Annotated in this window: 99 protein-coding genes, 1 tRNA gene, 1 other RNA gene and 1 pseudogene (1 of these 102 running past the window's edge); 35 read left to right on the forward strand and 67 right to left on the reverse strand. The window is 58.7% G+C overall.

Going from position 1 to position 115,343, the window contains the following annotated elements:
* Positions 1 to 21 precede the first annotated feature (21 nt).
* Positions 22 to 1,521, forward strand: a complete 1,500-nt coding sequence (gene istA / locus TM5383_RS02215; RefSeq protein ID WP_139246466.1) for an IS21 family transposase — start codon at positions 22 to 24, stop codon at positions 1,519 to 1,521.
* A complete protein-coding gene (gene istB, locus TM5383_RS02220) occupies positions 1,518 to 2,282 on the forward strand; it encodes an IS21-like element helper ATPase IstB (RefSeq protein WP_058317429.1) in 765 nt (254 codons plus the stop codon). The genes istA and istB overlap by 4 nt, the downstream gene beginning before the upstream one ends.
* A 47-nt stretch (positions 2,283 to 2,329) precedes the next feature.
* On the opposite strand, the gene TM5383_RS02225 is transcribed toward istB, so the two are convergent.
* The 4 genes from TM5383_RS02225 to TM5383_RS02240 form a co-directional block, all read right to left on the reverse strand.
* On the reverse strand, positions 2,330 to 3,094 hold the full coding sequence (locus TM5383_RS02225; protein WP_058317430.1) for a helix-turn-helix domain-containing protein: 765 nt from the start codon (positions 3,092 to 3,094) through the stop codon (positions 2,330 to 2,332).
* A 208-nt stretch (positions 3,095 to 3,302) separates the two neighbouring features.
* Positions 3,303 to 4,817: a tripartite tricarboxylate transporter permease gene (locus TM5383_RS02230; RefSeq protein ID WP_058317431.1), complete on the reverse strand. Its 1,515-nt coding sequence runs from the start codon at positions 4,815 to 4,817 to the stop codon at positions 3,303 to 3,305.
* 12 nt (positions 4,818 to 4,829) lie between these two features.
* The gene (locus TM5383_RS02235; RefSeq protein ID WP_058317432.1) at positions 4,830 to 5,312 is read right to left on the reverse strand and encodes a tripartite tricarboxylate transporter TctB family protein; all 483 of its coding nucleotides are present in this window, start codon (positions 5,310 to 5,312) and stop codon (positions 4,830 to 4,832) included.
* 266 nt (positions 5,313 to 5,578) lie between these two features.
* The gene (locus TM5383_RS02240) at positions 5,579 to 6,568 is read right to left on the reverse strand and encodes a tripartite tricarboxylate transporter substrate binding protein (protein WP_058317433.1); all 990 of its coding nucleotides are present in this window, start codon (positions 6,566 to 6,568) and stop codon (positions 5,579 to 5,581) included.
* Positions 6,569 to 6,677: 109 nt separating this feature from the next.
* Between TM5383_RS02240 and TM5383_RS02245 the strand changes: the two genes are divergently transcribed.
* Genes TM5383_RS02245 through TM5383_RS02255 form a run of 3 tightly spaced genes read left to right on the forward strand, consistent with a single transcriptional unit; the run spans position 6,678 to position 9,702 of the window.
* Complete coding sequence (locus tag TM5383_RS02245) at positions 6,678 to 7,343, forward strand: response regulator transcription factor (protein ID WP_058317434.1); 666 nt, start codon at positions 6,678 to 6,680, stop codon at positions 7,341 to 7,343.
* Positions 7,340 to 8,716, forward strand: a complete 1,377-nt coding sequence (locus TM5383_RS02250; RefSeq protein ID WP_058317435.1) for a sensor histidine kinase — start codon at positions 7,340 to 7,342, stop codon at positions 8,714 to 8,716. Before TM5383_RS02245 ends, TM5383_RS02250 begins: the two co-directional genes overlap by 4 nt.
* The gene (locus TM5383_RS02255; RefSeq protein WP_058317436.1) at positions 8,686 to 9,702 is read left to right on the forward strand and encodes an ABC transporter substrate-binding protein; all 1,017 of its coding nucleotides are present in this window, start codon (positions 8,686 to 8,688) and stop codon (positions 9,700 to 9,702) included. The genes TM5383_RS02250 and TM5383_RS02255 overlap by 31 nt, the downstream gene beginning before the upstream one ends.
* Before the next feature lie 122 nt (positions 9,703 to 9,824).
* Here TM5383_RS02255 and TM5383_RS02260 read toward each other — a convergent pair whose 3' ends face one another.
* The 7 genes and pseudogenes from TM5383_RS02260 to TM5383_RS02290 all read right to left on the reverse strand — a co-directional run bounded on the left by TM5383_RS02260 (position 9,825) and on the right by TM5383_RS02290 (position 18,742).
* Positions 9,825 to 11,300: a tetratricopeptide repeat protein gene (locus TM5383_RS02260; RefSeq protein ID WP_058317437.1), complete on the reverse strand. Its 1,476-nt coding sequence runs from the start codon at positions 11,298 to 11,300 to the stop codon at positions 9,825 to 9,827.
* A 373-nt stretch (positions 11,301 to 11,673) separates the two neighbouring features.
* Positions 11,674 to 11,961, reverse strand: a complete 288-nt coding sequence (locus tag TM5383_RS02265) for a hypothetical protein (RefSeq protein WP_058317438.1) — start codon at positions 11,959 to 11,961, stop codon at positions 11,674 to 11,676.
* Positions 11,962 to 12,349: 388 nt separating this feature from the next.
* Complete coding sequence (locus TM5383_RS02270) at positions 12,350 to 13,270, reverse strand: glycoside hydrolase family 26 protein (protein ID WP_231724998.1); 921 nt, start codon at positions 13,268 to 13,270, stop codon at positions 12,350 to 12,352.
* Between the two features lie 56 nt (positions 13,271 to 13,326).
* On the reverse strand, positions 13,327 to 15,147 hold the full coding sequence (locus tag TM5383_RS02275; protein WP_058317439.1) for a glycosyltransferase family 2 protein: 1,821 nt from the start codon (positions 15,145 to 15,147) through the stop codon (positions 13,327 to 13,329).
* Entirely contained in the window at positions 15,144 to 16,127 is a 984-nt protein-coding gene (gene galE, locus TM5383_RS02280; protein ID WP_058317440.1) for a UDP-glucose 4-epimerase GalE, read from the reverse strand. The genes TM5383_RS02275 and galE overlap by 4 nt, the downstream gene beginning before the upstream one ends.
* A pseudogene (locus tag TM5383_RS02285) lies at positions 16,124 to 17,136 on the reverse strand (UDP-glucuronic acid decarboxylase family protein). Before TM5383_RS02285 ends, galE begins: the two are co-directional and overlap by 4 nt.
* Before the next feature lie 796 nt (positions 17,137 to 17,932).
* Entirely contained in the window at positions 17,933 to 18,742 is an 810-nt protein-coding gene (locus TM5383_RS02290; protein ID WP_058317441.1) for an autoinducer binding domain-containing protein, read from the reverse strand.
* 176 nt (positions 18,743 to 18,918) lie between these two features.
* Between TM5383_RS02290 and TM5383_RS02295 the strand changes: the two genes are divergently transcribed.
* Complete coding sequence (locus TM5383_RS02295) at positions 18,919 to 20,670, forward strand: alpha-amylase family glycosyl hydrolase (RefSeq protein WP_058317442.1); 1,752 nt, start codon at positions 18,919 to 18,921, stop codon at positions 20,668 to 20,670.
* On the opposite strand, the gene TM5383_RS02300 is transcribed toward TM5383_RS02295, so the two are convergent.
* From TM5383_RS02300 to TM5383_RS02330, 7 genes are all read right to left on the reverse strand, one after another.
* The gene (locus TM5383_RS02300) at positions 20,667 to 21,884 is read right to left on the reverse strand and encodes a glycosyltransferase family protein (protein WP_058317443.1); all 1,218 of its coding nucleotides are present in this window, start codon (positions 21,882 to 21,884) and stop codon (positions 20,667 to 20,669) included. The genes TM5383_RS02295 and TM5383_RS02300 overlap by 4 nt on opposite strands.
* Before the next feature lie 15 nt (positions 21,885 to 21,899).
* On the reverse strand, positions 21,900 to 22,682 hold the full coding sequence (locus TM5383_RS02305; RefSeq protein WP_058317444.1) for an HAD-IIB family hydrolase: 783 nt from the start codon (positions 22,680 to 22,682) through the stop codon (positions 21,900 to 21,902).
* Positions 22,683 to 22,834: 152 nt separating this feature from the next.
* Positions 22,835 to 23,425: a sarcosine oxidase subunit gamma gene (locus tag TM5383_RS02310; RefSeq protein WP_058317445.1), complete on the reverse strand. Its 591-nt coding sequence runs from the start codon at positions 23,423 to 23,425 to the stop codon at positions 22,835 to 22,837.
* Complete coding sequence (locus tag TM5383_RS02315; protein ID WP_058317446.1) at positions 23,418 to 26,366, reverse strand: sarcosine oxidase subunit alpha family protein; 2,949 nt, start codon at positions 26,364 to 26,366, stop codon at positions 23,418 to 23,420. The genes TM5383_RS02310 and TM5383_RS02315 overlap by 8 nt, the downstream gene beginning before the upstream one ends.
* Positions 26,363 to 26,662, reverse strand: a complete 300-nt coding sequence (locus TM5383_RS02320; RefSeq protein WP_058317447.1) for a sarcosine oxidase subunit delta — start codon at positions 26,660 to 26,662, stop codon at positions 26,363 to 26,365. Before TM5383_RS02320 ends, TM5383_RS02315 begins: the two co-directional genes overlap by 4 nt.
* Positions 26,656 to 27,141 carry a pyridoxamine 5'-phosphate oxidase family protein gene (locus tag TM5383_RS02325; protein WP_058317448.1) on the reverse strand — a complete coding sequence of 162 codons (486 nt, stop codon included), beginning with the start codon at positions 27,139 to 27,141 and terminating at the stop codon, positions 26,656 to 26,658. Before TM5383_RS02325 ends, TM5383_RS02320 begins: the two co-directional genes overlap by 7 nt.
* Before the next feature lie 18 nt (positions 27,142 to 27,159).
* Positions 27,160 to 28,410 (reverse strand): sarcosine oxidase subunit beta family protein, encoded by a 1,251-nt coding sequence (locus tag TM5383_RS02330; protein ID WP_058317449.1) that lies wholly within the window; start codon positions 28,408 to 28,410, stop codon positions 27,160 to 27,162.
* Positions 28,411 to 28,572: 162 nt separating this feature from the next.
* Between TM5383_RS02330 and TM5383_RS02335 the strand changes: the two genes are divergently transcribed.
* Entirely contained in the window at positions 28,573 to 29,382 is an 810-nt protein-coding gene (locus TM5383_RS02335) for a response regulator (RefSeq protein WP_058317450.1), read from the forward strand.
* 22 nt (positions 29,383 to 29,404) lie between these two features.
* Here the strand turns inward: TM5383_RS02335 and TM5383_RS02340 are convergent, their stop codons facing one another.
* Together TM5383_RS02340 and TM5383_RS02345 are read right to left on the reverse strand one after the other, a co-directional pair.
* Complete coding sequence (locus tag TM5383_RS02340; protein ID WP_058317451.1) at positions 29,405 to 32,128, reverse strand: ATP-binding protein; 2,724 nt, start codon at positions 32,126 to 32,128, stop codon at positions 29,405 to 29,407.
* Positions 32,128 to 32,991 carry a substrate-binding periplasmic protein gene (locus TM5383_RS02345; protein WP_058317452.1) on the reverse strand — a complete coding sequence of 288 codons (864 nt, stop codon included), beginning with the start codon at positions 32,989 to 32,991 and terminating at the stop codon, positions 32,128 to 32,130. Before TM5383_RS02345 ends, TM5383_RS02340 begins: the two co-directional genes overlap by 1 nt.
* Before the next feature lie 284 nt (positions 32,992 to 33,275).
* On the opposite strand from TM5383_RS02345, the gene TM5383_RS02350 reads away from it, so the two are divergent.
* From TM5383_RS02350 to TM5383_RS02365, 4 genes are all read left to right on the forward strand, one after another.
* Positions 33,276 to 34,244 (forward strand): TAXI family TRAP transporter solute-binding subunit, encoded by a 969-nt coding sequence (locus TM5383_RS02350; RefSeq protein ID WP_058317453.1) that lies wholly within the window; start codon positions 33,276 to 33,278, stop codon positions 34,242 to 34,244.
* 130 nt (positions 34,245 to 34,374) lie between these two features.
* Positions 34,375 to 36,963, forward strand: coding sequence for a TRAP transporter permease (locus TM5383_RS02355; protein ID WP_058317558.1), 2,589 nt, complete (start codon positions 34,375 to 34,377; stop codon positions 36,961 to 36,963).
* Positions 36,960 to 37,412, forward strand: a complete 453-nt coding sequence (locus TM5383_RS02360; protein WP_058317454.1) for a universal stress protein — start codon at positions 36,960 to 36,962, stop codon at positions 37,410 to 37,412. The genes TM5383_RS02355 and TM5383_RS02360 overlap by 4 nt, the downstream gene beginning before the upstream one ends.
* A 121-nt stretch (positions 37,413 to 37,533) precedes the next feature.
* Positions 37,534 to 38,544 (forward strand): GlxA family transcriptional regulator, encoded by a 1,011-nt coding sequence (locus TM5383_RS02365; RefSeq protein ID WP_058317455.1) that lies wholly within the window; start codon positions 37,534 to 37,536, stop codon positions 38,542 to 38,544.
* Between the two features lie 39 nt (positions 38,545 to 38,583).
* Here TM5383_RS02365 and TM5383_RS02370 read toward each other — a convergent pair whose 3' ends face one another.
* The gene (locus TM5383_RS02370; RefSeq protein WP_058317456.1) at positions 38,584 to 39,237 is read right to left on the reverse strand and encodes an NAD(P)H-binding protein; all 654 of its coding nucleotides are present in this window, start codon (positions 39,235 to 39,237) and stop codon (positions 38,584 to 38,586) included.
* Positions 39,238 to 39,491: 254 nt separating this feature from the next.
* On the opposite strand from TM5383_RS02370, the gene TM5383_RS02375 reads away from it, so the two are divergent.
* The 3 genes from TM5383_RS02375 to TM5383_RS02385 are packed head-to-tail and all read left to right on the forward strand — an operon-like array spanning position 39,492 to position 43,558.
* Positions 39,492 to 40,883, forward strand: coding sequence for a glutamine synthetase family protein (locus tag TM5383_RS02375; RefSeq protein ID WP_058317457.1), 1,392 nt, complete (start codon positions 39,492 to 39,494; stop codon positions 40,881 to 40,883).
* 25 nt (positions 40,884 to 40,908) lie between these two features.
* The gene (locus TM5383_RS02380; RefSeq protein WP_058317458.1) at positions 40,909 to 42,210 is read left to right on the forward strand and encodes an NAD(P)/FAD-dependent oxidoreductase; all 1,302 of its coding nucleotides are present in this window, start codon (positions 40,909 to 40,911) and stop codon (positions 42,208 to 42,210) included.
* A 10-nt stretch (positions 42,211 to 42,220) separates the two neighbouring features.
* Positions 42,221 to 43,558: an NAD(P)/FAD-dependent oxidoreductase gene (locus TM5383_RS02385; RefSeq protein WP_058317459.1), complete on the forward strand. Its 1,338-nt coding sequence runs from the start codon at positions 42,221 to 42,223 to the stop codon at positions 43,556 to 43,558.
* 31 nt (positions 43,559 to 43,589) lie between these two features.
* On the opposite strand, the gene hutC is transcribed toward TM5383_RS02385, so the two are convergent.
* The 3 genes from hutC to TM5383_RS16670 all read right to left on the reverse strand — a co-directional run bounded on the left by hutC (position 43,590) and on the right by TM5383_RS16670 (position 47,347).
* The gene (gene hutC / locus TM5383_RS02390; protein WP_058317460.1) at positions 43,590 to 44,279 is read right to left on the reverse strand and encodes a histidine utilization transcriptional repressor HutC; all 690 of its coding nucleotides are present in this window, start codon (positions 44,277 to 44,279) and stop codon (positions 43,590 to 43,592) included.
* Between the two features lie 71 nt (positions 44,280 to 44,350).
* The gene (locus TM5383_RS02395) at positions 44,351 to 46,996 is read right to left on the reverse strand and encodes a hybrid sensor histidine kinase/response regulator (protein WP_058317461.1); all 2,646 of its coding nucleotides are present in this window, start codon (positions 46,994 to 46,996) and stop codon (positions 44,351 to 44,353) included.
* A gap of 9 nt (positions 46,997 to 47,005) precedes the next feature.
* Entirely contained in the window at positions 47,006 to 47,347 is a 342-nt protein-coding gene (locus TM5383_RS16670; RefSeq protein ID WP_143570291.1) for a putative pterin-binding protein, read from the reverse strand.
* 439 nt (positions 47,348 to 47,786) lie between these two features.
* Here TM5383_RS16670 and TM5383_RS02405 point away from each other — a divergent pair, with 439 nt between their 5' ends.
* The gene (locus TM5383_RS02405) at positions 47,787 to 48,410 is read left to right on the forward strand and encodes a response regulator transcription factor (protein ID WP_058317463.1); all 624 of its coding nucleotides are present in this window, start codon (positions 47,787 to 47,789) and stop codon (positions 48,408 to 48,410) included.
* Positions 48,411 to 48,526: 116 nt separating this feature from the next.
* Here the strand turns inward: TM5383_RS02405 and TM5383_RS02410 are convergent, their stop codons facing one another.
* The 3 genes from TM5383_RS02410 to TM5383_RS02420 are packed head-to-tail and all read right to left on the reverse strand — an operon-like array spanning position 48,527 to position 50,867.
* Complete coding sequence (locus tag TM5383_RS02410; protein ID WP_058317464.1) at positions 48,527 to 49,594, reverse strand: dihydropteroate synthase; 1,068 nt, start codon at positions 49,592 to 49,594, stop codon at positions 48,527 to 48,529.
* 2 nt (positions 49,595 to 49,596) lie between these two features.
* Positions 49,597 to 50,532, reverse strand: coding sequence for a methylenetetrahydrofolate reductase (locus tag TM5383_RS02415; protein WP_058317465.1), 936 nt, complete (start codon positions 50,530 to 50,532; stop codon positions 49,597 to 49,599).
* Positions 50,533 to 50,564: 32 nt separating this feature from the next.
* A complete protein-coding gene (locus TM5383_RS02420) occupies positions 50,565 to 50,867 on the reverse strand; it encodes a virulence factor (protein WP_058317466.1) in 303 nt (100 codons plus the stop codon).
* Between the two features lie 226 nt (positions 50,868 to 51,093).
* On the opposite strand from TM5383_RS02420, the gene TM5383_RS02425 reads away from it, so the two are divergent.
* Positions 51,094 to 52,206, forward strand: a complete 1,113-nt coding sequence (locus TM5383_RS02425) for a Ppx/GppA phosphatase family protein (protein ID WP_058317559.1) — start codon at positions 51,094 to 51,096, stop codon at positions 52,204 to 52,206.
* A gap of 159 nt (positions 52,207 to 52,365) precedes the next feature.
* Entirely contained in the window at positions 52,366 to 53,157 is a 792-nt protein-coding gene (locus TM5383_RS02430; RefSeq protein ID WP_058317467.1) for an RlmE family RNA methyltransferase, read from the forward strand.
* 90 nt (positions 53,158 to 53,247) lie between these two features.
* On the opposite strand, the gene TM5383_RS02435 is transcribed toward TM5383_RS02430, so the two are convergent.
* From TM5383_RS02435 to acs, 8 genes are all read right to left on the reverse strand, one after another.
* Positions 53,248 to 53,442 (reverse strand): hypothetical protein, encoded by a 195-nt coding sequence (locus tag TM5383_RS02435; RefSeq protein ID WP_058317468.1) that lies wholly within the window; start codon positions 53,440 to 53,442, stop codon positions 53,248 to 53,250.
* 157 nt (positions 53,443 to 53,599) lie between these two features.
* Entirely contained in the window at positions 53,600 to 54,943 is a 1,344-nt protein-coding gene (locus TM5383_RS02440) for an exonuclease domain-containing protein (RefSeq protein ID WP_306345445.1), read from the reverse strand.
* A 68-nt stretch (positions 54,944 to 55,011) separates the two neighbouring features.
* Positions 55,012 to 55,536 (reverse strand): hypothetical protein, encoded by a 525-nt coding sequence (locus TM5383_RS02445; RefSeq protein WP_058317470.1) that lies wholly within the window; start codon positions 55,534 to 55,536, stop codon positions 55,012 to 55,014.
* 62 nt (positions 55,537 to 55,598) lie between these two features.
* A complete protein-coding gene (locus TM5383_RS02450) occupies positions 55,599 to 57,449 on the reverse strand; it encodes a DUF294 nucleotidyltransferase-like domain-containing protein (protein ID WP_058317471.1) in 1,851 nt (616 codons plus the stop codon).
* Between the two features lie 230 nt (positions 57,450 to 57,679).
* Positions 57,680 to 59,467: a sodium:solute symporter family protein gene (locus TM5383_RS02455; RefSeq protein WP_058317472.1), complete on the reverse strand. Its 1,788-nt coding sequence runs from the start codon at positions 59,465 to 59,467 to the stop codon at positions 57,680 to 57,682.
* A 5-nt stretch (positions 59,468 to 59,472) separates the two neighbouring features.
* Entirely contained in the window at positions 59,473 to 59,751 is a 279-nt protein-coding gene (locus tag TM5383_RS02460) for a DUF4212 domain-containing protein (RefSeq protein WP_058317473.1), read from the reverse strand.
* A 62-nt stretch (positions 59,752 to 59,813) separates the two neighbouring features.
* Entirely contained in the window at positions 59,814 to 60,497 is a 684-nt protein-coding gene (locus tag TM5383_RS02465) for an adenylate kinase (protein ID WP_058317474.1), read from the reverse strand.
* 14 nt (positions 60,498 to 60,511) lie between these two features.
* Positions 60,512 to 62,491: an acetate--CoA ligase gene (acs, locus tag TM5383_RS02470; protein ID WP_058317475.1), complete on the reverse strand. Its 1,980-nt coding sequence runs from the start codon at positions 62,489 to 62,491 to the stop codon at positions 60,512 to 60,514.
* A 511-nt stretch (positions 62,492 to 63,002) separates the two neighbouring features.
* Here acs and TM5383_RS02475 point away from each other — a divergent pair.
* Positions 63,003 to 63,911 carry an FAD:protein FMN transferase gene (locus TM5383_RS02475; protein WP_058317476.1) on the forward strand — a complete coding sequence of 303 codons (909 nt, stop codon included), beginning with the start codon at positions 63,003 to 63,005 and terminating at the stop codon, positions 63,909 to 63,911.
* Positions 63,912 to 63,942: 31 nt separating this feature from the next.
* Here the strand turns inward: TM5383_RS02475 and TM5383_RS02480 are convergent, their stop codons facing one another.
* The 3 genes from TM5383_RS02480 to TM5383_RS02490 all read right to left on the reverse strand — a co-directional run bounded on the left by TM5383_RS02480 (position 63,943) and on the right by TM5383_RS02490 (position 67,101).
* Positions 63,943 to 64,317, reverse strand: a complete 375-nt coding sequence (locus TM5383_RS02480; RefSeq protein ID WP_058317477.1) for a hypothetical protein — start codon at positions 64,315 to 64,317, stop codon at positions 63,943 to 63,945.
* Positions 64,318 to 64,510: 193 nt separating this feature from the next.
* Positions 64,511 to 65,980, reverse strand: a complete 1,470-nt coding sequence (locus TM5383_RS02485) for an NCS1 family nucleobase:cation symporter-1 (protein ID WP_058317478.1) — start codon at positions 65,978 to 65,980, stop codon at positions 64,511 to 64,513.
* 200 nt (positions 65,981 to 66,180) lie between these two features.
* Positions 66,181 to 67,101 carry a LysR substrate-binding domain-containing protein gene (locus TM5383_RS02490; RefSeq protein WP_058317479.1) on the reverse strand — a complete coding sequence of 307 codons (921 nt, stop codon included), beginning with the start codon at positions 67,099 to 67,101 and terminating at the stop codon, positions 66,181 to 66,183.
* Between the two features lie 120 nt (positions 67,102 to 67,221).
* Between TM5383_RS02490 and TM5383_RS02495 the strand changes: the two genes are divergently transcribed.
* On the forward strand, positions 67,222 to 68,382 hold the full coding sequence (locus TM5383_RS02495; protein WP_058317480.1) for a TauD/TfdA family dioxygenase: 1,161 nt from the start codon (positions 67,222 to 67,224) through the stop codon (positions 68,380 to 68,382).
* A gap of 11 nt (positions 68,383 to 68,393) precedes the next feature.
* Positions 68,394 to 69,137 (forward strand): class II aldolase/adducin family protein, encoded by a 744-nt coding sequence (locus TM5383_RS02500; RefSeq protein WP_082645372.1) that lies wholly within the window; start codon positions 68,394 to 68,396, stop codon positions 69,135 to 69,137.
* Positions 69,138 to 69,177: 40 nt separating this feature from the next.
* Here the strand turns inward: TM5383_RS02500 and TM5383_RS02505 are convergent, their stop codons facing one another.
* The 3 genes from TM5383_RS02505 to TM5383_RS02515 form a co-directional block, all read right to left on the reverse strand.
* On the reverse strand, positions 69,178 to 69,480 hold the full coding sequence (locus TM5383_RS02505; protein WP_143570292.1) for a hypothetical protein: 303 nt from the start codon (positions 69,478 to 69,480) through the stop codon (positions 69,178 to 69,180).
* Between the two features lie 241 nt (positions 69,481 to 69,721).
* Entirely contained in the window at positions 69,722 to 70,756 is a 1,035-nt protein-coding gene (locus TM5383_RS02510) for a DUF5666 domain-containing protein (RefSeq protein WP_058317483.1), read from the reverse strand.
* The gene (locus TM5383_RS02515) at positions 70,753 to 71,613 is read right to left on the reverse strand and encodes a DUF6502 family protein (RefSeq protein ID WP_058317484.1); all 861 of its coding nucleotides are present in this window, start codon (positions 71,611 to 71,613) and stop codon (positions 70,753 to 70,755) included. Before TM5383_RS02515 ends, TM5383_RS02510 begins: the two co-directional genes overlap by 4 nt.
* A 79-nt stretch (positions 71,614 to 71,692) precedes the next feature.
* On the opposite strand from TM5383_RS02515, the gene TM5383_RS02520 reads away from it, so the two are divergent.
* The 3 genes from TM5383_RS02520 to TM5383_RS02530 are packed head-to-tail and all read left to right on the forward strand — an operon-like array spanning position 71,693 to position 75,517.
* A complete protein-coding gene (locus TM5383_RS02520) occupies positions 71,693 to 73,396 on the forward strand; it encodes an AMP-binding protein (protein ID WP_231725000.1) in 1,704 nt (567 codons plus the stop codon).
* Positions 73,393 to 74,706: an FNR domain-containing protein gene (locus TM5383_RS02525; RefSeq protein ID WP_058317486.1), complete on the forward strand. Its 1,314-nt coding sequence runs from the start codon at positions 73,393 to 73,395 to the stop codon at positions 74,704 to 74,706. The genes TM5383_RS02520 and TM5383_RS02525 overlap by 4 nt, the downstream gene beginning before the upstream one ends.
* 10 nt (positions 74,707 to 74,716) lie before the next feature.
* Positions 74,717 to 75,517 (forward strand): enoyl-CoA hydratase-related protein, encoded by an 801-nt coding sequence (locus tag TM5383_RS02530; protein ID WP_058317487.1) that lies wholly within the window; start codon positions 74,717 to 74,719, stop codon positions 75,515 to 75,517.
* Between the two features lie 120 nt (positions 75,518 to 75,637).
* Here TM5383_RS02530 and TM5383_RS02535 read toward each other — a convergent pair whose 3' ends face one another.
* A complete protein-coding gene (locus TM5383_RS02535) occupies positions 75,638 to 76,369 on the reverse strand; it encodes an SDR family oxidoreductase (RefSeq protein WP_058317488.1) in 732 nt (243 codons plus the stop codon).
* Positions 76,370 to 76,528: 159 nt separating this feature from the next.
* Between TM5383_RS02535 and TM5383_RS16940 the strand changes: the two genes are divergently transcribed.
* Positions 76,529 to 77,410: an AraC family transcriptional regulator gene (locus tag TM5383_RS16940; protein WP_058317489.1), complete on the forward strand. Its 882-nt coding sequence runs from the start codon at positions 76,529 to 76,531 to the stop codon at positions 77,408 to 77,410.
* Here the strand turns inward: TM5383_RS16940 and TM5383_RS02545 are convergent, their stop codons facing one another.
* The 4 genes from TM5383_RS02545 to TM5383_RS02560 all read right to left on the reverse strand — a co-directional run bounded on the left by TM5383_RS02545 (position 77,411) and on the right by TM5383_RS02560 (position 80,741).
* Entirely contained in the window at positions 77,411 to 78,199 is a 789-nt protein-coding gene (locus TM5383_RS02545; RefSeq protein ID WP_058317490.1) for an ABC transporter ATP-binding protein, read from the reverse strand.
* Positions 78,196 to 79,257, reverse strand: a complete 1,062-nt coding sequence (locus tag TM5383_RS02550) for a FecCD family ABC transporter permease (protein WP_058317491.1) — start codon at positions 79,255 to 79,257, stop codon at positions 78,196 to 78,198. The genes TM5383_RS02545 and TM5383_RS02550 overlap by 4 nt, the downstream gene beginning before the upstream one ends.
* Positions 79,258 to 79,321: 64 nt before the next feature.
* Positions 79,322 to 80,476 carry an ABC transporter substrate-binding protein gene (locus tag TM5383_RS02555; RefSeq protein WP_058317492.1) on the reverse strand — a complete coding sequence of 385 codons (1,155 nt, stop codon included), beginning with the start codon at positions 80,474 to 80,476 and terminating at the stop codon, positions 79,322 to 79,324.
* Positions 80,477 to 80,651: 175 nt separating this feature from the next.
* Positions 80,652 to 80,741, reverse strand: a tRNA-Ser gene (locus tag TM5383_RS02560).
* 278 nt (positions 80,742 to 81,019) lie between these two features.
* Between TM5383_RS02560 and TM5383_RS02565 the strand changes: the two genes are divergently transcribed.
* The gene (locus tag TM5383_RS02565; RefSeq protein ID WP_231725001.1) at positions 81,020 to 82,201 is read left to right on the forward strand and encodes an AI-2E family transporter; all 1,182 of its coding nucleotides are present in this window, start codon (positions 81,020 to 81,022) and stop codon (positions 82,199 to 82,201) included.
* Between the two features lie 43 nt (positions 82,202 to 82,244).
* Here the strand turns inward: TM5383_RS02565 and TM5383_RS02570 are convergent, their stop codons facing one another.
* From TM5383_RS02570 to acuI, 8 genes are all read right to left on the reverse strand, one after another.
* Positions 82,245 to 82,976, reverse strand: coding sequence for an alanyl-tRNA editing protein (locus TM5383_RS02570; RefSeq protein ID WP_058317493.1), 732 nt, complete (start codon positions 82,974 to 82,976; stop codon positions 82,245 to 82,247).
* Positions 82,960 to 85,419, reverse strand: a complete 2,460-nt coding sequence (locus TM5383_RS02575; protein ID WP_076400243.1) for a DUF3772 domain-containing protein — start codon at positions 85,417 to 85,419, stop codon at positions 82,960 to 82,962. The genes TM5383_RS02570 and TM5383_RS02575 overlap by 17 nt, the downstream gene beginning before the upstream one ends.
* Positions 85,420 to 85,449: 30 nt before the next feature.
* A complete protein-coding gene (locus TM5383_RS02580; RefSeq protein WP_058317495.1) occupies positions 85,450 to 86,490 on the reverse strand; it encodes a cysteine synthase A in 1,041 nt (346 codons plus the stop codon).
* A gap of 55 nt (positions 86,491 to 86,545) precedes the next feature.
* On the reverse strand, positions 86,546 to 87,673 hold the full coding sequence (locus TM5383_RS02585) for an NUDIX domain-containing protein (protein ID WP_058317496.1): 1,128 nt from the start codon (positions 87,671 to 87,673) through the stop codon (positions 86,546 to 86,548).
* Between the two features lie 32 nt (positions 87,674 to 87,705).
* Positions 87,706 to 88,161 (reverse strand): TrgA family protein, encoded by a 456-nt coding sequence (locus TM5383_RS02590; protein WP_058317497.1) that lies wholly within the window; start codon positions 88,159 to 88,161, stop codon positions 87,706 to 87,708.
* Positions 88,162 to 88,365: 204 nt separating this feature from the next.
* A complete protein-coding gene (locus TM5383_RS02595; RefSeq protein ID WP_058317498.1) occupies positions 88,366 to 89,787 on the reverse strand; it encodes a cryptochrome/photolyase family protein in 1,422 nt (473 codons plus the stop codon).
* Positions 89,788 to 89,865: 78 nt separating this feature from the next.
* Positions 89,866 to 91,131, reverse strand: coding sequence for an aminotransferase class V-fold PLP-dependent enzyme (locus TM5383_RS02600; protein ID WP_058317499.1), 1,266 nt, complete (start codon positions 91,129 to 91,131; stop codon positions 89,866 to 89,868).
* 236 nt (positions 91,132 to 91,367) lie between these two features.
* Positions 91,368 to 92,360, reverse strand: coding sequence for an acryloyl-CoA reductase (gene acuI / locus TM5383_RS02605; protein WP_058317500.1), 993 nt, complete (start codon positions 92,358 to 92,360; stop codon positions 91,368 to 91,370).
* A gap of 241 nt (positions 92,361 to 92,601) precedes the next feature.
* Between acuI and TM5383_RS02610 the strand changes: the two genes are divergently transcribed.
* The 7 genes from TM5383_RS02610 to TM5383_RS02635 all read left to right on the forward strand — a co-directional run bounded on the left by TM5383_RS02610 (position 92,602) and on the right by TM5383_RS02635 (position 97,863).
* Positions 92,602 to 93,330, forward strand: coding sequence for a FadR/GntR family transcriptional regulator (locus TM5383_RS02610; protein ID WP_058317501.1), 729 nt, complete (start codon positions 92,602 to 92,604; stop codon positions 93,328 to 93,330).
* 65 nt (positions 93,331 to 93,395) lie between these two features.
* Positions 93,396 to 93,746: a transfer-messenger RNA gene (gene ssrA / locus TM5383_RS16485) on the forward strand.
* Positions 93,747 to 93,892: 146 nt separating this feature from the next.
* Positions 93,893 to 95,137 (forward strand): chromate efflux transporter, encoded by a 1,245-nt coding sequence (chrA, locus tag TM5383_RS02615; RefSeq protein WP_058317502.1) that lies wholly within the window; start codon positions 93,893 to 93,895, stop codon positions 95,135 to 95,137.
* Between the two features lie 158 nt (positions 95,138 to 95,295).
* A complete protein-coding gene (locus TM5383_RS02620) occupies positions 95,296 to 95,787 on the forward strand; it encodes an SspB family protein (RefSeq protein WP_058317503.1) in 492 nt (163 codons plus the stop codon).
* A gap of 198 nt (positions 95,788 to 95,985) precedes the next feature.
* A complete protein-coding gene (fumC, locus tag TM5383_RS02625; protein ID WP_058317504.1) occupies positions 95,986 to 97,380 on the forward strand; it encodes a class II fumarate hydratase in 1,395 nt (464 codons plus the stop codon).
* Positions 97,381 to 97,459: 79 nt separating this feature from the next.
* Positions 97,460 to 97,639, forward strand: a complete 180-nt coding sequence (locus TM5383_RS02630) for a DUF4169 family protein (RefSeq protein ID WP_058317505.1) — start codon at positions 97,460 to 97,462, stop codon at positions 97,637 to 97,639.
* Positions 97,636 to 97,863: a ribbon-helix-helix domain-containing protein gene (locus tag TM5383_RS02635; protein WP_058317506.1), complete on the forward strand. Its 228-nt coding sequence runs from the start codon at positions 97,636 to 97,638 to the stop codon at positions 97,861 to 97,863. The genes TM5383_RS02630 and TM5383_RS02635 overlap by 4 nt, the downstream gene beginning before the upstream one ends.
* 82 nt (positions 97,864 to 97,945) lie before the next feature.
* Here TM5383_RS02635 and TM5383_RS02640 read toward each other — a convergent pair whose 3' ends face one another.
* The 11 genes from TM5383_RS02640 to TM5383_RS02690 all read right to left on the reverse strand — a co-directional run bounded on the left by TM5383_RS02640 (position 97,946) and on the right by TM5383_RS02690 (position 111,473).
* Positions 97,946 to 99,328, reverse strand: a complete 1,383-nt coding sequence (locus TM5383_RS02640; RefSeq protein ID WP_231725002.1) for a cytochrome P450 — start codon at positions 99,326 to 99,328, stop codon at positions 97,946 to 97,948.
* Positions 99,325 to 100,545: a hypothetical protein gene (locus TM5383_RS02645; RefSeq protein ID WP_058317507.1), complete on the reverse strand. Its 1,221-nt coding sequence runs from the start codon at positions 100,543 to 100,545 to the stop codon at positions 99,325 to 99,327. Before TM5383_RS02645 ends, TM5383_RS02640 begins: the two co-directional genes overlap by 4 nt.
* A gap of 100 nt (positions 100,546 to 100,645) precedes the next feature.
* Positions 100,646 to 101,407 (reverse strand): cytochrome c biogenesis CcdA family protein, encoded by a 762-nt coding sequence (locus TM5383_RS02650; RefSeq protein WP_058317508.1) that lies wholly within the window; start codon positions 101,405 to 101,407, stop codon positions 100,646 to 100,648.
* Positions 101,408 to 101,561: 154 nt separating this feature from the next.
* A complete protein-coding gene (locus TM5383_RS02655; RefSeq protein WP_058317561.1) occupies positions 101,562 to 104,645 on the reverse strand; it encodes an Rne/Rng family ribonuclease in 3,084 nt (1,027 codons plus the stop codon).
* 548 nt (positions 104,646 to 105,193) lie between these two features.
* Positions 105,194 to 105,868 (reverse strand): HAD family hydrolase, encoded by a 675-nt coding sequence (locus TM5383_RS02660; RefSeq protein ID WP_058317509.1) that lies wholly within the window; start codon positions 105,866 to 105,868, stop codon positions 105,194 to 105,196.
* Positions 105,868 to 107,202, reverse strand: a complete 1,335-nt coding sequence (locus TM5383_RS02665) for a sigma-54-dependent transcriptional regulator (protein WP_058317510.1) — start codon at positions 107,200 to 107,202, stop codon at positions 105,868 to 105,870. Before TM5383_RS02665 ends, TM5383_RS02660 begins: the two co-directional genes overlap by 1 nt.
* A 14-nt stretch (positions 107,203 to 107,216) precedes the next feature.
* A complete protein-coding gene (locus TM5383_RS02670; RefSeq protein ID WP_058317511.1) occupies positions 107,217 to 109,001 on the reverse strand; it encodes a sensor histidine kinase in 1,785 nt (594 codons plus the stop codon).
* Positions 109,002 to 109,047: 46 nt separating this feature from the next.
* Positions 109,048 to 109,716 (reverse strand): phosphoribosylformylglycinamidine synthase subunit PurQ, encoded by a 669-nt coding sequence (gene purQ / locus TM5383_RS02675; protein WP_058317512.1) that lies wholly within the window; start codon positions 109,714 to 109,716, stop codon positions 109,048 to 109,050.
* A 32-nt stretch (positions 109,717 to 109,748) separates the two neighbouring features.
* Positions 109,749 to 109,979 carry a phosphoribosylformylglycinamidine synthase subunit PurS gene (gene purS, locus TM5383_RS02680; protein WP_058317513.1) on the reverse strand — a complete coding sequence of 77 codons (231 nt, stop codon included), beginning with the start codon at positions 109,977 to 109,979 and terminating at the stop codon, positions 109,749 to 109,751.
* A 68-nt stretch (positions 109,980 to 110,047) separates the two neighbouring features.
* Positions 110,048 to 110,809, reverse strand: coding sequence for a phosphoribosylaminoimidazolesuccinocarboxamide synthase (gene purC, locus TM5383_RS02685; protein WP_058317514.1), 762 nt, complete (start codon positions 110,807 to 110,809; stop codon positions 110,048 to 110,050).
* A gap of 163 nt (positions 110,810 to 110,972) precedes the next feature.
* Positions 110,973 to 111,473: a tellurite resistance TerB family protein gene (locus TM5383_RS02690; protein WP_058317515.1), complete on the reverse strand. Its 501-nt coding sequence runs from the start codon at positions 111,471 to 111,473 to the stop codon at positions 110,973 to 110,975.
* Positions 111,474 to 111,672: 199 nt separating this feature from the next.
* On the opposite strand from TM5383_RS02690, the gene TM5383_RS02695 reads away from it, so the two are divergent.
* Both TM5383_RS02695 and bmt read left to right on the forward strand, forming a co-directional pair.
* On the forward strand, positions 111,673 to 111,990 hold the full coding sequence (locus TM5383_RS02695) for a DUF1476 domain-containing protein (protein ID WP_058317516.1): 318 nt from the start codon (positions 111,673 to 111,675) through the stop codon (positions 111,988 to 111,990).
* Positions 111,991 to 112,210: 220 nt separating this feature from the next.
* On the forward strand, positions 112,211 to 113,227 hold the full coding sequence (bmt, locus tag TM5383_RS02700; RefSeq protein ID WP_058317517.1) for a betaine--homocysteine S-methyltransferase: 1,017 nt from the start codon (positions 112,211 to 112,213) through the stop codon (positions 113,225 to 113,227).
* 30 nt (positions 113,228 to 113,257) lie between these two features.
* Here the strand turns inward: bmt and TM5383_RS02705 are convergent, their stop codons facing one another.
* A complete protein-coding gene (locus TM5383_RS02705; protein ID WP_058317518.1) occupies positions 113,258 to 113,638 on the reverse strand; it encodes a response regulator in 381 nt (126 codons plus the stop codon).
* Between the two features lie 54 nt (positions 113,639 to 113,692).
* Complete coding sequence (locus tag TM5383_RS02710; protein WP_159438578.1) at positions 113,693 to 114,646, reverse strand: sensor histidine kinase; 954 nt, start codon at positions 114,644 to 114,646, stop codon at positions 113,693 to 113,695.
* Positions 114,647 to 115,138: 492 nt separating this feature from the next.
* Between TM5383_RS02710 and TM5383_RS02715 the strand changes: the two genes are divergently transcribed.
* Positions 115,139 to 115,343, forward strand: the 5' portion of a protein-coding gene (locus TM5383_RS02715; protein WP_058317520.1) for a cobalamin B12-binding domain-containing protein. 494 nt of this gene lie beyond the right edge of the window; the window shows 205 of its 699 coding nt (coding positions 1-205); it begins with the start codon at positions 115,139 to 115,141; the stop codon falls past the right edge of the window.

A 115,343-nucleotide genomic window follows, 5' to 3' on the forward strand; every position in this document is an offset into this window, starting at 1 on the left:
GGATTTCGGGAGGGCTTGGGGATATACACCGTGGACTTGTATTTGAAGGTGCGTCACGCTCATTTCCAGGATGGATTGAGCGGGCGTCAGATTGCCCGGGATTTTGGGATCAGCCGGGACAGTGTTGCGAAGATGTTGGCCTATTCGGAACCGCCGGGATATCGGCGGACAGCGCCGATCAGGCGCCCGAAGCTGGATGCGTTCACCAGCCAGATGGACCAATGGCTTGCTGAAGACAGGAGCCGCCCTCGCAAGCAGCGTCACACCGCCAAGCGTATTTTCGAGCGGTTGCGGGACGAGTGCGGTTTTGATGGCAGCTACACCATCGTCAAGGATTACGTTCGAGACCGGAAGCGGACCGGCAAGGAGATGTTCGTGCCGCTGAGCCATCCGCCCGGTCATGCACAGGCCGATTTTGGTGAAGCGCTTGTCGTGATCGGCGGCGTCGAGCAGAAGGCACACTTCTTTGCCCTCGATCTGCCGCACAGCGACGCATGCTACATCCGGGCCTATCCTGCGGCCAATACCGAGGCGTGGCTTGACGGCCATGTCCATGCCTTTGCGTTCTTCGGCGCGGTTCCCCAGTCGGTTCTTTATGACAATGACCGCTGTCTGGTGGCCCGGATTCTGCCGGATGGCTCCCGGCAAAGAACCCAGCGGTTCAGCGCGATGTTGTCGCATTACGTGATCCGGGACCGCTATGGCCGTCCCGGCAAGGGCAATGACAAAGGGGCCGTGGAGGGGCTGGTCGGCTACGGACGTCGCAACTTCATGGTGCCGATCCCGTCCTTTCCGGACTGGCACGCGTTCAACGCTCACCTGGAAGAGCAGTGCCGCAAGCGCCAGGGTGATGTTCTGCGTGGCCACAAGGTCAGCATCGGGGAACGGCTGAAGGCCGATCTCGCGGCGATGCGGGATTTGCCCGGCACCCCCTTTGAGGCCTGTGAGTTGCAAAGTGGCCAGGTCACATCGACATCGGTGGTGCGTTATCGCGGCAATGATTACTCGGTGCCGGTTGCCTACGGCCACCGTGCGGTCTGGATCAAGGGCTTCGTGACCCGGGTTGTCATCGGCTGCGGCGCCGAGGTGATCGCTGAGCATTCGCGCTCCTATGACACCGGCGACATGGTGTTTGATCCACTGCATTACCTGGCGCTGATCGAACGCAAGATCATGTCCTTCGATCAGGCCGCGCCTCTGCAGGGCTGGGAGTTGCCCGAAGCGTTCAAAACCCTGCGCCGACTGCTGGAAGCCCGGCAGGGAAAGGCCGGCAAGCGCGAGTATGTGCAGGTCCTGCGCCTTCTGGAGCGCTTCGAGATTGACGTGCTGCATCTTGCCGTCAAAGATGCCCTGCGAATGGGAGCGGTCAGCTTCGATGCAATCAAGCACCTGATCTTGTGCAGGGTCGAGCAAAGGCCTCCGAGGCTGGATCTGGATGTCTATCCCTTCCTGCCCAGAACCAACATCACCACCACCTCCGCCGCATCCTACATGAGCCTGCTGGCAGGAGGTGGGGCATGACGGATGCACCCGAACTGCTGCTGGCCCACCATCTCAAAACGCTTCGGCTGCCCACGTTCCTGCGTGAACATGACAAGCAGGCCCGTATCTGCGCCGCTGAAGGCGTAGATCACGTGCGTTACCTGGCCCGGCTGACCGAGCTGGAACTGATCGACCGGGAACGGCGCATGGTGGAACGCCGGATCAAGGCCGCAAAGTTCCCGACCATCAAAAGCCTGGACAGCTTCGACTTCAAGGCGATCCCGTCGCTCAACAAGATGATGGTGCTGGAGCTGGCGCGCTGCGAATGGATCGAACGCAAGGAGAATGTGATCGCGCTCGGTCCCTCCGGCACCGGCAAGACCCATGTCGCCCTCGGGCTGGGACTGGCTGCCTGCCAGAAAGGATTGCCTGTCGCCTTCGTGACCGCCGCAGCCCTCGTGCACGAGATGATGGAGGCCCGCGACGAAAAACGCCTCCTGCAACTCCAGCGCAAACTCGCCAAGGTCAAACTGCTGATCATCGACGAGCTGGGATTCGTCCCCTTGAGCAAAACCGGCGCCGAGCTTCTGTTCGAGCTGATCTCACAGCGCTACGAGCGAGGGTCGACCCTGATCACAAGCAACCTGCCCTTCGAGGAGTGGACCGAAACCTTCGGCACCGAACGCCTGACCGGCGCGCTGCTGGACCGGCTGACACACCACGTCAACATCCTCGAGATGAACGGCGAAAGCTACCGCCTCAATCAAAGCCGCGCCCGCCTCGCCGCCGCTAACAAATGAACCTCACAGAATTGGCCTGACGGCCAATGCGCCTTGGACCGGGCTTGCTATATGAGGGCCGCACGCTCCAAGGCGCTCGCCCCAAACTGGCCGACTTTTGCTCCGCCACAATGGCCGAATTTTACTCCGCCGTTGACAGCAGTCAGGTAACTGTTACGCGACAGATGTTTAAGCACGTTCAAAAACCGTCCAAAATCCCAAAACAGCCCCTTTCGGGTGATTGTAAAACGCTTCCCTTCCTGAGCCGCATAACCGGATGCCTTCAGGACATTTAATTCGCGATGCACTGTCTGATACGCAACCCCCGAATAGTCGCTGATTTCTGAAATCGTCCAACCATCCGGCTTTGGGAGATAAATCAAAACATCGGCAACGGCACTTTGAGACAGGGTATGGCGCAGGGTCCGCACCACCCGATCCAGATCACAAAACACCCGCATGAACTGTTTTACCGGCTGTTTGTAGGTCGTCTGACCAAAGGTCTTCAGGGTTTGGCGCATATCGCGGTCCAAATAAGACCAGAATTGCTTGAACGTGCACCACGCCGCAAATTGCCCTTTTGGTGTCAGCGACCAGCCCTGTTTGGCACATCCCTCCTCCTCCAAGGCGCGTAGGGTTGACCGGATCGTAGATCGGTCAATCGACAGAGCCTCCGACAGTGCTGAAATGCTCCACGCGCCTTCGTTCACTGCCATGAGCCAAAGGGTGGACACCGTTGCCCGCGTCCGATCCAGACGCGTGATCGCATAAATGATAGAGACGGTGGCCGCACCAAGCCTTTGGCGTTTGGCCCCAATTTCGCGTGATTTCATACATGCGGTGGTCGCATAGTTTCTTCCCATATCTCAATGAAAAACATAAAGATTACGCCGCGAAAAGCACTCCGAATGCTCTTTTGTGCGCCGCACAAGCGACGCCGGCATGAGGACGACGATGGCGACATCAGATGTTCAACGCTGCAAATCGAAATTGCGGGCGGCCAGATCATCAAACCCTCTGGCCGCCCGCCAACTATACGCCTCAGTCGCCTTCTGCCACACCCTGCGCGCGGGCCTTGGCACGGCGGGCGCGGTAGCTGGGAACAACCACCAACAACACTGCAATCACCAGTAGGCCAAGTGTCATCGGCCGATCGACAATGAAGCCAATCCCATCATACAGCTGCATCGAACGGGAGAAGTTATCCTCCAGCATTCCCCCCAGAATGAAACCAATCAACAGCGGTGCCAGCGGATAGTCCGCAAACTTCAAAACCGTCGCACAAATTCCCATTCCGACAAGGATCAACAGCTCTGTCGCATTGTTCTGCCCGATGTAACTGCCCATCAGGGTAAAGAACAAAATGAACGGGATCAGATAGTTGCGCGGGATAGACAGCACTTTGGCGATGTACGGGATCAGTGGTAGGTTCAGGATCAACAACACCAGATTTCCAATGTACATCGAAATGATCACCGCCCAGAAGATCTGAGGTTCGTCGATCATCAGACGCGGCCCCGGCGTGACATTCAATGCAATCAACGCCCCCAGCAGGATCGCAGTTGTGCCCGACCCCGGAATACCCAACGTCAGCAGCGGCACAAAGGACCCGGTGCAGGCCGCATTGTTTGCCGTTTCCGGCGCGGCCAGCCCCTTAATGGCACCTTTTCCAAACTCTGCCTGCTCTTCTTTGCTGGCAATGTTGCGTTCCACCGCATAGCCCAAAAATGACGCAATGGTCGCCCCTGCCCCCGGCAACACCCCGATAAAGAACCCCTGCACAGATTGGCGCCCGATGACCGGTGCGATCTTGCGCCCCTCTTCACGCGTGATGCGCAGGTTCTCGATCTTGCCACTGCTGCCCTGCGCAGACCGTTTAGGGTTCAACACCAAGAACAGCGCTTCTGGCAGGGCAAACATCGCCATCGCCAAGGTGATAAAGCTGAAGCCGGACTGCAAATCCATCAACCCCATCGTGAAGCGCGGCATGTTGAACAAAGCCCCTTCACCAACCGTGGCCATGACCAACCCCAAAAGGGTCATCAAAACCGCTTTGGCCACATTGCCCGTGCCAGCAAAGGCCGCAATCGCGGACAGACCCACCACCATCAGCGCAAAATACTCGGCCGAATGAAACAACAACGCCACGGTCGACAACATCGGCGCAAAGATCATCAACAACAGCGCCCCGATGCTGCCGCCCGCAAAAGACGCAATCGCAGCAACCGTCAGCGCTTTGCCCGCCTGCCCTTTGCGTGCCATCGGATAGCCATCAAAACTAGACGCAACCGTCCCCGCAACCCCAGGCGCATTCAACAGGATCGAAGAGGTCGATCCGCCAAAAATCGCGCCATAATACACCCCAGCCAGCAGAATAATCGCTGCCGAGGGATCACCAATGGTGATCGCCACCGGGATCATGATGGCAATGATCGACATCGGCCCCAGCCCCGGCAACATGCCGATAAACGTGCCAATCAGACAGCCCGCGATGACCATTAATAGGTTCTGGATTGAAAACGCAGCACCCAGTCCTATGAGAAGTCCCTCAATCATCTCAACACCTCCTCACGCGAAGAACGGCCAGGGCCGCAGAAAGATCCCCAGCACTTCGTCAACCAGATACCAGACCACAAAACTGGCAAGGGCCGCGACAGGCAGCAGGACGTGAAACTTGCGCTCACCAAGTGTGAAAGCACCGCACGACAGAAAGGCAAACGTGGCAAACAAAAAACCGGCTGGCCGCAGCAACAATGCGTAGGCCACCATCAACCCCAACAACGTCAGCGCCTGACCCAGATGGTAATCCCCCAACCGACGATAATCGATTTCGGGCTCTTTTTCGGTTTCTTGTGACTTTTCCAATCCCAGCAAAATGGCCAACGAAGTCAAAACTGTCAGCACCGCCAAAACCTTGGGAAAGGTAGACGGCCAAATCGGATTGCGTTGCATGAACGGCGGCAACGAAGCGTCCATAGTGAAGAACGCGGCATACCCATAGGCAAGTGCGGCGCACAGAATGACAAATGATACCCAGCGGTCCAAAGCCATCGGGATCCTCCCTTTTTCGGATAGTCTCAGGGGCGTTGCCCCTCTTGAGCCCTTGGCTCAATTCACCCCAAGGTATTTTGGGCAAGAGGAAAGAGTTTCTTAACTTTCATTGGTTTAAGATCGAGCCACGGAACAGGCTGAGGAGCCGATGACCGTGCAAGGGGAAGGTATTGCCTTCCACATGGGGAGGGCGCTGCGCTCTCCCCTTCCTCTTGCGATAAATACCTCGGGGAGCGCGAGGGGCAGCGCCCCTCGCACCTCTTTGATCAGAGGAAGCCCAGCTTCTTCATCAGATCGCCAATGACCTTCTCTTGCCCTTCCAGAAAGGTTTTGAAGTCGTCACCGGAGTTATGGATGTTCACCCAACCATTCCGGGCGCGCACGGCTTCCCATTCCGGGGTGTCATACATTTTGGCAATCGCGTCTTGATACATGGCGAGCTTGTCATCAGGCAGGCCGGGCGCTGCAAAGAAACCACGCCAGTTGACGAAGGTGGTGTCGATGCCCTGCTCTTTCATCGTCGGCGCATCATAGGCCGCCACGCGTGCGTCTGCAGTCACCCCGAGGATTTTCACCTCACCCGCATCCGCAAGCGCGACCGCTTCGGAGAAGCCTGTCGACAGGGCGGCAATTTCGCCGGACAGCAGGGCTGCCATTGCTTTACCACCTGCGTCATAGGGGATGTATTTCACGCTGAGCGCGTCTTTGCCTGCAGCTTCCATCACCATCGCGGCAACCAGATGATCCATGCCGCCGGGCACCGATCCCCCGCCAATTGCCGTACCAGACGCGTTTGCATCAAAGGCCGCCAGCAGATCGCTCATCGAATTCAATGGGCTGTCTTTGCCCACCACGATCGCGGCATAATCGCCAATGGTGCCCGAAACCAGCGTCAGGTCGCGGAAGTTATGGGGAAATACGCCAGTAAGTGACCGGATCACGATCGGGGTCGAGTTGACCATCAACGTGCCGTGTTGGCTATCGGCGTTTTCGATCAGGTAGCCAATTGCCTTGCCGCCGCCACCGCCGGACATGTTTTCATAAGAAGCGCTGCCCACCAGACCAGCAGCGGTCAGGGCTTCGCCGGTGCCACGCGCAGTGCCATCCCAGCCACCACCGGCCCCACCGGGGATCAGGAAGTGGATGCTATCAACGACCTTATGGCCATCAGCGGCTACGGGACCGGCAATTGGGCCAACCAGTCCGAACGCTGCGGCGGCTGCGATAAAGGCGCGACGGCCGAGTTTGAATGTCATGTGTTTTCCTCCCATTTGACATTGGCGGCGCTTGCCGCTCATGTCGGGAGAAGCTGACAACCCAAACTGACACAAAGCTGACACGACCATAAAACGGGCGAAAAAACTCATGCGGTTCCTCTTGATCGAAGACAACGCACAATTGGCCGAAGCTGTCATCGACAGGCTGATGCTGGACGGCCATGTTGTTGATCATGCGCCAGACATACAGACCGCCAAAGACTTCACAGCAACGACGTCTTATGATTTGATTTTGCTTGATATTATGCTGCCTGATGGCGACGGCCGGACCTTTCTGGCGCAGCATCGACAACAACAGGAAAGCACCCCTGTCATTGTCCTCACAGCACGATCAGAAGTTGCAGATCGCGTCGGACTGTTGGATCTTGGCGCGGATGATTACATGGTTAAACCGATTGATTTTTCCGAGCTGGAAGCGCGCTGTCGGGCGGTAATGCGGCGCCGTGGCGGGGCCGCACAAAACTTGTTGAGTTTGGGGAATCTGCATTTTGATTCGCATTCTGGTACACTGAAATTGCCGGATCAGGACGTGCAGCTGCGCCCCCGAGAACTGCGTTTGTTTGAGGTTTTCGCCAATGCACCGGGGCAGGTTTTTTCCAAATCCATGTTGGTCGACCGGCTATTTTCCTATGACGAAGACGTCACCGAAAATGCGATTGAAGTCTACATCGGGCGGCTGCGGCGGCATCTTGAAAGTTCGAGTGTAAAAATTACCACCATCCGCGGTCTTGGCTACAAACTGGACATCACATGAGGCGCGCCACCGCAAACGGATCTCTGCGCCGCAGGCTGTTGCTGTCCTTGTTGGCCAGCTCCGCTGTTCTGGCGATTGTGGTCTATTTCGTGGTGCAATCCGTCGCCCGTCAGGTCGCGCAGGACAGCCAAGACAACGTCCTGACAGCATCTGCCCTATCCATTCTGGATAGCGCCCGCCTGAGCAGTGGCGAAATTACGATCGACTTGCCCTATTCCGCCCTGTCCATGCTGGACAGCATTTCCGACGAGCGGGTGTTTTACGCCATCCGGCTGGAAGACACATTCCTCAGCGGCTATGCCGATCTGCCGCAGGCTGTCAGGTCGGGCGGCGCGGGCCCCGCCTATGTGTCCACAGTTTTTCTAGGCGAAGAGGTGCGGGTCGCAACCGTTGGCCGTCGGGTTTCCACCGACACAGGCCAGCGCTATCTGCATGTATCGGTCGCCCAGACGCTGTCTGGCCAGAAACAAGCGTTGGCGCGTATTTCGCGAACGTCGATGGGTATTGGGGCCGGGTTCTTTCTGGTGTCGGTGCTGTTGGCGGGCATTATTTCGCGTAGCACAATACGACCACTGGATCGGTTGACGGCGTCAATGTCGCGTCGTGGCCCCAGAGATTTGCGTCCCGTCGCAGCACCTGTTCCATCGGAAATGGTGCCCTTGGTGACATCGCTCAATTCCTTCATGCGTCGCCTGCATCAATCGCTTCGGCGGTCCGAAGACTTCATCGCCGAGGCCGCACATCGCGTGCGCACACCACTGGCCGTGGTTCGCACCAAAGCCGAGGTTGCAGAACGCAAGTCTACAGATCCCGAAACACGCAAGGCGCTGACAGAAATGATCCGTGCCATAGACGACAGTTCACGCACCGCAGGACAGCTGCTGGATCATGCGATGGTGACCTTTCGTCTGGACCACCTGACCCGCGAAGAAATCGCCCTGCACCGATTAGTCGAAGAAAGCGTCGAGCGGACGCGCCCGACATCGGAACTCAAGGATATCACCCTCGATATTGCTGATCTGGATACCGCGACGGTCAAGGGCGACCCGATTTTGGTGCAGAATGCCTTGTTGAACCTACTGGATAATGCCGTCAAATACGCCCCCGCCGGTGCTGACATCAAGGTGGCGCTAAATGCTGGACCACAGGATGCGGTGATCCGCGTGACTGACACCGGACCGGGGTTCCTGCCTTCGGAACTGAGCGCATTGCCCAAGAGGTTTACCCGTGGGGCCAACACCCAGTCGATTGTCGGATCAGGTCTTGGATTGACCATCGCCAAAGAGGTGATCGAGGCGCACGGTGGCACCCTCAAAATCGCCAATACAACAGGAGGCGGCGCATGCGTCAGTTTGCTCTTTCCATTGTCCTAATGCTGTCAGCCAGCTGGGCCAGCGCGTTCGAAGCCGAAAACGTCGCGTGGTTCGGCCCCAAAGATAGCGAACGGGTGCTGCGGATCATTTCAACAGCGGACATCGCGTTTTTCGAACCGATGATCGCCTCTTTTCTGAACGCCACCCCCGGAGTTGCGATCGACTACACCGTTGCAAGTTCAACCGAGCTGCAAAAAGCGATTATCGAAGAACGGCAGTCCTTTGATCTGGTCGTCTCCAGCGCAATGGATCTACAAACGAAACTGGCCAATGATGGATGGGCACGCCGCTACACTTCGGACGCCACCAGCGCTTTGCCCAGTTGGGCGGTTTGGAACGACATGCTGTTTGCCTTCACACAGGAACCGGCGGCCATTGTGGTGTCAAAGACCGGTTTGGGTGATCTGCCGATCCCGCAGACCCGCAACGACCTGATCAATCTGTTGCGCCAGCATCCGGATGTGTTTCGCGGTCGCACTGGCACCTATGACGTGCGCCAGTCGGGATTGGGCTATCTGTTTGCCACACAGGACACACGGGCATCAGAAATCTACTGGCGCTTGACCGAGGTTATGGGCGGACTGGATGTGCAGCTGTTTTGCTGTTCTTCGGATATGATTGATGCAGTGAAATCCGGTGAGTTGTTAATTGCCTACAATGTACTGGGCAGCTACGCGATCAACCGCCCAGATCATCAGGATTATGCCATCATACTGCCCTCTGATTTCACGACAGTTATGCTGCGCACCGCGCTGATCACCAGCACCGCCCAATCGCCGGAACTGTCGGGCCGTTTTATTGATCACCTACTGGCCAAATCACACGGGCCCAATGCCGCTCCACTGACCAGCAGTGAATTAGACCTTGGCCGTGTGGAACCATCGCTGAACCGGATCAAAATTGGCCCCGGTCTGTTGGTGTTTCTGGATCAGTTGAAAAAAACGACTTTTCTATCGGAATGGGAAAGCGCGATCTTTCAGAACTAAAGCACCAAGGCCACTGCGCCCCAAAACGCGGGCACCCGGCGGGCGCGCGACGTAAACACCAGCGGTCTGCCGGAACGCTCTGGGGAAGACGTCCGACAGACCGCCCTTGGCTGCGTCTGCGCTTAGCGCGACATTAACGCAGCAACCCGGTTTGGATGCAAAACTGTATTTCCGCACAGCGACGTATCACGCAGCCCCTGACAGGCCGCCCGTAATGCGCGCAGTGTTTTTTCCGTTGCCAAACCATCAATCGGCCCAGTGTAACGACCTGCGGCGCGCAATTCGTCCTGCAACATGTAGACAACGAAATTTGGATTGGCAGCGAACATATCCTGCGAGAACTGAAAGGTTTTCAGCTCTGGCTGGACTTCATATCGGCGTGCCAGCGTGCGGAACTTGGGAATTGTCGCGACCTCGGCGGCATCGATCGACAATTCCAGATGCGCCCGTTCGGTTGGCGACAGAAAACTGTCGTAGCGATCCAAATAGGCACGGGCACGGTCCGGCTGTTTGCGGATGTTCCATTTATTGCCGTTGCGCACCTGACCGATCAAAAACCACAAGGCGTCACGATTGCCAGTGTCAGCGGCCAATTCAAGGATCTTGATCGCCTCGGGCCCACTGGCGCGCATACTGATCCCCCAAATTCGGCGCTGGGCCTCCATCACGGCAACATCTGTTTGCCCTGCTGCACGGGCCAGTTCAGCATAACCGTCGAATTTGGCGCGTGATCGTCCAGGCAGGTAACCCCACATCGCACCGCTGGCCAGCGTCGACCAGGCAGATCCACGCCCAAGTTCGCCGGCTTGCTGCAGATAGCGTTCAGCCATCTGTGGGGATTGTTCGGCCCACATCATTCGCGCGCCCAGCCATTCCAAACCGGCCCCGTCACCAGCCGCAGCGGCCTGTTGAAACAAACCAAGCGCTCGTTTTCTGTCGCGTCCAACTGCGGTCCCGTCATAGAGAAAGGTTCCCAGCGCCACCAACGCAGCGCTGTCACCAGCAGCCCCCGCCTGTTCAAGCAGGCTCACCCCACGCGGTGCGTCACGGTCAAAGGCAGTTCCCAGAACCAGTTGCCGCCCCAATTCCCGCTGGGCGGCAGTGTTTCCACCGGCTGCGGACTGTTCATAAAGTGACTGCGAGCGTCCTGTGTCGCGGTCAATATTCACCCCCCAAAGGAGCGCACCAGCAAGTGTTTTTTGTGCCTCGACGTCGCCAGATTTAGACGCCATTTCAAGAAGTTGAACACCCTTCTTCTGGCGATTTGCATCGACATCGAATAACAGGATAGCCCCCAACGCCGACTGCGCTGGAACATGCCCCGCATCAGCGGCCTGCTGCATCAATTGAAGCCCCTGCTGCGGATCGCGATCGACCCCGCCAAAGCCATAGTAATAGGCCTGCCCCAATTGGAGCAGCGCCTGCGGATCGCTTTGAGCGGCGCTAGACGCGCTGCTGCCACTTGTTTGTTGCGACAACGCAAGCGGCGCGGTCAACAACAGCGCCGCCGTTGCAATAGCGGCCCAATGCCCCACCGATTTAACTGTTGTTTGATACCGTTGTTGACCGGGCAATGAACCCGTTTGACGTGTAGACATTATAACCTCCCGTCTTGCAGCCCCAACTGTCAGACGCACGTCTTCTGAGAACCGAAACGCAGGGCGTTCGGCGTCGGACAAAAGGGGCAACAAAGGCCTGTGTTCAGGGTCAAACTGCCACTGTCACACTGGCAGACCATCCCCCGCGCAAGCACAACAGGTGCCCGCAGAAACTCCCGGGGGTTTGCAATTCAATTTGCAGTTTTCAACATGTAATGATGAATTAGCTTACCATGCGTAAGCTATGATTAAAAACGATAATTGGGAATATTTAAGAAAAAACGACCACAATCGCAACATCCCCACCAGATCGAGGGATGTCACGACTTGCAGCCGTTAATTTTGCGTCAAACAAACTGGTCTGACGTGCGTTTCAGCGTGCGTAGCACTGCGACCGTTGGCCCGATCCCGCAGGGGAACACACCCAGGCACCATTGCCAAAACGGGCGGAACGTGCTGCCAGCACTTTACGCTCGGACGGGGTCATGGCCGATGCCACACGGGTGACGTCCGCACTGCGCAGCCAATCATAACTCAACCTTTGCGTGTTGATCTTGCCATGCTGAGCAGGACTGTTTCCCGCCGCAGCGACAGGGCGAGCCAGGACAAGTGCCGCCATCAGTACAGCAGCAGTTTTTTGGGTCTTCATCTTCAGCGTCATTGGGGTCTCCGCTTCGATAGGCCAAACAAGACCGGTCCCACAAATGGGGTTATCAGTTCATTTTGGAAGGCTGTTCTGCCAGTCTTGCCTGTGTTCAGTTCATTGCCTCTGGTCCGCTTATACAAGAAAGCGGTTGGATACATAATCCACCTACAAAGGATGTCATGCAAAAGTGGCGATAACGTGACCACCTTGCATCACGCGCGAAAACGCTAGCACGATGAAGATTACAGTTTCATTAATCCATACGGAGGATTAGCGACCTCTTTTGACTTACCCCCCAAACCAAAGAAGATAAGCGCATTTTTGCCAGATCGCTGGACCACAAAAAAACGGGCGCCACGGTAGGTGGCACCCGTTTGTTTCAAACACGATCAACAATTGAAATTCATTCGACCCTTTCGTTGATCCGCCAGTCCGGCAGGCCGAATCCATCGGGCCAAGGGTAGACCTCGGTTTGATTGAAATAGATGACACCGACCAGCGACGGGAATTGCGGATAGACCTGACGGACCTCTTGCTCCCATTTCTGGACATAATCTGCATCCCCGACGTAGCCCAATTCGGCCACGACAACGGGTTTGCCAAATTGCACAGCACGTTCATAGCGCGGGGTCAGGATATCGACGAAACTGCGGGCATTACCAAATTCGGCCTCTTCCCAGCGCTGCAGACCAAAGACCGAAACGCCGACCAGATCCACGTAGTCATCGCCCGGGTGATACTCCGGCAGGTTCTCAAACCCCAAAGGCGACCACATCACATCAATCTGTGGCGCCTCTTCGCGGCAGATGTCGACAACGCGGCGGAAACCAGCGACATAGTCGTCCGGTTCCCACTTGGCCCAGATAAACTGACCACTGAAATCATCCATCTCTTGCGCCCAGCGGATGGTCACCGGACTTTCCATTGTGCCAAGAACCGCACAAATCGCCCGCATATATCCGTCGTAATCCCCAGACAGCAGGCTGTTGCGCAGATAATCGGGCGAGTTTCTTTCGCTGACGTTCCAGGTCCACGGCTCAATCGTGGTCAGGATCGCACGGTTGCGCTCCTGGGCGTAGACATCTGCATCAATCAAACTGGGCAAGAAGACGTCTTCCCACGGCAGGAACAAATGTTCGATCGACACCTCAGCATCATTGGCGAAATCGCCGCCGGGATCATAGGCACCGAAAGGCATATCGCCGGGCGGTGCCGCGTTGGTGGAATTGGGCATAACGGGGGACAGGATCAGCCCTGCAAAAAACATCATTTGCAGGAGTTTGCCTGACCAGCGCATACTGCGTGGATCGCGATGATAGGTCATTTTCTCCTCCTTTAAATTTTGACGCCGCGGGGACTACCCCAATGAATGACGGCGAATTAGTTCCACGAAAAATCAAACTCGTAGCGCAGGGATCCAGTCGCCTGGCCCGCACCGGACACATTGAACCGGGTTTCGACCACCCGCACAGGCCCAAGCCCCGCAGTGATCGCATGCACACCCTGCGCACCGCGCAGTGCCGTCGCCTGTGTGGCCAGCGATATCAGGATCAAGACAGCCGCTATCTGCGCCACCGCCGTGACCGGCAAACTGCGCAGACGCATTCCCTGTTCCTGAATGTGTTTTAGAACCACCACCAAAAACAGCGCCGAATACAGCACCGCGTTAAGCAGTGCCAAAACGTAAAACCCAGCTGCCTCGCGCACGTCATCCACCGCCAGCACCACCCAAAGCGCCATGAAAGCCAGCGCGAAACTGGGCAGGATCGCCCGCCATGGCAACGGTTCGGCCTCATCTTTGCCTTTGGGTGTGATGCGGAAATCGACGAAACGGCCTGTTAGATGATCAAACACCGCCACCAGACAGCCCCACAGGACCCACGGCCACTGCGCCAACGGAAACAGCAACTTTTCCCAGCACAGCACCCGCGCATCAAAGGGGCGGAACAATCTATCATGGCGGAACATGGCCGCGATCAGGATCAGGCTGACGCCTGTGGGCAGACTGTGCAACAGGAACTGCGGATAAGTCACATCGGCCCAGCGGACATCAAACATCAGCGCCAGAATGGGCAGCGCAAAGGTTGCGGCCATGAACAGGGCAAAGATCGGATACCACATCTGACTAAAGACAAACTGGAACTTCAGCGCCCGTGGCAATGCGCTGTAGTAGTTTGAGGTATAGCGCAGCAGCAGGCTCAGCAGGCTGCGCGACCACTGGAATTCCTGCGTGATCATATCGGCAAAGGTTCGCGGCCCGTCCCCTTCGGCAATGGCGTCAAGGGCATGCACCCCACGCCACCCGCCTGCGTTCAGGATCATCGAGGTAGAGTGATCTTCGGCCAGTTCGGGCCCCAGACCGCCGACATCATGCAGCGCCTTGGTGCGCACTGCGTAATGCGATCCGATGCACATGGTGGCCCAACCACCCGTGTAGCCCGCCTGCATGGCCCCGTGAAACATCGCCTCGGAATGCAGGCGCGCGCGGGCCGCCCAACTGCCGCTGGCGTTGCTTGAACAGATGCTTGGGGCAGAGACATAGCCAACATCCGGGTCGGCAAAGGGGGTGAGCATCGCCTCCAGATAGCCCGGATGGGGCACATGATCGGCGTCCAATTGCACCACATAGTCGTACTGATCATAGCCGTAGTGGTCGTAGAAATAGCTAAGGTTGCCCTCTTTGCAGCGGGTGCGGCGTGGCCAGCTATCGCGATGATAATCGGCAACCCCCTTGCGGCTAGAGATTTTGACGCCATGCGCCTCACACCATGCAATGGTGTCGGGGGTTGGGTCCTCATCCGCCAGCCAGGTATCATGAGGCACGTTTTGTTGCAGCATTGCGGTCAGCGTTTTTTGCACCACCGACAGCGGCTCCACCGGGGTTTTGGTGACCACCATCGCCGCACGGAAATCCCCCAGATCAGCCAAAGTCGCGGTAACGCGGCGCGCCCGCAGGGCGAAGTACAGGAAATACCCCTGCAGGAAAGTCACCCAGAACAAGAGCGCTGTCAGAGACCAGAACCGCCAAGGCGACAAAATGTGATCCGGCGACAGCCACCAGACCCAGAAATAGCCCAGCGCCCCGAACCAGAACGCCAGTGCCACACGATACCGCCACAGGCGTGCGCCCTGCAGGATACGCGGGTTATAGGTATCTGCGACAGATCTTGGGTGCGCGTTGGTTTGGACGAGGTGGGTCATGACACATGCACCCCAAAACTGGGCGCTGCATCGCGCAAGATCGTTTCCAACTGACTATGACGCGCCTGAAAGCCAAGGAGATCGCGCGCGCGGTCCGGGTCCGCCACCAGAATGGGTGGATCCCCTGCCCTGCGATCCTCGAACACCACGGGCATCTTGCAGGTCGCCATCTGTTCGATCTTGTTGATGATCTCAAGCACAGAATGCCCGTGACCCGTTCCCAGATTGACCGATAGCGACTCTCCCCCTGATAGCAGGTGTTTCAACGCCGCCACATGTCCAACCGCCAAATCGGTGACATGGATGTAGTCACGCACACAGGTGCCATCAGGCGTCGCGTAGTCGCGTCCAAACACGCTGAACTGTTGCCGCTGCCCCGCAGCCGTCATCAATGCCAAGGGAATGATGTGGGTTTCAGGATCATGGCGTTCACACAGCTCTCCCTCGGGATCACATCCAGCCGCATTGAAATAGCGCAGGATCGCATGACGCATGCCGTTAGCACGCCCCACATCGCGTAGGATCTGTTCACAGGCCAGTTTGGTGCGCCCATAGGGGTTGGTGGGGGTTTGCAGCGTTTCCTCGCCAATCGGCTGATGGCTGGGCGCGCCGTAGGTGGCGCAGCTGCTGGAGAAGATCACCCGCGACACGTCGGCCTGCTGGCAGGCCTTCATCAGCGAGATCATCCCACCGACGTTGTTGTCGTAGTAGCGCAGCGGCTGCATCACCGACTCCCCCACATAGGCGGAGGCAGCGAAATGCATCACGGTTTCGATCTGGAACTGTTGCAACACCTCGGTAACGCGGTCGGTGTCACGCACATCTATCTGCACCAACGGTCCCCAGCGCACCGCCTCTTCATGGCCTGTGCTCAGGTCATCAATCACCAAGGGCTGAAACCCTTCGCGGGCCAGCTGTTTACACACGTGGCTGCCGATAAAACCGGCCCCACCTGTGACAAGGATGACCGAGGCACTCATTGTGCGGCCACGTGGTGTAGCTGGCCATTGTCCAGCTCTTTCAGGAAGGCGGCGATGGTCTGTTCCAACCCCTCATCCAAACCGACCCGCGGCGCCCAGCCCAACACCTCTTTGGCACGGGCAATACAGGGACGGCGGATCATCGGGTCATCCTGTGGCAGATCACAGAACACCAATTTTGACCCCGACCCCGTTTTGGCCAGTACGATCTCGGCCATTTCCAGAACGCTGTGTTCGTCGGGATTGCCGATATTCACCGGCTGGTGCCAATCTGGGCTGGCCATCAGTGCCATCAGCCCATCAATCTGATCCTCCACATAGCAGAAGGAACGCGTCTGCGACCCATCCCCATAGATAGTGATTGGTTCGCCCAGCAATGCCTCGACCACAAAGTTCGAGATCACCCGCCCATCATCAGGACGCATACGGGGCCCATAGGTGTTGAAGATACGGGCAATGCGTGTTTCCACCCCGTAGGCACGGCGGTATTCCAGGATCAGCGTCTCTGCGGCACGCTTGCCTTCGTCATAACAGGCACGCGGCCCATAGGTGTTGACGTTACCTTTGTAGTCTTCGACCTGCGGACTTTGCAGGGGATCACCATACACCTCGGAGGTCGAAGATTGCAGGAACCGCGCCCCCTTGAGCCGTGCCAGTTCCAGCAGGTTCTGCACGCCCAGATGTTGGTCTGGAAAGTGTGGATCGGGTCCAGCTGGTATTTGGGCGGCGAGGCCGCGCAGGCCATGTTGAAAATCTGATCAATCGGCCCAGCCAAAGCATCCCGCACCGGCAAGGGGTGCACGATGTCGTGGTTCAAATAGGTAAAATTTGGATGCCGCAGCAGGCCTGCCACATTAGACAGCCGCCCAGTCAGCAGGTTATCGACACAGATCACCCGATCACCTAACGCCAAGTGTCGTTCGCACAACCACGATCCCAAAAATCCGCAGCCCCCTGCGATCAGAACCGTTTTGGGCGCATCTGTTCTATATGTTTCGTTCAAAGTCATAATTGTCACCTCTCCCCCAGAGGAATCCCCCCTGTACGACGGCGGCTTCTTTGGCCCCGCAGTTAATTAAACTTGCCGACACGCGATCCTGCGACGGCTCAAACGCCGTGCTGCATGCCAATTGGTTTTGTCTTGTCTGGTCTTGGGACAGCGTTGGTTAATCACTGCCATTGGTGGTGTCGCCGTCAGCGAATGAAATACAGACGGCTTTGGCTGCGCAGCCCCTTAACGGCAGCTATCGCGCATTGCTGGAAGATGCTCACAAACCGGAAAACACACTCGAATAATACTCGTGACACCACACGCGGCCGGAACCATCCCGTCGACACACCACGCCAGACGGCCCAAACAGCCGGTACGGCGCAAAGCGACGGATGCCTAAATAGGCACAATCAGCCTGATAATTCGAAAGCGATCAAATCGCCTAAAACGGATGTCTTGCACTGCATCGACATCTCTTTTTGGCCTGCTCCTGCTCGAAACCGGTGAGGTTCACCGGCGACCCGTAGGTCCGTCCCAATGGAGCGTTTGTCAGGAACCAACACGGATGAAAACCCATCCCGTATCGCCCCCCGCGCATCGCCAAGAAAGGTATCATTGACCTTTACTGTGGCGGTAGGAACGCGAACTACATTACGCACATATCTGTCATTTTGCAAGTTTTAAGACAATTGCAACAACATACCGACATTTTTGCAAATCACGATACGCACTTAAAATTGCAAGATAAAAATACAATTCGCCACATAGATGGCGCGCAAGACATGTCTGATCACAGGCATAAGCCGTCCGGACATTAGCGACTGTGTCCCAGATCCAACTGCTGCGCCCAAAGGATCATATCGTCAGGCTCTGTGTGCTCTGGATGGGATAGCAGGCCCAGCTTGGCCGCGCGGTGAACGGTTTCCATATCATTGCGCGTCCCCAACGCCTGACGTACCCGCAGCATGTGGTTGTCGACGGTTTTGGGATTGTCGCGTCCGATTTCAAACAACACTTCTTTGACCAGCAGCCCCTGCGCACGCAGACGCAGCACGCGCAGGTTCATCTCGCTCAATCCCATCTGGCGCACCACCTCTTGCGACCAGTTGCTGCACCGATGCAATTGATTGGCCAGTGTTTCGATCACCGGACGGTCACGTTCAAAACGGGCGTCATGCTTTACGATATCCCCGCTGGGATCAAACAATCCCAAAATACCGCGCACACCGTTCGCCTCTAGCGGCAAGACAACACCAGCAGAAACGAAGTTCCGCACACCATCAATCACACGCGCGTAATTTGGTTGCAATTCGCCCTGATCCAGCAATGAATAGAAACTGGATTGCAAAATCGGTTTGCGGGTCAACGCCCCGACCAGCATCCCGAAATCGTCCTGTGCGAAGTTGTTCTGCTGGTAGATTTGGCGCCATTCATCCGGCAACCCGCTACGTTGTGACAGATGATTGTTGTGGATCGTATGTTTGCTGCGTGTATCCAGAAACAATCCGTAGTTCACACCGACATAGCCATATTCGGCCTCCATAAAGGCGGCGAACAGGCGGTACTTGGCATCCAAGGTCGGAGCCTCGGCGATTTGGGCCATCAGGTCGAAAGGCGCATACATCGGAAATTCAATCTTAAAACTGTCTCAAAAAGATATAAGCCGCACAGCCCACGTTCAAGGTGTCCGCTGCGGCCATCCTCGCGAAAATCGCCCAAATTTTAGTCACTTGGTCCGGGTATCTGGCTGAGGTGTGGTCTATCCTTGTGGGGTCTGAAAATTGGCGCCACGCTTGCGCAATGACTGCTGCATTTACCAATACGCTTGACGCCAAACTGATCGATCTGATCAACCAGATTTACCCTGACCTTGATGCCGGCGCGCTCAAGGATCAGATCCGCGCCGCATTCTGGCCTGAGGAGGAGGCACAGCCGCGTAAACGCGCCCGTCGCCCCGGCAACAACCAGTGGAGCGAACGGGACGCGCTGATCATCACCTATGGCAATTCGATCCAGGATAGCGCGCACAAACCGCTGGACCTGCTGCATGACTTCCTGCTGCGTCGGCTGAAGGGTGTGGTGAACAGCGTGCATATCCTACCGTTTTTTCCCTTCACCTCCGACGATGGGTTTGCCGTCACCGATTTTTACGCTGTGAACGCGCAGCTGGGCGATTGGCCCGATATCAACCGCATCGCGGGGGATTTTCAGCTGATGTCGGATCTGGTGCTGAACCATGTCTCCAGCCAAGGCACATGGTTTAACGCCTATCTACAGGATCAGGCGCCCTACAACCGCTTCTTCTTCGAAGCATCACCCGACGATGATCTGGACGCGGTGGTGCGCCCCCGCACCACGCCCCTGCTGCAAGAGGTCGAAACATCAAACGGCACGCGCCATGTCTGGTGCACCTTCAGCCATGACCAGATTGATCTGGATTTCCGCAATCCTGAGGTGCTGCTGGAATTTCTGCGCATCATCCGCCTGCATGTGGACAACGGCGTGCGGATCATCCGGCTGGATGCGGTCGCCTTTCTGTGGAAGGAGGTCGGCACGCCCTCGATCCATATGGATCAGACCCATGCGGTGGTGAAGCTGATGCGGCTGCTCTGCGATTTCGCCGCCGAAAAGATCATTCTGCTAACCGAAACCAACGTCCCCAAGGCCGAGAATATGAGCTATTTCGGCAACCGGGATGAGGCGCATATGATCTACAACTTCCCGCTGCCGCCGCTGATCCTGCATGCGGTGCAATCAGGTTCGGCTGAGCGGCTGCGCAAATGGCAAAGCGGCATGCCCCCCGCGCCGATGGGCTGCGCCTATCTGAACTTCACTGCCAGTCATGACGGCATCGGTATGCGCCCTGTTGAGGGCATCTTGCCGCATGAGGAGCAGGCCAAGATGATCGACGCCGTGCGCCATGTGGGCGGTCTGGTGTCCATGCGCGCCCTGCCCGGCGGGGGTGAGGCGCCGTATGAGATCAACACCACGTTTTATGAGGCCACGCGCCGCACCTTTGACGGCGAGGACGCGCATCATTTTGACCGCTTCCTGTGTTCGCAAACCATCCCCATGTCGCTAGAGGGGATCCCTGCGTTCTACATCCATTCGCTGCTGGCCACGCCAAATGATCTGGCCAGTGTCGAACGGCGCGGCATGAACCGTGCGATCAACCGGCATAACTGGCACTACCCCGATCTGAACGCCCATCTGGACGACCCTACATCTGTGCATGCCCGCGTGCTGGCGGCGCTGTCGGATCGGTTACGCATCCGCAAGGCCCAGCCTGCGTTCCACCCCAATGCCACGCAATTCACCCTACCGCTGGACGATCAGGTCTTTGGCGTCTGGCGGCAAAGTCTGGATCGGCATCAGTCGATCTTTGCCCTGCACAACGTCAGCCCAGAGGTGGTGGAAATCCCCCATCTGTCGATGAACCTGATCGAGGATGAGGTGTGGATCGACCTGCTGAGCGGCGAGCCGGTGGATATGGCACGGGACGCGCTGACGCTTGCCCCGTACCAGTGTCGCTGGATCACCAACCGCGCTTAATATTCCGCCTCATCCGCGCGGGCAGCGGCGGTCAGATCGGTCAGAAAGCCGCTGTCTGCCGCATGCACGCGGTTCCATGTGGTGATGAACGGCGTTTCATAGGGGTTTTCCAGAAACACCTGACCTGCGCGCATGATGTTTTCGGCAAACAGCTCAATCGCCTGCTCTTCTTTGTGGCGATCCAATTCCAACCCGTTGAGGCGGGCGTCGTTGTAATAGGCCTCCAGCAGATCCAGAGCGCTGCGATAATACGTGGCCTTCAGCGTGCGGAAAACATTAGCGGTGAACACCGTACCATCAGCGGCCAGTTTGCGGAAAATCGCCTTGCAGATGTCGGTGGACATGCGGTTCAGGCCCGTTGCGGCCTCTTCAGGCGACAGGTCCTGATGTTTGTGATCATATGCGTCGGAAATATCCACCTGGCACACCGCTTTGGGCGCCAGATTACGCCAGGCTTCGGACAAAACGCCAATCTCCAGCCCCCAATCCGACGGGATGCGCAGATCCGGCAGGATCGCGGTGCGCATGGCAAATTCACCTGACAACGGATAGCGGAAACTGCGCAGATAATCGATGTAGTCACGATCCCCGATCACCCGTTTCAGCGCGATCAACAGCGGGCTGACTAACAGGCGCGTCACCCGCCCATTCAGACCGCCCCCACCGATGCGCGGATAGTACCCCTTGGCCACCTGATAGGGAAAGGTTGGATTGACCACCGGATAAACCAGCCGCGCCAGCAGTTCCTTGTCATAGGTGAGGATGTCACAATCATGGATCGCCATCACCGAACTGTCCGCACAGCCCAACATGTAGCCCATTGAGGACCAAACATTTTTCCCCTTTCCCTGCTCCGCAGGCGCCAGCCCCAGCGCCTCTAGCCGCGCGCCCAGTTCCAACATGCGGGGGCTGTCGTTCCAAATCACGATATGGTTCTGGTTAAGGCCTTTGAAAAATTCTTTGGCCTTACGGAACTGCGCCTCATCCGCGGCGTCCAGACCGATGATAATGCGGTGCAGGTATTTCACCTGCGACAGCTCCTTCAGGATGTTGGGCATGGCCGCGCCTTCCAACTCGGAATATAGGCACGGCAGGATGAGGGAGATTTTGCGCGTATCGGCGAAGGTGCACAGCTCATGCTCCAACTCGTCAAGTGATCGGGTCCGCAGATTATGTAGCGTTGCGATGTTCCCGTTTTGGTGAAAGTCGGCCATGAGTCTTACGGTCCTTTAGTCGGTCAATTGTTTGATCAAAGACAAGATCGCGGCGTTCCAGCCGCTTGGTCCTGCCTCTGTGGTGCGAATGATTTTGCCCGCTCCCTCGCCCTTTAGCGGCGGCAACGGCGCGCTGTGCGGATTGGCGATCACAACGCCGATGTCGGCGGTTTCCAGCATCTTGATGTCATTGGGGGCATCCCCCAGCGCGATGGTGTGGCGGGGGCTGTAGCGCTGCGTCAGATCGGCCACGCGATCCGCCTTGTTGCCGCCAAACGACAGCGTCACAAACCGCCCGCCCCGTTGGGCCGTGATCCCTTGCGTGGCGAGGTGGTTCAGGAACTGATCCAGTTCCTGAACCGTTCCCGTCCACGTGCCGGGTTCAGAAAATGCGCGTTGTTTGGCCAGCCCCGCCGCCTTTGGCGATAGGCCGGTGACGGCCGCCACCCCCGCTGCGTCCAGATCGCCAAATCCGGTGAACAGCGCGCGCAGATCCGTGGGCACATTGGCCAAAGCGGTGCGCAGGGCGTCATATCGTTCGCTGAGCGCGTCACAAACGGCCCCTGCAGGCAACAGCCCTGCCCCATTTTCGACAATCGCGGGCCAGTTCTGAAACCCAATCGCTGCCCGCAATGGCGCGATTTCGGCGGCGGTTTTACTGCTGGCCAGCACCAGCCCGGCGCCAGCCTCTTTCAACGCCCCCAACGCGTCGCGTGCTGCGGTCCACTGATATGTTTGATGATCCAACAAGGTGCCATCAAGGTCGGAAAATATCAGCAGTCTGGGGCGTTCAGTCATAGGAAAAGGCTAGCCACGCCTCCGCCCAAGGACAAACGGAGGGGGCAGAAAAGCACGATTTCACCGCGCCCTCGCAGAATTCGCCCAATATTTAAGCAAAAAGCCCCCGCGCACGCGGAGGCTTTTATATGGCCGTCAAATTGGGACGCAGATCAGCCGAGGCCGCCCGCCACCTCAACCAAGGCATGGTGCAGTGACCCTGCCGAAGACCGTGGGCCGATCACGCAGAACCCGTCCTCTTTGCGGATCAGGAAGCAGCCAGTGTGGTGAATGCTAGTGCGGGTTGCATCCTCTACCACCATCTGGCTCACATCCACTGCACAGAGCCGTTCAAACAGCGCGAAAAGCGCCGCCTCGGAACTGGCAGCGCCGTGTTCGCAGTGCGCGCTCACCTCAAAACAGCACCAGGCGTCGGTCTGTTCGGTCACCGATGCGGCATCGCCAACGATCGCCTTCACCTCATCGGCCAGCAATTCATGGGCATTGTGTTCGGCAGAGAGCATCCATTGATCCGGTCCCATCCACCACACCGTATGGGTGACGGTGCGGCGACTTTTGCCGGGTTGGGGCAGTTCGATCTGCAAAGCGGCTTTCACCGTCTGCGCCACATCCGCACTGCGACCCTTGCGCGCCGCAAGGGAAGCAATGGCCAGATTAGGGTTTTCCGCGATGCGCAGCACACCAATCTGATCCAGCCGCGCGATATCCCCACCAAGCGGGGTGAGAGGTTTCAGGTCAGACACGCAGGCGCCCTCCTTCAGGGTCAACAAAATGGGCAGAGACAACTTCGACCAGCACTTCCTGGCCTTCCAGCGGGTTCACCATGCGCAGGGTCTCGCCCATACGGTTGGCGCCATCTTTGAGGAACCCCAGCCCGATCGAGGTTTCAAGGATCGGCGAATAGGCGGCAGAGGTGACGTAGCCCTGATCGTGCTTGGCATCGACAGGACCGGTCGCATTCATCAAATGCGCCCCTGCGACCACCTCACCAGACTGCACAGGTTTCAGCCCGACCAAGCGCAGATCACCCTCAGCGTTCAGACCGTCACGTTCCGACAGGGTGGAGCCGATGCTGTCCTTCTTCTTGGACACCATACGCCCCATGCCAAGGTTGGCCGCGGTGGTGGTGCCGTTCAGCTCAGCAGCGACCGCATGGCCCTTTTCGATCCGCATCACACCCAGCGCTTCAGTGCCGTAGGGGGTGACGTTGAACTCCTCCCCCTCTTCCATCAGGCGGCGCATCAGCGCGTCGCCGTACCGGGTGGGCACAGCAATTTCATACGCCAATTCGCCCGAGAAGGAGATGCGGAACAACCGTGCCCGCAAGCCGCCGCAAATGGTGATCTCGCCACAGCCCATGAAGGGGAACGCCTCATTGCTGATGTCGAAACCGGGATCGACCAGTTTCTGCAACAGCTTGCGCGAATTGGGACCAGCCACCGCATATTGCGCCCAGGCCTCAGTGGTGGAAATCAGCTGCACGTCCATATCGGGGAACAGGCACTGACGGGCAAATTCCATGTTGCGATAGACGGTCACCGCATTGGCCGTGGTGGTGGTGACGACAAAATGATCCTCTGCCAGACGGGCGGCGGTGCCGTCGTCATAGGCAATGCCATCTTCGCGCAGCATCACGCCATAGCGCACCTTGCCCACCGCCAGTTTGGCAAAGCCATTGGCGTAGATCTTGTTCAAAAACTCTGCTGCATCAACACCTTGCACGTCGATCTTGCCCAGCGTGGTCACATCGCACACCCCGACAGAGGCGCGGGTGGCCAGCACTTCGCGGTCCACGGTCTGACGCCAGTGGGTTTCGCCCTTGCGCGGGAAATACTGCGCGCGCAGCCAATTGCCCACCTCAACAAATTCCGCGCCCTGTTCAGCCGCCCAATGGTGGCTGGGGGTCAGGCGGGTTGGGTGAAACTCTTTGCCAACGGATCGCCCTGCCAGCGTGCCCATCGCCACCGGAACATAAGGCGGGCGGAAAATGGTGGTGCCGGTTTCAGGGATCGACTTGCCGGTCCTTTCAGCCATCACGGCCAGACCGGTGACATTCGAGGTTTTACCCTGATCGGTCGCCATACCAAGCGTGGTGTAGCGTTTCAGATGCTCAACAGAGCGGAAGCCCTCTTGATGCGCCAGTTTCACGTCCTTGACGGTCACGTCGTTCTGGAAATCGACCCAGGCCCGTTTGGCGCCGCTCACATACCAGAAGGGCGACAGGTTCGCCGGACGATCCTCAACCTGAGGCAGATCAGGCGCGGTGGCGGTGATCCCCAGATCCCCCAGCGCGGCAATCGCAGCGGTGGTGCCTGTTTCCAGCGCACCGTGGGTGCTCATCACGCCATTTGCGGCACCGGCGACGGATTGGCCCATGGGCAGATCGCCACCGGGGACAAAAGCATGGATCGCCTCATCCCAGACCGGGCGGCCACGTTGGTGACAGGTCAGGCCAAGGTTAGGGTTCCAGCCGCCGGAATTGGCAACTGCGCCACAGGAAATCTCACGGGTCGTGCCGTTTGCCAGACGCACTGTTACCGCCGTCACGCCGTGGCGCCCTTTGGTGTTGATGATCTGCGCGCCTTTCAGCACCTCGGTGCCCGCCATGTCCGGCGCATCGGCGCGGGTGTCAACAACTGCGGGGACTGTCAGACCTTTGGCGATCAGATCCTTGGCTGTTCGATGACCATCATCACTGTTTGCAAAAACCACCACCTCTTTGGCAGGGGTGGCCGCCCATCGGTTGGCATAGGTCCGCATTGCACCGGCCAGCATCACGCCCGGACGGTCGTTGTTTTCAAAGGCGATGGGTCGTTCCAACGCACCGGCGCAGACGATGGCGCGTTTGGAATAGATCCGCCACAGGATCTGACGCGGCTTGCCCGCCTCTGGCACCGCCAGATGGTCAGACACCCGTTCCACCGCGCCGTAAACCCCGTGGTCATAGGCGCCAAACACCGTGGTGCGCGCCATGATCCGCACGTTGTCCATCGACGCCAGTTCCGCCTGCATCTGCGCGGTCCAGTCAGCGCCAGACATATCGCCCACAGATTGGGTTTCTGCGATCAAACGACCACCCAGCAGAAAATCTTCCTCTGCCAAGATCACCCGCGCGCCCGCTCGGCCCGCCGTCAGCGCCGCCATCAGACCCGCAGGGCCCGCACCGATCACCAACAGGTCGCAGTGCAGGAAGCCCTTGTCATAGGCATCAGGGTCATCCTCAAACGACACCGATCCCAGACCCGCTGCACGGCGGATGGCGGGTTCATAGAGCTTTTCCCAGAAGGCGCGCGGCCACATGAAGGTCTTGTAATAAAACCCAGCACTTAGGAAGGACGGGAACAGATCATTCACCGCCAACAGGTCATGTTTCAGCGACCCGATATGGTTCTGACTGCGGGCGGTCAGGCCATCAAACAGCTCTACCGTGGTGGCGCGGGTGTTCGGTTCCTGACGGCCACCTGTGCGCAGTTCTACCAGCGCGTTCGGCTCTTCTGATCCGGCAGTCATCACACCACGCGGACGGTGGTATTTGAACGACCGCCCCATCAGGCGCACACCATTCGCCAATAGGGCCGAGGCCAGAGTATCGCCCGCCTGCCCTTGATAGGTTTTGCCGTCAAAGCTGAAACTCAGCGCGGTAGTGTGGTCGATGAGACCACCGTGAAGTCGGTTCACGCTCATTGCGCATCCCCTTCAAATCGTTTGGTGTTTTTCGCAACTTCACTGGCCAGAACCACTTCGGTGATCTCATGGGTCAGGGTGTTGCGGGTCACGACCAGCCAAGAGCGGTCGCCTTGTTCGTGAAACCACAATTCGCGGTGCAGCCCGGCGGGGTTGTCACGCAGGTAGAGGTAATCGTGAAATGCCTCCACCGCGTTTTCGCCCTGCCAATCGGGGCGGTTCAGCAGGCTGGCATCGCCCAGATAGGTGAACTCGGACGCATCGCGGGGGCCAAGCAGGGGGTGGTTGATCAGCATGCCTGCAACTCCTCTTGTTTATGCACAATGGTGATGTCGCGCACGCGTTGCGCCCATTTGGTGCACAGATCCTCGCTGGTGACGCCCATGTCGTAGGACGGCGTCGCCAATGGTTTGCAGTCAGTCACCTTGATCACCACAAAGCCGGTGAACATCGGCTCCAACTCCGGCCAGCGGTTGGTGTAAAGTGGGCGCAGCGTTGGGTAGCGCGCATCTTCGCGGGCGACAAAATGCGCCTCCCCTTTGATCAGCACACCACGACGGGTCAGGATATCAACGAAGTTGACCTCTACCTGCGGGCGCACTGCAATATTCGCCAAGGTGTCGGGCGAGCGCATTTCGGCGAAGCTGATGGTGGTATCGTCATGCACCACAAAGGATCCTTTGGGCGACACATTGGGGTTACCCTCGGCATCGGCGCTGGCTACAAAGCCAAGGTGCCAATGTTCGATCAGGTCACGGGTGAATTTATTGATCATGGTTTTGGGCCCCTCAACTCAGTGCAGGTTGGGCTGCGCGCCCATGCCTTTTTCGTCGATCATGCGGCCGGTGCGGAACCGGTCCAGACGATAGGCGGTTGCGGTTTCATGGGGACGGTCGGTCGCCAAGAGATGCGCCAGACACCAGCCAGCGGCAGGGGTTGCCTTGAACCCGCCGTAGCACCAGCCACCATTGAAGTAGAGACCTTCGATATGGGTCTTGTCGATGAAGGGGGAGCCGTCCATCGACATATCCATAATGCCACCCCAGCTACGCAGCAGGCGCACACGGCCAAGGGCGGGGATCAGCGACACGCCGCTTTCGACCACATCCTCAACCACCGGCAGGTTACCGCGCTGAGCGTAGGAATTGTAGCCGTCGATGTCACCACCAAAGACCAGACCGCCCTTGTCGGACTGGCTGCAATAGAAATGGCCTGCACCATAGGTGATCACACCGGGAATAGTCGGCTTCAGCCCCTCAGACACAAAGGCCTGCAAAACATGGCTCTCAATCGGTAGGCGCATGCCCGCCAGTGCCATAACGCGGCTGGACGAACCCGCAACGGATGACGCCACCTTGCCCGCGCCGATATAGCCGCGGGTGGTTTCGACCCCCAAAACCTTGCCGTTTTCAATGCGGAAGCCGATCACTTCGCAGTTTTGGATAATGTCAACGCCGTGGCTGTCGGCGCCACGGGCATAGCCCCAGGCCACCGCATCGTGGCGCACGGTGCCGCCGCGACGGTGCAAGAGGCCACCCTTGATCGGGAAACGGGCATTGTCGAAGTTCAGGAACGGATACATCGCCCGCACGCCATCGGCGTCCAACAGTTCCGCGTCAGACCCGTTCAGGATCATCGCATTGCCGCGACGGCGAAACGCATCGCGCTGTCCGTCAGTGTGGTAGAGGTTCAGGATCCCGCGCTGGCTGACCATCGCGTTATAGTTCAACTCCTGCTCAAGCCCTTCCCACAGCTTCATCGAAAACTCATAGAACGGTTCATTGCCGTCCAGCATGTAGTTTGACCGCACGATGGTGGTGTTACGCCCCACGTTGCCGCCGCCGATCCAGCCCTTTTCCAGAACCGCAATCCGCTTGCCGCCGAACTCTTTGGCCAGATAATAGGCCGCCGCCAACCCGTGACCGCCGCCACCGATAATCACGACGTCATAGTCCGATTTCGGCGCAGCATCACGCCAATGGGGCGTCCAGCCCTTGTGGCCGGTCAGGGCCTCTTTGATCACACGAAAACCGCTGTAGCGCATGGCATCCTCATTCGTTTCATCCCAAAGGTCGGGGATTTGGCCCGCGTTTCACAGGCGCATTATGGTCAGCCATTGATCCATTTCCGACAGAGCCGCACTTTGTTTGCGCTGCAATCATTCCCCCTCTTGCGCCATGGGGGCGTTTTCCTTCAGAAAAGGGCCATGAAACACCTCAAACGCAAATTGCCGCCGCTGACCTCTCTTGTCGCTTTTGAAGCAGCGGCGCGGCTTGGCTCCTTCACCTCCGCCGCCGAAGAGCTAAATGTCTCGCGCGAGGCGGTCAGTCGTCAGATCCGCGCATTGGAGACTCATCTGGGGGTGAAACTGTTTGAACGCGACGCCAACACTGCCGCGATGGGGCCGCTGGGGGCGCAGTTTTTTGCCACTGTTTCTCCGAACCTCTGGGCGATTGCCTCTGCGGCGCAGGATATGGCTGGCGATGACAGCGTCACGCCCACAGATGCGCCCGTGGTGGATGCCACGCTGGAACGCGACGACCTGCCGACGCTGTTGGTCGTGGATGATAGCGCGGAAAACATCCACCATCTGAACGGGCTGTTGCGCGATCAGTATCGGGTTATTGCCCAAACCTCTGGCCCTGCCGCGCTGGCCTATCTGTCGCGCGAAAGCGTGGATTTGATCCTGATGGACATTCAGATGCCCGATATGGACGGCTATGAAACCTGCCGCCAGATCAAGGCGACGGCCAGTCTGGCCGAGGTGCCGGTGATATTCGTCACCAACCTAGATGACCCACTGGATGAGGCAAACGGTCTGGAACTGGGCGCCTGCGATTTCATTTCGCGCCCTGTGGTGCCTGCAGTGCTGAAGGCGCGGATTGCCACCCATATTGATCTGGCGCGATCGCGTGCGGCACTGGAAAAACTGCTAAGCAGCCGCGCAGATCGTTTACAAAACGCAGAAAGCTTACTGGCCCGTATGGCCGAAGAAATCGACCAGTTCCGCGCCTGAATGGTCTGCGGCAGCGTTGTGTTTAGACCACCTCTTGCAGGATTTGATGGGCGCGATCGAAATCCAGCAATTCCAACGCAGCGCGCAAGGCGTCGGCGTCTGCCCCCTGCAACTCGGCACCAGACAGCCCACTCAATTGATCGAGCGCAGCCATATCATGCGCCGCAACCAGCTCCAGTAGGGCCGCTAAATCCCGATGGCCAGCGGGGCCTTCTTTTTCGGGCGCTTCAGGCCGCGACAGCGCAGCCATTTCTGCAGCAAGCTCTTCCATCGTCGCGATCAACGTCGGGACGCTAAGGTTCCCGTTTTCCAGCGCAATCACCTGTTCGGCCAATTTTACCGCACCAATTGTGCCACTGGCCCCCTTCATGACGTGTAACATCGCGGCGCGCGTGTCCGCGTCCTGATGATCGTCACGCAGGGCCGCAATCCAGGTGGACAGGTTCCGTTCAAACCGCGCAAGGTTTTGCGAATAGAGCGCAGAATTGCCCCCCGCGAGCATCAAACCACGCTGCTGATCGACCAACCCCTCACAGTCAACCGGCGCATCTGATGCAGGCTCTGCAAAGGTGTCGGCAACGGACCTCTGCCTTTCCGCAAAGCTAGGCAGCAAGCCTGACAGTACATTTTGCAGATTTGCGGGATCCACTGGTTTTGGCAGGAACGCCGCAAAACCGGCACGGGCGCAGTTTTCATGCTCCTCCAGCGTTGCATTGGCCGATGTGGCAACCACTGGCACCAAATCCGCACCGTAATCACGTTGCAGAACCTGAAGCGCGCGATGCCCATCCATCAGTGGCATATGCAGGTCCATCAGGATCAGATCCGGCATTAAATCAGCCACCTGATCCAATGCTTCCAGACCATTCGCTGCTGTACGAACCCGTGCGCCCAAACCTTCGATCAGGGCCACAAAGACTGACAGGTTAATCCGCGTATCTTCGACAACAAGGATCGACCGACCAGCCAGAGGCTGCTCCGCCTCACCCGCAAGAGAGGTCCCTTGGGTAGAAGAGAGCGCACGGCGCAACTCTTCGTGGGTGACGGGTAGCGCCAACTCCAGCGTCGCCACATCGCTGGCGGGCCAGGTGATGCGCAGTTGATCTTCGGCCACGTGCAAAATCGTGTCGGTCGACGTCTGATCCACTGCATAGCCTAGCCGCTGGGCCATTGTGGTGATCGCCGAAACGGGGCCACTGTCGCCAGACACCTGCAGATCCCCGTGGTGTTCGCGCGCCGCCGCAGGGCGCACAGGCAGATCCACCGACAGTGTGAAGCATGCCCCCTGCCCCACATGGCTATCAACGCTGACATCGCCGCCCATTTGTTGCGCCAGACGCAGCGCAATCGACAGACCCAATCCGGTGCCGCCATATCGCCGCGTGGTCGAGGTATCAGCCTGACCAAAGGGCTTGAACACCTCTTCTAATTGTTCTGGCGCGATGCCAACGCCTGTGTCGCGCACACTGAACCGCAACATCGCATGATCACCCACAGTTGGATCGCAGGCGACCTTTAGGTGGATGGTGCCAAATTCCGTAAACTTCACCGCGTTAGAGGCAAAATTCATCAGGATTTGACGCAGACGCAGCGGATCTGCGCAGATCTGATCTGGCAGATCAGCGTCATAAGACCATGTCAGCCGCAACGGACGTTCCGCAATTAACGCACGGGTCTGCATCAAAACGGAATCCAGCATGTCATCCAGCGGGATCCACACCTGTTCCAGCGCCATCTCCCCTGCTTCGATCTTGGATAGATCAAGGACCGAGTCGATGTTGTGCGACAGATGCGTCGCCGCGGCGCGCATGTCTTCTACATGGCGGCGACTGCCTGCGGTATACCCATCCCGCAACAACACCTCTGACAGACCGATGATCGCGTTCATCGGCGTGCGCAATTCATGGCTCATATTGGCAAGGAAGGTGGACTTGGCTTTGGATGCCTCCACCGCCTCATTCCGCGCACTCAGCAATTCGGCGGTGCGCGCCGCTACCTGATCTTGCAAGGTGTCACGGCTGTCCTCCAATTCCCCAACCGTGCGGCGAAACGCGCGTGCAAGGCGCGAAATTTCATCACGTTCGCGGGCGTCAAACATCCGCTGATCGCGGCCCGTCAGTTCAAACGGATGCCCATCGCGCACCCGCAGCGCGGCGGTTTGCAAACGGGTGATCGGGCGGATCACCGTGACCTGCATCAACAGGAAAATCGCTGTTGTCACCAACATGGTCTGCAACACGCTGCCGCCCAGCACCACAAGGCTACGGGCTAGAATATCGCGGTAGATGCTGTGAAACGAATAAACCACCATCAATTCGCCAATGCCCGACAGATCGCGGCGATTGCGCAGGGTGAAATTATGCTGTTCGCCGTCAGCGACCGCATCCTCAGGCAGCTCAGCCGCGGGGGTTTCCACCACCAAACCGTTCAGCCCCACGCTGTCACGCAGGTCGGGGCTGATCAGCGGATCCTCGATCCAAGCTTTCACAATCACCGGATCCTGCAACAGCCCCCGCATAAAGGCGAGCGCGTCAGGAACGTCCACCTCCCAATAGGCGATCTCGATCTGTGGCAGGGTGGCTAGGATGATGCGATCCGCGTTCTTGCGTGCATTTTCGACACGCTGCGCGCCCTCGATCCACAGCGTCACGACGCCAAGGACCACGCCGGACAAAATCCCGATAATCAACGCCGCTACCGCGATGCGTGGGGTGATCCCCAAAGAGTGAAAGCGCCAAAATTTCATCAGTTTACGTAGCCTTCCACGATGCTGGCGACACGGCCAGAGCCATGCATCGCGTCCAATGCCTTTTGCAGTCGTTCTGCCTGCGCCGCGCCACGTTGATCACGGGGAAAGGCAATATAGCGTGCCTGTTCGACCAAGGGTGTCGGCAAGAACCGCACCTGATCCTCCGCTTCTAGCGCGCGGGCCACATAGGCCAGACTGGCATAGCCACCCACAATGACATCAACACGCCCCAAAAGCAGTTTGCGCATATTGGTGAAATCATCCTCGGACGGTTCTTTCAGGATGCTTTCATCGGTGTCAAAACTGTCTTCGTAGCTGAAGCCCGCGACGATCCCCACCACCAGATCGGACAGCTCATCCAGTTCCGCAAAATCCTGCAGAGAACTATCAATGCGGGTCATAAACACAGTACGGGTCGTGCGCAGCGGACCGACCATATGAAAGCGTTTGAACCGTTCAGGGCTGGGGGCCAGTTGGAACACCGCGTCCAAGTTGCCCATTTCAAAATCCAAAAGCGCCCGGTTCCAGGGCAGCGGACGGTGGTTCAGTGCCACATTGATGGATTGCGCTGCCTCATTCAGGATTTCGACATCCAACCCCGTGTAGGTGCCATCGACCGTGTGATTATAGGGCGCAAAGCCCGCCATCGATCCCACCGCCCACGTTTCGCGCCAGCCCTCTGTCACCGTTTCTGCACGCCCAACAGGCGCCGCGATCAACAAGGTCGCAACCAGCGGCGCGGCAGCTTTGGCAATCCACGGACGTTTTGCATGGCGACCAATGCCGCACCGCACCAACAAGAAACGGCCAAGGCGCGTGACCGATGCAAGAGGTCTGCAGACAGTGGTAAAACGCTTCATTTTAAGGCTCCAACTGCGCTGGTTCGGGGGCGTGGGGCGTGTTCGCATTGGTCTACACAGCCCATAATCCAGCCGCATACCTAAAGCCTAATGCCTGCCCGCAAAACAAGGCAATCACCCGACATGACAAAAAATTTACGGTAGCAGCGGATTTTTTTGTCTCTTACCTTGTCCGCCTCTTGGCTGCTACGCCAGTTGCAGATCGAGCGCCCTGCTTGTTTGGTTTTGGGGGCTGTCCCTGAGGCAGGACATCGGCGCGTTTCGATACAATCAGGAGGAAATACATGTCCAACACCAAAAAAATCACCGGCGCCCTGCTGGCTCTGTCCATGTCCGCAGGCGTTGCAGCCGCGGCTGACCAGCAGTTCGTAACCATCGGCACCGGCGGCGTAACCGGCGTTTACTACCCCACCGGCGGCGCAATCTGCCGTCTGGTCAACAAAGGCCGCAAAGAGCACGGCATCCGCTGCTCGGTAGAATCGACCGGTGGTTCCGTATACAACGCACGTACCATCCGCGCAGGCGAGCTGGACTTCGGCGTGATCCAGTCCGACGTTCAGGTTAAGTCGATCAACGGCACCGACCAGTTCGCAGAAGATGGCCCCTACGAAGGCCTGCGTTCGCTGTTCTCGGTTCACCCCGAGCCGATGCACCTGATGGCCCGCGCTGACGCCGGCATCGCAACCACCGCAGATCTGGTTGGCAAGCGCGTCAACATCGCAAACCCCGGTTCCGGCACCCGCGTTCTGGCAGAAACCCTGCTGAAATACGAAGGCATCACCACCGATCAGTTCTCGCTGACCGCTGAGCTGAAGTCGTCCGAACAAGCAGCAGCTCTGTGCGACGGTAAAATCGACGCAACCATCTGGGCCGCTGGTCTGCCCAACGGTTCTTCGCAAGAAGCCACCTCGACCTGTGATGTGAAAATCATCCCGCTGGCGGGTGAAGGCATCGACAAACTGCTGGCCGAAAACACCGCTTACGCAGCTGCCACCATCCCTGGCGGCATGTACCCGGGCAACGCAGAAGACCTGCCGTCCTGGGGCCCGAAAGCAACCATCGTGACCTCGGCTGACGTTTCCGACGAAGTTGCTTACGAAGTTGTTAAGGCCGTGTTCGAAAACTTCGACGCATTCCGCAAACTGCACCCCGCGTTTGCAAACCTGAAAGAAACCGAAATGGTTTCCGACGGTCTGACCGCCGACATCCACCCCGGCGCGATGAAGTACTACCAAGAGCGCGGCTGGAAATAATCCAACCCCGCCCAAAAAACAGCCCCCATCCTAACGGGTGGGGGCCTCTTGATTCTGACTTAGCACATTGAGGGGGACATCCGTGAGCCAAGCGACATCTTCACCCAATCAAACAGACCAGACCGATCAGATCGATCAGACCGACGCGACGGATCTGGACGATATCGTCGCCGAATCCGACACCGGTGCGCGGACCCCGCACAATTGGTTCTCGGCCAAGGTTTTGTGGTTCGTACCGCTATTGTGGTCGATCTATCAGTTGTGGATCGCCTCTCCGCTGCCGTTCACGCTGGGCATTGGTGTGTGGAATGACACCCAGACCCGCGCGATCCACCTCGGCTTTGCGGTCTTTCTGGCCTTTGTGGCCTTCCCAGCATTTCGCACCAGTCCCCGCCATCACATCCCGCTGACCACTTGGATCACCGCGATTGTGGGCGCTGTTGCCTCGTCCTATCTGGCGTGGAACTACGTGGATGTGGCCGCCCGCACCGGCCTGCCCAACACGCTGGACCTGGCGATGGCCGGTATCGGCATCCTGTTGTTGATGGAGGCCGCGCGTCGTTCGCTGGGCTTCCCGCTGATGGGTGTTGCGATCTTCTTCCTGGCTTATGTTTTCTTTGGCTCCTGGGATGGTCTGCCGGAAATGGTGCAGTGGAAGGGCGCGTCGTTTAACAAGGCGATGAGCCACCTGATGCTGACCACCGAAGGTGTGTTCGGCGTGGCCCTTGGCGTGTCGTCGGGCTTTGTGTTCCTGTTTGTGCTGTTCGGCGCCCTGCTGAACCAAGCGGGCGCTGGCAACTACTTCCTGCAACTGGCATTCGCGGCCCTTGGCCACCTGCGTGGCGGTCCGGCAAAGGCAGCGGTAATTGCATCCGCAGCCACCGGCCTGATTTCCGGTTCTGCGATTGCAAACGTTGTGACCACCGGCACCTTCACCATTCCGCTGATGCGCAAGGTCGGCTTCTCGCCCGCCAAAGCTGGCGCGGTTGAAGTATCGTCGTCGATCAACGGCGTTCTGACCCCGCCGGTGATGGGCGCTGTGGCCTTCCTGATGACCGAATATGTCGGCATTTCCTATGTAGAGGTGGTGAAAACCGCCATCGTGCCTGCCGCGATTTCCTACATGGCGCTGGTCTACATCGTCCACCTTGAAGCGCTGAAGATGGGCATGAAAGGCTCCAGCCGTATGCACCCGGTCAAGTTCATGCTGGGCGCGATCTTCATCGTGGCGACCTCGATCGTCATCGGTGGTGGTACGCTGTGGCTGGCAGGTCAGGTTGTTACGCTGGCAAATACGCTGATCGGTCCGATGGCAACGCCGGTTCTGGTGGTTGGCCTGCTGATCGCCTATGTGGCGGCGGTAAAATACGCCGCTGGCCGTCCCGATCTTGAAACCAGCATCGAGTCGATGCTGCACCTGCCCCCTGCCCGCACGATCCTGAAGACCGGTCTGCACTACCTGCTGCCGATCCTGCTGCTGATGTATCTTCTGATGATCGAGCGTAAATCGCCCGGCCTCTCGGCCTTCTGGTCGTCGATGTTCATGCTGCTGATCCTATTGACCCAAGACCCGCTGAAAGCGTTCTTCCGCAAGCAAGGCAGCGTCAGCGCCGCCTTCTCGCACGGTGTGGCGCAAACGGTTGAGGGTATGATCATCGGGGCGCGCAACATGGTTGGTCTGGCCGCAGCAATGGGTCTGGCCGGTATCATCGTGGGCGCGGTTACGCTGACCGGCATCGGTCAGGTGATGGCGGAATTCGTTGAATTCCTGTCCGGTGGCAACCTGCTGGCGATGCTGTTCTTCGTTGCGCTGATCTCCATCGTGCTGGGCATGGGCCTGCCGACCACCGCAAACTACATCGTTGTCAGCTCGCTGATGGCGGGGGTTGTTGTGGAACTGGGCGCTCAGAACGGTCTGATCGTGCCGCTGGTGGCTGTGCACATGTTCTGTTTCTACTTTGGTATCATGGCGGATGTGACCCCGCCCGTCGGTCTGGCCAGTTTCGCCGCCGCCGCGATTTCCAAAGGCGATCCGCTGCGTACCGGTTTCCAGGCGTTCTTCTACTCGATCCGTACCGCACTGCTGCCGTTCCTGTTCATCTTCAACACCGACCTGTTGTTGATCGACGTGGGACCTGTGCAGGCGATTGTGGTGTTTATCACCGCACTGATCGCAATGCTGCTCTTTGCGGCGGGCACCATGGGCTACTTCCAAACCCGTTCGCGCCTGTGGGAAAGCGCTGCGCTGATCTTCTGTGCGTTCATCCTGTTTAGGCCGGACTTCTTCCTCAACCAAATCGCGGATGAGTTTGAAACCCGCCCCGCGACGGAAGTGTTCGCACTGGCCGAAGCAGCGCCTGAAAACAGCGCCCTGCGCGTGCGCCTGACCGGTGAAAACCTCGAAGGTGACATGGTCGATGCCCGCTACCTCTTGCCACTGGGCGCCGCTGGCGCGGATGGCGCAGGCCGTCTGGCAACTGGCGCAGGGATCGAATTCCGCGATGAGGACGGTCAGCTCTATGTCGACAACATGACCTTCGGTGGTCCGGCAGAACAGCTGAAGATCGACTTTGACTGGCAAGTGGTCGAAGTTGAGGTAGAAGCAGACCGCCCGCCGCAGGAGATCTTCTACCTGCCGGCCCTGCTGATCCTTGGCGCAGTCTTCGCCATCCAGCGTCGCCGCAAGGCGAAAACCGAACCTGAGGAGGCTCTGGCATGAAAACCGACAAGAGCAACAAACCGAAGAAGCCGACCGTATTGGTCGCCATCGACCTCACCCAACCCGAAGAGCAGAAGGCGGTCCTGAAACGGGCCCGCCAACTGGCCGATCTGGAAGGGATCCGCCTGTCGGTGGTCACCGTACTGCCTGACTTTCGGATGAGCATGGTCAGCACCTACTTCTCTGACGATCACACCCATGAAATCGTCGAAGAAAGCCGTGTTGCCCTGCACAAGTTCATTGAGGACACCATCGGTGACGACGACAAGGTGAAACATGTGATCCGCGTGGGCAAAACCTACGAGGAAATCCTGATCACCGCCGAAGATCTGAACGCACAGATGATCGTAGTTGGCGCGCACAAGCCCAACTTCCGCGATTATCTGATCGGCCCGAACGCCGCGCAGATCGCGCGCCACGCGCCCTGTTCGGTCTATATCGTGCGCTAATGTCGATCCTGAGTGTTGCCAAAACGCTCAAGCTTGCTAAACCACTGCCGCCTGCCCCCTATGGGGCAGGCGGTATCCGTTTCACCCACAGCCCGATCGCTCACGCGCCGGAGGTTCTGAAATGACCCGCGACAGTGCCACCCATGTTGCCTTCTTGATCTTTCCCGAGTTTCCGATGGCCTGCCTGACATCGGCCATTGAACCGTTGCGCGCTGCAAACGAGATTTCAGGGCACGATGCGTTTTCCTGGTCTGTGCTGTCAGAAGATGGCGCACCCGTCACCGCCAGCGCCAATGTTGTTTTTCAACCCGATCACGCTCTTGGGGATGGGGACAAGCCCGATTACATTTTTGTGCTGTCCGGTCCCGATGCCAGATTCCGCGCGCCCACCACGGGCAACGGTCACCTGCGCTACCTTGCCCGCCATGGGGTCCAGATTGGCGCGGTCAGCGGTGGGGTATTTCCGCTCGCCGCCTCTGGCCTGATGCTGGATCGCACCTGTTCGGTGCACTGGGCCTATCGTTCGGCGTTTGAGGCGGAATATCCCGAGATTACCGTCAGCGACAATGTGATCGTCATCGACCGCAACCGCCTGACTGTGTCGGGCGCAGCGGCGATGTTTGATCTGATGTTGGGACTGGTTGAAGAGGCGCTCGACAGTTCCATCATGACCGAAGTGGCCTGTTGGTTCCAACACCCCTTGGTGCGCACCGCAGGTGTCAGCCAAAGTGTGCCCGCCTTCAAAACTGACACCGTGACAGAGGATCTGCCACTGGCAGTATCCAAAGCGATCGAGGTGTTTACCCAAAACCTCGAAGACCCGCTAAGCATCGCAGATGTTGCAGATCAGGTGCATGTCTCATCGCGTAAACTGGAACGTCAGTTCAAAGCAGCGCTGGGGCAAAGCCCGCTGCATTATTACCGCATGTTGCGGATGAACGCAGCGCGCCAGCAGGTGCTCTACACCCGCAACAGCCTGACAGAGGTGGCGCAGGCGGTGGGGTATTCCAGCTCTTCCACCCTGACGCGCCATTACCGCGAGGCATTTGGCCTATCGCCCACCGAAGAGCGCCAAAAGATCAGCCGTTTCAAAATGGAAAACGGCCAACCCTTTCCGCTGCGCGAAGGTTAGACGCGCCGCCAATAGACAGCGGATCGTCTTGGGTGCCCGTCAGTAGCGCAGCAATGCGTCACTGCTATAGGTGTGATCCCAAGACGCGGCAGTTGCGGCAATGGCCTGCATCGCGCGGGCAACCTGCGTTCCCTTGATGGGGCGATATTTGGCCATAGGGCCAACCATCAGACCCGCTACAACAGGCAGAACTACGCCACCAATCTCTTCGCGCAGGCGCCGTTCAGAACGTGTGCCCAACAACAGCGCCGGGCGCAGAATATGCAGGGTCGGATAACCAATCGCGCGCACTGCTGCCTCTGCCTCGCCTTTGACGTTCAGGTAATAGCTGGGCGATCCGGCCTTTGCCCCAACCGAGGACACCAGCAAAAACGTTTCGGCCCCTTGTTCACGCGCAACGCGCGCACAGGCCAGCACATAGTCATAATCAATCGCCCGAAACCCGGCCTGTCCACCGGCCACCTTCTGGGTGGTGCCCAGACAACAGAACACCGTGTCAGCGCGCAGCTGATCGGCCACAGTGTCCAAGCTAGAGGCATCTGCAATCACCTCTGTCAGTTTGTCCGAGGTTAGTCCCATAGGACGGCGGGTCACACAAATCACGCGATCCCAAATCGGATCTGCCAACAACAGGTCCACCAATGCGCTACCAATCAATCCAGTGCCGCCAAATACCAATGCGGTCTTGCCCATCTCATCGTATCCTTCATACTGAGAGTGTCATTTTGGGACAGGTAGGCGTGCATCCCTTAAAACGCTAGGCCAAGTTTTCCCTACGTAACGTCGCTACAACGCCGCGCTGAAAAGCAGGGCAATTGATACAATCTCTACCGTTGCGCCCTGCGGATTACGCACCCGTAAAATTGCCGGAATTGACAGGCGCTTAGGAATTTGATCAAAATTCATCATACACAACACGCGCCCCGCAAGGGCGCAAAGGAGGACCGGTGAACACCCCCGCCAACACGCCTGCTGCCGCCAAAAGCTGGCAGGCCACATTGCCCGAAGATTTCCTTGCACATGCCCGCGGCCGCCGCGTTGATGAGGTGGAATGCATTGTCCCCGATCTGGCAGGCACCGCCCGTGGTAAGGCAATGCCCGCCTACAAATTTGATCCCGACAGCGAATTGGCGCTGCCCATCTCGCTCTTCTATCAGACGATTTCGGGCGAATACGTGGATATGGAAATCGAAAACCAGTGGATGGAACGGGACGTGATCCTGCGCCCGGATATGGCAACTGCCTGTGCTGTACCCTGGTCAGATGATGTGGCGGTGCAGGCGATTTGTGACATGTTTACCCGCGAAGGTGATCCCCTGCCCATCGCGCCGCGCAACGTGCTGCGCCGTGTGATCGCCCTTTATGAGGCGAAGGGCTGGCGCGCGGTTGTTGCGCCTGAGTTGGAGTTTTACCTGACCAAACCCAACCGCGATCCCAACGAACCGATTGAACCGCCGCTGGGCCGCACAGGCCGTAAAGGCGCCAGCCGTCAGGTCTATTCGATGACGGCAGTCGATGAATACGGCGCGGTGATCGACACCATCTATGATTTTGCCGAAGCCCAAGGCCTGCGCATCGACACCATCATCCAAGAAGGCGGCGCTGGCCAGATTGAGATCAACCTGACCCACGGCGACCCGCTGCATCTGGCCGATCAGGTCTTCTACTTCAAACGCACCATCCGTGAGGCGGCGCTGAAAAACGGGGTCTTTGCCACCTTTATGGCGAAACCCATCCGTGATGAGCCGGGCAGCGCCATGCATGTGCACCAGTCGATTGTGGATATTGAGACCGGCGAAAACATCTTCTCCAACGCGGATGGATCAGCGTCGGATCTGTTTGGCTACTTCATCGGTGGATCGCAGCGCTACATGCAGGATGTGGTGCCGCTCTATGCGCCCTATGTGAACTCCTACCGTCGGATCACGGTGGACGGGCAAAGCGCGCCCGCCAATCTGGAATGGGCGCAGGACAACCGCACCACTGGCCTGCGCGTGCCGCATTCGCCGCCCGCTGCGCGGCGGTTGGAAAACCGCGTCATTGGCATGGACTGCAACCCCTATATTGCCATCGCCGCCTCATTGGCCTGCGGCTATCTGGGCATGGTGAACAAAATCGCCCCCCGCCCCGAAGCCCGTGCAGAGGTCTGGGAGGCAGATGACCCCCTGCCCCAATCCCTTGCCGTGGCGCTGGAACAATTCGAAGGCGGGACCGAGATCCGGGAGCTGCTGGGCGAAGAGTTCTGTCGCCTCTACCACGACATCAAACGGGCGGAGTATGAGGAGTATCACCGCGAAATCTCCCCTTGGGAACGTCAGCATCTGTTGCTGAACGCCTGATTTTGCATCCCAGAAGGATACGCCGATGGATCTGCTTACCGTGAATGACCGCGCCGGTCAGTATCCGGCGTCTTACTACGCGGCCCATGCCACGCCGCTGCCGCCCTTCGCGGCGCCTGAGGGGGCGCTGCAATGCGACGTTTGCGTGGTGGGCGGCGGTTTTATGGGGCTGTCCACTGCGCTGGAGCTGGCGCAGCGCGGCTATGACGTGGTGCTGCTAGAGGCACAGCGCGTTGGCTTTGGTGCATCGGGGCGCAATGGCGGTCAGGTGGGGCAAGGACAGCGGCTGGATCAGGACGACCTAGAAGATCTGGTGGGCAAGGACCACGCCCGCCAGCTGTGGCAGATCGCCAACCAATCCGTTGATCTGGTCCGCGAACGGGCGAAATCCCCACTGGTGGAGGCCGATTTTAACGACGGCATCATCCACGCCGATCACCGCGAACGCTACGTGCCCCACAGCCGATCCTATGTGGAGAAGCTGAACGATCAGTATGGCTATGACAAAATCCGTTTTCTGGATCGGGACGAAATGCGCCACATGGTCAACTCCCCCGCCTACCACGGCGGCACGCTGGACATGGGTGCGGGCCATATTGATCCGCTGCAATACGCGCTGGGGCTGGCGCGGATGTGTCAGGCGGCGGGTGTTCGCATCTATGAAGGCGCGCGGGTTCAACGGATTGATTACGGCACACCGGCCAAGGTGCATCTGGCAGGCGCCACAGTGACAGCCGACTATGTGGTCATGGGGATGAACGGCTATTTGGGCGATCTGGACACTGAGGTCGCCCGCCATGTGATGCCGATCAACAACTACATCGTCGCCACCGCCCCAATGACGCCCGATCAGCAAGAGGCCCTGCTGCGGCACAACCATGCGGTGGCGGATAGTAAGTTTGTGGTGAACTACTTCCGCTTCTCCCCCGATCACCGGCTGCTGTTTGGCGGCACCGAAAGCTACCGTTACAGGTTCCCCAGCGACATCGCCGCCAAGGTGCGCAAACCACTGGCAGAGATTTATCCGCAGCTGAAGGATGTGCAGATCGACTACGCTTGGGGTGGCACGCTGGGCATTACTATGAACCGCATGCCGCATATCACGCGGCTCTCGGGCAATGTCCTGTCCCTGTCGGGCTTTTCCGGTCACGGGGTTGCGATGGCCTCCCTCGCAGGACAAATCGCGGCAGAGGCGATCGCCGGTCAAGCCGAGCGGTTTGATGTGATGGCCAAGGTGCCCAACATGCGCTTCCCCGGTGGGCCGCGTTTGCGCACCCCGCTCTTGATCGCGGCAATGCTGTGGTATTCTTTGCGCGACAAACTTTGAGGATGTGCAAATGACCCGCATCTACGAAGACATGGCCTACAGCGACCGCCCTATCCGTGATCGTTACTGGGACAGCACGCTAGAGGATACCCTGCCCATCTATCCCGCCCTGCAAGGCGCGGCCTCTTGCGATTTTGCGATTGTTGGCGGTGGTTACACGGGCCTGTCCGCCGCACTAAGACTGATCGAATCCGGGGCCAGCGTCATCCTGCTGGATGCGAAACGGCCCGGTTGGGGCGCCTCGGGTCGCAATGGCGGGTTGGTTTCAATTGGCACCAGCAAGTTGACCGATGACCAGATCGAAGCAACCTTTGGCACCACAGAGGCGCGCAGTTTCTTCGAGGCCGAGCGCTGTGCTGTCGATCTGGTAGAGGGCTATATAGACCGCTATGATCTATCCATCGACCGCCATTCACAGGGCTACAGTTGCCTCGCCCACAGCCCCGCATCACTGGACGATCTAAAGATCTACGGAGAAAGCTATCAGCGCCGCTACGGTTTGCCCTATCAGTTGATCCAAGCTGATCAGATGGCCGCGCAGGGACTGGCATCGCCAGAGTTTCATGGCGGCGTGCATTTGCCGGTGGGTTTTGCCCTCAACCCGCTGAAATTTCTCGATGGTTTGACGCGCGCCGCATCCGATGCGGGTGTGCAAATGCATTCAGATACCCCCGTGCTAGAGGTGCGTCAGCAGAACGGCTTCCATCTGAAAACACCCGAAGGTGTCGTCACCGCGCGCAAGGTCCTCTTTGCCACCAACGGCTATGGCAGCGACCACTTGCCCCGCCCTCTCGGGGCACACTACCTGCCGGTACAATCCAACATCCTAGTGTCGCGCCCAATGACCGAAGAGGAATTGCAGGCACAGGGCTGGACCAGCCGCCAAATGATCGTCGATTCCCGCACCCTGCTGCATTATTTCCGCCTGTTGCCGGACAATCGAATGCTGTTGGGCCTGCGCGGATCGGTTCGGGTGAGCGAAGATAACATCACCCGCACCCGCGCCCGTGCGCGCGCTGATTTCGACCGAATGTTCCCCGCATGGCGCCATGTGGAAACGCCCTATTTCTGGTCCGGCCTCATTTGTATGACCCGTGCCCTTGTGCCCTTTGCCGGTCCCGTTCCAGGCATGGATGGCGCCTTTGCTTCCTTTGGCTATCATGGCAGTGGCGTCACCGGCGCACCCTACGGGGGCGCATTGATCGCAGATCTGGCTCTGGGGCGGCAAAAGATGCCTCATCCCACCTTTATGAAGGCGCCACCACGGCGGTTCGAGCTGGGCCGTTTCCGACGCGCCAGCCTGCCCCCCGCCTTTGCCTGGTATCGGCTGAAAGACGCGCTGTCTTGACCCAGCTATCCGCGGTTGCGGCCTGCGCTGTTCAATAGCGCGTCGTCAGATTGAACCCCTGATGATACAGCAACCGCGCAAAGGTGATCGGCCGACCTTGCTGCCAGACACAGCGCTCTACCCGAAACAACGCCGCCCCCGTATCACATTCCAGCAGCCGCGCGACATCCACATCAGCCGTCTGCGCCGACAGGCTCATCTCTACGTCGCTAAAGGGCGCTTGACTGACCAGCCACTCACTGGCCGGCGTATCAGCAAAGGACGCACCTTCCGCTTCGCTGAGATATTCCAGATTAAGCCAGCGGTCCTCGTACTGATAGGGCAAGCCATCAGCATAGTGCATCGCCTGAACGCGACGCACGTTTACGCCTTCGGGCAGGTTCATTTTGGCACGCAGCCAATCAGGCACGACGCTAACCTCACTGCGCAGCAGTGCGTAGCGATAGCGGGCACCACTGTTTTCAATTTCTGCCCGCACCAAGGGCACACCGAAACTGACCTGGCGACGGGGCACCTTGCGCACTCGCGTGCCTGCCTTACGCTTGCGATCCACCAGACCTTCTTCGGCCAGTTCACGCATCGCGCGGTTTACCGTCGCACGTGCGCAGTCGAACTCTTCGGCCAGATCCACCTCGTTGGGCAACATGGTGCCCAACGGCCAAACCCCAGCCATGATGCGCTGGCGCATCTCTACTTTCAGCTCTCGAAAATCTGTTTTCATCGTTTTCCCTGAAAACCACTAACCCGCTTTCGACCTGAAACCGTGCGGGTGCCACAGCGGCCCCGACTGTATCAGGTCAGCGCCAAGCGGTTTTCTGTCTCCTCCATCACCAATTTCGCTTCGGTCCAAATGACCCGCAATTCGTCGCGCCAATCTCGCAGATCAACAGTCCCCTGACCGTCAAGCACGCTTTCGAACCGGTTTAGTCGGCGGCGCAACTGCGTTGCCCCCACCATAGACGCACTCCCTGCCAAGGCATGCGCCTGTGTCGTCAGCATCCGGCGCATGTCCTGATCCAGCGGTACAGGCTGTGTTCCGGGCGCCAGCTGCACCATCAGATCGATCAGCGCATCGCCTTCGGCGCGCACGCCTGCCAATAGCCGATCGGCTTTATCCGTCGCCAACGATGCCAACACCTTTTCCAGATGTTGCTGATCAAACATGCCCGACTTCAAGGGGGCAGGCACCATGTGAACGGTTTCACCTTTCAACACGCGGCGCAGGTCATCCCACTGCAACGGTTTTGACAATACAGCGTCCATGCCGGCGGATTGATACACATTGTCATCGCGATCCATCACATGTGCGGTGAGCGCGACGATACGGCTGTGCTGACAGGCGCCAGTTTCACGGATTTGGCGACTTGCCTCCAGCCCCCCCATGACGGGCATGTTGATATCCATAAAGATAACATCGAAATGTTCACCGCGTGCGCGTTCCACGCCACGCTTGCCGTTCACCTCTTCGCTGACGCAATGGCCATCACGTTCCAGCAAATCACGCACCACCAGTCGGTTGGTTGCGTTGTCCTCAACCACCAAGATATTCAAAGGGCTAACCGCGGCACGGGCGTCGCGCATCGCTGCATCGACATCAGCCGCCGCATTGTCATCCATGCCGTCGACAACTGGCAGATCTAGCCGCACCCAGAAAACAGACCCCTCACCTTCGATGCTGTCAACGCCAATGCGCCCCCCCATCGCCTGCACGATGCGTTTGGCAATTCCCAGCCCCAGTCCTGTGCCTTCTACGTGATCCTGTTCAGCCGCTTCGAGGCGGACAAAATCGCCAAAAATGCGATCCTGATCTTCTTCGGCAATGCCGATACCAGTGTCAGAAATCTGAAATTCCAGCGCCATAACGCTGCGATCGGGGTGTTCGCATTGTGCATTATGGCAGGTTACCGAAAGGGTAATCTCACCGTTTTCGGTGAATTTGATCGCGTTGCTCACAAGGTTCGTCAGCACCTGCCGCAACCGGTGGGCATCCCCGTAGCACGCCCCAAACGGCGCGTCCGGCGCATCGAGTGACAGGGTGTTTCCGTGCGCCTGTGCTGTCACGGCCATCGCGTCCATCAGATCGGTCAGCATCTCATCCAGATTGAACCGATGCAGGTTCAGACGCAGCCCCTTCGCTTCGAGTTTGGCGATATCCAGCACGTCATTCACATGCCCCAGCAGGATCTGGCTAGAGGTACGCATTAGGCCCAAGTACCGCTTGCGATCTGAATCCGACAGATCGCCGCTGCGCATCACTTCAATCAAGCCCATGATGCCGTTCAACGGCGTGCGCATTTCGTGACTCATCACCGCAAGGAACCGCGATTTGGCCTGTTCCCCCGCCAAGGCACGGTCACGCGACGCCAACAACGCCTGATCTGCGGCCAAACGATCTGAAATATCGCGCAGGAAGTAGACGTAGAACCGTTGGTTTTCGACCTTGGCCATACCTTGCGACAGATCGACGGGTGTTGCGCCACCAGTTTGTCCAACAACATCCAATTGCACGACACTGCGGCCCTCGCGCGCGGTGAGGGGCAGACGTGGTTTGCCACCGCCCGGGCGCCGTAGATAATCCACTAGACAATCGCCCAGCACCTTCGACCGCGCGACCCCCATCAGAGTTTCAGCAGCGTGGTTGAATTCAACAATCGCCCCTGCGGCATCTGTCACGATCAGCGCATCAGGCGACGTTGCAATAACCGCCGCAAATCGGGCCGAGGCATTTTTATGCTCGATCGCGCGGGCCCTGTACCAGCGGCTGTTGCGAAACAGCAAAAGCACGGTCAACGCCAACGCGACAAATGACACGATCAACGCAGTCGACAATCGCAACAAAAGCCGGCTGAGTTCATCGCGCGTCTCTTGGCCGATTTCACCGGTGTATTGATTGCCCTTGTTGATAATGCGGCGCACCACGCGCCCATTGGCCTGTTGCTGCGCTAAAATCTCTGGCAAAGCACGGAACAGGACGGCGTCGGATTGATCAATGACCGGTTCCAGCGCCTCAATTTCGCTGCGCAAATCGCGCAGCTCTTGTGCCGTGCCATATAGTTGAAATGCGCGCCGATAAAAAGCGCCATCGTCCAGCGTGTTCAGACGGCTGTAATAGATGTCATAACGGCGGCGCACCTCACTCAGGTTTGCACTTTCAGCGTTGTCGGCTGCATTTGCCGTTACCAGCGCGCGCTCCAGCTTGAGGTATTCCACCTCTAACTGCGTCAGGTTCCAAATGACGTTATCTTTCTCAGAAACCCGCAATTCCTGCAGCTTCATCGAAACAGCCGCCCAAATCTGAATCGACTGCGGGACGCTGAACATAATCACCAGACCCAACGCCCCAATCAACAGGACATTGCGCAGCGACCGTTGCGGCGGAAGTGACTTTACCTGCTGTGACCCGCGATCGGTCGCAATGGTGTTGCTATCATCCGCCAAAACACATCCTCATGGCAGAGCCACCATCAAGTCCAGCTGCCAGATACTGGCCACATAGGTCGGTTCCGTGCGAAACTCGGGCCCATGATCATAGGGGAACACCACCCACAAAGGGCCACGCGAGCGCGCCGACATCAGCTCCCCGTTGTGGCGATAGGCCACCAGCGCCTGACTGTCAGCGATGTCTTCGACAGGGAAATCCACCAGATACTCGTTCAGCGCACTCAATTCCAACAGGCCAGTTTCGACTTCGATGTGTTTCACCAGATCCTTGAGCCACACCCCTTCAAACTGCTGCACCCCATCAGTCCAGATGGTGCTGGTGGCAAATCCCGCGAGAGGCAGCGCCATGATTTCCTCTAGAGTGAGCTGGCGGCCATCGCGTTCCGAACCATCCTGATACTCAACCGCAAGGACAACTTGGTCTTGGTCTACGACGCCAGAGGCCAAAGCAGCAGTGGAAAAAAACCCTCCTAGGTTGAAAGACGCAATCAACGCAAGCCAAAGCGCCCATCCCCGAACAGCGGATGACGTTGACCGCAGGCGGATAAATTTGTGCGCAACTTCCATATTTCCACGCAGCTCCTGTTCCTACTGTCAGATTGCTGAAATTGACTTTCGCCGTCCATAGCCCTATCGAGTCATAAACGAAAAAAGTGACACTACCGCAGACGAACGGAAATAAATCTGCACAATACGACGCAGGCCAAGAGCGCATTATCTTCTTGCGGCCTGTGAAACCTCGCACTTATCCTCTTTCCCTGTCAGCCCCTAGCAGGACACCGCACCGATGATCCGCATCTTGATTGCCGACGACCACGACCTTGTGCGCGAAACCCTCGCGGCATTTATACGCGACATGGGCGAATTCCATGTCGAACAGGCCTCTTCCTTTCCCGACGCTCTCAGTACGATCCAAGACCGCGAAAAACAGGGGAAAGCGCCCTATGATCTGGTGCTGCTGGATTACACCATGCCCGGCATGACGCTGCCGGACGGGCTGACAGAAACCATGCAGGCCGTATCTGGAAAACCTGTTGCGATTATTTCCGGCACTGCATCACCGGAAGTGGCGCGCGGTGCGCTGGCCGCTGGTGCAGCCGGTTTTCTGCCAAAAACGATGGCACCGGAAACCTTGATGTCTGCCGTGCAACATCTGCTGGACGGTGGAATTTACACGCCCCAGCATTTTCTGGAGTCGACCCCTGCCACCGACAGCGACGTGCAACTGACCCCGCGGGAAATGGATGTTCTGCGTGGCATTTGCGAAGGTAAGGCCAACAAAGAGATCGCCCGCGATCTGAACGTGCAGGAGGTGACGGTGAAATTGCACGTCAAAACCCTCAGCCGCAAACTAGAAGCGCGCAACCGCACCCATGCAGCGATGATTGGGCGGGATAAGAACCTGATCTGACGTCTTCTGCGGAATGGAAAAAGGGCGCCCTCTTGAGGCGCCCTTTCTTATTTGTAAAACACGGATCACGCCGCGTGGGTTGAGGGCAGGTCAGACCCTGCCCCCCAAACCGATCCTTAGCCGCGACGCCGACGGCGACCACCACGGCCACCAGCTGCATCGTCACCGGGTGCTTTGTTGAACTTGATCCAAGCAGCACCACCTTCGTCGTTGTTGGTCAGGAAGTTGGCGGCGCGGATGGCCTCCATTTCCTTGCCAGCGCGCGGCTTGGTGGAGCCGAGACCGAAGGTCTGGCAGAAGGTTTCGTCGTCCATGTCGGCGGGGATGATGATGCCTTTGGCTTCAATCTCGGCGCGTTTTTCGGCCAGTTTTTTCGGGCCAACGGGGATCGCAACCGGGTTCATAATCGCCGAGGTCATGCCAGTGGCCATCGCCATCGGCAGGAAGGCGTTGTTGATGCCGTGACGGTTCGGCAGACCAAACGAGATGTTCGACGCACCACAGGTGGTGTTCACACCCAGTTCGTTGCGCAGACGGTGGTTCAGTTCAAACACCTGCAGACCGGCAGTGCCCATCGCGCCAACGGGCATCACCAGCGGGTCCACCACGATGTCATGCGCGGGGATGCCGAAATCGGCGGCGCGTTCAACGATCTTTTTAGCAACCGCGAAGCGCACTTCGGGGTCTTCGGAAATACCGGTGTCGTCGTTGGAGATCGCAACAACAGGCACGTTGTACTTCTTCACCAGTGGCAGAACCACTTCCAGGCGCTCTTCTTCACCGGTGACGGAGTTCAAGAGCGGGCGACCTTTGGCAGCGGCCAGACCGGCCTCCAGCGCGCCGGGGACCGAGCTGTCGATACACAGCGGGCAATCGGTTACTTCCTGCACTTTTTCCACCAGCTGACGCATCAGCTCGGGTTCAACGAAGTTGTTGTCCGCGTAACGGGGATCTTCGGCCATTTTGTTGGAGAAGACCGCGCCGGAGTTGATGTCCAGAACGGTTGCGCCCGCAGCAACCTGTGCCAGTGCGTCGGCCTGAACGCGGGAGAAATCGCCGCGCTCCAGCTCTTCGTTCAGGATTTTACGACCCGTGGGGTTGATACGCTCGCCGATAACGGTGAACGGCTGGTCAAAACCCATGATCGCGGTCTGGGTTGCGGATTCAATGATAGTACGGGTCATGATTAGTCCTGTTGTGCAGCGGCGGGTTGCGCCGAGGCACCGCCATTTTCGATTGCCCAGTTGGCATTGGTTTTGATGCCGCCGAGGGGGAAGAAGTGAACTTGTTCGATGTTGAAATCGGGGTGCGCGGCTTTGTGTGCGGCCAGATCAGTCAACACTTCGGTCGGCTCATGCGGCAACAGCAGCTTGGACACGTCCTTGGCACGTTTTTGCAGCACTTTCAGCGACGGACCAACGCCACAAGCGATGGCGAACTTGATCATGGTCTGCAGTTTGGCCGGACCCGCGATACCGATGTGGATCGGCAGGTTCATGCCGCGCTCTTTCAGGGTGTTCGCCCATTCGATCACCGGCTCTGCCTCAAAACAGAACTGAGTGGCCAGCGCCATCGAAGCGTCGGTACGCTTGGAGTGTTCCTGTTTCCAGTCCAGCGCAGCATAGGTATTGGCACGACCGCCATCAGGGTCGATGTCCAGGTTCGGCTCGGGGTGACCGGCAACGTGCAGGTTGGTGAAACCCGCTTTGTCGAACAGGCCGGTGTCCAAGAGCTGCATCGAGTCGGAGAAATCGCCGTGCGGGTTGGCAACACCACCGGCCAGCAGAAGCGCCTGTTTGACGTCCGCCTCACCCTGATACATGGAGATCCAGTTTTCCAGCGTCGCCTTGTCCTTGATGATACGCGCCGGGAAGTGCGGCATCACATCGTAGCCTTCGCCTTTGATGCGCTTGGCAGTGGCAACCATATCCTCGATGGGAGTGCCTTCGATGTGGGCGATGTAGACGCGGGTGCCTTCGGGCAGCAGCGCACGGAAATCTTCGACCTTGGCCGCAGTGCGCGGCATCACTTCGATCGAGTAGCCTTTCAGAAAGGCCTCAAGCTCGGGGTTCACAGGTTTGTCGCCCTGCGCCGCCTTTTTGCGGAAATTCAGCAATGCCATGATGGCCTCCCTAATATGTAGGGACCACGGGCTCACCCGCGATCCCATCCTTCTGCTGCGATCAAAGCTTTGATGCGCTCTTGATCGTATTCTTCCTCCAGGCGCGCCACTTCGGCGGCCACAATCTCTGCCGGATCACCGGCCATCTCGTAAGGCTCTGCCTTGCGCCACTCTGCCAGGTAGGCATCGGTGTCGCTGGCGCCGATTTTCATCGCGGCGCGGTCAATGGCCTGTTCGAAACGTTCTGCCAGTGGCTTTTTGGCGCCACGGCGACCTTTTCCAACGATGACCTGCGCAGGAATATCACGCCAGTAGACGATAGTTACATCGGGCATATCAGTCGTATTCCTTTGTATGCGGGGCCAAAATGGTTGCGCGGGGTTTGATTCCGCTGCGGTGTCTTACCTGCATAGACCAGCCGCTTTGCGACGTGGGGACCGTTTTCGACATTCCGGTGCGGTCCAGCGACCTATCGTCATATTTACGACGCATCATACCACGGCTTGCGTCAGATCGCCGGACGTTCTACGCTGGAGGCAACTTGAAATGGAGGGCGTGATCATGGCGCCCAAGCGTCGCAGAGGTGCGGGCGCATTCCCGAAACCGGTTGAGAGCCCCGCGCCCAATCCGCCTGATTCAGCCGAGCTGTACGCCGCGCTGGATCTGGGCACAAATAGTTGCCGCATGCTGATTGCCCAACCCAAGGGCAGTCAATTCCATGTGGTGGACAGCTTTTCAAAGTCGGTGCAACTGGGTGCCGGATTGGAAAGCACCGGACGGTTGAGCCGTGCCTCCATGGGGCGCACGGTGCAGGCGCTCAGGATCTGTCAGCAGAAACTCAAACGCCACAAGGTGCGCCGGATGCGTCTGGTCGCAACCGAAGCCTGCCGCCGTGCCAAAAACGCACGCGACTTTATCCGTCAGGTGCGCCGCGAAACCGGCCTGCAGCTTGAAATCATCCAGCCCGAGGAAGAGGCGCGTCTGGCGGTCATTTCCTGCGCGCCACTGGTCAGCACCAAAACGGAACAGTTACTGGTCGTTGATATCGGTGGCGGATCGACCGAACTGGTGTGGATCGATCTGACCGCAGTGCCCAAACGTGACCGCCCCCGTGCGATCATGCGGCTGCATTCCGGCTTTCACACCGCCGACAGCCCGTTTCCTGCGGCCAAGGTGGTGGACTGGATTTCCGTGCCCTTGGGCGTGGCCACCCTGCGCGATCAGTTTCAGGATGTCGAAGACGACGCCGCACGCTTTGCCCTGATGAGCTGGTTCTTTGAAGAGAACTTGGCCGAATTTGCCCCCTACGCAAATGAACAGGCGCGCGAGGGGTTTCAGATTGTCGGCACCTCCGGCACCGTGACCACAGTGGCCGCGTCGCATCTGGGACTAAAACGCTATGACCGCACCAAGGTGGACGGGCTGCGCATGACCTCGGACCAAATCGACAAGGTGATCCACGGTTATCTGGAACTGGGCCCCAAGGGACGGCGCAATGATCCGCGCATTGGTCAGGACCGTCAGGCGTTGATCATGTCGGGGTCTGCGATCCTGCAGGCGCTGTTGCGGTGCTGGCCTACGGATCGGCTGTCTGTAGCGGATCGTGGCCTGCGTGAGGGTCTGCTCTATGCGCAGATGAGTGCGGATGGCGTGTTGGAAGACGGCCCGTTCTAATTAGGGCCGTTTCTGGCGGCATTTGTCAGGAAAAGACCCAATCGGGCTTGGCTTTTGGGTGAACTTACGCCAAACCCGCGCAAACCTTGAAATTCTACGGTTTTGGCGTCCATACGCCACCGTCTAGACCGAAAATCGAACCGCCCAGAGGGTACAGAAATGGCCAAGAAACCCGGCAAGAAGAAATACGGCGTCGGCAAACCCGGTGCGAAGAAGAACACATCGGGCCGTGGTCAGCGCGATCTGACGGTGACGGTGAAAACTGCCCGTGGGCGCAAGCTGTCCTCGACGCTTTGGCTGCAACGCCAGTTGAACGATCCTTATGTGAAACGCGCACAGGCGGATGGCTACCGTGGCCGCGCCGCCTATAAGATCCTGGAGCTGGACGACAAATTCCGCTTCCTCGTGCCGGGTGCGCGGGTGGTTGACCTTGGCTGCGCACCAGGCGGCTGGTGCCAGGTGGCCGTGCCTCGCATTAACGCCCTTGGCGAGAAGAAGGGCAAGGCCATCGGCAGCATCATCGGCGTCGACCTGCAAGAGGTGGAACCGATTGCGGGGGCCGAAGTCTACCAGCTAGACTTCATGGAGGATGACGCCGACCTGAAGGTCAAGGAATGGCTGGGCGGTCAGGCGGATGTGGTGATGTCGGATATGGCGGCTGCGTCTTCGGGTCACAAACAGACCGACCACCTGCGCATCATCGCCCTGTGTGAGGCCGCGGCCTATCTGGCCTTCGATGTTCTGGATGAAGGCGGCACTTTTGTCGCCAAAGTTCTGGCCGGCGGCGCTGAGGGTGAGCTGCAAAAGCTGCTCAAAAAGAAATTCAAAAAGGTGGTAAACGTCAAACCACCAGCGTCGCGCGCGGATAGTTCCGAAAAGTTTGTGGTCGCTACCGGTTTCTACGGTCGTGATGATGCCCGCGACGATGATCCCAACAACCCGCTGGGCTAATCTCCGATGTTCGACCAACCCTAATAAATGCAAAAAGGCGACCCAAGCGGTCGCCTTCTTCATTGCGCGGAAGCCCGACTAACGAGCCGTTTACAGGGCCGTTTTCTGCCAGCCGGGTGCAGGCAGCACGCTGGCCTGTGCCACACGGATGATGCGGTCGGCGGTGGTTTCTGATACCGCCTCCTCACTCAGGCGGCGGCGACGATCCTGAAGGTTCTGCTGACGGATCAGTTCGAACAACCGACCGTGGCGGGGCTGAAAGCTGGAAGCAGCAAACTGAAACATGGCGTGTCCTTTCTACTCGTTCGAGGGCCTATTGGCAGCTGGTCCTCTGTCATGAAGTAGAACGGTCGAATGTGGCGAGATTTCAGCGTTGTTGGTGCAAAAACGGGGAAAAACTGCTGTTTCCCCGCTTTTGCGCAAAGCGCCCCATCCTTTTGGATTAGTTGAGATCCTTCAAAATGCGGCCGTGTTTGCGGGTGTGTGTCAACAGGTCGCCAAAGGTTTCGATGCCGCGCGCCTCTAGCATGGGGATCAAGCGGCACAGAACCTCTGCGGTGGCGCGTGCATCCCCCAGCGCCGTGTGGCGCAACGCGGGCGGAATTTCGACACCCAGTCGGCTGCACAGCGCATCTACGGTATGATCCTCACTGGCGCCAAACACGACCGCAGAAGCAAGCACAGTATCAAGAACTGGATGCGGCCAATCAAGGTTCACCCGTTTGCCATAACGGTGCATAAACGCCATATCGAACGGCGCGTTATGTGCCACCAGTACGCTGGAACGTGCAAAATCGTGGAAGTTTCGCGTCGCATCCTCGATCGAGGGGGCGCCAGCGACCATCGCGTCGGTGATGCCATGCACATTGGTGGCAACCGACGGGATCGGCACCTGCGGATTCACCAGCGACGACATCTCTTCGCCAACTACGATGGAATTGCGCACCACACGGACAGCGCCGATTTGCACCATCTCGTCCTTGTGCGGCAAGAGGCCCGTGGTTTCGGTGTCGAACACGCAATAGGTCAGTTCCGAAAGTTTCAGATCATCAACCGAGGTGCCATCGTTCTGTTCCAACAGACCGAAATCATAAATCAATGGACGTGACGCATCCGGTGCCAGCACCACCTCGGAGGATTCGATAATCAGCATGTACCCGGTGCCACTATCCAGCGGCTTCATACGGATCTCAAAGTTCTGACGTTTGGCGGATCCCAAAGCGCGGAAAGTCACCTCTTCACCGGTTTGCATCAGGGTTTCCCAAGCCGCTTCGACGGCCTTGCGTTCGAAATAGTCAAAAATATCTGCATTCAGACGCGGTGTCTGGATTTGTGCCAGAACCGATGCTGCCTGCCCGTCATAGAGAACGATCTGATGGTTCGAATTCACCAGGATCATCGCCAACGGAATTTCTGTCAGCAGCTTGGTCAGGCGTTCCTTTTCCAGTTCCAGTTTTTGGGTTTTGGTGGCAATGGCGCCTGCGGTGTTCATCGACGCTTCGATCAACTGGCGGGTCACTGCTTCTGCCGCAGGTCCCAGATCGCCGAGGTATTTCGCCGCTTCCATATCCATATGGTGGTTGACGCCCGCATGAGCGCCCGCCCGCATCCGTGCGGCGACACGTTCAATCGGTTTGGCCACGTTTTCATCAAACAGCAGCCAGATCCCCATCACCATGCCCATCAAACCAAAGCCGGCAATGATGCCTGCCTGTAGGAATGCACTCACCAGTTCGCCTTGTTGTGCGGCCTCAAAGCCGAAGTAAAGCGCCAGTGCGAACAGCACGACGCCCCCTATCCCAATCAAGGCAAAGAACAAAAATACTCTGAGGCGGAGGCTGAGGTTATCTAGCATTACCGTTTTCCTTCGCAGACGATCTGGTAAAGCCCTTCAGAGCGATCCAGCGCTGACCATGTCACATTTTCTATCGCACCCGCGTCGGAGAAGGTGGCATCAGCGCCCAGTGCGGCCTGACGGAATTGGGCGCAATCGACCAGAACCGGGCGCAGTTGCACCGGTTGCCAGCGACCGAAAAACGCAAGATCCACCATGTTTTGACCTTCAAAAGCAGCGTTGGTGCGTACCGATTGGGTATCCACAGCCATAAAACGGCTGACATATGGAAAAGGATAGGTCCAAGGCCGATAAAAAGCGCGGTTCTCTACTTTTTTGGCAACCACCAACCCTTCGGGCAGGGTGGAAACTGTGCGATTATACCACGTGTATTCACTACTAATGGTCGTACCAATCATCACCAGCCCCGCCACCACAGGGGTCAACCAACGCGGCAGGCGGCCACGAAGGATTTTGTTAACCAACATCATCCCACCCGCAGCGGCCAAACCCGCCACAAAGGTAGCGATCAATTCAAGAAACATGATTTCCCTCCCTTAATCATGCACTTATCGTCCATGCCGACGCCAAGGCGCCCGTGTTATACCTATGCCCCGCGGCCATGTCCCAACGCTGATTGCAGCGATTTGATCACCACAAAGGCATTGCGCAAATGGCTGCGTTCCAGATCCGACAGTTCCGAAGGCGCCATATAGTTGTCCGGCTCTTCGCCGCGCTGGATCTGGCGTGCCTGATGGCTCAGGCGATTTTCAGCGATCAGATCATAGGCGTCCAGCAAATCCCGCGCACCCGAGGGTGACAGCCCCCCTGCCCCCGCCGCCTGTTCCAGACGGGCACGGGTGTTGGCTTGATCAATTTCTCCCTGCAGCGCATAGACGCGCCCCAGATCCACCACCGGCACCACGCCGTTGTGTTTCATATCAAGCGTATTTTTATGTTCGCCCGACCGGATGGTGGCAAAGCCACGCAACAGCCCCAACGGTGGCGTATGTTTCAGCGAATTGCTGATCATATGCGCCACGAAGATCGAATTTTGCGCCGCCCGCGCCAGCGTCTCCTCGTGCATGTCCTCAAACAGCGACATCGCGCCACCGATGGGGCGCAGATCGAACATGACAGAGGCCAGCATCTGTGCCTCATTGTCGGGGCTGGTGATCCAGCGCTCAAAGTAGCTGCGCCAAACGTGCTGAGGCTGACACCAACGTGGATTGGTCGCCATCATGTCACCCGGACAATAAACATAGCCGCAGGTGTTCAGGCCATCACAGACAAACTGCGCCAGATCAGCGAAATAGCCCATCTGATCATCGCGCACATCATCATGCAGGATCAGGCAGTTGTCCTGATCGCTGACGCCGGTTTGTTCCTGACGCCCCTGACTGCCACAGGCCAGCCACAGATAGGGCACCGGCGGCGGGCCCAGCTTGTCCTCGGCCAATGCCAACAGACGACGTGTGGCGGTGTCGGCCACATCGGTGATCAAGCGCGTCACCACCTCATGACGGTTGCCCGCGCCCACCAGCTGCACCAGCAGTTGCGGGATACGCGCGGTCACCTCAGCCATATCCTCTGCCGTATCGGCGTGGGCAATTTCTGACACCAGTTCGGCAGAGCTGACAGCCTGAAAACGGGTCAGATCGGTTTGGCTGACCATCCCAACCAATGCGCCGCCTTCGCAAATCGGGATATGACCAATGCGGCGTTCCATCATAGCATGCAGCACATCAGATCCGATCGCGGTGGGCGCCAGTGTCAGGGGATCACGGGTCATGATCTGCGCAACAGGCGTATCCAATGGCAGCGCATCCGCCAACACACCCGCCATATCGCGGACAGTGACAATCCCAGACAGTTGATTGCCGTCGACGACGCACAGCGATGAAATCCGGCGATCACGGATCAGCCGCGCCGCCGCCTGCAGCGACACATCAGGAGCACAGGATACCGGATTTCGGGTCATCAGATCCGCCACCTTGGTTGAGGCCAGATCGTCCTTCTGCACCCGCTGACGCGAGCGGTCAAAGAACCGGCGCGCCTGTTCGTTGCGCTCGATTAAAGCGGTAAACTCAGCGGCAGGCAGGATCAGACAGGTGGTATCCTCCAGCGCGCGGGCCGAGGTCTGCGCAATCCCATCCCCCAGCAAACCGCGTTCGCCGAAAGAGTTGCGCACAGACAGATGCGACAGCGGCACATCGTTGGCATCGCGCACCTCTACGTGGCCCTTGTGGATCACGTAAAGCCCGACCTGCTGTTCGCCTTTTTGGTAAATCTGTTCACCCGCCGCAAAACGGTGCCATTCAAACACCTGTAGCAACGGCTCCAGCGCTTCGGCGGACATGGTGTCATACGGGTGCAGCGAGGTCAGGAAACGATGCAAATCAGCCGGGGACAATGCGGAAACCTCTTGCGGGTTGGGGGTGGTTGAGGGGTGTGTCATGCATCTCTCCGATCAGGGTCTTCAAAGCCTTAACAGGATTTCACCCCCGCAACTTTGACGCATAACAACAACGGCCAGATATCTCATTCATAAAGCACAGGCCAAACAGGGAAAGAAGCCCGTGTGCAAATCACCTGTGCCAAAAGTAAAAAGCATCCCGCCCAGATGCCTTGGGCGGGATGCAGTGTGAACGGGCGCCCTTCGGGGAGGTCCGCGCCCGTTCTCGGGGATCAGTGATCCTGTGCGGCACCTGCACCACGGGGGATGCGGACGCTTTCGACCAGATCTTTGATGTCCTGCGGCAGCTCCTTGGTCATGCCGGTGACGATGTAAGCAACCGCGAAATTGATTGCAGCGCCGATGGCCCCGAAGGAGGTGGACTTCACAGTACCCAGCAACGGATCAGCATCGGTGAAGCTGTTGGTGCCAGGAATGAAGAACCAGCCTTTGTGCAGGAAGATGTAGATCAGGGTGACGGTCAGACCAGCCAGCATGCCTGCCACTGCGCCGGTGTTGTTGATCTTCTTCGAGAAGATCCCCATCATCAGTGCAGGGAAGATCGACGCCGCCGCCAGACCAAAGGCCAGTGCCACGGTTTGCGCTGCGAAGCCCGGAGGGTTCAGGCCCAGGTAGGTCGCCACAGCAATAGCAACAGCCATCGCGATACGGGCGGACAGCAGTTCGCCTTTTTCGCTGATCTGCGGGTTGATCGACCCTTTGATCAGGTCGTGCGATACTGCCGACGAGATCGCCAGAAGCAGACCCGCTGCGGTCGACAGTGCGGCAGCCAGACCACCAGCAGCCACCAGACCGATCACCCAACCCGGCAGGTTGGCAATCTCGGGGTTGGCCAGAACCAGGATGTCACGGTTGAACTTGGTCAGTTCGTTCTGCGAACCCCAGCCTGCAGCTTCCATCTTGGCAACGGTGTCGGCGTCCTTGTCGTTGAAGTAGGCAATTTTGCCGTCGCCGTTTTTGTCTTCCCAACCCAGAAGGCCGGTTTTTTCCCAAGTGGCCATCCAGTTGTACTGCTGTTCGGAACCGATCATCTCAACCGATACAGGCTCGCTCGAGGTGCCGTTCGGCCACATCAGTTCGGTGATGTTCAGGCGCGCCATCGCACCAACAGCCGGGGCGGTCAGGTACAGCAGTGCAATGAACACCAGCGCCCAACCAGCGGACCAACGTGCGTCGGATACCTTGGGGACGGTGAAGAAACGCATGATCACGTGGGGCAGACCCGCGGTACCGATCATCAGCGACAGGGTGAACAGAACCATGTTGAAGGTATCGGAATGGTGGGCAGTGTATTCGTTAAAGCCCAGTTCCTTCACGATCGCGTCCAGCTTCGCCAAGAGCGGCTCACCAGATGCGGCGTGATCGCCGAACAGACCCAGCGCCGGGATCGGGTTACCGGTCAGCTGCAGCGAGATGAAGATCGCCGGAATGGTGTAGGCCATGATCAGCACGACATACTGCGCAACCTGCGTGTAGGTCACACCCTTCATGCCGCCGAATACGGCGTAGGCGAATACCACACAGGCACCGATCAGCAGACCAGCGGTGTTGCTGACCTCAAGGAAACGACCAAAGGCAACACCAACACCAGTCATCTGACCGATCACGTAGGTGGTGGAGGCAACGATCAGACAGACAACGGCCACGATACGGGCAGTCTGGCTGTAGAAACGGTCGCCGATGAATTCCGACACGGTGAACTTGCCGAATTTACGCAGGTACGGTGCCAGCAGCAGGGCCAGCAAAACGTAACCACCGGTCCAACCCATCAGGAAGGTGGAGTTGTCATAACCGGTAAACGCAATAAGACCCGCCATCGAAATGAACGATGCTGCCGACATCCAGTCAGCTGCAGTGGCCATACCGTTGGTGACAGGGTGAACGCCGCGACCTGCAGCGTAGAACTCAGATGTGGACCCCGCGCGGGCCCAAATCGCGATGCCGATGTAAAGCGCGAAGGATGCGCCAACAAACAGCAGGTTGATGGTAAACTGATCCATAAGCCTTAGCCCTCGTCCACGCCGTATTCACGGTCGAGTTTGTTCATGCGCCATGCGTAGTTAAAGATCAGCGCCAGAAAGACCAGGATGCTGCCTTGCTGTGCAAACCAGAAACCAAGATCGGTGCCGCCGATGGTGATGCCTGCCAGCATCGGGCGCAGCAGAATGCCAAACCCGAAGGACACCACCGCCCAGATGATCAGGCTGATGAAAATGATGCGCAGGTTTGCTGACCAGTAGTTCTGGTCAGACGCCTGCGCGCTTGATGTGTTGTGGTCCGCCATTGCGGTTCTCCTCTCCTCCTCGTCTGCGCCGGGGACGGCGCAGGTGTCTTACGCGTTGCTGCTCAGGCCGTAGCCTTTGCAACAATCGCGGCAAGTCCTTTGGCAATCGCGCTGATTTCCCCCATCGCATCAATGCGTTGCAGGGCGCTCTTGGCCTCATAATAAGTGATCAGCGGTGCGGTCTGGGCATGGTATGCCTCCAGACGGGCACCGACGGTTTCGGCGTTGTCATCCGCGCGGCGCTTGAACTCCGTGCTGCCACATTTGTCGCAAACACCCGCCGTTTGGGGCTGTTTGAAACTGTCGTGATAGCCTTCGCCGCAACCGCCGCAGGTGTAGCGGCCCGACACACGTTGCACCATCGCCGCATCATCCACCTCTAGACTGATGGCGGCATTGATGCGCTGGCCGGTTTCCGTCAGCAGGGCATCCAGTGCCTCGGCCTGAACTGTGGTGCGTGGGAAACCGTCGAGGATCACGCCCTTGGCGCAGTCCGGCTGGGCCAGACGATCGCGCAGAATGGCAATCACGATGTCATCGCTGACCAGACCGCCACTGTCCATTGCCGCCTTGGCACGCATGCCAGCATCGGTTTTCTGCGCAACCGCGTCGCGCAGCAGATCACCTGTGGACAGCTGCACCAGACCGAATGTCTCTTCCAGCATGCGGGCCTGCGTGCCCTTGCCAGCCCCCGGAGGGCCCAGCAGGATCAAAACGGCGGGGGTAGTTTCTACCATTGTGGTCATAGCCTTACCCCCTATCAATCAGCGCGGTTCATGCGGTTTTCGATCAGCTCATCCACAACGCTGGGATCGGCCAGCGTCGAGGTGTCGCCAAGCGCGCCGAAGTCATCCTCGGCAATCTTGCGCAGGATGCGGCGCATGATCTTGCCGGAACGAGTTTTCGGCAGACCGGGGGCCCATTGGATCAGGTCAGGGGCGGCAATCGGGCCGATTTCGGTGCGGACCCAGGTGCGCAATTCCTGACGAAGCTCGTCCGACGGTTCCTCGCCGTTCATCAGGGTGACGTAGCAGTAGATGCCTTGGCCCTTGATGTCGTGGGGATAGCCAACCACCGCGGCTTCGGCCACTTTGGCATGCGCTACCAGTGCGCTTTCCACCTCGGCGGTGCCCATGCGGTGGCCCGAAACGTTGATCACATCGTCCACACGACCGGTGATCCAGTAATCGCCGTCTTCGTCACGACGGCAGCCGTCACCAGCAAAGTAGTAGCCTTTGTAGTCAGAGAAATACGTCTTCTCGAACCGTTCATGGTCGCCCCACACAGTCCGCATCTGGCTGGGCCAGCTGTCTGCGATGCACAGCACACCTTCGGTCGGGATGTCGTGGATTTCCTCACCCGACTGCGGGTCCAGAACCACCGGTTTCACACCAAAGAACGGCTTCATCGCAGATCCCGGTTTCAGCGCATGCGCACCGGGCAGCGGGGTCATCATGTGACCACCGGTTTCGGTCTGCCACCAGGTGTCCACGATGGGGCATTTGCCCTTGCCGACCTGTTCGTTGTACCAGTTCCACGCTTCGGGATTAATCGGTTCACCCACAGTGCCCAGCACCTTCAGATCGCTGAGGTCGTATTTTTCGACAAACTCGTTCCCCTGCCCCATCAGCGCACGGATCGCGGTGGGCGCGGTGTAGAACTGGTTCACCTTGTGCTTTTCGCACACGGCCCAAAAACGGCCCGCGTCGGGGTACGTCGGCACACCTTCAAACATCAGCGTGGTCGCACCATTGGCCAGCGGGCCATAGACGATGTAGCTGTGGCCAGTGACCCAACCCACATCAGCGGTACACCAGAAAATATCACCTTCATGATAGTCGAAGACATATTCATGAGTCATCGAGGCATAGACCAGATACCCGCCGGAGGTATGCACAACCCCCTTGGGCTGACCGGTAGAGCCAGAGGTATAGAGGATGAACAGCGGATCTTCGGCGTTCATTTCAACGGGGCGGCAGTAGTCGTTCGCCTCCAGCGCCATCTCGTTGTAGTCATAGTCGCGACCATCAATCCACGTGGTCTGATCGCCAGTGCGTTTGACCACCAGACATTTCACCGTGTCTTTGGTGTGCAGCAGCGCCGCGTCAGCGTTGGATTTAAGCGGCGTCTTGCGGCCACCACGCGGTGCGGTGTCAGCGGTGATCAGCACCTTGGCGTCGCAACCGTTTACACGGGCCGCCAGTGCATCGGGGCTGAAACCTGCGAATACGATCGAATGAATGGCGCCGATACGGGCACAGGCCAGCATAGCATAGGCCGCTTCGGGGATCATCGGCAGGTAGATGACAACACGGTCGCCTTTGCGCACGCCCAGCTCTTCCAGCACATTGGCCATACGGCAAACGCTGGTGTGCAGCTGTTTATAGGTGATGTGCTGCGCCGCCTCATCAGGATTGTCGGGCTCAAAGATGATCGCGGTCTGATCGCCACGGGTTTCCAGATGGCGGTCGATGCAGTTGGCCGCAACGTTCAGCGTGCCATCCTCAAACCACTTGATATCCACCTTGCCCGGTTCAAAGCTGGTGTTCTTTACCTGGGTATAAGGTTTCATCCAGTCCAGACGTTTACCGTGTTCCGCCCAGAACCCTTCAGGGTCATTGATCGAGGCGTCATAAAGCGCGGCATACTTTTCTGCATCGATATGCGCGGTTTTGGCGAATTCTTCGGAAACGGGGACGACTGATGGAGTCTGGGTTTCATTTGCGTGGTCAAGCGACATGCGTACTTCCTCCCTTGCGCTATGGTGTCTCGCGCTTCGGGCCTCCACTCCCAAATCGCAGACAAGTGCGTTGACCGAAAGGATACGCAAAAATGAAAATATTGTAATAATGGATTATTTTAATTGATGTTTTTTGTAAAATTTTTTCCACACATGTAGAAATTTTGTAAATCCACCCAACCGAAATTCGCAAATTGCCCGAAAAGTAGTCACTTTTCCTGTCAAAGGATTCACGCAGTTTCGGCCACATTAACCACAGACAAATCCTAACTAACCAAGGGCACCACCCATTGTTAGCGCTACATCAACAGACAATCATTGGATGCAACGCCGTATCCCCCACATAACACGCAGGCCCAAGCACCACAGATTGCGCGCAAAAGGCGATATTTACTACCTAGACCTCTCTTTACGTGCTAACCAGTTTGCACACTCACACACGGGCCCACCCGCCCATGCGTGCCGGCGCTCTTATTTTCAACGCGCTCGACACGCCCCGCAGGAGCATGACATGACCAGCCTGACCCCGCCGGAGCTTGCACCGTTAACGGATATTGATCTGAACTGGACGCACACACCAATGCGCTGGCAAGGCGCCGCGCTGGGTGCTGAGGTTGCGCTGATCCTGGACGCCCCGCGTTTAGAGGCAGAAGCCGCAGTCCAGCACGCAGAGATGACGCTGGAAAACATAACCATGCAATTCAACCTGTTTGATGACAGCAGTCAGCTACAGCAGTTGAACCAGACGGGCACACTGAACGCACCATCCGCCATGTTTCTGGACCTATGTTCTATTGCGACCAGACTGCATGTGGCCACGAACGGACTGTTTGATCCAACAATCCAACCCCTATGGCGGGCACTGTTCGAAGGCACCCCCGCCCATCTGGCCCGACCGCGCATCGGCTGGAACCAACTGGACATCAGCGCTGGGGCGATCACATTAGGCCCGGACCAGAACATCAGCTTCAATGGCGTCGCACAGGGGTTTGCCACTGACATTCTGACCAAAGCGCTGAAAGAGCTGGGGGTCAAACAGGCCGCAATCCAACTGGGCGAACTGGCCATCATCGGCGGACCAGCATCAGTACCGCTGGCACACCCCCTGCCCGACGGCACCAAGAGCATCGCGATGCATGACGGCGCGCTCAGCCTGTCTATTCCGCGTCGCGTTGCGCTTGGGCGGTATGGACATATCCTGCACCCGCACGGCCTGCCAGCCAAAGCGGGCTGGCCCTGGGTCGCGGTCGAAGCCAGCAGCGCCGCAATAGCAGATGGGGCTTCGACGGCTTTTACCTTGATGACCGTACGCGAAATTGAACAGGCGCTGGAACACCTGCCGGAAATCAGCCGCGTCCGCATCCTGCGCGAAGATGGTCACATCCACGACCTAAAACCGCGCGCGACCGCGACGCTCTAGCACTATTGCGCCACGCCTGAGCGCGACCAGATCACCCGAACCAGAGGGTCCCTGCAATCGGGGATCGGCTACAGGCCGCCACCAGCGTCATCTCACGCTGAACAGGCACCTCCGACGATCTGAATTGCACATCACGATATTGCGGCGCAAATTCGACCGTGACGCGGTTGCGTTCACGGGTGCGCAATTTTGCCCGCCCGCCAGCAAAGGATGCGTATTTCCCACTGTTCAAATCGCGCACCACGAACACGTAGTCGCGAAAATCACATCTATTGTCCAAAGTGATTTCGGCCACGATCACATCGCGGCTGGGCCACATCAGATCACCTAGCTCATACCAGAACTGATAGGCACTCAGGGATGTCACCCCAGCGGTGATCAAAGCCCCGACAATTTTTGCAGACATTTTCCAGACTCCATCCGGATCAGATAATTATACCGCCCCGGTATCCCCCCGCGGCTTGGTCCCATATCCTTTAACGACCGCAACCACGGCGGTCTGAGTGGAAATATCGGAAAAGTCAGGAAAAATTCTGCAGCGCGGAAAAATCACGCTCGGGGTGCGCGTCGGGGCACCAATGCGCCCCGACACTATAATCTTAGCGCGCCATCACGCGTGACAGCAGCAAATAGGCCGCACCGGCCACAAACAGGCCCACGAACCAGGCATAGGTGTAGATGGTGGCAAAGAAATCCGATGTGCCATCAGACAGACCAACACCGACCAGGAAACCCGGAAGATTCGGCAGAATACCGATGATCAGGGCAAACACACCGGCCCAGTTGGTGCCGTTTTTGCCAGAATAGATACCGTCCGACTTGAACAGATCCGCCACTTTTAGCTTGGTTTTGCGCAGCAGGTAGTAATCCGCCAGCATGATCCCCGCGATCGGGCCCAACAGCGCCGAATAGGCCAGAAGCCAGCCAACAATGTGGTTGACCAGAACCCATGGGAACATCACCAGACCGATGCCTGCGGTGATGTAGCCACCACGTTTCAGGTTGATCTTGCTGGGGGCGAGGTTGGCAAAACCGTGCGCAGGCGCGACCACATTGGCCGCAAGGTTGGTAGTCAGGGTCGCCACGATCAGCGCAAACAGTGCGATCAGGATCGACGCGCCGCCCATACGTTCTGCCAGTTGGATCGGATCCCAGATCGCTTCGCCATAGATCACCACAGTGGCCGAGGTCACGGCAGACGCGATAAAGGCAAACAGCGCCATGGGGATCGGCAGACCGACCAGCTGACCGATGAACTGGTCCTTCTGGCTGCGCGCATGGCGGGTGAAATCAGGGATGTTCAGCGCCAGCGTGGCCCAGAACCCGATCATGCCCGTCAGGCTGGGCCAGAACACCTGCCAGAACTCACCTTCGCGCGGCTGACCGGCATCAAAGGCACTGGGCGTGGACAGCATTTCACCAAAGCCGCCAGCATTTACATAGGCCCAGTAGAGCAGCGCCAGCCCCATCGCCAACAGGAAGGGCGCGGCGTAGGTTTCCAGCCAGCGGATCGCCTCGGTCCCGTTTTTGATGAAATAGACATGCAGCGCCCAGAAGGCGACGAAACAGGCGAACTCGCCCCCCGAAATGCCAAGGATCGGCAGCGGATCAGACGCCAGCGCGCCGCCCATCAGCGTGTTCAGGATCACAAAGATCGCAGACCCGCCCACCCATGTCTGAATGCCGAACCAGCCGCAGGCCACAATACCGCGCGCAACCGCTGGGATCTTGGCCCCCGCAGGCCCGAAGGAAGAGCGCAGCAGAACCGGAAACGGGATGCCATATTTGGTGCCCGCATGACCGACCAAGACCATCGGGATCAGCACAATGGCGTTTGCCAACAAAATGGTGGTGACCGCTTGATCCCAGCTCATGCCGGAATCAATCAAGTAAGAGGCCAGCAGGTAAGTCGGAATACAAACCACCATGCCCACCCACAGGGCGGCAATCGATACCCAGCCCCAGGTGCGCTCTGCTGCGGTGGTGGGCAGCTGGTCTTCGTTATACAGTGTCGGGTCCAGCCCCGCGAGGTCCGGCCGTGCGCCGGGCTGCGTTGTTGCGTCAGTCACTTAATGTCCCTCATATTATTATATGTCAGACACTTGCACGACGCAATTGATGCAAATTTCGCCACTTACTACTCAGCGCAGCGCGACAGCGGCGTGTAAACACCGGACGGATCGGGGCAGCGATGGCAGGAATGGACAGGCACCAGATCAGGGCGCGCAGTATCATCAAAACTGCGCTTTATACCGGAACGATTGCAGCGTCACGCGGAAAACACCTGCGCCAGTTCGTCATGATCACCCTGCGTCGCGATCCACTGGCAAAAGCTGCGCAGAGCGGTGCGCATCTTATCGTCGCGCCGCAGGCACAGGTAATACCCCGTCCCTAAATCACAGGCCCCGCCCGGCCAGCGTTCCAGCGCCCCGTCCCGTTCCAGCCCACTGGTGATAGACCGCCAGCCCAGCATCAAACCGCGCCCGTCCAGTGCCGCCTGCACAGCCTGCACATAGTTATCAAACACCTGCCCGCGCCCTGCCGCGCGACCCAGATCGCGGTGGCGGAAATACTCATCCCAACTGGCCCAATGATGCGCCTCAGGTCGGCGCACATGGATCAGGGGAACCGCCGCCAAATGGCGCCCCTCGCGCAGGGCATCCGCGATCAGATCAGGGGCACCCACAGGACAGATCTCTTCCGCGAACAGCTGATGGGACGCGCTGTCACGCCAATTGCCTGCCCCATAGCGCAGCGCCAGATCAATACCGCTGGTCAGCGCGGGCAGATCCGACGGCGGGGCCTGCACGTTCACGGTAATTTCTGGGTGCAGCGCATAAAACTGCGGCAGTCGCGGCATCAACCAATAGGTCGCCATGCCCAGCGTACAGGACAGGGTGATCTGCATTTCATCCGCCATCTGCGCCGCCCGTAATTCCGCCACAGCCGCCGCAATCTGACCAAGGCCCGCATCCACCGCCCAGGCCAACTGCTGCCCCGCCTCTGTCAGGCGGGCCGGTTTGCGGCTGCGATCAAACAGGGTGACGCCAATATCCGCCTCCAACGTCTTGAGCGCCTGCGTCACCGCAGGGCGCGTCACGTTCAGCCGCGCGGCCGCCTCCTGCATGGAGCCAAGGCGCGCAACCTCAGCAAAAGTAGCCAACAGGCGCAACGGCGGCAGATCATTCATGGCACAGCCTAAGTTAATTTCAAGTTAACATCATCAAAATGCAATCGGCCTTTTTTCGCACCAGTTGTCAACCAATACTGATCCTAAAGAGACACCCGCGAACAATAAGGCACGTGCGATATGAACATCCCCGCCCCTGTAAGACATCCTGAAACACCCGCCGCCGCAACGGTGCGACTGGCCGACAAGGGCCTGTATCTGCCACTGCCAGATCAGGGCGAGGCCTATTTCAACTATCACTGGCTGCGTGACAATTGCCCCAGCTCCTTTGATGCAGGCACGCGCGAACGCAGCTTTGACATCTTCCATCTGGACGCGGCGCCCCGCGCTGCGCAGGCTGTGATCGACGCTGATACGCTGGTCATCGACTGGCAGGGCGAAGATCACCAGTCCCGCTTTCCACTGACACTTCTGGCCAGCTACACCACGGGTCGCCCACGCAAGGATCCCGCCGACAAACGCCGCCGCGCCTGGTACAGCAATCACTACGCCGATGTTGCCCGTTTTTCCCAACCTGATCTGATGGCACAGGACCAAAAGGTCGCCGCATGGATTGAGGCGCTGTTGATCGAAGGCGTGGCCATTATCACCGACATGCCCGACACAGACGCCGGACTGACAGAGCTGGCCGAACGGATCGGCACGGTCCGCCCGACGTTCTTTGGCAGCTATTTTGACGTCAAAACCCACATCAATCCCACCAACACCGCCTTTACCGCTGCCGCGCTGGAACTGCACACAGACACCCCCGCCGAAGAACACGCGCCCGGCATTCAGTTTCTGCATTGTCGCGCCAATTCCGTTGAAGGGGGCCGCAACCTGTTTGGCGACGGTGTGGCAGTTGCCAATGACTTCCGCGCCCGTGATCCCGAAGGCTTCCGCCTGCTGAGTGAGACAGAGATCCCGTTTTATTGCGAACATGACACCTACGACATGCGGTCGCGTCAGCGGGTGATCGAACTGGACGAACATGGCGAGGTGTCGGGCCTGACCATCAGCCAGCACATGCTGGACATGATCGACCTGCCGCAGGAATTTCTGGATGACTACTACCCCGCCTTCTGCCGTTTTGGCCGGATGCTGCAAGAAGAGAAATACGTCATGCGCTTTACCTTGCACGCAGGCGAATGCATCGTGTTTGACAACCACCGTATCGTGCATGGGCGCGCGGCTTACACCGCCTCTAGCGGGGATCGTTACCTGCGCGGCTGCTACACGGATCGCGCTGAAATGCGGTCCACCTATCGTGCGCTGACAACCGAAGGACGGTTCAAATCATGAAGGATGCTGCCATGACTGCCCCCACCCCGATTGATGAACACAGCCTGCGTCAGGATCTGGCGGCCGCGTTTCGCCTGTGCCACAAGTTTGGCTGGTCCGAAAGCGTCTCCAACCATTTCAGCGCTGCGGTCAGTGCAGACGGGCGCAAGATCCTGCTCAACCCACGTTGGCAGCACTTTGCCACGCTGAAAGCCAGCGATCTGTTGCTGCTGGATGTGGATGATCCAGAGGTGATGCAGGGCCCCGACGCGCCCGACCCATCGGCTTGGGCGGTGCATGGAACACTGCACCGCGAATTGCCCGAGGCGCGGGTGATCCTACATTGCCATTCCCCATACGCCACCGCACTGGCCTGCCTGAAGGATCCGACGCTGCTGCCGCTGGATAACAATACCGCACGGTTTTACGGCAAAACCGGCTATGATCTGGAATTCGGCGGTATTTCCGACACCGCCGAAGAGGGCGCGCATCTGGCCCATGCGATGAAGGGCAACGTTGCCTTGGTGATGGGCAACCACGGCGTATCCATTGCGGGCGACACCGTGGCGCGCGCGTTTGAGGATCTGTATTTCTTTGAAAAGGCAGCACAGACGCAGATCATGGCCCTGTCCACCGGCCAACCGCTGGCGGTTTTATCAGATGCAGTGGCGCAGAACACCGCCGATGGCTGGGCCGGATATGAAGGCGCGGCGGATCGTCATTTCGATTATCTGAAATCCACCCTCGATGCCGAAGATCCCAGCTGGCGCGACTGAAGCAGCCGCGCACCAAACGACACTGTATCGGCCCCTGTCTTCAGCTGGCCGATACAGCCAATCCCAGACTACCCAGAACCCCAATCAGCAATGACCAGCGCCCCAACTTGCCACGCAGACTTTTCACTGCATCAGCAGGCGCCAAAACCAAGGCCCCCAGCAGCAGGCTGATACCGACCCCGAAGGCAAAGAACACCTTGCCCATCAGGATTTTGTAGGCCCAGATCGACCCGTCATCACCACTGGCTCCCCAAGTCATCGCACCTGCAAGCGCCAGAACCATTGCCGCCAGCCCCCACCAGAGAAGCCGACGCGAACCTGAATTTTTCGTTCCGTTTGCCATCCAAAAACCTCCCGCACACAAAACCAGATGGGCCAAGCCCCACACCGCCAACCCGTTGCACCGATCACCAAACCGCATAGGCCGCAACGGACAGTTGGCGTTGTTTCTCCTCACCTAAGATGATTTTGGCTGAAAACCACCCAGCGCCAAAGGCGCGAAAGGTGATCCAAGACGCCAATTTGTCGGCACCCCCAAACCTATTGGTAGGATCAACGTGAATGGATCGACCCGACGCCGGAAATCAACAGCCGTTAAACAGGGCTGTCAGCTCCTCTGGCGCGCCCGCCAGACCGATCAACGCCCCTGCCTGCCCACATCGAAAAACCGGATCACTGGTCGAAATCATCTCGGGGCGTGTGGTGTAGGCGATCAACCCGCTACCCAGAACTGTGTAGCGCCCATCCGGTGCGGGGATTGAATAATATCCCTCCACGTGCTGCACGCCAACGTCGCCATCAAACAGCCCAGACTCTAGAGTCTGTGCTGACAGACCGCCCGCCACAGGTGTGCCCAGCACACGTACACGCATACCCGGCACCAGATGTTCAGGGATCAGGCCACGGATCAGGGTTTGACCGATGCGGAAACCACCATCGCTGTTAAGCCCGTCGAAACTGCCGCTGATCTGCGCCGTGCGGTCCTGTGCTGTCACCACGTCAACACGCGACGCCACAACCTGATCCCCCTGCCACAGGCCGCTCACCGCGACCCACTGGCCCACTTCGGGCGCTGTGACGCCTGCGGGCAGTCGCACCTTGGTGCCCAGCACAGTCATCGTTTCTGCCTGTCGCTGATCGACCGGACCAACCAACGGTGCCACATGGCGCAGATCCACAGCGCGCCAGTCATAACCGTCTGCACCGTCACCGCTGCGACGCACCACAACAGCCACGGTATGACCCGGCTGCAAATCACCCGCCTGTGTCAGCACTGCTGAACCACGCACCGCCAGTTCGTCGTCAATCCCGATATGGTGGCCGTTGACATAGATGCTGCCCAGCGCGGTGATGGTGCCGTAAATACCCGCCTCAAGCTTCACCAGATCATAGGCGGTGACGCCCGTGCCAATGATGCCACCTTCGCGGTCCTGATTGTTCTGCGGTTGCCCGCCAGAAGGACCAGTGGCCTGCGCACAGGCCTCACTGGCGCAGCCCAGCACCGCGCTTAACCCCAGAGCCGCTGCCACTGCTGCTGTCAGCACTGTGCTGCGGCTCAGTTTCAGCCCAGAAATCAGATCAGCGCCGCCTTCGCAAAAGCGGGCAAATCGGGTCATCATTCGGTATCCTCCGGGGTACTCGGGGTCTTATCTGCCAACGGGGCCGGCAGAATATAGGCGCCAAGGACAAAGCGACGTTTGGGGTCTGCATCGCTTTGTGTGGCCTCGTCCGCCTCTTGTAATTTACGCGCCTCGGCGTTGATCTCTTCCAACAACTCTTGGGCCTTGGCGGCTGACATCTTGCGCAGATGTTCAACCGACGCCTCTGAGAGGTGCGAATAGCGCACCGCGCGATCAAAATGGCGCCTACCCTCGGGCGGGGCCAAAAGGTTGTCGGTCGCTGCCGCCAGATGTGCGCTCAACGTCGCCTCATAGGCGGCAACCTGTTCAGCGCCACCGCCGGCAGGCAACAACGTGTGTGCCTTCAGGCAGTAGACACCTTCCGCCTCTTCGGCCACAGCCCCCTGTTCGATGAGCGCCTGCAAAACTGTACCGGGTGCCATATCAATGCGGGCCTGTCGCACCAGATCGTCAAATCCGGGGCCTGCGTCATCAGCGGCACGGGTCAAACGGCGAGGACAGCATTTGTTATCCAGATAGTCCGGCGCGGTGGCCCAATAGCTGATCACCATCGCCGCAGCGGACACAGTGCGCTTGACCTCACATTGGGCGCTGTCATCCCGCAGACGCTTTACGTCCTTGCGATGCAATCCGGTCATCAAGCTGATTTTGCTATCACTGATCCGGCCATTGCCCCCCTCCGCCGCCAGTTGATCTAGCGCCGCCTGCAGCATCGCACGCTTCAACGCCTCTGCCGCAGATCCATAGGTCACCCCACGTGCCATCATCGCCCGCGACAAAGGTGCAAGCAGCGCGGCAAGCGCCTTTTCAAAGGGATCCTGTGGGGTGTCGCTCATATCTTCCTGTTCCGGGACTCAGGCGTCTTTATCAAATGCGCAAGGTTTTGACATCCAACGTCTTCGTGAGCCTTTGTTGATGAGACGTGACTTTAAATGGGAAATTTTCCCATTACAAGCTGGCCGCATCGTCAACTCGGAGGATGACATGCAGGATATTGCAGCAATTTCCCTAAAAGGCATCAAACCCCATTCCCTTTCAGGTACCACGAAAGAAGACCCGCTCGCCGCGCTCAGCGATGCGGACCGTGATCGTTTCCTTGCCTTTGGCTGGGGGCCGATAGAGGCACCGCGCTTCCCCACCATTTCCGACGCCATCCTGCACCAGATGCGCACGCAACCCGACGCCATTGCCGCAACTTGTGGCGGCGAGGACATCACCTATGGCACATTGGATGCGGCGTCTAACCGGCTGGCCAATGTGATGCGTGGTTATGGCGTGGCGCGGGGCGATGTTGTCTGCCTCTACCTACGGCGCTCTCTGGAAATGCTGGTAGGCATTGTTGCCACGATGAAGCTAGGGGCCGCCTATGCGCCCCAACACGTCGGCGTCGCCCCGACAGAGGCGCTGCGCCATGTCGCAGGCATCACAGAGGCCAAGGTGATCCTGACCCTGTCAGAGCTGGCAAGCGATGTTCCCGTCACGGCAGAGCAAACCCTGATCAGCATTGACCCGGTGATGTATGACCCCGCGCTGGATGACAGCCTGCCCGATCAGGCAACCTATGCCGCCACCCCCGAGGATCGCGCCATCCTGCTGTTTACCTCTGGTACCACTGGCGTACCCAATGGCGTGCAGGTCACACACAAGAACCTTGCCAATATCCTGCTGACCGCGCCCGGTGATATGGGCATGCGTCCAGGGCGGAAGGTCGGGCAGATCCTATCCATCGCCTTTGACATGGCCGCTTGGGAAACCCTTGGCGCATTGGCCAATGGCGCCACGCTGGTCATTCGCGGCAAGAGCATTCAGGACACCGCCGAACAGGTGGATGTGCTGATCTCTACCCCGTCGATCCTCAACTCGCTGGATGCCAGTCGCTGCCAACAAGTCAAGGTCGCCGCCGTCGCGGGGGAACCCTGCCCGCGTCCGCTGGCCGATCTGTGGTCGTCCTTCTGCACCTTCCACAATTCCTGTGGTCCAACAGAAACCACCATCATCAACACCGCAGAACCGCACCACCCCGATAAGGCGGTTCTGTCGATTGGGCGCCCTACCCCCAACAACACGGTCTATATCCTGGACGAAGACCTGACCCCCCTGCCCATCGGTGCCAAAGGCGTAATGTGGGCCGGTGGTGACTGTGTCACTATGGGCTATCTGGCCAATCCCGATCTGACCGCAGATCGCTACCGCCCCGATCCCTTCCGCCCCGGTCATATGATGTTCAACACCCGCGATCTGGGGCGCTGGACCGATACCGGCGAATTGGAACATTTTGGGCGCGTTGATGATCTGGTGAAAATCCGTGGTTTTCGGGTGGAACTGGACGGCGTCTCTACTGCGCTTGAGCAATCCGATTGCTGCGCGCAGGCGGTGACGCTGAAATATGACAACCGCACGCTGGTCAGCTTTATCTCGCCCGCGACAGCCTGCCCCAAGAAAGCCGCCGCCGAGGTTGAGGCCCGCCTGCCCTACTATTGCAGCCCTGCCGCCGTTGTGCCGCTAGAGGCGCTACCGCGCACCCCGCGCGGCAAACTGGACAAGCGACTGCTGCTGCAGATGGCCGATCAGCACCTTGCAAACACACATACACCCAACATTACGGACGCAGCACAATGACCAGCGAAACCCGATCCTTTGAAACGGACGCCCCCAAGTGGCGCCGTATCACCCGCCACCCCGCACTGATGGAATACCGCCGTCTGGCCACACTGGTGGCGATTGCGAACCTCACCGTCTTTGTCCTTGGCCTGCAATCGGGCCGCTGGGGCGGCTTTGGCGCCTTTCACCTACAGGCCATCGCGGACATGGCGCTGATCAACCTGTCGCTGGGCATTTTGATCCGCCAGCAGCGGGTGGTGAACGCGCTGTTCTGGCTGGCCACCCGCCTGCCGACCTCTGCCCCCCTTTGGATGCGCTGGGGCGCTGGCAAAGTGTTCCACTTTGGCGGGCTGCATTCGGGCGGCACGGTGGCAGGCACCATCTGGTTTGGCTTTCTGTTGTTTGCGATGGGCGCCAACCGTCTGTCCGGTGCCGCGCTGCCCTCTGATCTGACGCTGGGGCTGTCTGGCGCGATGGTGCTGCTGATGAGCATGATGGTGATTTCCGCCATCGGCCCAATCCGGGCCAAGTTTCACAACACCTTTGAAAAGATCCACCGTTTTGTGGGCTGGACGGTGTTGGGCCTGTTCTGGGCACAGACCGTGTCGATCACCCGCGATATGGGCGCTGATCTGACGGCGACGCCTGCGTTCTGGATGCTGTGCCTGATCACCCTGTCCATCGCATCGCCTTGGCTGACGCTGAAAAAGGTGGATGTGGAGATTGTGAAGCCATCCAACCACGCGGTTCTGGCCCGGTTCAATTATGGCGACACGCCCTTTGCCGGATCATCCAACGCGATCAGCCTGACACCTTTTGGGGAATACCATTCCTTTGCCAATATCCCCGCCCCAGGTGAGCCCGGCTACCGTCTGGCCATTTCGCGCGCTGGCGACTGGACGGGGCGTTTCATCGACAATCCCCCCAGCAAGGTCTGGGTCAAGGGCATCACCACCAGTGGCGTCGCCCGCATCGAGGTGCTGTTCAAAAAGGTGGTCTATATCGGCACCGGATCCGGCATTGGCCCGATCCTGCCCCACCTGTTGAAAGGTGAAGTGCCCAACAAGCTGGTCTGGTCCACACGATCGCCGCGCGAAACCTATGGCGATGCGCTGGTGGATGAGATTGAGGGATCGACCGAAAATCCGGTGATCTGGGACACCGTGACCCAAGGCAAACCCGACCTCAGCACATTGGCCTTGCAGGCCGTACGTGAAAGCGGGGCCGAGGCGGTGATCGTGATTTCCAACCAGAAGCTCACCCGCAAGGTGGTGCATGACATGGAAGCCTTGGGCATCCCAGCCTATGGCGCGATCTGGGACAGCTGAGGGGGCGATCATGACCTATGAAACCATAGAAACCGAAGTGCGCGGCCGCGTTGGTCTGATCCGGTTTAACCGCCCGGACCAGTTGAACGCACTGAACACCACCGTGATGCAAGAGGTGCTGGCCGCCGCCAGCGCCTATGCCAAAGACCCCGCCATCGGCTGTCTGATCCTGACGGGTGCAGGCCGTGCCTTTGCCGCCGGGGCGGATATTGCAGAATTATCGGTGCAGACCTACGCCAGCATGACAGAGGCCGAGTATTTTGCAGACTGGGACCGCTTTGCCGCCCTGCCGATCCCCAAGGTCGCCGCGATCAACGGCTTTGCCCTTGGCGGTGGCTGCGAGGTGGCGATGATGTGTGATGTGCTGATCGCATCGGACAAGGCCAAATTCGGCCAGCCCGAGGTCAAGATCGGCTGTATCCCCGGTATCGGCGGCACCCAGCGTCTGACCCGTCTGGTGGGGCGTGCGATGGCGATGGACCTGATCCTGACGGGCCGGATGATCGACGCGGCAGAGGCCAAAGATATCGGCCTGATCAGCCGCGTTCTGCCCGCAGAGGCGTTGATGGACACCGCATGGGACACGGCCCAAAGCATCGCCAGCTACGCAGGTGACATTGTCGAGATGGGGCGCAAATGTGTGAATGCGGCGGATCAAACCACGCTGGACACGGGCGTGCGGATGGAACGGCAAATGTACCATGCCCTATATGGCCTGCCTGCGCAGGTGGAGGGCATGACGGCCTTTCTGGAAAAACGCCCGCCAGTGTTTCATGCCCCAGCGGAGCCCAAGCCAGCCGAGACTGCATAATGTTGCGCCCGCCCCATTGCTGTTGCCAGAGGGTCCAAGGGGCGGGCGCGCACCGGGTCGCATGTGGCAACCCAGATTTTATTCAGGCGGGGTCGGTCATGGCCCCGCCCGTTTCACGCCTTAGGCAGGCTGACGGGTGGCGGCGATCACAACGTCGCGGATGTTCACATTCTGTGGTTGGGTATACATAAACAGCGCAGTGCGGGCGATGTCATCGGCGACGAGTACACCACCCATGTCCTCTTTCCACGCTTCATAGCCGTCGATGATCTCTTGATCCGTGGTGTGGCCCAGCAGCTCGGTCTCTACCGCACCAGGGCAGATGGTCATGACGCGCACCCCGTCGCCCGATACTTCCTCGCGCAGGTTTTCACTGATCGAAGACACGGCAAACTTGGTGCCCACATAGGCCGCGTGGTTGGGGAAGCTCTTCTTACCCGCGATGGAGCTGACGTTCAGGATGGTGCCTGCGCCGCGTGCTTTCATGCCGCCCAGAACCACTTGGGTCGCGTTCAGCAGCGCCAGCACGTTCACATCAAACATGTTCTGCCATTCGGTCGGATCCTGCGTGTCCAGCTGACCCAGCTGCATCAGGCCTGCGTTATTGATCAACAGATCGACGGGACCATATGCGGCCTCTGCCTCAGTCACAGCGGCACGCAAGGCGGCGATGTCGGTCACGTCAACAGAGCGGCACATGGCGTTTTCAAGGCCCAGCGCCTCAATCCGGTCCAGACGGCGGGCGATCAGCAGCAGCGCGTGGCCTGCATCAGCAAAGTGTTGCGCCATCGCGGCACCAATACCGGAAGATGCGCCGGTGATCACAACAAGCGGTTTCAAAGAAGCAGTCATAAGGATGTCCTTTCAATTTCGTTGTGATCTATGTGGCGCGCCGCGCGCGATCAGGGAATGACGGAACCTCTCAGAGAGTTGCCAATTCCTGTCAAACGCGCCCTTGCGATTGCTCAACCGCGCCCCTAGGTAAGCTCCTTCAAGATAGGACAGGATCTGATGCTGGAACGGCTACAGGAAATCTACGGTTTCGAACCGGGTGCGGGCTATGTGGAAACCCACTTGCCGCAGGTGCGGTTTTTCTGGTCGACCGAAGCTGTGCCGCGCGCGCCGTTGATCTACAACGCCGGTCTGGTGCTGATCCTACAGGGCCACAAAACCGGCTATTTGGGCGATCGCACCTTTGCCTATGATCCCGACCACTATCTGGTGCTGTCGGTGCCTATGCCGTTTGACTGTGAAACCGACGCTTCACCCGAAGATCCGCTGTTGGGGCTGTTCATCGACATTTCGCGCGAAACCCTGCACGAATTGAACAAGGCGATGGGCGCGCCGCGTTCCGAACCGGCCAAGGCAACATCGCTGGGCGTTACCCCTGCCCCGATGCAGGCCAATATGCGCGACGCAATTGATCGGTTGATGGCCGCACTCTGTGATCCGCAGGACGCCGCCATTCTGGGCCCTGGCATTTTGCGCGAAATTCTCTATCACGCGCTGCGCGGTCCACATGGGGCCGCTCTGCGCGCAATCGGTCAGGTCGACAGTCACTTTGATCGCGTGGCGCGGTCCATCGTTTACATCCGCGAAAACTATCCCGAAACGATCAGCATCGACGATATGGCGCGCACCGCGGGTATGAGCGCACCAGTGTTTCACCGTGCGTTCAAATCGGTGACAGGCGCATCACCACACCAATATCTGACCGCCACCCGTCTGAACCGCGCCAAGGGCATGATCACCGCAGACGCCCTACCTGTTGCAGAAGCAGCGCGGCGCGTTGGGTATGAAAGCGCGGCCCATTTCAGCCGCGCCTTCCGCAAACATTTCGGGGTCAGCCCCCGTGATGCCCGCGACGCAGGCTATATGCCGATTGATATCTGATCAGGCCGCAGAGGCAGCAGCAGGCAGGCGCGCATCAACATAGAGCGCACCGCGCCGTGTGTGTTCCAGATCTGTGTCGACACGGTAGGTTTCACCAATTTCAGGCAGCGCCAGAATGTCCGCAGGTGTTCCGTCCGCAAGCACCTCACCTGCCCGCAGCAAGACCAAGCGGTCACAGAATTTCGCTGCCAGATTAAGGTCATGCAACGCCGCCATGATAACCGGCTGACGGCGCTGCATTTCGCTGCGCACGGATGTCAGGATCGACAGTTGGTGATGCAGATCCAGCGCACTGGTCGGTTCATCCAGCAAGATCACCTCGGGCGCGCGCACGATGGTCTGCGCCACCGCCACCATCTGCGCCTGCCCGCCGCTCAGATCCGCAATGCCGCGATCTGCCAGATGGGACAGACCCAGCGCCGATAGCGTATCGGCAACGCGGTCCAGATTGTCCCCCTGCACCCGCCAGCCGGTGGTCTGTTTCAGCGCCAGCAGCACAGTTTCAAACACAGTGAGCAATGCGTTGCAGCCATAGGCCTGCGGCATATAGGCAATGCGGCGCACGCGATCACGGCGCGGCAGGTGTGTGATGTCATCGCCGCCTAGGGTGATCCGCCCCGCTGTGGGTGTGACCAACCCTGCCAGTGATTTGAACAGCGTCGACTTACCGGCCGCATTGGGCCCGATCAGCCCAACAAAGCTACCAGCGGTCATCGCGGGGATCGACACGTCCTTCAGAATGCGGGTGCGGCCATAGCCGGCTTGCAGGGTCTCAACACTTAAGGTCATGACAGCTTCTCCCGACGGGTGCTGAGGATGATGGAAATAAAGACAGGCACCCCAATCAGCGAGGTGATGATGCCGATGGGATAGATGATCCCCGGCGTGATAGATTTGGAAATCAGCGAGGTCAGCGACAACACCAGCGCCCCGACCAGCGCCGACAGCGGCACGAAGTAACGTTGATCTTCGCCCACCAACAGCCGCGCGATATGCGGCCCCACGAGGCCAACGAAGCCGACAGTGCCCACAAAGGACACCGCTGTTGCCGCCAAGAGCGATATGCAAATCAGCATCTCCACCCGCAGGCGGGCCACATCCACGCCCATGCTTTCTGCTGTCGCCTCGCCCATGCGCAGCGCGGTCATTGGCCACGTCCGGTACAGGCTGAACGGAATAGCCACCGCCAACAACAAGGTTGCCAGCCCGATTTTCTCCCAACTGGCGCGGCTGAGCGATCCCATCATCCAGAACACGATGCGGGCGATCTGATCTTCTGACGCCATATATTGCATCAGGGCCAAAAGCGCCGAGAAGGTGAAGAAAATCGCGATACCAAACAGGATCATCGTTTCTGACCCCACGCCTTTCAACCGCGTGGCAAACAGGATGATGCCGCAGGTGGCAAGAGCAAAGACAAAGGCGTTTGTTGTGACCAACAGCGGCCCAACTGCCGGAATCACCGATACCCCCAGCACAATCGCCAGTGACGCGCCGAAACTGGCCGCCGCCGACACCCCCAACGTAAAGGGTTCAGCCAGCGGGTTGTTCAAAATCGTCTGCATCTGTGCACCAGCAACGGCCAGCAACGCACCGACCAGAACCGCCGTCACCGCCACCGGCAGGCGGTAGTCCCAAACGATCACCTTGAGCCGCACGCCGTGCGACAGGGGATCGGCCAATACCTCGGCCACGGTGGACAAGGGGTAATGCCCCGGCCCCGTCGCCACATCCAGAAAGAAGCTCAACGCTAGCAAACCCGCCACCGCTGCGATCATGCCATAGCGGCGCGCAACCTGTGACGCATAGGCCTGCCGCATCTGATCTGCGGTCAGTTCAACACTCATGTCATATGTCCCGAAAAAGAATGCCCCGCCCGTCAACGCGCGGGCGGGGCAGATGGCAGCGTGATCAGCTGCCCGCGTCCAGCGTACCCCAGAAGACACCGGAGTAGTCGATCGGCAGGAACTGATCGTGCAGCGCCTTCATTGTTGCCTCTGGGTCTACGTCGGCAAACAACTCAGGGTGCAGCCACTTGGCAAAAGCCTGCATCGCCACGAAATGATACGGGCTGTTGTAGAACTGGTGATAAACCGAATGGAACCGGCCGTTTTTCACCGCCGACAACTCGCCCCAGCCTTCGCGCGCGGCAAGGCCAGCCAGACGGGACTGAACGGTTGCCTCATCCGCCTCATAGCCGAACAGGACTGCGATGGTGTCTGGGTTGGCTTCGGACCAGTTGGCACCAGTGCCAATGATCACCTCTGGGTCGTCGGCAAACAGCGCCTCCAGGCTGACGTTGGTTTTGAAACCAGGGAATTTCAGCGATCCCCAGTTGCGACCACCGGACAGATCCACCAGACGGCCAAGGTTCGCCGCGCCATAGGTCGAACAGCATTTGTTCGGGTTATAGCCTGCCGCGTTTTCGATAAAGACGATGGGGCGCTCTTCGGCAGGGATTTTGGCAACGCGCGAATAGATCAGCTTGGTCTGTTGCTGATAGAAATCGGCAAAGGCGTCTGCCTCATCGCGTTTGTCAAAGATACGACCCATCAGCTGGATCGACGGCATGGAGTTGGCGGTGGGATCCTGACGGAAATCCACAAACACGGTGGCAACACCGGCTTCTGCCAGCTTGTCGATGATACCGCTTTCCTGCGCTTTCAACAGGTTACCGAGGTTCATGAACACAACCTCAGTACCCAGTGCAATCACCGCCTCGAGATTCCATTCATCGGAATAGGGGCTGCCGAAGCTGGGCAGATCCTTAATCTCGGGATAGGCCGCCATATATTTGCGGTAGGCATCAGGGTCATATTTGATCATGTCGTCTTTCCAGCCGACGACACGCGTAAAGGGGTTTTCCTGATCCAACAGCGCGATCGAATAGATCATGCGGCCTTCGCCGATCACCACTTTGGTTGGGTTCTTTTCAACTTCGACAACGCGGCCTGCGATGTCGGTGACTTTGATGGTCTCTGCAAGGGCGATCGTGGCGGACGCAAAGCTAAGCGTCAGTGCTGCGGCAGCGGAGCAAAGACCCCGTGTCAACGATGTGACTTTCATGGGTCTCTCCTAAAAATGTGGGTCATGCGCAGTGCATGAACACAACGGCAAATGCATCAACCGACAATTTTAGTCAAGTAAAAACCAAAACAACATAACGCGCGGCGACGACACCCTATCCGGTCATAAGTGTTTGGCTAAAAACAAAAAAGCCCGCCACAAGGGCAGGCTTTTATGGCGGACAGGAAGGGATTCGAACCCTCGAGACGGTTCCCCGCCTACACACTTTCCAGGCGTGCGCCTTCGACCACTCGGCCACCTGTCCGAGGCTGGGTCTATAAAAAGCCCCGACGGGCCGCAAGCCCAAAATTGAAGAATATTGCCTTCGTGTAAATTTTTTCTGCTCACGCGGCATGCACGTTGCGGTGAAGGGGATCGTTTTCGGCGCCGGAACGTCGCAGAATGGTCATGGGTTGTTGTAACCCAGCGTCACATCGAACATAGTTCGCCACGCACACCGCGCTTGAGGCAGACCGCATGAACCAAAGCCCCCACCGACCACCAGCCCCCCGACACATGCAAACCGGCCCAATACGGACCGGCATGGTCAAAACGAGCCAGATGGAACGCGTGCAGACTGGGGCGCTGATTATCATCGCATTGGCGGTGGTGCTGTTTTTGTTGGTGCAGGCGCGGTTTTTGCTAATTTCACTGGCAACCGCGATTGTGTTGTTTTCGCTGACCAGTGACGCGATCAACTTTATCGCCCGTCAGCGCATCGGGCCCTTCCGCATCCCGAACACATTGGCGACGATCACTGCGTTGTTGCTGATTTCGGCGGGGATGCTGACCCTGACGTCGATTATCCTAAGCCAGATCAACACTGTTTTGACCACCACGCTGAACTATGCGGCCAGCCTGCCGCGCGCGGTGGCGGCAATGTTCGCCTGGCTGGGAGAGGATGTAGAAACATCGGTGTTCAACACCGTCAGCTCGATCAATGTAGGCAGCTACCTCAGCACGGCTGCGGGGGGCGCTGGTAACCTGATGTCGGCAACAGTGCTGGTGATCCTGTTTGTAGGTTTCCTGTTTGCAGAACGGATTTGGTTTTCCACCAAGTTGGTGGCCTTGGCCGGAAACGAAGAACAGGCTGAACGTGTCAGCCGGATCATCGCAACCATCATCCATCGGGTGAACTACTACCTGCTGGTAAAAACCGGCGTCAGTGCCATCACTGGTGTGATGGTCTGGGGCGTTGCGACGTTCTTTCAGCTGGATCTGGCAGTGGCACTGGGCATCCTGACTTTTGTGCTGAACTACATCCCCAACATCGGGTCAATCGTGGCAACGATATTGGTGGCGCTGGTCGCTTTTGTAGAGATTGGAGAACCGGGGCCAACGGCGGCAATTTTTGCCACTGTAACCGTGATCCAGTTTATCAACGGATCAGTCATTGACCCGATGCTGATGGGCCGTGCGCTGCGGCTGTCGTCCTTTGGGATCATCATCAACCTCGCCTTTTGGGGCGCTGTCTGGGGGGTGCCGGGCATGTTCCTGTCGGTCCCGATTATGGTGGCGATGATGATCATCTTTTCGCAGATCCCTGAACTGCGGTCGCTGGCAATCCTGCTGTCCCGTGAAGGTCTGCCAGAACAAGAAGAAGCCCCACACGCCGTTGATCCTATGTCCGAATCGATCGAAGGCGCTGACAGCACGGATCGCAACGAAAATGAGGCGCAGCCTCAACAACCTGATGCCCCGCAAAAAGAAGACGACGCAGCCTAAGGGGCCGCGTCGTCCTAATTGATCAACCAGTGACAGAAACCGCTCAGTCGTCCAGATGGACATAGACGCGACGGTTCTGCTTGCCTTTCTTTTCAATCTTGCCCAGGCGCAGACGGCCGATTTCGCTGGTACGCGCCACATGCGTGCCACCGCAGGGCTGTAGATCGACCTGATCTGCCCCAGCACCGATACGCACCAGACGCACACGCCCCTGCCCCATCGGCGGCATAACGGACATGGTTTTGACCAGCGACGGATTGGCCGCCAGTTGTTCGTCAGTGATCCAATCCTCTGTGACCTCAAGGTCGCGATCAATCAGCGCGTTCAGTGCGTCCTCAATCGCATCACGGTCCTGAGGGGCCTCTGGCATGTCAAAGTCCAGCCGCCCCTTGTCCGCGCCAATGCTGCCACCGCTGACCGGCAGAGGAATGACCACCGACAACAGATGCAAACCGGTATGCACGCGCATGTGGCGGTGACGCCGGTTCCAGTCCAACTGCTGTTCAACCCGTGTCCCGACGGGGGGCAAGGCACTGGGTTCAGCGGGCACCAAAACGACCGTGCCAGGCTCTTCGCCCTTTACAGCTGTGGCGATCTGCATGTCGCCACCAGACCAGCGGATCTGCCCGCTGTCACCCGGCTGTCCGCCACCAGTGGGGTAAAACACCGACGCGTCCAGCACGATACCGCCTTCTGGGGTCAGGGCAATCACCTGCGCTTCGGCGTCACGGGCGTAGGGGTCATCACGAAACAACGGCTTAGTCTTCTCGTTCATCTTTACGCTCCTCAACTGTCGATGCGGGTGTGGCGGGTTGCGCCGCAGGGGTGTGCTGCAACGCTTCGGGATTGCGCAGCCAAATGTCACGCTGCGCAAAGGGTATCTCAATCCCTTCTGCGGCGAAGCGTTCAGCAATGGTGTGGTTCATTTCGCTGCGCACCGACAGCAACCAGTTCACATCACGCAAAATGGCCCGGATCTCAAAATCCAGCGCGTCCGCACCAAAGCCCTGAAGCAATACCGAAGGCGCAGGATTGGCGAGCACCATTGGATGCGCCTCTGCGATCTCTTGCAGGATTTTTTCAACCTTGCGCGTGTCGGTGCCATAGGCAACGCCAACACTGACAATCAAACGCCCCACCGTGTTGCCACGGGTGTAGTTGGTAACCGTCCCGCTCACCAGATCTGCGTTGGGGATGATCACGTCGGTGCGGTCAAAAGTTTCGATCCGCGTTGCACGCACCGAAATATCGCGCACATAGCCCATCTGACCGCCCACCTCGATCCAGTCGCCTTCGGAAATGGGCCGTTCGACCAGTAGGATAATGCCAGACACAAAATTCGATACGATGGTTTGCAGACCGAAACCGATGCCAACGGACAGCGCACCGGCCACAATCGCGATGGAGGACAGATCAAGCCCCGCCCCAGTAATCGCCACCAGCGCAGAAATCGTGATCCCCAGATAGCCCACGCCCGATGCAACCGCGGTTTGTCCACCCTGATCCAACCGGGTTTTAGGCAGCACAGACGTTTTCAGCGCGCCCTGCACCATCCTTGTGACCACGTAACCAATGCCAAAGAGCATTGCAAAGGCGATGAAATCACGCGGGGAAATACGTGTATCCCCCAGCGCAATGCCGGTCATGAACTGACTCCAAAGCTCTGTCAGGTCAGTGACCCGCATGCCCCAGATCAGCGCCAGAATAGGCAGCGCCAACACCGCCAGCGCAACACCGACCAAGGCAGGCACCAACGCCTCTGCCGGATCATCGCGGGTGCTGAACAACGCGTAGATCATGGTGGCCAGATGTTGCGTCGCAAAGAGCGCAGCCAGCAGGCCAACAGTGTAAACAGCAGGGTAAATCAACGCTTCAGCCGCATTGCGATAACCGATCGCAGCCAATAGCGGCGCCAGAAACGCAATGATCATCGCACCACGCACCAAAAGCGCGGCAGCACGCAGGCGTAGCGGGGCGGCTTCTTCTTCGTCCACTGCGGCCAAGCCGGGCGCGATCACCGCACGCATCAGGCGTGCCAAGCGCATCAATGCCAGACTGCTGATCACCATCAGCGGGAAGGCCAACAAAACACCCGCCACCTCATCCAGCACACTCAGCGCTTCGAAGGTGGCGCCAATCTGCGCCAGCACCACAGCGGTTGCCAGCCCGCCGCCAACGCGGCGCAATGCAGGGCGTTTGTCTGGATCGACTTCAAACACTGCTGGTGCGGGGGGATCGGGGAACAGTTTGTCACACAGCCAAACCGATACCAGCAAGATAGCACCCCACAACGGCACTTGTGCAATCAACGCTTCGCCGCGCAGGCCAAACATGCTCGTTAGCAGCAACGCCTGCACCAACAGCACCAAACCGACCCAAGGCACCAGCACCTTGCCCAAAGACACCACAAAGGTCAGCACCTCGGTGCTGGCCACAGCGCGGGCACCTGACTCAACGTGCAATCTTTCACGCAAACGCGATACCAGACCGCCCGCCCAGCCGCGCCCACGCATCAACAACAAGGCGCCAAACAGACTGAGGGGAATGATCACCAGCAGGTTCTGCCGGAACTGAAACAGCCGCAATTCATTGCCGAGGTTGGCGCGCACCTCTTGCAGCGGGAACACCACTGCGTCCTTGAGCTCGGCCAACCCTTCGGCCCAATCCACTGGGTTTAGCGGGCTGGGTCCAATCGCGACCAAAGCGTCCGCCTGACGGTTTCGCAACTCGGTATCAACTTCTGCAATCAACCCCGACGCCCGACTGGCCGCGGTTTCCGCAGCTAGAACTGGGGCACGCAATTCCGCCAACCGTTCAGTCAGATCCTGACGACGCGCACTGATTTCGGCACTTTCGCTACCGTCATCCGGCGCAGGCCCCAAAACGGCAAGTTGGCTTTGTAGGTTGTCGATCCGCTGGGCATGGCTGCCCTGTGCGTCCATGAAAACCTCGCGCCAGTCAACCAACTGCGCGCGCAGCCTCTCCAGCGCCCGATCAGAGGCGCGCCCCGCTTCCAGCGTTAGCTCTGCGCGGCGTGCGGTCGCCTGCCATTCTTGGCTTTCTTCATCGCTGAGGGCCAGCACCCCTGCCCCCTGCGCAGAAACAGACGGCGCAGAAACAACAAGGAAAATCGACAGGAGAACGCAAAGCAGCCCCCCCGCGATGCGCCCGACCCAAGAGGGACGGGTTGGTGAAACAAGGCGGGAGGGCTGTGTCATGTCCATCAAGCTATGTCAGCTGCGGATTTTTCAAGCTTCCGGGTTTTCAAAAACCGCAGGAGGTGTCGGCAGTTCCTTCGTCAGCCACTCAGGCTGCGGCAGGCCCTTCTCGGCCAAAAACTCTGGGTTAAACAGTTTCGACTGATAGCGGGTGCCATAATCACACAGGATGGTGACGATGGTGTGCCCGGGGCCCATATCTTTGGCCATGCGCATCGCACCGGCGATGTTCACCGCAGACGATCCGCCCAGACACAGGCCTTCGTCCTGCAACAGATCAAAGACCAGCGGCAGCGCCTCTTCGTCGGGGATCTGGTAGTTCATGTCGGGGGTAAACCCGTCAAGGTTGGCAGTGATCCGCCCCTGCCCGATCCCTTCGGTGATCGAGGTGCCGGTGGAGGCAAATTCGCCATGTGCGTAGTAGCTGTAAAGCGCCGCGCCCATCGGATCGGCCAGTCCGACCTTCACGCCCTTCGGCTGCAGCGCCATGCCGACACCGGCCAGCGTGCCGCCGGACCCAACGGCACAGATGAAACCGTCAACCTTGCCATCCGTTTGCTCCCAGATCTCAGGGCCAGTGGTTTCCACGTGGGCCTGACGGTTGGCAACATTGTCAAACTGGTTGGCCCAGATCACACCGTTTTCCTCTGTCTCGGCCAGTGCTTTGGCCAGACGTTCAGAATAGCGCACGTAGTTGTTGGGGTTCTTGTAGGGCGCTGCGGGCACCTCAACCAATTGCGCGCCAGCCAGACGGATCATGTCCTTTTTTTCCTGGCTTTGGGTTTCCGGGATCACGATCACGGTTTTGAACCCCATCGACGCGCCAACCAGCGCCAGACCGATACCGGTGTTGCCGGCAGTGCCTTCAACAATGGTGCCGCCCGGTTTAAGCTGACCTTTGGCAATCGCGTCCTTGATAATGTACAGCGCGGCGCGATCCTTGACCGATTGACCAGGGTTCAGAAATTCGGCCTTGCCCAGAATTTCACAGCCGGTTGCCTCACTGGCCGCCTTCAGGCGGATCAGGGGAGTTTTGCCAATGGCGTCAGCCAGATCGCGTGCGATGCGCATAATTGTCGTTCCTCATCAGGTTTGACGGGAAACTTATGCGTCAATGCCGCGATGCTCAAGCACCTGTGCGCATGGTTTCACGATTTCGTGCCAGCCAATGCAGCGCCAGCGCCAAGGGCACCACCCGAATGTCGCCCCGATCCAGCATCGCCATCACGGTGTCAAAGTCGTAGATGTGACCTTTGATGTCCTCATGTTCCCCGTCCACGCCCCCCAGACGCGCGGCTTCATCCGGCAGATCCGCGATCCCCAGATAGGTATAGAAAAACTCTGACGAGGTGCCAGGCGATGGATACCCTTCGTGGATGACATGCAGGTGAGATAGTTCCAGCCCGGCCTCTTCGCGCGCTTCGCGATGAGCAGCATCCAGCGGCGTTTCGCCCGGATCGACACGGCCAGCAATAGGCTCCAACTGCCACGGCCCATGATCGCCGCGCGCCAAGGGCCCCATGCGCACCTGCTCCACCAACAGCACACGGTCGCGCACCGGATCATAGGGCAGAACCAGCGCTGCATCGCCAGATAGGAAAATCGCGCGCTCGACCTCTTCACTCAGGGAACCGTCAAACCGGCGGAACCGGAGTGCGCGCTCCTCCAACGCGAAGAAGTTCGCGTAAGGAATTGAAATATCGCGATTTACAACATCTGACGCCTGCATTCCGCTTGGCCCCAGAACCGGATTTTCGGCCTGCGCTGCCACATGAGCAGAGGCGCGCACATGGATCATGCCATACATCGCGCCCACCTCAGCCGCGGTCTTGTGGCCACGGTGGCGCATCACCTCGACCGCGGCGCGGGTGTTGATATCACCCCACTTGGGCGCCCAGTCTTCTAGCTGGAACAGTGGCCCCGGTGTATGGCCCGTTTTCGGCGGCCAAAACATCTGCACGCGCCGCGACACACCGTTTTCGGTCACCTCGGTCCAGATCAGATCGAAATCGAAAACCTGTTCGTAATAATCAAGACGCGCCACATCCTCGGCGCTAAGCCCGCGCGCCAGCAATCCAACAGCCGCCTCGCCAGGCGATGCCACCAACAGCGGGAATGCGTGACCATCCGCCCAGTGGATCTGATGATCGGCAAAGGACGCTTCGCTCAACGTAATGTCGGACAGATCGTGCCCGATCACGGTTTCCAACAGCGGCAGATGGCGCAGCGTACCAAAGAAAAACAGATCCGACATTCGGGCATATCCTATTGAAGAGAGGGTAAAACCTACCTCCAACGGCTATGAGCCATATCCACGATAAAGGCAATTACAACCGACCCGATAATCAGTGGACCAATCACAGTCGGATGCAACAGCACCACACCGAAGTCGGCAATGATGCGAAATACATCCTCGAGCGCTTTGAGCGGATCGGAATAACGCAAACGCTTGGAAAGGCGCAGCATCTCATTTACCGATTGCGCCAGAATAGCAATTGTCGCCAAAGAAAACGCCGCCGTCAGCCCGCGTGACATCGCAACCATTCGGTTGCCGCTGCTCGCCTGCCCACCTTTGGGCACCAACATCGACCAGCCGACATAAGCGCCAAGGGCCAAGTTGACGTGATTAAACCAGCCGAACACTGTGCTTTCCGGCATCAATGGGCGCACCAAATCGGAAACAAACCACCCCAATGCCCCCATCAGGACGCCACCGATCGCCCGTGCTGTAGTTAAATTCATCTGCTCGCCCTTCTTTTTTATATCAGGGCGTTACGCTGCGATTTTAATGTTGAATTTAACGGCAAAAGCGCATCATTCACGCCATTTCCACGAGATAGATCATCGCTGCCGCACAGCTTGGCCCTGCCCCGAAAGTGGCAAGAAATACGCCACGGATCAAGCCCATGGCGAAAAAGCCGTGCAGACCAATCGGCGCTTGGCGGATCAGGTGGCGGGATGTTCAGCGGTTTTAAACGCCTCCAACGCTGCCAAAGCCTGCGCCCGCCCCTCGGGCAAGGACACGATCGGATTGAGCGGGCGGGACGTTTTCCAAGACAGCGGCACCGCCTCTTCAAATCCACTGTTGGTTCCCAGCCAATGACGGCAATAGGTGTTTTGACCGTCAAACTTCTGCTGCTGGGTATCGGGGTTGAAAACCCTAAAATAGGGGGCTGCATCCGGACCACAGCCAGCCACCCATTGCCACCCCATCGCATTTGACGCGGCATCCCAATCCACCAATGTGTCGGCAAACCACTGCTGCCCGAACCGCCAATGCATCCGCAGGTGTTTGGTCAGATAGGATGCCACGATCATCCTGACCCGATTGTGCATTCGCCCGGTGGCATACAACTCGCGCATGCCCGCATCGACCAGATCAACACCCGTGCGCCCCTGTTGCCATGCGATCAAGCGGGGATCATCGGCGCGATCCTCCCACTGGAATCGATCCCATTCGCGGCGCCAACATCCGGTTTGGATATGGGGATCGTGAAAGGTCAGATGCCAGGCAAAATCGCGCCATGCCAGTTCTTTCAGGAACTTCTCTGCCTCGCCGTGCGGATAGCGCAGCAACGTCTGATGCCAGATCTGACGCGCCGAGATTTCCCCATACGCCAGGGGTTCGCTGAGGTTCGATGTCAGCGCCCGCGCCGGGAAGTCGCGCCCTTCACCATATTCCGGCAGTACAGTGTCCAGAAACTGATCCAGCCGCGCCTGCGCAGCCTCTTCGCCCAGCAACAAGTGCTGCGCGACCACCGCCGCACCACGGCGCATTTCAGCCCCCAAATCCCATTGCGCCAAATCCTCGGACCGCGGAACATTGCCCACTAAACGCAACTGGGCAGGCGGTGCCAAGGGGGCAGCAATCGCCTGAACAGACAGCGCACGCCAGAACGGCGAATAGACCTTAAAATGCCCGCCCGTTTTGGTCGTCGTTTTCCACGGCTCTTGCAAAAGGTTACCAGAAAAACTTTCAACATCAATATCTTGCGATGCAAAGCTTGCCTTCACCTCGGTATCTCGGGCAATGCCGTCTGGATCATAGGCACGGTTCCAGTAGATGGTAGTCGCACCTGTTTCACCGATGATGTCGCGCAACACGTCCAACGCGGAACCCGAGCGCAAGATCAAGCGATTGCCCAGCTGCCTCAGCCGCGCCGCAAAATGATCAAGTCCCAGCCCGAACCGCCATTTATGCGCCGCCCCCAAAGCATCGAACAAAGGGTCGCGAATAAACACCACCACCACTGGCCGGCCCGTTGCAGCCGCCGCCGACAGCGCAGGATTATCCCGCAGCCGCAAGTCACGACGCAACCACACCAAAATCGGGGCCTCATCAGGGGCGATCATGTTAGCTTCAGCCATCTTGCTGCCTTTTGTCATTATTTCAGACAGATACGCGCCGGACCAGCGCTTGGATCACTCACCCGATGCAAGCGAGGGCTACAGCACCTGATCCAGCGCACGGATCAACTGACTGACCTCTTCTGGGCTGGTGTAATGCACAAAGCTCAAACGCAGAACACCTTGATCGGCGTTCACCCCCATGCCCGACAGCGCACGCCCCGCATAGAAGCTACCGCCCCCTGCCATAATGCCATGTTCGGACAGTTGCGCCGCCACCGGATGCGCTGCACGCCCCAGATCAAGCGCCAACGTCGGTGCGCGATCGACCGCAGTCTTTGGACCCAGCAGACGCAGATCATTGCGATTGCCCAGATACTCTAGCAGCGGCTGCAACAGCTGCACCTCATGGGCGCGCATCAAATCATGCACCGCGCCCGCACGTTCTGTCAGCGAACCAACCATGCCGTGATGGTCAGCCACCGCTTCGATGTAATCAACCATACCGGCGCAGGCCGCGACCTGAGCATGATCTGGCCCCGCTGGCGTAAACCGTTTGTAAAGAACATCACCGTTAAATTCGTGCCCCTGATTGGGCAACGTCTCGCCCAACGGGCGGCGGATCACCATGATCCCCTGATGGGGGCCGTAGGTTTTATATGCGGAAAACAGGTAAATATCAGCGCCCAGCGCATCGACATTGGGGATGCCGTGTGGCGCATAGCTCACCCCGTCCACACAGACGAACGCACCAGCCGCGTGGGCCATGGCCGCGATGTCGGCAACCGGGTTCACCTCTGCCACGACATTGGAACAATGGGGGAAACACACCAGCCGCACCCGATCATCCAGTAGCTTTGTCAGATCGTTCAAATCCAAATGGCCGGTTGCCGGATCAACACGCCATTCACGCACTTCAATGCCCGTATCCGCCAGACGGCGCCAGGGCCCGGTGTTGGCCTCATGGTCCTGATTGGTCACAACGATCGCATCACCCGGCTGCATCCACTGGCGAAACGCCTGCGCCAAAACATAGGTGTTTTGCGTGGTCGATGGACCAAAGCTGACCTCATCGGTGTCGACCCCCATGACCTGCGCCAGACGTTGACGCGCTTCGTCCATCATGTCGCCTGCAGTCTGGCTAGCGGGATAAGGTGCGTAAGGCTGCACCTTGTTGGCGCGGTAAAACCGTTCCAACCGGTCAAGCACGGGGGCAGCCGTATAGGACCCACCGGCGTTTTCAAAAAACGCCTGCCCCTGCAAACTCTTCTCGGCAAAGGCCGGGAATTGAGCCCTGACAAAAGCCAGATCCAGGCTATAGCGTGCATCATCGGACGAAGCGGGGGGGATCGGTGTCTGTGTCATACCACCAGACCTGTTTCAGACCGCGGCGCAGGTCAATACCGCAAAATTCCTAGATGGCTTGTGGCTGGGGAAAATTGCCCCACGACGACTATGCCATTGCCCCCTTAACGGGCCGCGGTCGTTACGCAGGCGGCAAATAAAAAAAATGCCCGCCGTTTCTAGACGGCGAGCATTTAACAATAGGGGCCGAGGACTGCGGACCTACAGGACCGGCACCCAACGGCCGCTCTCAAACCTTAGGCGTTCAGGTCTACGACAACGCGCCCCTGAACCTGACCGGCCAGAATGTCGGCACCCAGTTGCGGCAGATCATCCAACGTAGCCGGACGCACCATAGCCTCCAGCTTGTCCATCGGCAGGTCGGTCACAACGCGCTGCCAAGCGCGCTGGCGGTTTTCAAACGGCTGCATGACCGAATCGATACCCAGCAGGTTCACACCGCGCAGCAGGAACGGGATGACAGTTGCGGGCAAGTTCGCACCACCGGCCAGACCAACAGCGGCAACCGACGCCCCATATTTCATCTGCCCCAGAACACGCGCCAACATGTCACCGCCAACTGCATCAACACAGCCCGCCCAGTTTTCGCTTTCCAACGGGCGTTTTACGGTTTCATTCAGATCCGAACGCGGCACGATCTGGGTTGCGCCCAGCCCCTTCAGGTAGCCTTCGGTTTCCTCACGACCCGTTACTGCCGCCACTTCATAGCCCTTGTGCGCCAGAATTGCCGTTGCAACAGACCCAACACCACCTGCGGCACCGGTTACCAGAACCGGACCCTGCCCAGGCGCCAGACCGTGATCTTCCAACGCCATGACCGACAGCATCGCGGTAAAGCCAGCCGTTCCCACCGCCATTGCCTGACGGGTTGTCAGACCTTCAGGCAGCGGCACCAGCCAGTCAGCTTTCACGCGTGCTTTCTGGCCGTAACCGCCCCAATGCACTTCACCAACGCGCCAACCGGTCAGCACGACCTTGTCGCCCGGCGCATAGCGAGGATCATCAGACGCCTCAACAGTGCCAGCGAAATCGATGCCGGGCACATGCGGGTAGTTCCGCACCAGACCGCCACCGCGCGGCCCCATGCACAGACCATCCTTATAGTTCACGGTGGAGTATTCCACCGCAACAGTCACGTCACCTGCAGGCAGATCATCAAGCGTGAGTTCCTGCACCTGCGAGTGATTTTTTCCGTCCTCATCCTGAGTAACAACCAAAGCCTTGAACATCTTCTACCCTTCCGAAGTTAATTCTTTCCTAACGCGCCCGCGAAAAATCGCCCCAGATCCAGTTTAGCACATCCGGAGAAACCTTCCGCCCTGGCAAGCATTTCTTAACCTTTCGCTGTCACACTGGGATCAGATCAAAATTCGACGCCCTAACAGACAGGAGGATGCAGAATGTGAATCTTGCCCTGAGAAACAGCAGCTGATAAATGTCTGACAAATAAAATTCGCCTTGCCAAGTGAAATGTCAGACAATTCAAAAAATCCAAAACAGACCACGAAACGCCCGAACCTGTCTGCAGAAATTGCAGATGCCATTCGGGATGCCATCATTACCGGTCAATTGATTGTCGACGAACGCCTGCCATCTGAGTCTGAATTGTCAGCGCAGTTCAACGTTTCGCGCCCCACCGTGCGCGAGGCATTGAAACGCTTGGCCGCACAATCGCTGATCCGCACACAGCGCGGCGCCAGTGGTGGGGCATTTGTCAATCGGCTGAGCTATGAACAGGCCTATGATCAGCAGGTGACCACTGCGACCCTGTTGCTCAGCATGAACGGGGTCGGCTTTGAAACCGCCTGCGACGCCCGGTTTGCGCTTGAACGCGCCTGCGCACCGTTGGCCGCGCGTAATCGCACGCAGCATCATCTGGACCGGATGCGCAGTGAGTTGGAAAAACAGCGCAACGCTGCCCTGTCGGATGAGGCGTTTTGCACGTCAGATGTCGCCTTTCACCGGGCTTTTGTAGATAGCGCCTGCAATCAGGTTCTGTCCTACCAACTGGCCGGCGCGATTGAGGCAATGCAGCCGCTGATGAATATGATCACCTACACGCGCCGATCGCGCGAAAAGATCGTTGATCTGCACGACCGCATCCTGACAGCCCTAGACCAAGGTGACATGGCAGAATGCGACGCGGCTCTGGAGGCGTTGCACAGCTATACCGTCGATTTGGGAAAATCCGGACGCTAAAAACACTTACGTCGCAGACCCGTTCCACCCCCCAATCTGCAGCAACCAATCAAACCGTCCGATCGCCCCTTTTCAAACCAAGCCGAAGCCACTACATAGAACCTGTTCCCTCGGGGACTATGGACATAAACGCGCTCGTAATAAGCGGATCGGACCCGGGGGCGGTACCCGGCGACTCCACCAAACATCCTTTATTGGGGGATCATGGGGTCGAAACAGGATCGACGAACGTCTAAAGGGGTTAGCTTTGTCCCGGTGAGATACCACCGTTATCGGTTCGCTAAGCATAATTGCCAATAACAATCGTGCTCCGATGGCTCTGGCTGCGTAAGCAGTCCGAAAAATCGACCTTTAAGTCCTTACGCCTAGCAGCCTAAGGCGGGGTCCGCAGGTACCTGGCAACAGAAACCTGCACCTTACCCTCCCCGAACAAACGCTGCAGATACGCATTCATCGAGTGGCGGGGATCACCGACATACAACTGACAACTCTGCGCTATACGCACTGAGGCAAGCCCGCTAGAACGGGCCCAACACACCGCCCGTTACGTCGCAGGTTCCCTATGTCTTCGCCCTCCACCTCTGAATTGTTCCGCGTCTTTGGCCGCATTGGCCTCCTGTCCTTTGGCGGCCCCGCGGCGCAGATCGCATTGATGCACAAAGAGCTGGTCGAAGATCGCCCCTGGCTGAGTGAGCGCCAGTTCCTGTCTGCCCTTTCGTTCTGCATGCTCTTACCCGGCCCCGAAGCGATGCAGCTGGCAACCTACGCCGGCTGGCTGAAGCGTGGCACATTGGGCGGTGTGATTGCGGGCACGTTGTTTGTATTGCCCGGCGCGGCGGTCGTTTTGGCACTGGCGCTGGCCTACGCCCAATTTGGATCGCTGCCGCTGGTACAGGCCGCATTCCTTGGCGTGCAGGCAACTGTGGTGGTCATCGTATTGATGGCGCTCAAGAAAATCGCGGATAAGGCGCTGAACAACACCTTGGCGCGGGTGCTGGCGCTGACGTCCTTCCTCGCTATTTTTGCCCTCAACGCACCGTTTCCACTGGTCGTTCTGGGCGCAGCGGCAATCGGCGCGCTATGGCCCGATGCAACGTCATCGGGGGACAGCGCGCCGCCCCGTCATCCGTTCAACTGGCACGCGGTTTTGACCTGCATCGCGCTGTGGGCACTGCCATTTGCGGCGCTGATGCTTTGGCCTGCTCCGTTCCTGTGGGATGTTGCACAGTTTTTCAGCACGCTGGCCGTGGTAACATTTGGCGGCGCCTATGCGGTGCTGGCCTACATGACACAAGCCGTGGTGCAGGATTTCAACTGGTTGAGCGTGAACCAAATGATGGATGCGCTGGGGCTGGCAGAAACCACCCCCGGGCCGCTGATCCTTGTCACGCAGTTTGTAGCGATGCTGGCCGGGCAATTGCAGGGCGGTTTGACGACGGCCCTGATGGCGGGCGCGCTCACGCTTTGGGTGACGTTTGTGCCTTGCTTCCTTTGGATTTTCGCCGCCGCCCCTTATGTGGAACGCATCACCCACGCGCCCAGATTGTCGGGCGCGCTTAGCGCCATCACTGCTGCCGTCGCGGGCGTGATCGCCAACCTGTCGATCTGGTTTGCCATGCAGCTGCTATTTGCCGAGGTGACGCAAACCCCATTTGCCCCCCTGCCCGTTTGGTCCAGCCTGTCACCGATTGCTGCGATTTTCATTGCCCTAGCGGCGGTGCTGATGTTGGTTTTAAAACGCTCTATGATGACAACGCTCGCCTTGATGGCTACGGCTGGGGTCTTCTGGGGGCTGCTTGGTGCCTAATCAAGTGGCTGCAAGCTGTGCCCAAGCGGCTTGTGCAAAATTTTCACGACAGCACCGCAAGTGCCCTTCCGTTTTGTCGTAAATCTACTATGATTTTGCCCAAACAGACCCGCGCCAGCGATTGACTGAACAAATCCGGCGCAAAGAAAGGCAGCCAAATGTCCAGCAGCATTGACTACGGAAACCTGATGCACCGCGCCATGCGCAGCCTTATTCAGGAGGTCCTGCAGGATGTGGCCGACAATGGGCTGCCCGGCGCGCACCACTTCTTTATCACCTTTGACACCACCCACCCCGATGCGGTTCTGGCCCAATGGCTGAAAGATCGCTACCCCGAGGAAATGACCGTGGTGATGCAGCATTGGTACGACAACCTGCTGGTCGAAGAGGATGGGTTCCACGTCACGCTGAATTTTGGCGATCAGCCGGAACCGCTTTACATCCCGTTTGATGCGCTGCGCACCTTTGTTGACCCTTCGGTCGAATTTGGCCTGCGCTTTGAAAGCCCGGAAATGGATGATCTGGATGACGAAGATCTAGAAGATGATCTGGTCGAACAGGATGAAACTGCCGCACTGGAAGAGATCCTCGAAGAGACGGACGCCCCCAAAGAGGCAGAGGTTGTAAGCCTCGACAGTTTCCGCAAGTAATCATCGCCAACGCCAAAGCTTGAACCGCCCCGTCCTGCAGGGCGGTTTTGCTTTGGCGGCTTAGCTGCCCTTGGGCCACAAATTACTGGCGGGGCTAAGCGAAATAGCGGCGCCGTTAGCGGTATCCCACGGTATACAGCATTGCACTTTGCTGCCCATACGTTATGAGAGACCTAACGCTTTTATCGGAGGTCCATCATGGCAAACACCCGCACCGAAACCGACAGCTTTGGCCCGCTGGAAGTTCCGTCCGACAAGTATTGGGGCGCGCAGACTCAGCGCTCGATCATGAACTTCCCCATCGGTTGGGAAAAACAGCCCGTCGCCATCGTGCGCGCACTGGGCGTGATCAAGCAAGCCTGCGCCATGCAGAACAAAGCGACCGGCAAAATGGACGCCAAGATCGCTGATGCTGTGATCCAGGCCGCATCCGAAGTGGTTGAGGGCAAGTTTGACGACAACTTCCCGCTGGTGGTTTGGCAGACCGGGTCCGGCACCCAGTCGAACATGAACTCGAACGAGGTGATTGCAAACCGCGCGATTGAAATCCTCGGCGGCGTCATCGGGTCCAAGGATCCGGTACACCCCAACGATCACTGCAACATGGGCCAGTCGTCGAACGACACCTTCCCGACCGCAATGCACATCGCCGCTGCGATGACTGTGCGCGACGTGCTGCTGCCGGGTCTGAACAAACTGGCCGAAGGGCTGGAGGCGAAAGCCGAAGAGTTCAAAGACATCATCAAAATCGGCCGCACCCACACCCAGGACGCGACCCCGCTGACCCTGGGCCAGGAATTTGGCGGCTATGCCCACCAGATCCGTCAGGGCATCGCCCGTGTCGAGGCCGCCCTGCCCGGCATCTATGAACTGGCGCAAGGTGGCACCGCCGTTGGCACCGGCCTGAACACCCAGAAAGGCTGGGGCGAAGCGGTTGCTGCCAACATGGCCGAAATCACCGGCCTGCCCTTCGTCACCGCACCAAACAAATTCGAAGCGCTGGCCGCCCATGACGCCATGGTCTTCATGTCTGGCGCATTGGCCACCGTTGCCGGTGCGATGTACAAAATCGCCAACGACATCCGCTTCCTCGGCTCCGGTCCGCGTTCTGGTCTGGGCGAGCTGATCCTGCCGGAAAACGAACCGGGTTCGTCGATCATGCCCGGCAAAGTGAACCCGACCCAAGCAGAAGCGATGACACAGGTTGCTGCCCACGTGATGGGCAACAACGCCGCAATGACCTTCGCCGGGTCGCAGGGCCACTTCGAGCTGAACGTTTACAACCCGATGATGTCCTACAACCTGCTGCAATCCATGCAGCTGCTGGGCGACGTTGCAGACAGCTTCACCACCCGTATGCTGAACGGCATCAAGGCGAACGAGCCGCGCATCGACAAGCTGATGAAGGAAAGCCTGATGCTGGTCACAGCACTGGCCCCCACCATCGGTTATGACAACGCGACCACCGTTGCCAAAACCGCGCACAAGAACGGCACCACCCTGAAGGAAGAGGCGATTGCCCTCGGCTTCGTGGATGAAGCGACGTTCGACGCAGTTGTGCGCCCCGAACAGATGATCGGTCCCAAAGACTAAGATCTGGTTAACATGATGCAGGAAAGGCGGCCTTTTGGTCGCCTTTCTTTTTGTGTGGCCGCCTGTTAGGATTTTGGCCATGACAGTGGTGAACCTCAATAAATTCCGCAAGGCCAAAGCGCGCGTCGAAAAACGTGCGCAAGCCGATGAAAACGCAGTGAAATTCGGCCGCAGCAAAGCAGAGAAGTCGCTCGATCAGGCGCGGGTCGCAAAGGCCGCGCGCGATCTCGACGGCAAGCGCCGCGAGGACGATGAATGAGCCGCCCTGTCAAACGCTCGCTAACCCTGCGTGGGCATCGCACATCGGTCAGCCTAGAAGATGCTTTCTGGCAGGCCTTTCGTGATATCGCGGCCGAACGCGATCAGCCGATCAACGATTTGGCGGCCGAAATTGATGAGGGCCGCGATCTGGACGCAGGGCTGGCGACGGAGATCCGGCTGTTCGTTCTAGCGCATTATCAGCAAAAGCTGCGCGGCGTTTAGATTGCGTTAATCTCTTTGGCCTATCCTCGATCGCATAACGAGGAGAGTTCAATGCGACAATCGACAGGTCCGCCCAGCAAAGTTAACGCGGTGTGAACCGTAACCAGATCCCGTCGCCGCCGCGCACGGTCAGATGCGCCACGGGCACTGGCGGCTTTTCGGTCACCACCTCAAACCGATAGGCGCGCACCAGCTGGGATAGGATCAACGGCCCCTCGACCATCGCAAAACCGGCGCCGGTACACACACGCTGTCCGGCGGAAAACGGCATATAAGCGTCCCGCAGGCAGGACTTGCCATTTTCCGTCTCAAACCGCGTGGGATCAAACTCATCGGGTCGCTCCCACAGGCGTTCATGACGGTGCAGGTGCCACGGCGACAAAACGATCTGGCTGCCAGCGGGCGCGGTGCGGTCGCGCAGCTGTTCTGGGCAGGTGTTTTCGCGCACCATCATGGGCACGGGCGGATACAGGCGCAGGGTTTCGCGGAACACATCGCGGCTAACCTGCAACTTTTTCACCACCGAAAACTCTGGCTGCACAGGGCTGGCCAGCACTGCGGCTTCTTCTGCCACACGATCCTGCCAGTCGGGATAAAGTGCTAGCAAGTACAACGCCCAGGCCAATGCGGACGCGCTGGTTTCATGCCCAGCAAGGAAGAAGATGGCGACCTGATCGACCATCTCTTCGGTATCGAAGCGGACACCGGTTTCAGGATCGGCGGTGGTCATGATCTTGGTCGCTAGATCATCGGGCGCATCGCCTGCGCGGATCGCCAGCATCCGCTCGGTCGTCAGTTGGGTGATCAACTGACGGATAACCTGCGCCGTTTGTTTGGTGCGGCGGCGGTGAAAGCGCGGGAACCAACGCGGCAGCGGCACAAAGGCGCCGAGGTTCAGCACCGGTTGGGTGCGCTGGTGTTCGCGAAACTGATCGAACACCTCTGTCGCGACCTGATGTTCGATTGGGATCGAAAACAGGGTGCGGAAAATCACGTCAGCGGCGGCGTGGCTGGTGTGTGCCTCCACCTCCACCGCCTCGCCTGTTGCCAGCCCCTGCATCCGCGCAACCGCCGCCTGCCCGGCCTGCCACATGGCCGGAAAGGTATCGCGCAGGCGGCCGCCTTCAAATGCGGGATCAATGATGCGGCGCTGGCGCTTCCACACCTCGCCGTTGGTCAGGAACACCGAATTGCCCAGCAAGGGCCGCAACCCTTCGCTGATGCGTTCGGATTTGGGGAAGTCATCAGGGCGCTGTTTCAGCACCAGGTCAACCAGTTCGGGCTGGTTGCACATATAGCTGCGGAAAAACGGCGTGCGAAATTCGGCCATCCATGCGCGGTAAAGGCGCTGGGGCTGGGCCGACAGGATATCGCGGCGAAATAGGCGCAGGTAACGCAGCAGCGACACTTTGTCAGGGCGCGGCGCGGGCTTCGGCGGTGGCGGTGACATCGGGCATTGGGTCATACCCCAGCCTCCGCCGCCATCGAGGTGAATTTGTTCACCGGCGTCTCCAGCCGCGATTTCGACGCCACACGACCGGCAAAGCGCTGATCTAACCGCTCTGGCCCCGCAGTGATGCGGAAATAGTCGTAGTCCCCCGGACGGTCAAAGGCGCAGAGGTATTGGAAATGCAGGCGGAAAAACCGCCAGCGCAACTCTTTCCAGCGCGCAGGGCTGAGGGTTTGAGTGAAGGCAGCCGAAATCACAATCGGCCAGCGTTTGCCTTCGGGCGCAACGCCAGTCACCGCCACCGGATCGCACAGCGCAAAGGCGCAGCCATCGCCCGGTGCGGTCACGTCGAGCCACGAAAGTTCATCGCGTGTGGACAGGAAATGCAGGTCGCGGCGCAACCGGTCAGCATCGGGCAGGAACGCCACCATGGGCACCACTTGGCCCAAAGACAGAAAGTTCAGCCGCGCGCCAGCCTCTGGCACCTCGCCAGCGCGGATCAGATCTGCGAGGATCGACACCGCCAGATGGGCACCGGAGCTGTGGCCAACCACCAGCACCTCATCTACATCCTGAGCCAAAGCCTCTGCAATCAGACCTCGGAATTCGCCTATCCGCGCCTCCAAAGGTGCGGGGTTCGCGCCGCGATAATGAGCTGAATAAGCGTAATCGTGCATCAGGTAGTAGGCGAAAAACTTGCCATCCTGCGCCTTGAACCAGCGCAGGACAAAGGGCACCACCGCCAATCCGCCCCATGCCGCCAGAGGGTGTAGCAGCGCCAGAACCGCGCCCGCCCCCCAGGCCAGTGCCAGCGCCAGCGCCAGCTGCACGATCAGAAACACCACTGGATATAGCGCAGCAATCACCGGCCCCTTGCGCAGGCGCATCAGTCGCCACAGGGCACCCGTGCTGATATAGGTCCATGCGGTGCGGATCAGTTGTAGGTAGGTCTGAACGATGCCCTGATCCATGCTGCCGCGCACCAGATCCGCCCAATACAGGACCTGGACATCCGTTTCCGTATGGTGCCCATCCTGCGTGCTGTCGACATGCCAGCCATAGGGGCCATCCAGACGTTTGGGGCTGAGCGTCAGATCATAACCGGAAATGGCCGCCTGCGCCGCGCCCTCTTTACGATACAGCTCGCGGTAACGGCGCGGATGGATCGGGTCATAGCCCGGAATGTAGAAAACCCGACGGGTCCGCACCTGTTGATGTGTCTGATCGGTCATGCGCTGCCTCTTTGCGCGTATCTTAGCGCAGATTTGGCACGTTACCACAACCGATCAGTGTTCTTTTGCAATTACTTAGCTAGGTAGCCAGATCGCAGGATCACCCCATCAGTGCCAGCGCAGGGAAGGTTTCCAAGAGCCAGTAAGAGAAGGCCGAGAAGCCGCCGGTCAGCATCAGCAGGCCAATGGTCCACAGCAAAAGGCCCATTACCTTTTCGATCTGTTCCATGTGGCGCTTCATCCAGCCCATGAAGCCTGTGAGGCGCGGCAGGAAGGCGGCGACCAGCAGGAACGGCACACCCAAACCCAGCGCATAAAGCGCCAGCAGCATGGTGCCGCGTGCCAGCGATGCTTCGGACGCGGCCAGCGACAGGATCGCGCCCAGCTGCGGACCAATGCAAGGCGTCCAGCCAAAGGCAAAGGCAAGACCTAGCACATAGGCACCAAAGGCCGAGCCACCGCGATCGCCCGCGTCCAGACGCGCCTCGCGGTCCAGAAAACCGATGCGGTAGACGCCAACAAAGTGCGCGCCAAAAATCATCACCAGAACACCGGCGATAGAGTTGAACCAGCCTTGATACTGCAAAAACAGCGTGCCAACGGCGGAGGCGGTGAAGCCAAGGAACAGGAAAATCGTCGACAGCCCCAGCACAAAGAACAGCGCAGGCATAACTGCGGCGCCGGTTTTGGCGCGTCCCTCGCTTAGGTCAGTGATCGACACGCCCGACATATACGCCAGATACGGCGGCACAATTGGCAGCACGCAGGGGCTAAGGAATGAGATCAAGCCAGCGAACAGGGCAATCGCCATGGCGGGCAACAAGGCGGCATCAATGATGCTGATATTTTCGAGTCCAAACATAACGCCTGCGTAGCGAATCCACGCGCGCCTGTCACCTGACGCAATGTCACAAGCCCGTGCCAAATGGTTACAGCGCCGCGATCCGGCGGAGCAACCAAAGAAAAACGCCGCCCTCTTCTCAGAGGACGGCGTTTTTTAATTATATCAGAAGGCCTTAGATCGACCACCAACCGCGGCGCTTGGGCTTGGGCGGTGCGGCGGGTTCCTCAACCGCGGGGGCCACTGCGACCTCTGCGACAGGTTCCGCAACAGCGGTCTCTGCTACGGGCTCAGGCTCGGCGGCGACCTCGGGCTCTGCTTCAGCAGGTGCTTCGGCAGCGACAGATTCGACCGCGACAGATTCTGCAGGGGCCTCTTCGGCTGCGGGCGCGTCTTCGACTTTTACGTCTTCCGCAGTCGCTTCCTCAGCGGGCGCTTCGGCAACAGGCGCGGTGGCTTCTGCCTCAGGGACTTCCGCTGCTGCAGTTTCTTCAGCTACGGCTTCAACAGGGGCCTCTGCGGGGGCTTCTGCTTCGGCTTCCACAGCCTCGCCTTCTGCACCTGCTTCGGCGGCTTCCGCATCAGCCGTTTCTGCATCAGTAGGCTGATCAGACTTCTTGCGGCGGGACCGACGACGGCGGCGTTTCTTCTCCACCGGCTTGTCGTCATCCCCTTCGGCGGCGGGCGCGTCGCCTTCAGCGGCCTCAGACGCCTCAGCATCGGCACCTGCCTCTGCTCCAGCCACCTCTTGGGCGTCACCTTCGACGGTCTCACCCTCAGGACGATCTGCACCACCCTTGCGGCGACGGCGACGACGACGGCGCTTCTTCGGCTTCTGCTCTTCATCCCCCTCGGCCTCGACCGCGGCGACCTCGGCAGCTTCCTGTGCCTCTTCGGCCTCAGCCTCTTCGTCGATCTGCTCCATCAGCGAGGCATCGACCGACACCACAGGCGCGGCGGGTTCCGCCACAACGCGCGTTGCGGTTTTGAACTTCTCGATGGTGAAGTCGGGGCTGACCAGCATCGGGTCGCCTTCGACACGCACGGACAGGCCGTAGCGCGCTTCGATCTGGGCGACGTGTTCACGTTTCTGGTTCATGATGAAGTTGGCGATGCCGACAGGGCATTTCACCAGCACTTCACGCGATCGGCCACGGGTGCCCTCTTCTTCGATCTGGCGCAGGATCGACAGCGCAAGGTTGTCGTCCGAACGGATCAGGCCGGTGCCGTGGCACGCAGGGCAAGGCTGTGTCGTCGCTTCGATCATGCCGGGGCGCAGACGCTGGCGTGACATTTCCAACAGACCAAAGCCCGAGATACGGCCGATCTGGATGCGGGCGCGGTCGGACTTCAGCTTATCTTTCAGACGTTTCTCGACCGCGTTGTTGTTGCGGCGTTCGTCCATGTCGATGAAGTCGATGACGATCAGACCGGCAAGGTCACGCAGACGCAACTGGCGCGCCACCTCTTCGGCGGCCTCCAGGTTGGTTTTCAGCGCGGTTTCCTCGATCGAGCCCTCTTTGGTGGCGCGGCCCGAGTTCACGTCAACCGCCACCAGCGCTTCGGTCACGCCGATCACGATGTAGCCGCCGGATTTCAGCTGAACGGTCGGGTTGAACATCCCGCCCAGATAGCTTTCCACCTGATAGCGCGCGAAGAGCGGCAGCTGATCCTGGTAGTTTTTCACGTTCTTGGCGTGGGACGGCATGATCATTTTCATGAAGTCCTTGGCGATGCGGTAACCGCGTTCGCCTTCGACCAGAACCTCATCAATCTCGCGGTTATAGAGGTCGCGGATCGAGCGTTTGATCAGATCGCCTTCTTCGTAGATTTTGGCCGGGGCAATGGATTGCAGGGTCAGTTCGCGGATCTGTTCCCACATGCGCTGCAGGTATTCGTAGTCGCGCTTGATCTCTGCTTTGGTGCGTTTGGCACCGGCGGTGCGCACAATGAGGCCCGCGCCCTTAGGCACGTCCATTTCATTGGCGATCTCTTTCAGTTTCTTGCGGTCGGCGGCGTTGGTGATTTTACGGCTGATGCCGCCGCCACGGGCGGTGTTGGGCATCAGGACGCAATAGCGGCCAGCCAGCGACAGGTAGGTTGTCAGCGCCGCGCCTTTGTTGCCGCGCTCTTCTTTCACCACCTGAACCAGCAGGATCTGGCGAACTTTGATGACTTCTTGGATCTTGTAGCGACGCGGGCGCGGTTTGCGACGCGGGCGAATGTCTGCGCTATCGTCTTCGTCAGCAACGGATTCGATGCTGTCGTCTTTGTCGGTCGCGTCGAGTTTATCGTCGCCGTCTTCGTCCTCATCATCGGAGTCGTCCGAGGATTCGTCGCCGTTGTCTTCGCTGGCCTCTTCCGAAGTGTCTTCGGAGGTTTCCTCGGATGCGTCTGCTTCCACAGCGGCATCGTCGGCCTTCGCCTCTTCGGCTTTTACCTCTTCAGCAGGTGCTTCTTCAGTCGCGGCCTCCTCAGAAGCTGCGTCTTCTGCCGGCGCATCTTCAGTCGGGGCTTCTTCCGCTACAGTTTCTTCTGCAGCGACCTCTTCAGTCGCAGCTTCAACAGCCGGCGCCTCTTCGGCAACGGCCTCTTCAGCTACCTCAGCAGGCGCGTCCTCTGCAGCCTCTTCCGCCGGCTCTTCAACCGGGGTTTCGGCAACAGTTTCCATCGGCGACAGGCCTTCGCCTGCCTCAGCCACATCAGCGGCGCCAACTTCGGTTGCATCCACAGCGCCCGTATCTACAGCGTCCGAGTCACCTTCTGTCAGGTCGATGGTTTCCATGCCCGCAATCGCGGTGTCACCTTCAGGGGCTGCCTGATCAACAACCGGCGCAGCCTCTTCAGACGATGCTTCGACCTCTTTGGTCGCTTTCGCGTCCTTGGATTTGGCCGATGCAGCGCGCGACCGCGAACGGCGGCGGCGCGGTTTCTTCTCTTCTTCTTCTTCCTCGGCCTTTTGCTGTTCAGCGTAGGCGCGCTCTTCTTCTATCAGCGCTTCGCGGTCGGCGACCGGGATCTGATAGTAGTCAGGGTGGATTTCAGAAAAGGCGAGGAAGCCATGACGGTTTCCGCCATAGTCCACGAAGGCCGCCTGAAGCGAAGGCTCTACGCGGGTAACTTTTGCCAGATAGATGTTGCCAGCAAGCTGACGTTTGTTTTCGGATTCAAAGTCAAATTCCTCAACCTTGTTTCCGTCGACCACCACAACGCGGGTTTCTTCCGCGTGGGTGGCATCGATAAGCATTTTCTTTGCCATGTTGTCCGTTTGCATCGCGCAAAAACGGCCCGACCCGGGGGCCCGACCTGTTGTGGCGGATGTCTGTCAGGGGCGAGTGCGGACGCGCGACGGGACAGGCTGCGGGCAGCCGTCTCAGTCAAACTCGTAGGTTTCGCGCGCCTCATCGCGTTTCTCTCCGGACGCTGCTGGCGGGTTTTAGCCCCTCGCACAGTGCGCCCATTACTAAGGCCTTGGTCGGTTCAAGCCGACCTCAGGCGGTCTAAACAGCCCGTTCACGCATATCGCGGCGCGGGCTCAATCGGTCTGATCGGAGGGTCGAGGCCAGTCATTTGTGGGCCGTCGGCCAATCTGTCGATCAGCGAAACTCATGCAGGGGGCGGATTTATCCACAGCACCCGTGGTTCGACCATAGTGCGTGCTGGGGATAAAATACAATGGGGAAAATGCGCATCCCGCCTTTTCGGGAAGGATTTACATCCTATTGAAGAGGCTGGGCTGCTTACAAAACAGGCCGCGACAGGTGGCAACAGTTTCCCTAAAGTAAATACACCTATAAGGGGTACTACCTAAGACGATCGCCCGCGTTGCGCACTGAGCTGTGCCAAGCCCACCGCCTCTGGCAGCGTTGCGGCAACCATTTGTCCAAGGTCAGGCAGCGGTTTGCCCGCAGGGCGCAGATCGGGGACCTGTACCGCGTGACACCCGGCAGCAACAGCGGCGGCAACGCCGCGATCGCTATCTTCAAATGCCGCGGCGCGGGTTGGATCAACGCCTAGGCGCGAGGCGGCACTCAAATACGGGGTGGGGTCTGGTTTCGGCGTCGCGACCTCATCCCCGCCGATGACAAACGCCACATGCCGCAACAAATCCGCGCGTTCAAGATGGTGCCGCGCGCGATCCCCTGCGGTAGAGGTGACAACCGCCATCTGCGCGCCCTGCCCCGACAGATCTGACAAAAGATCGGCCACCCCCGGCTTCACCGGCACGCCATCAGCTAGGGCGTGATCGAAGGCGTCGGTCCAAGCGGCCTCCAGCGCGTCAACACTGATATGGGCTGGCAGAAACCCCGTCAGCAGCGCCCGCGCATCCGGCGCGGCGGTGCCGATCAGGGTCAAGCCAAAGGGTTCTGTTTCCGCAGGCGGCAGTCCCATGTCGGACAGCACATCAACGAAACAGGCGATCGCCAGACGTTCTGTGTCCAGCAGCAACCCGTCCATGTCAAAAAGGTAGGCAGCAGGCATCACAGGTAATCAGCGCGGGCCAATCCGTATTTCGCCATCTTCTCGTTCAGGGTCCGGCGTGGCAGGCACAGCTCTTCCATGACCGACGCGATAGAGCCTTTGTGCCGGCGCATGGTGTTGTCGATCAACATGCGCTCAAACGCCTCAACGTACTCTTTCAGCGGCTTGCCTTCGGTGGTCATCACCGGCTGCATTTCCTCATGATCCGACATCAAGAGCGAAGCAATGGTGCCGGAGCCACGGCGCGATTGCAGTACCGCGCGTTCGGCCAGATTGATCAACTGGCGTACGTTACCGGGCCACGGCGCCTGCAGCAGCTGCGCGGCCTCTTGTGCTGACACCTGCGGGGTTTCGCAGCCGTATTCCTCGGCAAACTGTTCGCTCAGACGGGTGAAGAGCGTCAGGATATCCTCGCCCCGCTGGCGCAGTGGCGGCAGGGTGATCCGCAGGGCCGCAAGGCGGTAGAACAGGTCAGAGCGCAGCGCATCTTCGCAGGTGCGGTCCTGTTCCTGCATGTTGCAGATCGCCACAACACGGGTTTCCGCAGGGCTGCCTTGATCGTTGATGAACGAGAGGAGACGCGCCTGCAGGCTATCGCTCAGCGCTTCGACATCTTCCAGAACCAGCGTACCACCACGGGCCTCTTCGACGGCGGGCAATTGGCTGTCTTCGGGCAGCATCGGACCAAACAGACGCTTGGCCAGCGCATCTTCATCCCATGCGGCGCAGGACAAGAGCACAAACTTCTTACCGGCGCGCGATCCAACCGCGTGCAGCGCATGCGCCACCAGCGTTTTGCCGGTGCCAGTTTCGCCGTCGATCAGCACATGACCGTCGGCCTGTCCCAGATCCAGAATATCCTCTTTCAGACGTTCCATCGCGGGGGCGGAGCCGATGAGTTTCTTCATCAACTGGCCACCGTCGGACAGTTCACGGCGCAGCGCACGGTTGTCCAGCGTCAGACGGCGGGCATTGGTCGCCTTTTTCGCCAGTTCGGTCATCCGGTCGGGGTTGAACGGTTTTTCAAGGAAATCAAACGCGCCAACGCGCATCGCTTCAACTGCCATCGGCACGTCACCGTGACCGGTGATCATGATCACCGGCAACGCGCTGTCAGATCCCATCAGTTTTTTCAGGAACTGCATGCCGTCCATGCCGGGCATCTTGATGTCGGAAATCACGATACCGGGGTAATCGGGCCCCAGCGCCTTCAGCGCGTCTTCGGCACTGGCGAAGGTTTCCGTGTCGTAGCCCGACAGCGCCAGCCATTGGCTGATCGACTGACGCATATCCTGTTCATCGTCTACGATGGCGATTTTCATTGCTTTTGCCATGATGATCCCGGCCCTTATTCAGCCGCCTCAATATCACTTTCACCTGTTAAGATAGGCAGCTGCATCTCAAATACAGCCCCCCCACCCTCAGCATTGCGTGCTAAGAGGCGTCCCCCTAGGTCGTTCACGATCCCCGAGGAAATGGCAAGCCCCAGACCAACGCCATCACCAGGACGCTTGGTGGTGTAGAAAGGTTCGAACAGTGCATCCAGATCCTCGATCCCTTGCCCGTTGTCGCGCACGGTGAGGGTGACGGTTTCACCGGCAGCAAGGATCAGGTCCACCTGCGGTTCATCTACCGACTGCGTCGCGTCCAATGCGTTGCGCAACAGGTTGATCATCACCTGTTCTACGCGCACGCGATCGCCCATCACATGCACAGGCTCATCCGGTGTCACGCGGCTGATCTGTACCTTGCGGTTTTTCAGTTGTGGCTCCATCATCGACAGGGCCGAGGCCAGCGCATCGCCCATATTCACAGGGGTAAAGTGGTCGCCACCTTTGCGCGCGTAGGATTTCAGCTGGCGGGTAATTTGCCCCATGCGATCAATCAGATCGTCGATCCGCTGAAACGACGATAGCGCCTCTTCGGGGCGGTTTCGGTTCAGCAGCAACCGCGCGCCCGCCAGATAGGTCCGCATCGCGGCCAGTGGCTGGTTCAACTCGTGACTGACGGCTGCAGACATCTCACCCAATGCCGCCAGTTTCGACGATTGCGCCAGCGTTTGTTCGGCCACGGCGAGGGTCTGTTGCACCCGTTCACGCTCGGCGATTTCCCGCTGCAGACGTGTATTCAATGCGCGAAGCTCTGCCGATTCCCGCTGGAACAGCATCATACGTCCCGCGGTTTTGCGGCTGAGGGCGTAGAACGCTAACGCCAACAGCATGGCGAATCCCATAATTTCCAGCGCCAGAACACCGTTTACCTTGTCACGTACGCTTTCGTATGTGGTGAAGCTGGCGATGTGCCAACCACGGAAGGGAATGCGACTTTCCATGCGCATCACTGCCTGCCCCTGCACATAAGCATCAGCCGGCAGTGCGGTCCAATCGGCGGTGGCCTGAATGGCGCGCTGGATGGCAGACTGTGCCGGCGCCTTGGTCAATGCCTCTGCCTCTGTCTTGCCGCGCCAGCGGGGTTCGGTCGCCAGAATGATCGCACCAGTGCTGTCGGTGACCAAAACTGCGTCAGAAATACCCGCCCAAGCGCGTTCAAACTTGTGCAGGTCCACCTCAACCATGATCACCCCAAGGAGCTGCCCCAGATCCTCAATCCGGCGCGAATAGACGAAGCTGTATCCACCAGTTTCATTTTCCAGAACGGTAAACAGCGTCTCACTCGCCCTTGCGGCGTTGACAAAATAGGGGTCAGAGCGGTGCTGGCTGCCCAGACGGCTGCGATCCGTTGCAGCAACGGCACGGCCATCGGAATCCAGCAGCATCAGCGAGGCGGCGCCAATCTCCTCAACGAAGGAAATCAATCGTTGTGACGATGTTGAATAGTCTGACGAATTCAGCGCCCCGATCAGGGCCGGATCGCGCGACAACAGCTGCGGCACGATCGCGTTACGCCGCAACTCTGACAATAGGTTGCCAGAATAAAGCGCAAGACGCAGCTCCGCGCGGTTGCGGGTGTTTTCGGTAAAGCGGTCGGTCAGCAAAACATTGGTGACAACAACCGTGATCACCGCCAGCACAAACAGCAGCGCCAGCGCAATCCGCACACGCCAAGAGGTCAGCGGCGCGCGTTGCAGGGAACTGGTATTTGAGTCGGAGGGAGAATTGGGCAGCTCAGACATATGCCCAAGGTAAAGCAGCCCCCGTAGGGGCTGCAAGAGCGCATCGTTACGCGCTGACCAGTTGGTCCATCAGGCTGCGGAACATTGCCGATCCGTCAGCGCCACCATGGCGGGGATCTACCGCACGTTCAGGGTGCGGCATCATGCCAAGAACGCGGCGGTTGTCCGACAGGATGCCCGCGATATCACCATCCGACCCGTTGGGGTTGTCGGTGTAGGTAAAGGCCACACGATCCTCACCCTGCAGACGGGCCAGCAGATCGGCGTCAGCGTTGTAGTTGCCATCATGGTGCGCCACGGGAATGGTCACCTCTTGGCCCGCGCTGTAGCCAGCGGTGAAGGCGCTGTCAGCAGTCGCGACGTTCAGGCCCACCTGTTTACAGATGAATTTCAGCCCTGCGTTGCGCATCAGCGCACCCGGCAGCAGGCCGGTTTCGGTCAGGATCTGGAACCCGTTACAGATGCCCAGTGCATACCCACCACGTTCGGCGTGTTTCACCACAGACCGGCAGATGGGCGAGTTGGCAGCGATTGCGCCGCAGCGCAGGTAGTCGCCAAAGGAAAACCCGCCGGGGATGCCGACAATGTCGATCCCTTCGGGCAGGTCGGTGTCCTTGTGCCAGACCATGGTGACATCGGCGCCTGCGCGCTCAAATGCCACGGCCAGATCGCGGTCACAGTTGGAACCGGGGAAGACGATGACAGCAGCTTTCATGTGCTCTCTCCTCTTGAGTGGGTGGTCGCGGCTTAGGCCAGCTCGATCGTGTAGCTTTCAATCACGGTGTTGGCGAGCAACTTCTCGCACATCTCTTTGACGGTCTCTTCCGAGGTGCCATCGGCCAGATCCAGTTCGATCACTTTGCCCTGACGGACGCCTTCGACGCCCTCAAAGCCCAGCGCGCCCAGCGCGTGGCGCACGGCCTCACCCTGGGGGTCCAGAACACCGTTTTTCAGCATGACGTGTACGCGAGCTTTCATGTGCGTCTCTCCGGTCTCAGTCGTTATCTTGATATGCAAAACGCCCGGCATGACACCGGGCGCAGGAATTAGTTGATCAGGGTCGGCTTGGACACAGGCGGCTGGCCCTTGGGCATGACGCCCAGCCGGGTCGCAACCTCTGTGTACGCGTCGGTCAGACTGCCGAGGTCGCGGCGGAACACGTCTTTGTCCAGCTTTTCGCCGGTTTCAATGTCCCACAGACGGCAGCTGTCGGGGCTGATTTCATCCGCCACAACCAGACGCTGGAAATCCCCTTCGAACACGCGGCCAATCTCAATCTTGAAGTCGATCAGCTTGATGCCGACGCCATACATGACGCCCGACAGGAAGTCGTTCACGCGCAGCGCAATGCTCAGGATATCGTCCATGTCCTGCTGGCTGGCCCAGCCAAAGGCGGCGATATATTCTTCGGGCACCAGCGGGTCGCCCAGCGCGTCGTCTTTGTAGCTGTATTCGACAATCGGACGCGGCAGTTGCGTGCCCTCTTCGATACCCATGCGTTTGGCCATCGACCCGGCAGCGTAGTTGCGCACGATCACTTCCAGCGGGATGATCTCGCACGAGCGCACCAGCTGTTCACGCATGTTCAAACGCTTGAGGAAGTGGGTGGGAACGCCAACATTAGCCAGACCCAGCATGAAGTATTCCGAAAGCATGTTGTTCAGAACACCTTTGCCTTCGATCACGTCCTTCTTTTCGGCGTTGAACGCGGTGGCGTCATCCTTGAAGTATTGCACGATGGTGCCCGGTTCGGGACCTTCATACAGGGTTTTCGCTTTGCCTTCGTAGATTTTCTTGCGCCGTGCCATGACCACTCCGTCAGTGATCCGGGGCCGAGTCCCCGGGGTTGGCGCCCTCTTAGGGCAAGAACGCCTTTGTCGCAAGCGTGGTGAGCACATGTTGTCACAGGAATGTAACGTACCGGCAGCCCCGCCACGCTGCTGTGCAGCAAATTTGCCGCCTTAGATGGCGTCAGGACGCATCCTGTGCCCGTTGCAGCATGCCCACAACGTCGACAATCTGCGCAAAGGTGTCATCGGGCAGAACGAAACGTTCCGCGATTTCAGCCAATGCCTGTTTTTCGCGGTGCGCCAAATGACCATCAACCATCGCGACCCGCATGGCAAAACAGACAGCGGTTTCGCGCAACGGCATTTCCAGTTCTGCGGCGGCATGATCAATCACGGCCTCGGCGCCTTTGGTTTTCAATTCCTCCAACAGGCTGTCGATCAGCGCCTCGACACTGCCTTCGGGAAGGCGGGCGTAAATTGGACTGAAGGCACACAGATTTTGCAGCATCGCCTGTTCCGCCTCGGCAATACGACCATCGGCCGCCATCGTCAGCACCGCAGGCGCCAGCGTCGCCCGCGCATGAGCAGGCAAATCCGCCAGATCCAGCGAAGCAACCGCAGTGCTGGCATTTACCGCCTGTGCGGTATCGTTCTGGCCCAGAAGGCGGGTAAAGAATGTCATAGCTTGTCCTGTTTGCTGCGCAGTGTCCGTTTCACAGTAAACGCACGAAACACATGTTGTTTTAGCCACAGGCAGGGATGGGTTTAGACTTGCTTTGATCTGCGGATGTGGTTTGATCTGTGTCATGTCGCAGCAATGCCCCTAATGGCACAAAGCAAATGCGCCGTTATTCTAACAGGACTAAAAAAGGGACAAGGCAATGAGCACCTTTGACGAACGCGAAGCAGCATTTGAAGCAAAATTCGCCCATGACGAAGAAACCAAGTTTAAGGCAGAAGCCCGCGCCAACAAAGCACTGGGTCTGTGGGCCGCTGAGCTGCAGGGCCTGTCGGGCGATGCAGCCGAAGAATATGCGCTGACCGTGATCAAAGCTGACTTCGAAGAAGCAGGCCACGAAGACGTGGTACGCAAAGTGGCCGCAGATCTGGACGGTAAGGCAGACGCCGACGCAATCCGTGCGAAACGCGCCGAACTGCTGAGCGCGGTCAAGGCTGACATGACCAAAGCTGCCGACTAAGACAGCGGCCAAACGGGTCTATGCCGCGCCGGCGCCACACGCCAGCGGCATAACCGCCAGAAATAGACAAACGCGGCGGTCCTCGCCGCGTTTTTGCGTTTTTGCAGGTACCTGCCCCCTTGGCCTTTGCGTCTTTGCCCTATAGCGTTCGGCGAATCCTGCCCTGCACTGCGTCGGACAGGTTCCCTTATGATCCTGATCACAGCATTGGACTGATCTCATGACCAACGCCCTCTCCCGCATTCTCGAAACCCGCGACTGGCTCTTGGCCGATGGCGCCACAGGCACCAACCTGTTCAACATGGGGCTTCAGTCCGGCGACGCGCCTGAACTGTGGAACGAACAGCATCCCGACCGGATCAAGAAACTGTATCAGATGGCGGTGGATGCGGGCAGTGATCTGTTCCTGACCAACAGCTTTGGCGGCAACGCATCCCGTTTGAAACTGCATGACGCTGGCGACCGCGCCCGCGAACTGTCCCGTATGGCGGCCGAAATTGGCCGCGAGGTGGCAGATGCCTGTGATCGCGATGTCATTGTCGCGGGCTCCGTTGGTCCGACGGGTGAGATTTTTGAACCCATGGGCCCGCTGACCCATGCAGCCGCGGTCGAGATGTTCCATGAACAGGCCGAAGGTCTGAAAGAAGGCGGCGCGGACGTGCTGTGGCTGGAAACCATTTCGGCCCCCGAAGAATACATCGCCGCCGCCGAAGCCTTTGCGCTGGCCGATATGCCCTGGTGCGGCACCATGAGCTTTGACACTGCAGGGCGTACCATGATGGGCGTGACCTCGGCCCAGATGACCGAAATGGTCGAAAAGCTGCCGAACCCGCCGCTGGCCTTTGGCGCCAACTGTGGTGTGGGGGCCGCTGATCTGATGCGCACCGTGCTGGGCTTTGCCGCCCAAGGCTCCGAACGTCCGCTGATTGCCAAAGGCAACGCTGGCATCCCGAAATACGTTGATGGTCACATCCACTATGACGGCACGCCGGAACTGATGGCGGAATACGCCGTTCTGGCCCGTGACGCTGGTGCCACCATCATCGGTGGTTGCTGTGGCACCATGCCAGAACATCTGGCAGCCATGCGCAAGGCGCTGGAAACCCGTGAGCGCGGCCCGCGCCCGACACTGGATCAAGTGGCAGAGGCGCTTGGTGGTTTCTCCTCCGCGTCGGACGGCACCGGCGAAGACGCAGATGCGCCCAAGCGTGAACGCCGCGGCCGTCGCCGCAGCTAATCACCGCTGCAAAGAAACGCGCCGTCCAGCCTATTTCACTGGCTGGGCGGCCAACACATCCGCGACGCTGCGCAACAGTTCCATCGCGCCGATCGGTTTTGACAAAATCTGTTGCGCCCCCAGCAATTTCGCCACCTCCAGATAATTCGCCGCCGAGGTACGTGCCCCGCCAGAAATAGCAATAACGGGCGGCGCATCCGCATGTTTGCGCAACTCACGGATCACCTCGACCCCATCGCAGTTGGGCATAATGATGTCAGTCAGCACCAGATCGACATCGGTGCTGCGCAACAGGGCCAACCCCTGTCGCCCGTCAACAGCAGTTGTCACGTTATGCCCATCCGCGTTGAGAATAATTTCAAAGGTATCGCGGACAGCGGGGTCGTCTTCGATCAATAGAATGTGTGCCATTTGGGGTCTGCTCACGGTTAAATGTAGTTTGCTGGCGACGCAGCGAGAAAAGCTTTATTCATTAACGGCATTGACTGCCTTGTCCTGCTGATAACGCCGCGCGACCAAATAGGATGCGGGCACCCAGACCTCGAACTGAGACCCCTGCCCCAGTTTTGAGGTGACACCGATACGTCCGCCAGCGTTGCGCAGCAATTCTTGCACCTGCCATAGGCCAAGGCCGGTGCCTTCGCCCACAGGTTTGGAGGTGTAGTAAGGTTCGAAAATCCGTTCCAGTGCATCGGCTGGGATGCCTGCGCCAGTGTCAGACAGCCGTATCGTCAATCCTGACAATCCCGCTGCCTGGCCGGGCATCACATCCATCCCGATAACCCCCTGCCCACCATCCAGAGACGCCAAGGCGTTGGAAAACAGGTTCATCATCACGCCTTCCAAGTCGTCCCAGGGCAACAAAGGTGTTGGCAAGTTATCCGCTACATTGGCCCGAAAACTCACATCACTTGGACAGCCAAGCTGCAGCATATCGACCAGATCCACCATGTTTTGCGCGATGTCAGTGGTGCCGCCCTGCGCACTGTCACGGCGCGAAATGCGTAATACTGTATCCAATGAACCACGCGCACGCAGCGCCGCATCGCGGATCATTTCCAACTGTCGCAGGTGCGGATCGTCCGAACCGGATTGCATTACAACCAATTCAGACAGACCGATCACCGGCTGCAATTGGTTGTTCACCTGATGCGCCATTCCCGCCGCCAATGTGCCAAGGCCGTCCATTTTGCGCGCATGGGACAGCTGACGCTCGACCTCTAGCAGGCGCTTGGTCTGCAGCTGCGCCTCGCGCATGCGGCGCAGCGTAAACCATGTAAGTGGGATAGGCAGAAAGAGGACGATCAGTATCAATTCGTCCATGTCCCAATCTTCGTGGGCACGAGAGTAGTCATAAAACCATTCGAACAGATCCAGTTCCGACGTTAGCAACCAGATCGCAAGCAGGAATATCAGCATCAGCCAAAAATCGCGCCACTGTTCAGGCATCTTTGTTATCGACGTGATGAACTGCATTTGACTTGCCCCCGGTTGTCAACGCTGCGATCGACCATACTGCGTTTGGTTGCGCGTGTGCAATTATTTCCCTCACAGATGGATTGGACTAGCACATCCAGACACCGCCAAAACATGAGGCAGGTCAAACAGTGTTTGTTTCATAAGGGTTACGCAGGGAAATGTAGGATATACGCCAGACAGCGGCACAATCCCGTAGCCCAACTAAATCCCATCCACGCCGCCAGAAAATCAGCTGACCTTCGCTTTACAGTCGATATTTTTAACCTTACGTCGCAACTGCACATCGCCAAGTCGCAAATTGCCCAGACCAAACTGCGACAAAAAAGCGAAGTAGATACAGCAACACCGCCCGCAGTTTATTCGGGCTCCCACTCATTTCCAGCCAGCTTGCTTTTGCAAATGCGTGGCCAGACCAAGTCAAGGAAGCACACCATGTCGGACGAAGACGATATCATCCTGTCGGAACTCGATGATGAGGAACTTGTTCAACAGATGTTCGACGACCTCTACGACGGCCTCAAAGAAGAGATCGAAGAAGGGGTAAACATCCTGCTGGAACGCGGCTGGCAGCCCTACGACATCCTGACCAAAGCACTGGTTGGCGGCATGACCATTGTTGGCGCCGACTTCCGTGACG

This window comes from Thalassovita mediterranea, from assembly GCF_001458435.1.
Taxonomy (GTDB): domain Bacteria; phylum Pseudomonadota; class Alphaproteobacteria; order Rhodobacterales; family Rhodobacteraceae; genus Thalassobius; species Thalassobius mediterraneus.

What these genes read in the sequence shown, in the direction of transcription:
- istB (WP_058317429.1), top strand. Translation starts at nt 1,518, where the DNA reads ATGACGGATGCACCCGAACTGCTGCTGGCCCACCATCTCAAAACGCTT.
- TM5383_RS02225 (WP_058317430.1), bottom strand. Translation starts at nt 3,094, where the DNA reads ATGAAATCACGCGAAATTGGGGCCAAACGCCAAAGGCTTGGTGCGGCC.
- TM5383_RS02230 (WP_058317431.1), bottom strand. Translation starts at nt 4,817, where the DNA reads ATGATTGAGGGACTTCTCATAGGACTGGGTGCTGCGTTTTCAATCCAG.
- TM5383_RS02235 (WP_058317432.1), bottom strand. Translation starts at nt 5,312, where the DNA reads ATGGCTTTGGACCGCTGGGTATCATTTGTCATTCTGTGCGCCGCACTT.
- TM5383_RS02240 (WP_058317433.1), bottom strand. Translation starts at nt 6,568, where the DNA reads ATGACATTCAAACTCGGCCGTCGCGCCTTTATCGCAGCCGCCGCAGCG.
- TM5383_RS02245 (WP_058317434.1), top strand. Translation starts at nt 6,678, where the DNA reads ATGCGGTTCCTCTTGATCGAAGACAACGCACAATTGGCCGAAGCTGTC.
- TM5383_RS02250 (WP_058317435.1), top strand. Translation starts at nt 7,340, where the DNA reads ATGAGGCGCGCCACCGCAAACGGATCTCTGCGCCGCAGGCTGTTGCTG.
- TM5383_RS02255 (WP_058317436.1), top strand. Translation starts at nt 8,686, where the DNA reads ATGCGTCAGTTTGCTCTTTCCATTGTCCTAATGCTGTCAGCCAGCTGG.
- TM5383_RS02260 (WP_058317437.1), bottom strand. Translation starts at nt 11,300, where the DNA reads ATGTCTACACGTCAAACGGGTTCATTGCCCGGTCAACAACGGTATCAA.
- TM5383_RS02265 (WP_058317438.1), bottom strand. Translation starts at nt 11,961, where the DNA reads ATGACGCTGAAGATGAAGACCCAAAAAACTGCTGCTGTACTGATGGCG.
- TM5383_RS02270 (WP_231724998.1), bottom strand. Translation starts at nt 13,270, where the DNA reads ATGACCTATCATCGCGATCCACGCAGTATGCGCTGGTCAGGCAAACTC.
- TM5383_RS02275 (WP_058317439.1), bottom strand. Translation starts at nt 15,147, where the DNA reads ATGACCCACCTCGTCCAAACCAACGCGCACCCAAGATCTGTCGCAGAT.
- galE (WP_058317440.1), bottom strand. Translation starts at nt 16,127, where the DNA reads ATGAGTGCCTCGGTCATCCTTGTCACAGGTGGGGCCGGTTTTATCGGC.
- TM5383_RS02290 (WP_058317441.1), bottom strand. Translation starts at nt 18,742, where the DNA reads ATGTATGCGCCTTTCGACCTGATGGCCCAAATCGCCGAGGCTCCGACC.
- TM5383_RS02295 (WP_058317442.1), top strand. Translation starts at nt 18,919, where the DNA reads ATGACTGCTGCATTTACCAATACGCTTGACGCCAAACTGATCGATCTG.
- TM5383_RS02300 (WP_058317443.1), bottom strand. Translation starts at nt 21,884, where the DNA reads ATGGCCGACTTTCACCAAAACGGGAACATCGCAACGCTACATAATCTG.
- TM5383_RS02305 (WP_058317444.1), bottom strand. Translation starts at nt 22,682, where the DNA reads ATGACTGAACGCCCCAGACTGCTGATATTTTCCGACCTTGATGGCACC.
- TM5383_RS02315 (WP_058317446.1), bottom strand. Translation starts at nt 26,366, where the DNA reads ATGAGCGTGAACCGACTTCACGGTGGTCTCATCGACCACACTACCGCG.
- TM5383_RS02320 (WP_058317447.1), bottom strand. Translation starts at nt 26,662, where the DNA reads ATGCTGATCAACCACCCCCTGCTTGGCCCCCGCGATGCGTCCGAGTTC.
- TM5383_RS02325 (WP_058317448.1), bottom strand. Translation starts at nt 27,141, where the DNA reads ATGATCAATAAATTCACCCGTGACCTGATCGAACATTGGCACCTTGGC.
- TM5383_RS02330 (WP_058317449.1), bottom strand. Translation starts at nt 28,410, where the DNA reads ATGCGCTACAGCGGTTTTCGTGTGATCAAAGAGGCCCTGACCGGCCAC.
- TM5383_RS02335 (WP_058317450.1), top strand. Translation starts at nt 28,573, where the DNA reads ATGAAACACCTCAAACGCAAATTGCCGCCGCTGACCTCTCTTGTCGCT.
- TM5383_RS02340 (WP_058317451.1), bottom strand. Translation starts at nt 32,128, where the DNA reads ATGAAATTTTGGCGCTTTCACTCTTTGGGGATCACCCCACGCATCGCG.
- TM5383_RS02345 (WP_058317452.1), bottom strand. Translation starts at nt 32,991, where the DNA reads ATGAAGCGTTTTACCACTGTCTGCAGACCTCTTGCATCGGTCACGCGC.
- TM5383_RS02350 (WP_058317453.1), top strand. Translation starts at nt 33,276, where the DNA reads ATGTCCAACACCAAAAAAATCACCGGCGCCCTGCTGGCTCTGTCCATG.
- TM5383_RS02360 (WP_058317454.1), top strand. Translation starts at nt 36,960, where the DNA reads ATGAAAACCGACAAGAGCAACAAACCGAAGAAGCCGACCGTATTGGTC.
- TM5383_RS02365 (WP_058317455.1), top strand. Translation starts at nt 37,534, where the DNA reads ATGACCCGCGACAGTGCCACCCATGTTGCCTTCTTGATCTTTCCCGAG.
- TM5383_RS02370 (WP_058317456.1), bottom strand. Translation starts at nt 39,237, where the DNA reads ATGGGCAAGACCGCATTGGTATTTGGCGGCACTGGATTGATTGGTAGC.
- TM5383_RS02380 (WP_058317458.1), top strand. Translation starts at nt 40,909, where the DNA reads ATGGATCTGCTTACCGTGAATGACCGCGCCGGTCAGTATCCGGCGTCT.
- TM5383_RS02385 (WP_058317459.1), top strand. Translation starts at nt 42,221, where the DNA reads ATGACCCGCATCTACGAAGACATGGCCTACAGCGACCGCCCTATCCGT.
- hutC (WP_058317460.1), bottom strand. Translation starts at nt 44,279, where the DNA reads ATGAAAACAGATTTTCGAGAGCTGAAAGTAGAGATGCGCCAGCGCATC.
- TM5383_RS16670 (WP_143570291.1), bottom strand. Translation starts at nt 47,347, where the DNA reads ATGGCGCTGCCTCTCGCGGGATTTGCCACCAGCACCATCTGGACTGAT.
- TM5383_RS02405 (WP_058317463.1), top strand. Translation starts at nt 47,787, where the DNA reads ATGATCCGCATCTTGATTGCCGACGACCACGACCTTGTGCGCGAAACC.
- TM5383_RS02410 (WP_058317464.1), bottom strand. Translation starts at nt 49,594, where the DNA reads ATGACCCGTACTATCATTGAATCCGCAACCCAGACCGCGATCATGGGT.
- TM5383_RS02415 (WP_058317465.1), bottom strand. Translation starts at nt 50,532, where the DNA reads ATGGCATTGCTGAATTTCCGCAAAAAGGCGGCGCAGGGCGACAAACCT.
- TM5383_RS02420 (WP_058317466.1), bottom strand. Translation starts at nt 50,867, where the DNA reads ATGCCCGATGTAACTATCGTCTACTGGCGTGATATTCCTGCGCAGGTC.
- TM5383_RS02425 (WP_058317559.1), top strand. Translation starts at nt 51,094, where the DNA reads ATGGCGCCCAAGCGTCGCAGAGGTGCGGGCGCATTCCCGAAACCGGTT.
- TM5383_RS02430 (WP_058317467.1), top strand. Translation starts at nt 52,366, where the DNA reads ATGGCCAAGAAACCCGGCAAGAAGAAATACGGCGTCGGCAAACCCGGT.
- TM5383_RS02435 (WP_058317468.1), bottom strand. Translation starts at nt 53,442, where the DNA reads ATGTTTCAGTTTGCTGCTTCCAGCTTTCAGCCCCGCCACGGTCGGTTG.
- TM5383_RS02445 (WP_058317470.1), bottom strand. Translation starts at nt 55,536, where the DNA reads ATGTTTCTTGAATTGATCGCTACCTTTGTGGCGGGTTTGGCCGCTGCG.
- TM5383_RS02450 (WP_058317471.1), bottom strand. Translation starts at nt 57,449, where the DNA reads ATGACACACCCCTCAACCACCCCCAACCCGCAAGAGGTTTCCGCATTG.
- TM5383_RS02455 (WP_058317472.1), bottom strand. Translation starts at nt 59,467, where the DNA reads ATGGATCAGTTTACCATCAACCTGCTGTTTGTTGGCGCATCCTTCGCG.
- TM5383_RS02460 (WP_058317473.1), bottom strand. Translation starts at nt 59,751, where the DNA reads ATGGCGGACCACAACACATCAAGCGCGCAGGCGTCTGACCAGAACTAC.
- TM5383_RS02465 (WP_058317474.1), bottom strand. Translation starts at nt 60,497, where the DNA reads ATGACCACAATGGTAGAAACTACCCCCGCCGTTTTGATCCTGCTGGGC.
- acs (WP_058317475.1), bottom strand. Translation starts at nt 62,491, where the DNA reads ATGTCGCTTGACCACGCAAATGAAACCCAGACTCCATCAGTCGTCCCC.
- TM5383_RS02475 (WP_058317476.1), top strand. Translation starts at nt 63,003, where the DNA reads ATGACCAGCCTGACCCCGCCGGAGCTTGCACCGTTAACGGATATTGAT.
- TM5383_RS02480 (WP_058317477.1), bottom strand. Translation starts at nt 64,317, where the DNA reads ATGTCTGCAAAAATTGTCGGGGCTTTGATCACCGCTGGGGTGACATCC.
- TM5383_RS02490 (WP_058317479.1), bottom strand. Translation starts at nt 67,101, where the DNA reads ATGAATGATCTGCCGCCGTTGCGCCTGTTGGCTACTTTTGCTGAGGTT.
- TM5383_RS02495 (WP_058317480.1), top strand. Translation starts at nt 67,222, where the DNA reads ATGAACATCCCCGCCCCTGTAAGACATCCTGAAACACCCGCCGCCGCA.
- TM5383_RS02500 (WP_082645372.1), top strand. Translation starts at nt 68,394, where the DNA reads ATGACTGCCCCCACCCCGATTGATGAACACAGCCTGCGTCAGGATCTG.
- TM5383_RS02505 (WP_143570292.1), bottom strand. Translation starts at nt 69,480, where the DNA reads ATGGCAAACGGAACGAAAAATTCAGGTTCGCGTCGGCTTCTCTGGTGG.
- TM5383_RS02510 (WP_058317483.1), bottom strand. Translation starts at nt 70,756, where the DNA reads ATGATGACCCGATTTGCCCGCTTTTGCGAAGGCGGCGCTGATCTGATT.
- TM5383_RS02515 (WP_058317484.1), bottom strand. Translation starts at nt 71,613, where the DNA reads ATGAGCGACACCCCACAGGATCCCTTTGAAAAGGCGCTTGCCGCGCTG.
- TM5383_RS02520 (WP_231725000.1), top strand. Translation starts at nt 71,693, where the DNA reads ATGAGACGTGACTTTAAATGGGAAATTTTCCCATTACAAGCTGGCCGC.
- TM5383_RS02525 (WP_058317486.1), top strand. Translation starts at nt 73,393, where the DNA reads ATGACCAGCGAAACCCGATCCTTTGAAACGGACGCCCCCAAGTGGCGC.
- TM5383_RS02530 (WP_058317487.1), top strand. Translation starts at nt 74,717, where the DNA reads ATGACCTATGAAACCATAGAAACCGAAGTGCGCGGCCGCGTTGGTCTG.
- TM5383_RS02535 (WP_058317488.1), bottom strand. Translation starts at nt 76,369, where the DNA reads ATGACTGCTTCTTTGAAACCGCTTGTTGTGATCACCGGCGCATCTTCC.
- TM5383_RS16940 (WP_058317489.1), top strand. Translation starts at nt 76,529, where the DNA reads ATGCTGGAACGGCTACAGGAAATCTACGGTTTCGAACCGGGTGCGGGC.
- TM5383_RS02545 (WP_058317490.1), bottom strand. Translation starts at nt 78,199, where the DNA reads ATGACCTTAAGTGTTGAGACCCTGCAAGCCGGCTATGGCCGCACCCGC.
- TM5383_RS02550 (WP_058317491.1), bottom strand. Translation starts at nt 79,257, where the DNA reads ATGAGTGTTGAACTGACCGCAGATCAGATGCGGCAGGCCTATGCGTCA.
- TM5383_RS02555 (WP_058317492.1), bottom strand. Translation starts at nt 80,476, where the DNA reads ATGAAAGTCACATCGTTGACACGGGGTCTTTGCTCCGCTGCCGCAGCA.
- TM5383_RS02565 (WP_231725001.1), top strand. Translation starts at nt 81,020, where the DNA reads ATGGTCAAAACGAGCCAGATGGAACGCGTGCAGACTGGGGCGCTGATT.
- TM5383_RS02570 (WP_058317493.1), bottom strand. Translation starts at nt 82,976, where the DNA reads ATGAACGAGAAGACTAAGCCGTTGTTTCGTGATGACCCCTACGCCCGT.
- TM5383_RS02575 (WP_076400243.1), bottom strand. Translation starts at nt 85,419, where the DNA reads ATGACACAGCCCTCCCGCCTTGTTTCACCAACCCGTCCCTCTTGGGTC.
- TM5383_RS02580 (WP_058317495.1), bottom strand. Translation starts at nt 86,490, where the DNA reads ATGCGCATCGCACGCGATCTGGCTGACGCCATTGGCAAAACTCCCCTG.
- TM5383_RS02585 (WP_058317496.1), bottom strand. Translation starts at nt 87,673, where the DNA reads ATGTCGGATCTGTTTTTCTTTGGTACGCTGCGCCATCTGCCGCTGTTG.
- TM5383_RS02590 (WP_058317497.1), bottom strand. Translation starts at nt 88,161, where the DNA reads ATGAATTTAACTACAGCACGGGCGATCGGTGGCGTCCTGATGGGGGCA.
- TM5383_RS02595 (WP_058317498.1), bottom strand. Translation starts at nt 89,787, where the DNA reads ATGGCTGAAGCTAACATGATCGCCCCTGATGAGGCCCCGATTTTGGTG.
- TM5383_RS02600 (WP_058317499.1), bottom strand. Translation starts at nt 91,131, where the DNA reads ATGACACAGACACCGATCCCCCCCGCTTCGTCCGATGATGCACGCTAT.
- acuI (WP_058317500.1), bottom strand. Translation starts at nt 92,360, where the DNA reads ATGTTCAAGGCTTTGGTTGTTACTCAGGATGAGGACGGAAAAAATCAC.
- TM5383_RS02610 (WP_058317501.1), top strand. Translation starts at nt 92,602, where the DNA reads ATGTCAGACAATTCAAAAAATCCAAAACAGACCACGAAACGCCCGAAC.
- chrA (WP_058317502.1), top strand. Translation starts at nt 93,893, where the DNA reads ATGTCTTCGCCCTCCACCTCTGAATTGTTCCGCGTCTTTGGCCGCATT.
- TM5383_RS02620 (WP_058317503.1), top strand. Translation starts at nt 95,296, where the DNA reads ATGTCCAGCAGCATTGACTACGGAAACCTGATGCACCGCGCCATGCGC.
- fumC (WP_058317504.1), top strand. Translation starts at nt 95,986, where the DNA reads ATGGCAAACACCCGCACCGAAACCGACAGCTTTGGCCCGCTGGAAGTT.
- TM5383_RS02630 (WP_058317505.1), top strand. Translation starts at nt 97,460, where the DNA reads ATGACAGTGGTGAACCTCAATAAATTCCGCAAGGCCAAAGCGCGCGTC.
- TM5383_RS02635 (WP_058317506.1), top strand. Translation starts at nt 97,636, where the DNA reads ATGAGCCGCCCTGTCAAACGCTCGCTAACCCTGCGTGGGCATCGCACA.
- TM5383_RS02640 (WP_231725002.1), bottom strand. Translation starts at nt 99,328, where the DNA reads ATGACCCAATGCCCGATGTCACCGCCACCGCCGAAGCCCGCGCCGCGC.
- TM5383_RS02645 (WP_058317507.1), bottom strand. Translation starts at nt 100,545, where the DNA reads ATGACCGATCAGACACATCAACAGGTGCGGACCCGTCGGGTTTTCTAC.
- TM5383_RS02650 (WP_058317508.1), bottom strand. Translation starts at nt 101,407, where the DNA reads ATGTTTGGACTCGAAAATATCAGCATCATTGATGCCGCCTTGTTGCCC.
- TM5383_RS02655 (WP_058317561.1), bottom strand. Translation starts at nt 104,645, where the DNA reads ATGGCAAAGAAAATGCTTATCGATGCCACCCACGCGGAAGAAACCCGC.
- TM5383_RS02660 (WP_058317509.1), bottom strand. Translation starts at nt 105,868, where the DNA reads ATGCCTGCTGCCTACCTTTTTGACATGGACGGGTTGCTGCTGGACACA.
- TM5383_RS02665 (WP_058317510.1), bottom strand. Translation starts at nt 107,202, where the DNA reads ATGGCAAAAGCAATGAAAATCGCCATCGTAGACGATGAACAGGATATG.
- TM5383_RS02670 (WP_058317511.1), bottom strand. Translation starts at nt 109,001, where the DNA reads ATGTCTGAGCTGCCCAATTCTCCCTCCGACTCAAATACCAGTTCCCTG.
- purQ (WP_058317512.1), bottom strand. Translation starts at nt 109,716, where the DNA reads ATGAAAGCTGCTGTCATCGTCTTCCCCGGTTCCAACTGTGACCGCGAT.
- purS (WP_058317513.1), bottom strand. Translation starts at nt 109,979, where the DNA reads ATGAAAGCTCGCGTACACGTCATGCTGAAAAACGGTGTTCTGGACCCC.
- purC (WP_058317514.1), bottom strand. Translation starts at nt 110,809, where the DNA reads ATGGCACGGCGCAAGAAAATCTACGAAGGCAAAGCGAAAACCCTGTAT.
- TM5383_RS02690 (WP_058317515.1), bottom strand. Translation starts at nt 111,473, where the DNA reads ATGACATTCTTTACCCGCCTTCTGGGCCAGAACGATACCGCACAGGCG.
- TM5383_RS02695 (WP_058317516.1), top strand. Translation starts at nt 111,673, where the DNA reads ATGAGCACCTTTGACGAACGCGAAGCAGCATTTGAAGCAAAATTCGCC.
- bmt (WP_058317517.1), top strand. Translation starts at nt 112,211, where the DNA reads ATGACCAACGCCCTCTCCCGCATTCTCGAAACCCGCGACTGGCTCTTG.
- TM5383_RS02705 (WP_058317518.1), bottom strand. Translation starts at nt 113,638, where the DNA reads ATGGCACACATTCTATTGATCGAAGACGACCCCGCTGTCCGCGATACC.
- TM5383_RS02710 (WP_159438578.1), bottom strand. Translation starts at nt 114,646, where the DNA reads ATGCTGATATTCCTGCTTGCGATCTGGTTGCTAACGTCGGAACTGGAT.